At 39.4% G+C, this 114,576-nt stretch carries 126 protein-coding genes, 2 tRNA genes, 6 rRNA genes and 2 other annotated features (2 of these 136 only partly in view); of the genes, 128 read left to right on the top strand and 6 right to left on the bottom strand.

Annotated elements, in window-relative coordinates; all coding sequences use genetic code 11:
* The 12 genes from LIS78_RS00225 to rsmI form a co-directional block, all read left to right on the top strand.
* Window positions 1-437 (top strand): 23S ribosomal RNA (locus LIS78_RS00225); it begins 2,497 nt to the left of the window's first position.
* Between the two features lie 109 nt (window positions 438-546).
* Window positions 547-662, top strand: a 5S ribosomal RNA gene (rrf, locus tag LIS78_RS00230).
* Between the two features lie 138 nt (window positions 663-800).
* Window positions 801-983 (top strand): sigma factor G inhibitor Gin, encoded by a 183-nt coding sequence (locus LIS78_RS00235; protein WP_195781485.1) that lies wholly within the window; start codon window positions 801-803, stop codon window positions 981-983.
* Window positions 984-1,135: 152 nt separating this feature from the next.
* Window positions 1,136-2,560 (top strand): aminotransferase class I/II-fold pyridoxal phosphate-dependent enzyme, encoded by a 1,425-nt coding sequence (locus tag LIS78_RS00240; RefSeq protein ID WP_195781484.1) that lies wholly within the window; start codon window positions 1,136-1,138, stop codon window positions 2,558-2,560.
* Window positions 2,561-2,576: 16 nt separating this feature from the next.
* Window positions 2,577-3,203, top strand: a complete 627-nt coding sequence (gene tmk, locus LIS78_RS00245) for a dTMP kinase (RefSeq protein ID WP_057237537.1) — start codon at window positions 2,577-2,579, stop codon at window positions 3,201-3,203.
* 63 nt (window positions 3,204-3,266) lie between these two features.
* Window positions 3,267-3,596: a cyclic di-AMP receptor DarA gene (gene darA, locus LIS78_RS00250; protein WP_013054845.1), complete on the top strand. Its 330-nt coding sequence runs from the start codon at window positions 3,267-3,269 to the stop codon at window positions 3,594-3,596.
* Between the two features lie 33 nt (window positions 3,597-3,629).
* Window positions 3,630-4,622 carry a DNA polymerase III subunit delta' gene (gene holB, locus LIS78_RS00255; protein WP_252284524.1) on the top strand — a complete coding sequence of 331 codons (993 nt, stop codon included), beginning with the start codon at window positions 3,630-3,632 and terminating at the stop codon, window positions 4,620-4,622.
* 4 nt (window positions 4,623-4,626) lie between these two features.
* The gene (locus tag LIS78_RS00260) at window positions 4,627-5,454 is read left to right on the top strand and encodes a PSP1 domain-containing protein (protein ID WP_013054847.1); all 828 of its coding nucleotides are present in this window, start codon (window positions 4,627-4,629) and stop codon (window positions 5,452-5,454) included.
* Between the two features lie 14 nt (window positions 5,455-5,468).
* Entirely contained in the window at window positions 5,469-5,834 is a 366-nt protein-coding gene (gene yabA / locus LIS78_RS00265) for a DNA replication initiation control protein YabA (protein ID WP_013054848.1), read from the top strand.
* A 78-nt stretch (window positions 5,835-5,912) separates the two neighbouring features.
* Window positions 5,913-6,659 carry a tRNA1(Val) (adenine(37)-N6)-methyltransferase gene (locus LIS78_RS00270; protein ID WP_013054849.1) on the top strand — a complete coding sequence of 249 codons (747 nt, stop codon included), beginning with the start codon at window positions 5,913-5,915 and terminating at the stop codon, window positions 6,657-6,659.
* A complete protein-coding gene (locus tag LIS78_RS00275) occupies window positions 6,646-6,933 on the top strand; it encodes a GIY-YIG nuclease family protein (RefSeq protein WP_195781482.1) in 288 nt (95 codons plus the stop codon). Before LIS78_RS00270 ends, LIS78_RS00275 begins: the two co-directional genes overlap by 14 nt.
* Window positions 6,911-7,783 (top strand): 16S rRNA (cytidine(1402)-2'-O)-methyltransferase, encoded by an 873-nt coding sequence (gene rsmI / locus LIS78_RS00280; protein ID WP_028410355.1) that lies wholly within the window; start codon window positions 6,911-6,913, stop codon window positions 7,781-7,783. Before LIS78_RS00275 ends, rsmI begins: the two co-directional genes overlap by 23 nt.
* A gap of 32 nt (window positions 7,784-7,815) precedes the next feature.
* Here the strand turns inward: rsmI and abrB are convergent, their stop codons facing one another.
* The gene (gene abrB, locus LIS78_RS00285; protein WP_170836841.1) at window positions 7,816-8,106 is read right to left on the bottom strand and encodes a transition state genes transcriptional regulator AbrB; all 291 of its coding nucleotides are present in this window, start codon (window positions 8,104-8,106) and stop codon (window positions 7,816-7,818) included.
* 566 nt (window positions 8,107-8,672) lie between these two features.
* Here abrB and metG point away from each other — a divergent pair.
* The 25 genes from metG (at window position 8,673) to LIS78_RS00410 (ending at window position 32,056) form a co-directional block, all read left to right on the top strand.
* A complete protein-coding gene (gene metG / locus LIS78_RS00290; RefSeq protein WP_252284525.1) occupies window positions 8,673-10,655 on the top strand; it encodes a methionine--tRNA ligase in 1,983 nt (660 codons plus the stop codon).
* A 71-nt stretch (window positions 10,656-10,726) separates the two neighbouring features.
* Window positions 10,727-11,497 carry a TatD family hydrolase gene (locus tag LIS78_RS00295; protein WP_025753152.1) on the top strand — a complete coding sequence of 257 codons (771 nt, stop codon included), beginning with the start codon at window positions 10,727-10,729 and terminating at the stop codon, window positions 11,495-11,497.
* Between the two features lie 223 nt (window positions 11,498-11,720).
* A complete protein-coding gene (gene rnmV, locus LIS78_RS00300) occupies window positions 11,721-12,284 on the top strand; it encodes a ribonuclease M5 (protein WP_013081337.1) in 564 nt (187 codons plus the stop codon).
* A complete protein-coding gene (gene rsmA / locus LIS78_RS00305) occupies window positions 12,278-13,156 on the top strand; it encodes a 16S rRNA (adenine(1518)-N(6)/adenine(1519)-N(6))-dimethyltransferase RsmA (RefSeq protein ID WP_195781480.1) in 879 nt (292 codons plus the stop codon). The genes rnmV and rsmA overlap by 7 nt, the downstream gene beginning before the upstream one ends.
* A gap of 77 nt (window positions 13,157-13,233) precedes the next feature.
* Entirely contained in the window at window positions 13,234-14,106 is an 873-nt protein-coding gene (yabG, locus tag LIS78_RS00310) for a sporulation peptidase YabG (RefSeq protein ID WP_025601509.1), read from the top strand.
* A gap of 273 nt (window positions 14,107-14,379) precedes the next feature.
* Window positions 14,380-14,613: a biofilm formation stimulator Veg gene (gene veg / locus LIS78_RS00315; RefSeq protein ID WP_013054859.1), complete on the top strand. Its 234-nt coding sequence runs from the start codon at window positions 14,380-14,382 to the stop codon at window positions 14,611-14,613.
* Between the two features lie 194 nt (window positions 14,614-14,807).
* Window positions 14,808-14,978: a small, acid-soluble spore protein, alpha/beta type gene (locus LIS78_RS00320; RefSeq protein ID WP_013054860.1), complete on the top strand. Its 171-nt coding sequence runs from the start codon at window positions 14,808-14,810 to the stop codon at window positions 14,976-14,978.
* A gap of 198 nt (window positions 14,979-15,176) precedes the next feature.
* Window positions 15,177-16,046, top strand: a complete 870-nt coding sequence (gene ispE / locus LIS78_RS00325; protein ID WP_195781479.1) for a 4-(cytidine 5'-diphospho)-2-C-methyl-D-erythritol kinase — start codon at window positions 15,177-15,179, stop codon at window positions 16,044-16,046.
* A 56-nt stretch (window positions 16,047-16,102) separates the two neighbouring features.
* Window positions 16,103-16,924 carry a pur operon repressor gene (purR, locus tag LIS78_RS00330; protein WP_195781478.1) on the top strand — a complete coding sequence of 274 codons (822 nt, stop codon included), beginning with the start codon at window positions 16,103-16,105 and terminating at the stop codon, window positions 16,922-16,924.
* A gap of 21 nt (window positions 16,925-16,945) precedes the next feature.
* Entirely contained in the window at window positions 16,946-17,323 is a 378-nt protein-coding gene (locus tag LIS78_RS00335; RefSeq protein WP_013054863.1) for a RidA family protein, read from the top strand.
* Between the two features lie 155 nt (window positions 17,324-17,478).
* The gene (gene spoVG / locus LIS78_RS00340; RefSeq protein WP_013054864.1) at window positions 17,479-17,769 is read left to right on the top strand and encodes a septation regulator SpoVG; all 291 of its coding nucleotides are present in this window, start codon (window positions 17,479-17,481) and stop codon (window positions 17,767-17,769) included.
* Window positions 17,770-17,963: 194 nt separating this feature from the next.
* Window positions 17,964-19,343 (top strand): bifunctional UDP-N-acetylglucosamine diphosphorylase/glucosamine-1-phosphate N-acetyltransferase GlmU, encoded by a 1,380-nt coding sequence (gene glmU / locus LIS78_RS00345; protein WP_195781477.1) that lies wholly within the window; start codon window positions 17,964-17,966, stop codon window positions 19,341-19,343.
* An 18-nt stretch (window positions 19,344-19,361) separates the two neighbouring features.
* Window positions 19,362-20,315, top strand: a complete 954-nt coding sequence (locus LIS78_RS00350) for a ribose-phosphate diphosphokinase (RefSeq protein WP_013054866.1) — start codon at window positions 19,362-19,364, stop codon at window positions 20,313-20,315.
* A 187-nt stretch (window positions 20,316-20,502) separates the two neighbouring features.
* Window positions 20,503-21,132, top strand: coding sequence for a 50S ribosomal protein L25/general stress protein Ctc (locus LIS78_RS00355; RefSeq protein WP_195781476.1), 630 nt, complete (start codon window positions 20,503-20,505; stop codon window positions 21,130-21,132).
* Window positions 21,133-21,271: 139 nt separating this feature from the next.
* On the top strand, window positions 21,272-21,829 hold the full coding sequence (pth, locus tag LIS78_RS00360; protein ID WP_052500310.1) for an aminoacyl-tRNA hydrolase: 558 nt from the start codon (window positions 21,272-21,274) through the stop codon (window positions 21,827-21,829).
* A gap of 59 nt (window positions 21,830-21,888) precedes the next feature.
* A complete protein-coding gene (fin, locus tag LIS78_RS00365; protein WP_013054869.1) occupies window positions 21,889-22,119 on the top strand; it encodes an anti-sigma-F factor Fin in 231 nt (76 codons plus the stop codon).
* A 69-nt stretch (window positions 22,120-22,188) separates the two neighbouring features.
* A complete protein-coding gene (mfd, locus tag LIS78_RS00370) occupies window positions 22,189-25,719 on the top strand; it encodes a transcription-repair coupling factor (protein WP_252284526.1) in 3,531 nt (1,176 codons plus the stop codon).
* Window positions 25,720-25,968: 249 nt separating this feature from the next.
* Entirely contained in the window at window positions 25,969-26,505 is a 537-nt protein-coding gene (gene spoVT / locus LIS78_RS00375) for a stage V sporulation protein T (protein ID WP_013054872.1), read from the top strand.
* A gap of 229 nt (window positions 26,506-26,734) precedes the next feature.
* The gene (locus tag LIS78_RS00380; RefSeq protein WP_252284527.1) at window positions 26,735-28,339 is read left to right on the top strand and encodes a putative polysaccharide biosynthesis protein; all 1,605 of its coding nucleotides are present in this window, start codon (window positions 26,735-26,737) and stop codon (window positions 28,337-28,339) included.
* A 12-nt stretch (window positions 28,340-28,351) separates the two neighbouring features.
* Window positions 28,352-29,812: a bifunctional methyltransferase/pyrophosphohydrolase YabN gene (gene yabN, locus LIS78_RS00385; RefSeq protein ID WP_252284528.1), complete on the top strand. Its 1,461-nt coding sequence runs from the start codon at window positions 28,352-28,354 to the stop codon at window positions 29,810-29,812.
* A gap of 20 nt (window positions 29,813-29,832) precedes the next feature.
* Window positions 29,833-30,099: an RNA-binding S4 domain-containing protein gene (locus LIS78_RS00390; protein ID WP_013054875.1), complete on the top strand. Its 267-nt coding sequence runs from the start codon at window positions 29,833-29,835 to the stop codon at window positions 30,097-30,099.
* A gap of 99 nt (window positions 30,100-30,198) precedes the next feature.
* Window positions 30,199-30,504, top strand: a complete 306-nt coding sequence (gene yabP, locus LIS78_RS00395; protein WP_195781471.1) for a sporulation protein YabP — start codon at window positions 30,199-30,201, stop codon at window positions 30,502-30,504.
* Window positions 30,501-31,124, top strand: coding sequence for a spore cortex biosynthesis protein YabQ (yabQ, locus tag LIS78_RS00400; RefSeq protein ID WP_116075457.1), 624 nt, complete (start codon window positions 30,501-30,503; stop codon window positions 31,122-31,124). Before yabP ends, yabQ begins: the two co-directional genes overlap by 4 nt.
* A gap of 4 nt (window positions 31,125-31,128) precedes the next feature.
* Window positions 31,129-31,500, top strand: a complete 372-nt coding sequence (locus tag LIS78_RS00405) for an FtsB family cell division protein (RefSeq protein WP_013054878.1) — start codon at window positions 31,129-31,131, stop codon at window positions 31,498-31,500.
* An 88-nt stretch (window positions 31,501-31,588) separates the two neighbouring features.
* Window positions 31,589-32,056 (top strand): S1 domain-containing RNA-binding protein, encoded by a 468-nt coding sequence (locus LIS78_RS00410; RefSeq protein ID WP_013054879.1) that lies wholly within the window; start codon window positions 31,589-31,591, stop codon window positions 32,054-32,056.
* Between the two features lie 120 nt (window positions 32,057-32,176).
* On the opposite strand, the gene LIS78_RS00415 is transcribed toward LIS78_RS00410, so the two are convergent.
* Window positions 32,177-32,248: transfer RNA gene (locus tag LIS78_RS00415), tRNA-Glu, on the bottom strand.
* A gap of 10 nt (window positions 32,249-32,258) precedes the next feature.
* Window positions 32,259-32,332, bottom strand: a tRNA-Met gene (locus LIS78_RS00420).
* Between the two features lie 302 nt (window positions 32,333-32,634).
* On the opposite strand from LIS78_RS00420, the gene spoIIE reads away from it, so the two are divergent.
* From spoIIE to LIS78_RS00860, 88 genes are all read left to right on the top strand, one after another.
* Entirely contained in the window at window positions 32,635-35,112 is a 2,478-nt protein-coding gene (spoIIE, locus tag LIS78_RS00425; RefSeq protein WP_013054880.1) for a stage II sporulation protein E, read from the top strand.
* Window positions 35,113-35,183: 71 nt separating this feature from the next.
* Window positions 35,184-35,924: a VWA domain-containing protein gene (locus LIS78_RS00430; RefSeq protein ID WP_013054881.1), complete on the top strand. Its 741-nt coding sequence runs from the start codon at window positions 35,184-35,186 to the stop codon at window positions 35,922-35,924.
* The gene (gene prkT, locus LIS78_RS00435) at window positions 35,893-36,858 is read left to right on the top strand and encodes a serine/threonine protein kinase PrkT (protein ID WP_195781470.1); all 966 of its coding nucleotides are present in this window, start codon (window positions 35,893-35,895) and stop codon (window positions 36,856-36,858) included. Before LIS78_RS00430 ends, prkT begins: the two co-directional genes overlap by 32 nt.
* A 96-nt stretch (window positions 36,859-36,954) precedes the next feature.
* Window positions 36,955-38,331 carry a tRNA lysidine(34) synthetase TilS gene (gene tilS, locus LIS78_RS00440; protein WP_209150820.1) on the top strand — a complete coding sequence of 459 codons (1,377 nt, stop codon included), beginning with the start codon at window positions 36,955-36,957 and terminating at the stop codon, window positions 38,329-38,331.
* Between the two features lie 27 nt (window positions 38,332-38,358).
* On the top strand, window positions 38,359-38,898 hold the full coding sequence (gene hpt, locus LIS78_RS00445; RefSeq protein ID WP_028412649.1) for a hypoxanthine phosphoribosyltransferase: 540 nt from the start codon (window positions 38,359-38,361) through the stop codon (window positions 38,896-38,898).
* Between the two features lie 93 nt (window positions 38,899-38,991).
* Window positions 38,992-40,902, top strand: a complete 1,911-nt coding sequence (gene ftsH, locus LIS78_RS00450; protein WP_013054885.1) for an ATP-dependent zinc metalloprotease FtsH — start codon at window positions 38,992-38,994, stop codon at window positions 40,900-40,902.
* 219 nt (window positions 40,903-41,121) lie between these two features.
* A complete protein-coding gene (locus LIS78_RS00455; RefSeq protein ID WP_013054886.1) occupies window positions 41,122-41,889 on the top strand; it encodes a type III pantothenate kinase in 768 nt (255 codons plus the stop codon).
* Between the two features lie 12 nt (window positions 41,890-41,901).
* Window positions 41,902-42,780 (top strand): Hsp33 family molecular chaperone HslO, encoded by an 879-nt coding sequence (hslO, locus tag LIS78_RS00460; protein ID WP_013054887.1) that lies wholly within the window; start codon window positions 41,902-41,904, stop codon window positions 42,778-42,780.
* Between the two features lie 201 nt (window positions 42,781-42,981).
* Window positions 42,982-43,920 (top strand): cysteine synthase A, encoded by a 939-nt coding sequence (cysK, locus tag LIS78_RS00465; RefSeq protein ID WP_013054888.1) that lies wholly within the window; start codon window positions 42,982-42,984, stop codon window positions 43,918-43,920.
* 97 nt (window positions 43,921-44,017) lie between these two features.
* Entirely contained in the window at window positions 44,018-45,433 is a 1,416-nt protein-coding gene (gene pabB / locus LIS78_RS00470; RefSeq protein ID WP_195781469.1) for an aminodeoxychorismate synthase component I, read from the top strand.
* 2 nt (window positions 45,434-45,435) lie between these two features.
* Window positions 45,436-46,017 (top strand): aminodeoxychorismate/anthranilate synthase component II, encoded by a 582-nt coding sequence (pabA, locus tag LIS78_RS00475; RefSeq protein ID WP_013054890.1) that lies wholly within the window; start codon window positions 45,436-45,438, stop codon window positions 46,015-46,017.
* Between the two features lie 4 nt (window positions 46,018-46,021).
* Window positions 46,022-46,885, top strand: a complete 864-nt coding sequence (gene pabC / locus LIS78_RS00480; RefSeq protein ID WP_195781468.1) for an aminodeoxychorismate lyase — start codon at window positions 46,022-46,024, stop codon at window positions 46,883-46,885.
* A gap of 21 nt (window positions 46,886-46,906) precedes the next feature.
* Window positions 46,907-47,266: a dihydroneopterin aldolase gene (gene folB, locus LIS78_RS00485; RefSeq protein WP_013054892.1), complete on the top strand. Its 360-nt coding sequence runs from the start codon at window positions 46,907-46,909 to the stop codon at window positions 47,264-47,266.
* The gene (folK, locus tag LIS78_RS00490) at window positions 47,267-47,812 is read left to right on the top strand and encodes a 2-amino-4-hydroxy-6-hydroxymethyldihydropteridine diphosphokinase (RefSeq protein ID WP_209150821.1); all 546 of its coding nucleotides are present in this window, start codon (window positions 47,267-47,269) and stop codon (window positions 47,810-47,812) included.
* A gap of 272 nt (window positions 47,813-48,084) precedes the next feature.
* Window positions 48,085-49,569, top strand: a complete 1,485-nt coding sequence (lysS, locus tag LIS78_RS00495) for a lysine--tRNA ligase (RefSeq protein WP_013054894.1) — start codon at window positions 48,085-48,087, stop codon at window positions 49,567-49,569.
* A 281-nt stretch (window positions 49,570-49,850) separates the two neighbouring features.
* Window positions 49,851-51,401 (top strand): 16S ribosomal RNA (locus LIS78_RS00500).
* 225 nt (window positions 51,402-51,626) lie between these two features.
* Window positions 51,627-54,561: ribosomal RNA gene (locus tag LIS78_RS00505) — 23S ribosomal RNA — on the top strand.
* A gap of 65 nt (window positions 54,562-54,626) precedes the next feature.
* Window positions 54,627-54,742: ribosomal RNA gene (gene rrf / locus LIS78_RS00510) — 5S ribosomal RNA — on the top strand.
* The 16S, 23S and 5S rRNA genes sit together here, the layout of an rRNA operon.
* A gap of 235 nt (window positions 54,743-54,977) precedes the next feature.
* Complete coding sequence (locus LIS78_RS00515; RefSeq protein ID WP_013054895.1) at window positions 54,978-55,439, top strand: CtsR family transcriptional regulator; 462 nt, start codon at window positions 54,978-54,980, stop codon at window positions 55,437-55,439.
* Window positions 55,440-55,480: 41 nt separating this feature from the next.
* Window positions 55,481-56,023, top strand: a complete 543-nt coding sequence (mcsA, locus tag LIS78_RS00520) for a protein-arginine kinase activator protein McsA (RefSeq protein WP_252284529.1) — start codon at window positions 55,481-55,483, stop codon at window positions 56,021-56,023.
* Window positions 56,024-56,026: 3 nt separating this feature from the next.
* Window positions 56,027-57,100, top strand: coding sequence for a protein-arginine kinase McsB (gene mcsB / locus LIS78_RS00525; RefSeq protein WP_013054897.1), 1,074 nt, complete (start codon window positions 56,027-56,029; stop codon window positions 57,098-57,100).
* A 20-nt stretch (window positions 57,101-57,120) separates the two neighbouring features.
* Window positions 57,121-59,562, top strand: a complete 2,442-nt coding sequence (clpC, locus tag LIS78_RS00530) for an ATP-dependent protease ATP-binding subunit ClpC (protein ID WP_195781465.1) — start codon at window positions 57,121-57,123, stop codon at window positions 59,560-59,562.
* Between the two features lie 123 nt (window positions 59,563-59,685).
* On the top strand, window positions 59,686-61,062 hold the full coding sequence (radA, locus tag LIS78_RS00535; protein ID WP_013054899.1) for a DNA repair protein RadA: 1,377 nt from the start codon (window positions 59,686-59,688) through the stop codon (window positions 61,060-61,062).
* A gap of 3 nt (window positions 61,063-61,065) precedes the next feature.
* Window positions 61,066-62,145, top strand: a complete 1,080-nt coding sequence (gene disA / locus LIS78_RS00540; RefSeq protein ID WP_013054900.1) for a DNA integrity scanning diadenylate cyclase DisA — start codon at window positions 61,066-61,068, stop codon at window positions 62,143-62,145.
* Window positions 62,146-62,292: 147 nt separating this feature from the next.
* Window positions 62,293-63,390, top strand: a complete 1,098-nt coding sequence (locus tag LIS78_RS00545; protein WP_013054901.1) for a PIN/TRAM domain-containing protein — start codon at window positions 62,293-62,295, stop codon at window positions 63,388-63,390.
* Between the two features lie 25 nt (window positions 63,391-63,415).
* A complete protein-coding gene (gene ispD / locus LIS78_RS00550; RefSeq protein ID WP_252284530.1) occupies window positions 63,416-64,117 on the top strand; it encodes a 2-C-methyl-D-erythritol 4-phosphate cytidylyltransferase in 702 nt (233 codons plus the stop codon).
* Complete coding sequence (gene ispF, locus LIS78_RS00555) at window positions 64,114-64,593, top strand: 2-C-methyl-D-erythritol 2,4-cyclodiphosphate synthase (RefSeq protein WP_013054903.1); 480 nt, start codon at window positions 64,114-64,116, stop codon at window positions 64,591-64,593. Before ispD ends, ispF begins: the two co-directional genes overlap by 4 nt.
* 105 nt (window positions 64,594-64,698) lie before the next feature.
* A complete protein-coding gene (gene gltX, locus LIS78_RS00560) occupies window positions 64,699-66,156 on the top strand; it encodes a glutamate--tRNA ligase (RefSeq protein WP_013054904.1) in 1,458 nt (485 codons plus the stop codon).
* 39 nt (window positions 66,157-66,195) lie between these two features.
* Window positions 66,196-66,419 (top strand) — a binding site (T-box leader).
* Between the two features lie 72 nt (window positions 66,420-66,491).
* Window positions 66,492-67,148, top strand: a complete 657-nt coding sequence (gene cysE / locus LIS78_RS00565; protein WP_013054905.1) for a serine O-acetyltransferase — start codon at window positions 66,492-66,494, stop codon at window positions 67,146-67,148.
* Complete coding sequence (gene cysS, locus LIS78_RS00570; protein ID WP_013054906.1) at window positions 67,138-68,535, top strand: cysteine--tRNA ligase; 1,398 nt, start codon at window positions 67,138-67,140, stop codon at window positions 68,533-68,535. Before cysE ends, cysS begins: the two co-directional genes overlap by 11 nt.
* Before the next feature lie 7 nt (window positions 68,536-68,542).
* Entirely contained in the window at window positions 68,543-68,968 is a 426-nt protein-coding gene (locus LIS78_RS00575) for a Mini-ribonuclease 3 (protein WP_013054907.1), read from the top strand.
* The gene (rlmB, locus tag LIS78_RS00580) at window positions 68,958-69,701 is read left to right on the top strand and encodes a 23S rRNA (guanosine(2251)-2'-O)-methyltransferase RlmB (protein WP_013054908.1); all 744 of its coding nucleotides are present in this window, start codon (window positions 68,958-68,960) and stop codon (window positions 69,699-69,701) included. Before LIS78_RS00575 ends, rlmB begins: the two co-directional genes overlap by 11 nt.
* A 2-nt stretch (window positions 69,702-69,703) precedes the next feature.
* Window positions 69,704-70,213: an NYN domain-containing protein gene (locus tag LIS78_RS00585; protein WP_013081364.1), complete on the top strand. Its 510-nt coding sequence runs from the start codon at window positions 69,704-69,706 to the stop codon at window positions 70,211-70,213.
* A 68-nt stretch (window positions 70,214-70,281) separates the two neighbouring features.
* Entirely contained in the window at window positions 70,282-70,932 is a 651-nt protein-coding gene (gene sigH, locus LIS78_RS00590) for an RNA polymerase sporulation sigma factor SigH (RefSeq protein ID WP_013054910.1), read from the top strand.
* Window positions 70,933-71,013: 81 nt separating this feature from the next.
* The gene (rpmG, locus tag LIS78_RS00595) at window positions 71,014-71,163 is read left to right on the top strand and encodes a 50S ribosomal protein L33 (protein ID WP_013054911.1); all 150 of its coding nucleotides are present in this window, start codon (window positions 71,014-71,016) and stop codon (window positions 71,161-71,163) included.
* 53 nt (window positions 71,164-71,216) lie between these two features.
* Complete coding sequence (gene secE, locus LIS78_RS00600; protein ID WP_013054912.1) at window positions 71,217-71,396, top strand: preprotein translocase subunit SecE; 180 nt, start codon at window positions 71,217-71,219, stop codon at window positions 71,394-71,396.
* Window positions 71,397-71,591: 195 nt separating this feature from the next.
* Window positions 71,592-72,125 (top strand): transcription termination/antitermination protein NusG, encoded by a 534-nt coding sequence (gene nusG / locus LIS78_RS00605; RefSeq protein ID WP_013054913.1) that lies wholly within the window; start codon window positions 71,592-71,594, stop codon window positions 72,123-72,125.
* A gap of 165 nt (window positions 72,126-72,290) precedes the next feature.
* Window positions 72,291-72,716: a 50S ribosomal protein L11 gene (gene rplK, locus LIS78_RS00610; protein WP_013054914.1), complete on the top strand. Its 426-nt coding sequence runs from the start codon at window positions 72,291-72,293 to the stop codon at window positions 72,714-72,716.
* A 110-nt stretch (window positions 72,717-72,826) separates the two neighbouring features.
* Entirely contained in the window at window positions 72,827-73,522 is a 696-nt protein-coding gene (gene rplA / locus LIS78_RS00615) for a 50S ribosomal protein L1 (protein ID WP_013054915.1), read from the top strand.
* A 65-nt stretch (window positions 73,523-73,587) separates the two neighbouring features.
* Window positions 73,588-73,731 (top strand) — a sequence feature (ribosomal protein L10 leader region).
* A 40-nt stretch (window positions 73,732-73,771) separates the two neighbouring features.
* Window positions 73,772-74,272, top strand: coding sequence for a 50S ribosomal protein L10 (gene rplJ / locus LIS78_RS00620; RefSeq protein WP_013054916.1), 501 nt, complete (start codon window positions 73,772-73,774; stop codon window positions 74,270-74,272).
* Window positions 74,273-74,316: 44 nt separating this feature from the next.
* Window positions 74,317-74,679: a 50S ribosomal protein L7/L12 gene (rplL, locus tag LIS78_RS00625; RefSeq protein ID WP_013054917.1), complete on the top strand. Its 363-nt coding sequence runs from the start codon at window positions 74,317-74,319 to the stop codon at window positions 74,677-74,679.
* Window positions 74,680-74,791: 112 nt separating this feature from the next.
* A complete protein-coding gene (locus LIS78_RS00630) occupies window positions 74,792-75,394 on the top strand; it encodes a class I SAM-dependent methyltransferase (RefSeq protein WP_055990979.1) in 603 nt (200 codons plus the stop codon).
* A 245-nt stretch (window positions 75,395-75,639) separates the two neighbouring features.
* Window positions 75,640-79,203, top strand: coding sequence for a DNA-directed RNA polymerase subunit beta (gene rpoB / locus LIS78_RS00635; protein WP_013081368.1), 3,564 nt, complete (start codon window positions 75,640-75,642; stop codon window positions 79,201-79,203).
* A 62-nt stretch (window positions 79,204-79,265) separates the two neighbouring features.
* On the top strand, window positions 79,266-82,859 hold the full coding sequence (rpoC, locus tag LIS78_RS00640; protein ID WP_013054920.1) for a DNA-directed RNA polymerase subunit beta': 3,594 nt from the start codon (window positions 79,266-79,268) through the stop codon (window positions 82,857-82,859).
* A gap of 131 nt (window positions 82,860-82,990) precedes the next feature.
* The gene (locus tag LIS78_RS00645) at window positions 82,991-83,239 is read left to right on the top strand and encodes a 50S ribosomal protein L7ae-like protein (RefSeq protein WP_013054921.1); all 249 of its coding nucleotides are present in this window, start codon (window positions 82,991-82,993) and stop codon (window positions 83,237-83,239) included.
* Window positions 83,240-83,338: 99 nt separating this feature from the next.
* Complete coding sequence (rpsL, locus tag LIS78_RS00650; protein WP_013054922.1) at window positions 83,339-83,761, top strand: 30S ribosomal protein S12; 423 nt, start codon at window positions 83,339-83,341, stop codon at window positions 83,759-83,761.
* 50 nt (window positions 83,762-83,811) lie between these two features.
* Window positions 83,812-84,282 carry a 30S ribosomal protein S7 gene (gene rpsG, locus LIS78_RS00655; RefSeq protein ID WP_013054923.1) on the top strand — a complete coding sequence of 157 codons (471 nt, stop codon included), beginning with the start codon at window positions 83,812-83,814 and terminating at the stop codon, window positions 84,280-84,282.
* A gap of 57 nt (window positions 84,283-84,339) precedes the next feature.
* The gene (gene fusA, locus LIS78_RS00660; protein ID WP_013054924.1) at window positions 84,340-86,418 is read left to right on the top strand and encodes an elongation factor G; all 2,079 of its coding nucleotides are present in this window, start codon (window positions 84,340-84,342) and stop codon (window positions 86,416-86,418) included.
* A 116-nt stretch (window positions 86,419-86,534) separates the two neighbouring features.
* Window positions 86,535-87,725, top strand: a complete 1,191-nt coding sequence (gene tuf, locus LIS78_RS00665) for an elongation factor Tu (RefSeq protein ID WP_013054925.1) — start codon at window positions 86,535-86,537, stop codon at window positions 87,723-87,725.
* Between the two features lie 315 nt (window positions 87,726-88,040).
* Window positions 88,041-88,349: a 30S ribosomal protein S10 gene (gene rpsJ, locus LIS78_RS00670; RefSeq protein WP_013054926.1), complete on the top strand. Its 309-nt coding sequence runs from the start codon at window positions 88,041-88,043 to the stop codon at window positions 88,347-88,349.
* Window positions 88,350-88,390: 41 nt separating this feature from the next.
* The gene (gene rplC / locus LIS78_RS00675; protein WP_013054927.1) at window positions 88,391-89,020 is read left to right on the top strand and encodes a 50S ribosomal protein L3; all 630 of its coding nucleotides are present in this window, start codon (window positions 88,391-88,393) and stop codon (window positions 89,018-89,020) included.
* A 28-nt stretch (window positions 89,021-89,048) separates the two neighbouring features.
* Window positions 89,049-89,672, top strand: a complete 624-nt coding sequence (rplD, locus tag LIS78_RS00680) for a 50S ribosomal protein L4 (protein WP_013054928.1) — start codon at window positions 89,049-89,051, stop codon at window positions 89,670-89,672.
* The gene (gene rplW, locus LIS78_RS00685; protein ID WP_013054929.1) at window positions 89,672-89,959 is read left to right on the top strand and encodes a 50S ribosomal protein L23; all 288 of its coding nucleotides are present in this window, start codon (window positions 89,672-89,674) and stop codon (window positions 89,957-89,959) included. The genes rplD and rplW overlap by 1 nt, the downstream gene beginning before the upstream one ends.
* A gap of 27 nt (window positions 89,960-89,986) precedes the next feature.
* Window positions 89,987-90,817 (top strand): 50S ribosomal protein L2, encoded by an 831-nt coding sequence (gene rplB, locus LIS78_RS00690; protein ID WP_013054930.1) that lies wholly within the window; start codon window positions 89,987-89,989, stop codon window positions 90,815-90,817.
* A gap of 57 nt (window positions 90,818-90,874) precedes the next feature.
* Window positions 90,875-91,153, top strand: coding sequence for a 30S ribosomal protein S19 (gene rpsS, locus LIS78_RS00695; RefSeq protein ID WP_013054931.1), 279 nt, complete (start codon window positions 90,875-90,877; stop codon window positions 91,151-91,153).
* Between the two features lie 19 nt (window positions 91,154-91,172).
* The gene (gene rplV, locus LIS78_RS00700; RefSeq protein WP_013054932.1) at window positions 91,173-91,514 is read left to right on the top strand and encodes a 50S ribosomal protein L22; all 342 of its coding nucleotides are present in this window, start codon (window positions 91,173-91,175) and stop codon (window positions 91,512-91,514) included.
* 3 nt (window positions 91,515-91,517) lie between these two features.
* Window positions 91,518-92,174: a 30S ribosomal protein S3 gene (gene rpsC, locus LIS78_RS00705; protein WP_013054933.1), complete on the top strand. Its 657-nt coding sequence runs from the start codon at window positions 91,518-91,520 to the stop codon at window positions 92,172-92,174.
* 2 nt (window positions 92,175-92,176) lie between these two features.
* Entirely contained in the window at window positions 92,177-92,611 is a 435-nt protein-coding gene (rplP, locus tag LIS78_RS00710) for a 50S ribosomal protein L16 (protein ID WP_013054934.1), read from the top strand.
* Window positions 92,601-92,801, top strand: a complete 201-nt coding sequence (gene rpmC / locus LIS78_RS00715) for a 50S ribosomal protein L29 (protein ID WP_013054935.1) — start codon at window positions 92,601-92,603, stop codon at window positions 92,799-92,801. The genes rplP and rpmC overlap by 11 nt, the downstream gene beginning before the upstream one ends.
* 25 nt (window positions 92,802-92,826) lie before the next feature.
* Complete coding sequence (gene rpsQ / locus LIS78_RS00720) at window positions 92,827-93,090, top strand: 30S ribosomal protein S17 (RefSeq protein WP_013054936.1); 264 nt, start codon at window positions 92,827-92,829, stop codon at window positions 93,088-93,090.
* Between the two features lie 51 nt (window positions 93,091-93,141).
* Entirely contained in the window at window positions 93,142-93,510 is a 369-nt protein-coding gene (rplN, locus tag LIS78_RS00725; RefSeq protein WP_013054937.1) for a 50S ribosomal protein L14, read from the top strand.
* 49 nt (window positions 93,511-93,559) lie between these two features.
* Window positions 93,560-93,871, top strand: coding sequence for a 50S ribosomal protein L24 (gene rplX, locus LIS78_RS00730; RefSeq protein WP_013054938.1), 312 nt, complete (start codon window positions 93,560-93,562; stop codon window positions 93,869-93,871).
* Window positions 93,872-93,902: 31 nt separating this feature from the next.
* A complete protein-coding gene (gene rplE / locus LIS78_RS00735) occupies window positions 93,903-94,442 on the top strand; it encodes a 50S ribosomal protein L5 (RefSeq protein ID WP_013054939.1) in 540 nt (179 codons plus the stop codon).
* 33 nt (window positions 94,443-94,475) lie between these two features.
* Window positions 94,476-94,661: a type Z 30S ribosomal protein S14 gene (locus LIS78_RS00740; RefSeq protein WP_013054940.1), complete on the top strand. Its 186-nt coding sequence runs from the start codon at window positions 94,476-94,478 to the stop codon at window positions 94,659-94,661.
* A gap of 30 nt (window positions 94,662-94,691) precedes the next feature.
* Window positions 94,692-95,090 (top strand): 30S ribosomal protein S8, encoded by a 399-nt coding sequence (rpsH, locus tag LIS78_RS00745; RefSeq protein ID WP_013054941.1) that lies wholly within the window; start codon window positions 94,692-94,694, stop codon window positions 95,088-95,090.
* 30 nt (window positions 95,091-95,120) lie between these two features.
* On the top strand, window positions 95,121-95,660 hold the full coding sequence (gene rplF, locus LIS78_RS00750; RefSeq protein ID WP_013054942.1) for a 50S ribosomal protein L6: 540 nt from the start codon (window positions 95,121-95,123) through the stop codon (window positions 95,658-95,660).
* Window positions 95,661-95,692: 32 nt separating this feature from the next.
* Window positions 95,693-96,055, top strand: coding sequence for a 50S ribosomal protein L18 (gene rplR / locus LIS78_RS00755; RefSeq protein ID WP_013054943.1), 363 nt, complete (start codon window positions 95,693-95,695; stop codon window positions 96,053-96,055).
* A 20-nt stretch (window positions 96,056-96,075) separates the two neighbouring features.
* Window positions 96,076-96,576: a 30S ribosomal protein S5 gene (gene rpsE, locus LIS78_RS00760; RefSeq protein WP_013054944.1), complete on the top strand. Its 501-nt coding sequence runs from the start codon at window positions 96,076-96,078 to the stop codon at window positions 96,574-96,576.
* A 14-nt stretch (window positions 96,577-96,590) separates the two neighbouring features.
* The gene (gene rpmD / locus LIS78_RS00765; protein ID WP_013054945.1) at window positions 96,591-96,773 is read left to right on the top strand and encodes a 50S ribosomal protein L30; all 183 of its coding nucleotides are present in this window, start codon (window positions 96,591-96,593) and stop codon (window positions 96,771-96,773) included.
* Window positions 96,774-96,806: 33 nt separating this feature from the next.
* The gene (gene rplO, locus LIS78_RS00770) at window positions 96,807-97,247 is read left to right on the top strand and encodes a 50S ribosomal protein L15 (RefSeq protein ID WP_013054946.1); all 441 of its coding nucleotides are present in this window, start codon (window positions 96,807-96,809) and stop codon (window positions 97,245-97,247) included.
* Window positions 97,247-98,539 carry a preprotein translocase subunit SecY gene (gene secY, locus LIS78_RS00775; RefSeq protein WP_013054947.1) on the top strand — a complete coding sequence of 431 codons (1,293 nt, stop codon included), beginning with the start codon at window positions 97,247-97,249 and terminating at the stop codon, window positions 98,537-98,539. The genes rplO and secY overlap by 1 nt, the downstream gene beginning before the upstream one ends.
* Window positions 98,540-98,605: 66 nt before the next feature.
* On the top strand, window positions 98,606-99,259 hold the full coding sequence (locus LIS78_RS00780) for an adenylate kinase (protein WP_013054948.1): 654 nt from the start codon (window positions 98,606-98,608) through the stop codon (window positions 99,257-99,259).
* Complete coding sequence (gene map, locus LIS78_RS00785) at window positions 99,256-100,002, top strand: type I methionyl aminopeptidase (protein WP_014462024.1); 747 nt, start codon at window positions 99,256-99,258, stop codon at window positions 100,000-100,002. The genes LIS78_RS00780 and map overlap by 4 nt, the downstream gene beginning before the upstream one ends.
* 235 nt (window positions 100,003-100,237) lie before the next feature.
* Entirely contained in the window at window positions 100,238-100,456 is a 219-nt protein-coding gene (gene infA / locus LIS78_RS00790) for a translation initiation factor IF-1 (protein ID WP_010285101.1), read from the top strand.
* A gap of 37 nt (window positions 100,457-100,493) precedes the next feature.
* Window positions 100,494-100,607 carry a 50S ribosomal protein L36 gene (rpmJ, locus tag LIS78_RS00795; RefSeq protein WP_003156543.1) on the top strand — a complete coding sequence of 38 codons (114 nt, stop codon included), beginning with the start codon at window positions 100,494-100,496 and terminating at the stop codon, window positions 100,605-100,607.
* Between the two features lie 24 nt (window positions 100,608-100,631).
* Window positions 100,632-100,997: a 30S ribosomal protein S13 gene (rpsM, locus tag LIS78_RS00800; RefSeq protein WP_013054950.1), complete on the top strand. Its 366-nt coding sequence runs from the start codon at window positions 100,632-100,634 to the stop codon at window positions 100,995-100,997.
* Between the two features lie 23 nt (window positions 100,998-101,020).
* Complete coding sequence (gene rpsK, locus LIS78_RS00805; RefSeq protein WP_013054951.1) at window positions 101,021-101,410, top strand: 30S ribosomal protein S11; 390 nt, start codon at window positions 101,021-101,023, stop codon at window positions 101,408-101,410.
* Window positions 101,411-101,590: 180 nt separating this feature from the next.
* The gene (locus LIS78_RS00810) at window positions 101,591-102,535 is read left to right on the top strand and encodes a DNA-directed RNA polymerase subunit alpha (RefSeq protein ID WP_013054952.1); all 945 of its coding nucleotides are present in this window, start codon (window positions 101,591-101,593) and stop codon (window positions 102,533-102,535) included.
* A 44-nt stretch (window positions 102,536-102,579) separates the two neighbouring features.
* Window positions 102,580-102,942 (top strand): 50S ribosomal protein L17, encoded by a 363-nt coding sequence (gene rplQ / locus LIS78_RS00815; protein WP_013054953.1) that lies wholly within the window; start codon window positions 102,580-102,582, stop codon window positions 102,940-102,942.
* Window positions 102,943-103,080: 138 nt separating this feature from the next.
* Window positions 103,081-103,920 carry an energy-coupling factor ABC transporter ATP-binding protein gene (locus LIS78_RS00820; RefSeq protein WP_013054954.1) on the top strand — a complete coding sequence of 280 codons (840 nt, stop codon included), beginning with the start codon at window positions 103,081-103,083 and terminating at the stop codon, window positions 103,918-103,920.
* Window positions 103,896-104,765 carry an energy-coupling factor ABC transporter ATP-binding protein gene (locus LIS78_RS00825; RefSeq protein ID WP_013054955.1) on the top strand — a complete coding sequence of 290 codons (870 nt, stop codon included), beginning with the start codon at window positions 103,896-103,898 and terminating at the stop codon, window positions 104,763-104,765. The genes LIS78_RS00820 and LIS78_RS00825 overlap by 25 nt, the downstream gene beginning before the upstream one ends.
* Window positions 104,762-105,559 carry an energy-coupling factor transporter transmembrane component T family protein gene (locus tag LIS78_RS00830; RefSeq protein WP_252284531.1) on the top strand — a complete coding sequence of 266 codons (798 nt, stop codon included), beginning with the start codon at window positions 104,762-104,764 and terminating at the stop codon, window positions 105,557-105,559. The genes LIS78_RS00825 and LIS78_RS00830 overlap by 4 nt, the downstream gene beginning before the upstream one ends.
* Window positions 105,560-105,577: 18 nt before the next feature.
* Window positions 105,578-106,318: a tRNA pseudouridine(38-40) synthase TruA gene (gene truA, locus LIS78_RS00835; protein WP_013054957.1), complete on the top strand. Its 741-nt coding sequence runs from the start codon at window positions 105,578-105,580 to the stop codon at window positions 106,316-106,318.
* Window positions 106,319-106,474: 156 nt separating this feature from the next.
* Complete coding sequence (rplM, locus tag LIS78_RS00840) at window positions 106,475-106,912, top strand: 50S ribosomal protein L13 (RefSeq protein WP_209150827.1); 438 nt, start codon at window positions 106,475-106,477, stop codon at window positions 106,910-106,912.
* A gap of 22 nt (window positions 106,913-106,934) precedes the next feature.
* Window positions 106,935-107,327: a 30S ribosomal protein S9 gene (rpsI, locus tag LIS78_RS00845; RefSeq protein ID WP_013054959.1), complete on the top strand. Its 393-nt coding sequence runs from the start codon at window positions 106,935-106,937 to the stop codon at window positions 107,325-107,327.
* Window positions 107,328-107,438: 111 nt separating this feature from the next.
* Window positions 107,439-107,861: a DUF2521 family protein gene (locus tag LIS78_RS00850; RefSeq protein ID WP_013054960.1), complete on the top strand. Its 423-nt coding sequence runs from the start codon at window positions 107,439-107,441 to the stop codon at window positions 107,859-107,861.
* A gap of 70 nt (window positions 107,862-107,931) precedes the next feature.
* Window positions 107,932-108,639, top strand: coding sequence for an N-acetylmuramoyl-L-alanine amidase CwlD (gene cwlD, locus LIS78_RS00855; protein ID WP_209150828.1), 708 nt, complete (start codon window positions 107,932-107,934; stop codon window positions 108,637-108,639).
* A gap of 90 nt (window positions 108,640-108,729) precedes the next feature.
* Window positions 108,730-109,803 (top strand): P-loop NTPase, encoded by a 1,074-nt coding sequence (locus LIS78_RS00860; protein WP_195781453.1) that lies wholly within the window; start codon window positions 108,730-108,732, stop codon window positions 109,801-109,803.
* 38 nt (window positions 109,804-109,841) lie between these two features.
* Here LIS78_RS00860 and LIS78_RS00865 read toward each other — a convergent pair whose 3' ends face one another.
* Together LIS78_RS00865 and gerD are read right to left on the bottom strand one after the other, a co-directional pair.
* Window positions 109,842-110,750: a LysR family transcriptional regulator gene (locus LIS78_RS00865; RefSeq protein ID WP_071277644.1), complete on the bottom strand. Its 909-nt coding sequence runs from the start codon at window positions 110,748-110,750 to the stop codon at window positions 109,842-109,844.
* A gap of 187 nt (window positions 110,751-110,937) precedes the next feature.
* Window positions 110,938-111,567, bottom strand: a complete 630-nt coding sequence (gene gerD / locus LIS78_RS00870; RefSeq protein WP_033580786.1) for a spore germination lipoprotein GerD — start codon at window positions 111,565-111,567, stop codon at window positions 110,938-110,940.
* A 145-nt stretch (window positions 111,568-111,712) separates the two neighbouring features.
* On the opposite strand from gerD, the gene LIS78_RS00875 reads away from it, so the two are divergent.
* On the top strand, window positions 111,713-112,333 hold the full coding sequence (locus LIS78_RS00875; protein WP_195781451.1) for a KinB-signaling pathway activation protein: 621 nt from the start codon (window positions 111,713-111,715) through the stop codon (window positions 112,331-112,333).
* Window positions 112,334-112,377: 44 nt separating this feature from the next.
* On the opposite strand, the gene pdaB is transcribed toward LIS78_RS00875, so the two are convergent.
* A complete protein-coding gene (pdaB, locus tag LIS78_RS00880) occupies window positions 112,378-113,142 on the bottom strand; it encodes a polysaccharide deacetylase family sporulation protein PdaB (protein ID WP_195781450.1) in 765 nt (254 codons plus the stop codon).
* Window positions 113,143-113,277: 135 nt separating this feature from the next.
* Between pdaB and LIS78_RS00885 the strand changes: the two genes are divergently transcribed.
* Together LIS78_RS00885 and LIS78_RS00890 are read left to right on the top strand one after the other, a co-directional pair.
* Window positions 113,278-113,478: a hypothetical protein gene (locus tag LIS78_RS00885; protein ID WP_116077794.1), complete on the top strand. Its 201-nt coding sequence runs from the start codon at window positions 113,278-113,280 to the stop codon at window positions 113,476-113,478.
* Between the two features lie 254 nt (window positions 113,479-113,732).
* Window positions 113,733-114,576 (top strand): 16S ribosomal RNA (locus tag LIS78_RS00890); it runs 707 nt beyond the window's last position.

Here is a 114,576-nt window from a genome sequence, read left to right on the forward strand (position 1 = left end):
CCCCCAAGAGTCCACATCGACGGGGAGGTTTGGCACCTCGATGTCGGCTCATCGCATCCTGGGGCTGTAGTCGGTCCCAAGGGTTGGGCTGTTCGCCCATTAAAGCGGTACGCGAGCTGGGTTCAGAACGTCGTGAGACAGTTCGGTCCCTATCCGTCGTGGGCGTAGGAAATTTGAGAGGAGCTGTCCTTAGTACGAGAGGACCGGGATGGACACACCGCTGGTGTACCAGTTGTCTTGCCAAAGGCATCGCTGGGTAGCTATGTGTGGACGGGATAAGTGCTGAAAGCATCTAAGCATGAAGCCCCCCTCAAGATGAGATTTCCCATAGCGTAAGCTAGTAAGATCCCTGAAAGATGATCAGGTTGATAGGTCAGAGGTGGAAGCGTGGCGACATGTGTAGCTGACTGATACTAATCGATCGAGGACTTAACCAAACTTTTAAAAGCGTAAGCTTTACTCAGCAAACTGTTATCTAGTTTTGAGAGAACAAAGCTTTTCAAAAAAGTCTTGCTTTCTTTTGAAAATCATGTATAATATAATATGTCTGGTGGCGATAGCGAAGAGGTCACACCCGTTCCCATACCGAACACGGAAGTTAAGCTCTTTAGCGCCAATGGTAGTTGGGACTTTGTCCCTGTGAGAGTAGGACGTTGCCAGGCATCTGAAAAAGGACTAGCTAAAATAGCTAGTCCTTTTTTATTATTCACAGAGTATAAGCTATCTACATAAAATGGGGTAAATGAACTGCATAAAGAACTTACATCTTGTCGATACTTATTTAGTGGAGGTGGAGAGTAATGGAAAAACAAATTAAAACATGTTCCGTTTGTCATGAACAGCATACAAAGGGTATTGAGGTGTTTTCCAGCTATATATGCCAACACTGCGAGGTAGAGATTGTAGAGGTGGATTCATCTCATTTTCGTTATCAATTGTTAGTAGATCAATTAAAGAGAATATCAGGAGCGTTTTCTTACTAAAGCCCTTTTTTATAAGGGCTTCTTTATATGGCTCAAAAAAATCATCTAAGTTTGTTATAATGAAAGAAAAATGAATTTTGATAGGAAAAATACTTACATATTCTTTTATCAAGTTAACAATGTTATATTTACAAAAAGTAAGGAATGGATGTATGGATACATATTTACCTTTATATAACCGTTTAGTAAGGCACAGCGAAAAGAGGTCACTCTCTTACCACGTGCCCGGCCATAAAAATGGTCAAATTCTGCCTTCACATATTCAGTCTTCTTACGCAGACTTTTTGCAATACGATCTAACAGAAATTAGTGGATTAGATGATTTACATGAAGCAGAATCTGTTATTAAAGAAGCACAAGAGTTAACGGCAAAGTTGTATGGAGTAGATGAAAGCTTTTTTTTAGTTAATGGTTCTACTGTAGGCAATCTCGCCGCGATTTTATCTCTTTGTCAAGAAGGAGATAAAATTGCTGTCCAAAGAGATTCTCATAAATCTATTTTTAATGCTATTGCTTTATCAAAGGCATCACCTATTTTTTTAGCTCCTGAAATAGATTCAAAAACACATCTTAGTACAGGTGTATCCATTAAAACAATTAAAGCGGCTTTAGAGCGTTCTGAGGATATAAAAGCATTTGTATTAACAAATCCTACTTACTACGGGGTGGCGCGAGATTTAAAGGAGACCATTGATTTTATTCATGGCTACAATATTCCTATAATTATTGATGAAGCTCATGGAGCCCATTTTATTTTAGGCAATCCTTTTCCTTCTTCAGCTGTTACGTATGGAGCCGACCTTGTCGTTCAGTCAGCACATAAAACGCTGCCAGCTATGACAATGGGTTCTTATTTACATATGCAAGGAACATTGGTAAATAAGCAAGCCGTGCGGCATTACCTACAAGTACTTCAGTCAAGCAGTCCTTCATACCCTATTATGGCTTCTCTCGATTTGGCACGGTATTATCTGCAACAGTTTACACAGCATGATATCGATAGAATGACTGACAATATTCATTCGTTTGCTGAAAAGATTAATGAGATTGATACACTTTCAACTATTGATGTGGAAACAGATCAAACTGCTACCGACCTTTTGAAAATGACATTGACTTGTTCGGCGGCAACAGGATATCATTTGCAAAAGGAACTGGAAAAGCAAAATATTTATACAGAACTAGCTGACGTTAACTATGTATTGTTTGTTCTACCGTTAAGCAGCAGTTGGGATTTTAATGATACAATTAAGCGGGTTAGACAAGCGGTAGAGAATATACAGCGTAAGTCATATGAAAAACCACTAATCAAACCATTTCGTTTTTCAAGAGCAACGGTTCTCCTGTCTATGGAAGAAAGAAAACTAAGGACAAAGCATATGTGTTCGTTTGAAGAAGCGATTGGGTGTGTAAGCGCACAATTTGTTATTCCATATCCTCCTGGGATTCCTATTTTAATGGAGGGAGAAACGATTACGAGCAATCATATTGACTATATTTTGCATATTCAAAGGTTAAATGGTCATATTCAAGGCGGCTCTTGTATGGAAGAAGGAAAGATAGAAGTATTTAAATAGAGAAAGGAATTTATACATGTCAGGAACGTTTATTACATTCGAAGGGCCAGAGGGTGCTGGTAAGACGACCATCATCCATATGGTTCAACAAAAATTAATACAAGAGGGCTATACCATTGTATTAACAAGAGAGCCTGGAGGCATACGAATTGCTGAACAAATTCGTGAAATCATCTTAAATCCATCTAACACGGAAATGGATGCCAGAACCGAAGCACTTCTTTACGCTGCGGCTAGAAGACAACATCTTGTAGAAAAAGTGATTCCTGAGCTAAATAAAGGGAATATAGTATTATGTGACCGTTTTATTGATAGCTCACTTGCTTATCAAGGAAATGCACGGGGTATAGGTGTAGAAGATATTTTTGCTATCAATCAATTTGCTATTGAGCAAACGATGCCACAGGCTACTTTATACTTTGATATTGAGCCTGAGGTAGGATTAGAAAGAATTAATAAAGGTCGAAAAGATGAGATTAATCGATTAGATTTAGAATCCTTAGACTTTCATTACAAAGTACGAGATGGATATTTATCTCTTTTGAGTGAATTTCCAGAACGTATTCGCCGAATTGATGCAAATCAATCCGTTGAAAAAGTCTGTGCTGAAGCTTATAAACAGATACAATCGATTTTAAAATAAATACAGATGATCGTTATTCTTGCTATACTATTCTTAACAAAAAAGTAAAATGAGGTGTTATTCATGAAATTAGTAATGGCCGTTATTCAAGATTCAGATAGCTCAAAGCTTTTAAATGCACTTGTAGAAAGAGGGTTTCGTTCAACCAAATTATCAAGTACGGGCGGATTTTTAAAATCAGGGAATACAACAATTATGATTGGTACAGATGACCATAAAGTAGATGAAGTACTTGATATTATTAAGGGCCAATGTGAAAACCGCAGACAGATGATTTCTCCTGTGGCACCGATGGGCGGTAATGCAGATTCATACATTCCGTATCCTGTTGAAGTTGAAGTGGGCGGAGCTACAGTATTCGTACTACCAGTAGATCAATTTCATCAATTTTAAGAGAGAAGATTTTAAATAGAAAGTGATGATTGAATGGGAAATACATGGGAACAGCTTGAAGCTCTTCAGCCGAACGTATTAAAGATTTTGCAAAACAGCTTACTTAAAGAGCGAGTTGCTCATGCTTATTTATTTGAAGGAAGCAAAGGAACAGGTAAAAAACAAATTAGTTTTTTGTTTGCTAAAGCACTGTTTTGCCAAAATCCAGTTAATCATAGGCCATGCCATGAGTGCAGTAACTGCCGGCGAATTGATTCAGGTAATCATCCAGATATTCACTTGATTGAGCCAGCTGGTCTATCGATTAAAAAAGAGCAAATTCAATTCTTGCAATCAGAATTCACAAAAACCGGTGTTGAATCTAATAAAAAGTTATATATTGTGAATCATGTTGATAAAATGACAGTAAGCGCAGCAAATAGTTTACTGAAATTTTTAGAAGAGCCTGGCAACGGAACTTATGCAATTTTATTAACAGAAAATATACAGCGCTTATTAGATACGATTATCTCACGTTGCCAAGTAATATCATTTCGATCTCTTACACCAGAACAGTTAGCTGAAAAACTATTAGAAAATGGCCTTTCCGCAGTAGATGCGTCTATCTTGTCTAATTTAACGAACAGTATTGATGAAGCAATTGAATTAAGTAAAGATGAATGGTTTGGACTTGCAATAAAGTTAGTGATACAATTATATGAAGTGTTAACAACGAGACCTCAACAAGCTCTTCTTTTTATTCATGAAAAGTGGGTAACACATTTTAAAGAAAAAGAACAAGCTCATATTGGTTTAACTTTATTGATGCTTCTTTATCGTGATTTGTTGACGCTGCAAGTTGGACAAGAGTCTAAAATCGTCTATCGTCATAAAATAGAAGAATTAAAACAGCAAGCTCTTCAGACAACGCAGGAAAAAGCGATTTATCGCTTAGAGGTTATCTTGAAGGCCAAAAATAAATTAAATTCAAATATGAATCTACAGTTATTAATGGAACAGCTGGTGTTGGATTTGCAGGAGGGATAAAAGCTTGTATGATGTAGTAGGCGTTCGCTTTAAAAAAGCGGGAAAAATATATTATTTTGACCCTGGAGAACTTACAATTCCAGATGGTGAGTTTGTTATTGTAGAAACAGTTCGTGGTGTTGAATTTGGCAGAGTGGTTATTAATAAAAAGCAAGTAAGTGAACACGATGTCGTACTTCCTTTGAAAAAAGTAATCCGCATTGCTGAACAAAAAGACAGGCTGATTGTGGATGAAAATAAACAAGCTGCTAGAGAAGCGTATGACGTATGCGTGCAAAAAATTCAATCACACGATTTAGATATGAAATTAGTAGATGTAGAATATACGTTTGATCGTAATAAAGTCATTTTTTATTTTACAGCAGACGGCCGTATTGATTTTAGAGAGTTAGTTAAAGATTTAGCTGCTATTTTCCGTACGCGAATTGAGCTTCGTCAAATCGGTGTACGAGACGAGGCAAAACTGTTGGGCGGGATAGGTCCTTGTGGACGTATGCTATGTTGTTCAACGTTTTTAGGTGATTTTGAGCCGGTTTCTATTAAGATGGCCAAAGACCAAAACCTATCGCTTAATCCAACGAAAATTTCTGGTTTATGCGGACGTTTGATGTGTTGTTTAAAATATGAAAATGATGAGTATGAAACGGCAAAAGAACAGCTTCCTGATATAGGCTCAACAATTAAAACTTCAGATGGTTCAGGACGTGTAGTGGGTTTGAATATTTTGGAAAGAATTATTCAAGTGGAACTGTCAGATCACGAACAAATTTTAGAGTATACTCTGGATGAGATCAATAATGAAGGTGCTGTTTCGTTTCAAGCCACAGATTAACGAGGTGGGCAAAGGTGGATAAAAAAGAGATTTTTGATTCGGTGACAAACATGGAGGAACAAATTGGTCATTTATATAAGCAGTTAGGTGAGTTGAAAGAGCATCTTGCTGAGCTAATTGAAGAAAATCATCACCTGCAAATAGAAAATGATCATTTGCGCCGTCGCCTTGACCAGACAAACTTCGAAACGAAGCTGAAAAATAGACATTCAAAAGCAAGCGCTCAAACAAAAGAGCAAAAACAAATTGATATCGGAGAAGGATATGACAATTTGGCTCGCCTTTACCAAGAGGGTTTTCATATTTGTAACATTCATTATGGAAGTGTGCGTAAAGATGGAGACTGTTTGTTTTGCTTGTCATTTTTAAATAAAAAGTAACAACACCTCTCCCTTTTGGAGAGGTTCTTTTTATGAGTAAAAGATGTAAATAATAGATGTACAAGGAGAAGAACGATTATGGTTGAGTTATATGGAGATGAACGTTTAGATTATTTATTAGCCGATGAGGAGATGCGCATTATTCAAAGTCCGTCTGTCTTTTCCTTTTCATTGGATGCTGTGCTTTTATCTCACTTTGCTTATGTACCAATTCGTAAAGGTAACTTGGTTGATTTATGTTCAGGAAACGGTGTAATCCCACTGTTTTTATCTAAACGAACAAAGGGAAAAATCATTGGTGTAGAAATTCAAGAGCGACTACACAGTATGGCGCAAAGAAGTATTGCGTATAATCAGCTGGATGGGCAGATTAAAATGATACATGGTGATTTAAAAAATGCACCTCAAGAACTGGGTTATGGAAAATATGATGTTGTAACATGTAATCCTCCTTATTTCACCACATCCAATAAAGAAGAAATAAATGAAAATGAACACTTTGCAATCGCTCGCCACGAAATTCATTGTTCGTTGGAAGATGTGATTAGAGCAAGCAGTCAACTAGTTAAGCAAGGCGGAAAAGTGGCATTAGTTCACCGTCCAGGAAGACTATTAGATATCGTTACGTTAATGAGGCAATACCGTTTAGAGCCAAAGAGACTTCAATTTGTCTATCCTAAAGATGGGAAAGAAGCAAATACACTTTTAATTGAAGGTACGAAGGATGGAAGTCCAGATTTAAAGATTCTTCCTCCGCTGGTGGTCTACCAAGATAACGATGAATATACGGACGAATTAAAAAGGATTTTATATGGAACAAAATAATCATTATTTTTATGTAGTTGAATGCAAGGACTGTACGTATTACGCTGGTTACACAAATAATTTGCAAAGACGTATTTCTGTCCATAATGAAGGGAAAGGGGCAAAATATACGAGAGCAAGAAGGCCTGTTTCATTAATTTGGCATGAGGTGTTTACTTCTAAAACAGAAGCTATGCAAAAAGAGTATTGGTTCAAACAGTTAAGCAGAGTGCAAAAACAGGCTTACATTCGAAGGGAGCAAGAAAAGCAGAATGAAATCACAAAAAAGTTATGATGTATCGAATGAACGAGGCGTTTTATATTTAGTTCCCACTCCTATTGGAAACTTAGAGGATATGACATTTCGTGCGATTCGAATTTTAAAAGAAGTTGATTATATTGCCGCAGAAGATACGAGACAAACGAAAAAACTATGTAACCACTTTGAAATCGATACGCCTATTACAAGTTATCATGAACATAATAAACATACAAAAAGTGAACAGCTGTTAAGCGACTTAGACGGTGAAAAAAATATTGCTTTAGTAAGCGACGCGGGCATGCCTTGTATTTCAGATCCTGGTTATGAGTTAGTGGTAGCTGCCGTTAAAGAAGGATATACGGTTGTTCCGCTACCGGGGCCTAACGCAGCATTAACAGCTTTAATTGCTTCTGGACTACCTACGGGACAGTTTTATTTTTATGGATTTTTAAACAGAAATAAAAAACAGCGTAAAGAACAGCTTCAAGAGCTTCAGTATATTAAGGAAAGCATGATATTTTATGAAGCCCCTCATCGATTAAAAGAAACGCTAAAGAGTATAGAAGAAATTTTAGGGAACCGATCTATTGTGTTATGTAGAGAGTTAACAAAACGCTATGAAGAATTTTTAAGAGGAAGTGTATTAGAAGCAATTGAATGGACAAATGCCACAGATATTAGAGGCGAATTCTGCTTAATTCTTGAAGGGACAAATGAAGAAGCACCAGATGAAAGTAATCTATGGTGGGAACAGCTCACCATTATCGAGCATGTTGATCACTATGTAGAAGAAGGACTTTCAAACAAAGAAGCTATTAAGCAAGTGGCAAAAGACCGAGATGTGTCAAAGCGAGACATTTATAGTGAATATCACGTACATTAAAAAAAGCTGTCTATCATAGACAGCTTTTCTTTTTATTTAGAAGCTTGTAAAGAATCTTGAAGTTCTTTCATGATTTGTTCTGCACCTTCACGGCTTAGAATTAATTTGCCGCTAGCAAGTTGAATGTTATCATCAGATACTTCACCTGTTACTTGGCAAGTCATGTTTGGTTTATACTTTTTTAAGATAATGCGCTCTTCATCTACATAGATTTCTAGAGCATCTTTCTCTGCAATTCCTAATGTACGACGTAATTCAATTGGAATTACTACGCGTCCTAATTCATCAACTTTACGAACAATACCTGTAGATTTCATGTTAATCGTTCTCCTCTCAGTAATCATTTTTCTATGTTATTACTTTCGTCATTATTCGACAATTTCAACGTACTTTCATAATACCAGCGTTTCCAAAACTAGTCAATCATTTTATATGTAAAAAAATGTAGCTGGGAAAAAGTTTTTTTCTCGACTTGTTTACAAGCTAATTGTGACCGTCAGTCAAGGAATGACAAGGGGTTTCATTGGAAAAAAGATTAATCGCCTAAATAGCTTGATATTAACTATTTTGAAGATAGGGTAAATATAATTCGACATAAAACGACAAAATTAGACCTATTTGTCGTTTTCATCAAATTGACTTTTTGAATGGGGGTATATTTTATATAAAAATAGGGCGAAGCTGATACAATTAACAGGATTATTTTTTTGAAAAATAACGATTATTTAAAAATGAAGTGAATCCTTCATATTCCCGTGTATATAGGAAGAGAATGTTTTGAAATTATCATGTAAAATAGTATGATAGATAGTAGAATAAGAAGACAGGGTTTATATGATTACATACATATAAATCAAAATGTTGAAATGGAATGTTGGAGGTTATGAACATGGCAGATGGAAATAATACATTTTACATTACTACGCCGATTTATTATCCGAGTGGTAAATTACATATAGGGCACGCATACACGACGGTAGCGGGAGATGCAATGGCTCGTTATAAACGTTTGAGAGGGTTTGACGTACGCTATTTAACAGGTACAGATGAACATGGTCAAAAAATTCAGCGAAAAGCAGAAGAGAAAAACGTGACACCTCAGCAATACGTAGATGATATTGTCTCTGGAATCAAAGAGCTGTGGGATAAGATGGATATTTCGTATGACGATTTTATCCGTACAACAGAACCAAGACATAAAGAAATCGTGGAAAAGATTTTCGCGCGCCTTTTAGAACAAGGTGATATTTATCTTGATGAGTATGAAGGTTGGTATTCAGTTCCCGATGAAACGTACTATACAGAGCATCAACTAGTAGATCCAATCGTTGAAAATGGAAAAGTTGTAGGCGGAAAAAGCCCGGACAGCGGACACCCTGTAGAGCTCGTTCGAGAAGAGTCCTATTTCTTTAAAATGGGGAAATACGTAGATCGTTTACTAGCTTTTTATGAAGAAAACCCTTCATTTATTCAACCGGAGTCCCGTAAAAACGAAATGATCAATAATTTTATTAAGCCTGGCCTTGAAGACTTAGCTGTTTCTCGTACGACGTTTGATTGGGGGGTAAAAGTTCCAGGTAACCCAAAACACGTTATTTACGTATGGATTGATGCGCTTTCTAACTATATCACCTCTCTTGGGTATGATACAGAGAACGATGAAAACTATCGAAAATACTGGCCGGCTAACGTACATTTAGTAGGAAAAGAAATCGTACGTTTCCATACCATTTATTGGCCAATCATGTTGATGGCACTTGATTTACCACTTCCTAAGAAAGTATTTGCTCACGGCTGGTTATTAATGAAAGATGGAAAGATGTCGAAGTCAAAAGGGAATGTAGTAGACCCAGTGACATTAATTGACCGCTATGGATTAGATGCCCTTCGTTACTACTTACTTCGTGAAGTTCCATTCGGTTCAGACGGTGTATTCACACCAGAAGCGTTTGTTGAACGTATTAACTTTGACTTAGCAAATGACCTTGGCAACCTAGTTAATCGTACAGTGGCGATGATTAATAAGTATTTTGATGGTGTTATTCCGATTTATGAAGGAAATGTAACAGAGTTTGATGCGCATATCGTACAAGCTCAAAAAGATACGGTGAATAAATATAAAGAAGCGATGGAGGATATGGAGTTTTCAGTGGCTCTTGCTTCTATCTGGCAATATGTAAGCCGCACGAATAAATACATTGATGAAACGCAGCCTTGGGCGTTAGCAAAAGATGAGAATAAGCGTGCAGAACTTGCTTCCGTTATGACACATCTAGCTGAATCAATTCGTCACATTGCGGTATTATTACAGCCATTCTTAACACGTACACCTGAGAAAATTTTTGCTCAGATTGGTGTAAAAGAAGATGTATTAAAAACGTGGGAAAGCACGACGCGTTTTAATATGCTTAAAGAAGGCACAAAAGTAGAAAAAGGTGAGCCAATGTTCCCTCGTCTAGATCGAGAAGAAGAGGTAGCGTTTATTAAAGAGCAGATGCAAGGAAGTGCTCCGAAGGAAGAAAAACCTGTTGTGAAGGAAGAGCCTTCTGAAGAGATTACGATTGATGATTTTATGAAAGTAGAATTTCGTGTAGCACAAGTTACTCAAGCAGAACCAGTTAAAAAAGCGGATAAACTATTAAAACTGCAGCTTGATCTGGGCTATGAAAAACGCCAGGTTGTATCAGGCATTGCAAAGTTTTATAAGCCTGAAGAATTAGTAGGCCGAAAAGTGATTTGTGTAACTAACTTAAAACCTGTGAAACTGCGCGGCGAACTATCACAAGGAATGATCTTGGCGGGCGAGGATGAAAATGGTCTTTCACTAGCGAGCGTAGATCAAAACTTAGCAAATGGCACGAAGATAAAATAAGTATAGGTAAAAGGGGTGTTTCACGTGTAACATGCGAGGACCCCCTTTTATTCATGGAAAGGATCGATTAGATGTTATTTGATACACATGTTCATTTAAACGCAGAACAGTATGAAGATGATTTGCAAGAAGTAATTAATCGTGCGTTAGAAAAAGGCGTTCAAAACATGGTAGTTGTCGGATTCGATGAACCTACCATCAAAAAGGCTATTCAAATAGCTGAAACGTATGACTTTATCTATGCTAGTGTAGGATGGCATCCAGTAGATGCAATTGATATGACTGATGAGCACTTAGCTTGGATTGAAGAGTTAGCTCAGCATCCGAAAGTTGTTGCTTTAGGGGAAATGGGATTAGACTACCATTGGGATAAATCACCTAAAGAGGTTCAAAAAGACGTATTTCGCCGTCAAATTCGCTTAGCTCGAAAAGTGAATTTGCCTATTATCATTCATAATCGTGATGCAACGGAAGACGTGGTAACGATTTTAAAAGAAGAGCATGTAGAAGAAGTAGGAGGGATTATGCATTGCTTCACGGGCAGTATTGAAGTAGCGAAGCAGTGTATGGATATGAATATGTATATTTCTTTTGGCGGACCTGTTACCTTTAAAAATGCGAAAAAACCAAAAGAAGTTGCTACAGAGCTTCCTTTAGATAAACTATTAATTGAAACAGACTGTCCTTATCTAACTCCTCATCCATTCCGCGGCAAGCGCAATGAACCTGGTTATGTTTCATACGTAGCAGAGCAAATTGCAGAGTTAAAAGGTATAACGTATGAAGAATTAGCTGATATTACAACAGCTAACGCCAAAAAGCTATTTGGCATTAATGATTAAAACTTTTTCTCATATAACAATCATTTTCGTGTTAAAGTAAAGATAGGCGCAGAGGAGAATGTTATCCTCTGCCTTTTTCAGTTAAAATAACAGGTAGATGCTTTTTAATTTAGTTGATAATAAGATAAAACGTTGATTTCATAGAAGAAAAATGATGTGAGTAACGAGCATTTCATTTTTACTGAAAAGCAAATGAACAAAACTGAATGTTTTGGAGGAAGTAATGAAGATTAAAGAAATTATTGTAGTAGAAGGCCGAGATGACACTGTAGCGATTAAACGTGCAGTGGATGCGGATACCATCGAGACAAATGGATCAGCTGTGAATGAAGAAACCATTGAGAAAGTAAAATTAGCTCAAAAAACAAGAGGCGTGATTATTTTTACAGATCCAGATTATCCAGGACAGCGAATTCGAAATATTGTTTCAGAACGTGTTCCAGGATGTAAACATGCATTCTTAGATAAAGAAGAGGCTCGCCCTAAAAATGGCAAAGGTATTGGAGTTGAACATGCTTCTATTGCGTCTATTCAAAAAGCACTAAAAGATGTGAAGCAAGAGTGGATGGGGGCAGCTATGGAGATTTCTCAAGAGGATTTAATCGTAGCTCGTTTGATAGGAGATAGTAAAGCCAAGTCTCGACGTGAAAGAATAGGGAAGTTATTAAAAATTGGTTATGCCAACGGAAAGCAGCTCCATAAACGATTACAGATGTTCCAAATTTCAAAAGAGGACTTTATCAGAGCTGTTGAGCAGATAAATAAGGAGGAAAAGGGATCGTGTTAAAAGATATTGCAACGCCTAATCGAACCAAGGAAATTTTAAAGAAATACGGTTTTACATTTAAAAAGAGTTTGGGACAAAATTTTTTAATTGATACGAATATTTTACATCGTATTGTTGATCATGCTGAAATAACAGAAGAAACGGGAGCTATTGAAATTGGACCTGGTATCGGGGCCTTAACTGAACAGCTAGCAAAGCGCGCAAAAAAAGTACTGGCATTTGAAATCGATCAGCGTCTGCTTCCTATTTTAGCTGATACTCTTTCTCCTTACCCAAATGCAAAAGTTATTCATCAAGATGTGTTAAAAGCGGATTTAAAAGGGACGCTCGAACAAGAATTCGAAAACATAGAAGATTTAATGGTCGTTGCGAATTTACCCTATTACGTGACGACACCCATTTTGATGAAATTATTAGAAGAGCAAATTCCGGTACGTGGAATCGTCGTTATGCTTCAAAAAGAAGTTGCCGACCGTATAGCAGCCAAACCGGGGACAAAGGATTACGGTTCACTTTCTATTGCGATTCAATACTATACAGAGGCTGAGACGGTTATGATTGTGCCTAAAACAGTGTTTAATCCGCAGCCTAATGTAGATTCAGCTGTTATTCGGCTGCTGAGAAGACCGAAGCCAGCGGTAGAAGTACAAGATGAAGCATTCTTTTTCCAAGTTGTACGAGCAAGTTTTGGACAGCGAAGAAAAACAATTTTAAACAATTTAGTGAATAACTTGCCCAATGGGAAGCAGAAAAAAGCAGACATTGAGCAAGCACTTGCAACTGCTGAAATTGATCCGAAAAGAAGAGGCGAAACGCTGTCTATTCAAGAATTCGGAACGTTAAGTGACCAACTTTTAAAATCATTTCGCTAAATCATCACATTTTTATCATGAAGTCATAGGCTATGAAGAGAATTTATTTTTGAAGTAGCAAAGACGGAGTGAAGCATATGAACATCAAAATTGGTGATATAGTTACACGACCTTCTTATCAAAGAGATTTGCTTTTTCGTGTTATAGCTATTAATGACAGCGAAGCGGGGAAATATGCGACTTTAATAGGAGAAGACGTTCGGTTGATTGCCGACGCTCCTTGTACAGATTTAGAGGTTGTGGATGCTAAAGAACAGGATCAAAGAAAAAAACAAGAAGAAGAACTTTTAGAAAGATCCTTGGAGCTTATTCAACAGGATTATCGGCTCGTTCGAGAGAAAACTGAATATAGCATGACAAATGGATACAGCCATTCACATCGCTTATTTCAAATTCCTGGAAAGGTCCTGCACGTAGACGGAGACCCTAATTATTTGCGTAAATGTTTGCTGGTTTACGAAAAAATTGGTGTTCCTGTTTATGGTGTTCATTGCGTAGAGTCAGAAATGCCGGAGAAAGTTGGAAAGCTAATTGAGGATGTAAGACCCGATATTCTGGTGCTGACAGGGCATGATGCCTATTCCAAAGGAAAAGGAAATAAAGATGATCTCCTTGCTTATAGACATTCCAAGCACTATATTCAAACAGTCCAAGAAGCAAGAAAAAGAGTTGGTAATTTAGATCAGCTGGTGATTTTTGCAGGTGCCTGTCAATCGCATTTTGAATTGTTGATTCAAGCTGGAGCAAACTTTGCTAGTTCACCTTCACGTGTAAATATTCATGCGCTTGACCCTGTGTATGTAGTAGCAAAACTAAGTTTTACTCCTTTCACGGATCGTATTAATGTATGGGACGTCTTACGTAATACATTAACGGGTGCTAAAGGTTTAGGAGGAGTAGAAACAAAAGGGCTGCTTCGCACGGGCATGCCTTATGAAAGCGATGAGTAGAAATAAAAACAACTGGTTACAGCATGTACACGCATGATGTGCAACCAGTTGTTTTTTCGTATGAAGCCAAAGTATACGCTTAATTACACAAAATCATTTTCAATATTTGCTAAAGATATACATATTTCGTTGAAAAACGAGCATACTAACAGCGAAATGTAGATTCATGTTGAAAATTATTTATTGACACAATTAGAGATAGATTGTTATAATTTTATGTTTTTGACTATTTTTCTAACATGTGTTACACTATACATAGTGAGGTGGACCAATATGGCGAAAACTTTGTCTGATATTAAGCAAGCGCTGGATTTGCACCTAGGCCAACGATTAACTTTAAAAGCAAACGGTGGTCGTAGAAAAACAGTAGAACGTTCAGGTGTATTAACAGAAACGTACCCATCTGTTTTTATCGTTGAATTAGATCAAGAGGAAAACTCTTTGGAGCGCGTTTCGTATAGTTACGCAGATGTGTTAACGGAAACAGTGCAACTAAAATTTTTCTAAGAATGACATAGGCAATATAGCAAGTGGTGATGAGCAGTGGACATTGGTTTACTGCTTTTTTATTGGTCTTTTTTTCAAATTATATATGCATTATTTTTTATACATACTATACATATCGTCCTCGCGTTTCTTATGTAAAAGAGCGAGGAGATTCAGGTTGAAATTTCATTTTATACGTAAAGGAGCCATGTGCAATGTCAAGGCGTAGAGGGATTATGTCATCGAAGCTGAAAGAAGAACTGGCTAAAGAACTTGGTTTTTACGATACTGTACAAGCAGAAGGTTGGGGCGCTATTCGGGCAAAAGACGCAGGCAATATGGTGAAGCGAGCTGTAGAGCTTGCACAGCAGCAGCTAAAGCAATAGCATAGTGAAAATCAATGCTTATACGATTATTTAAAGTGAAATGAGGAAAACCGAAGTGTATAACCGCTTCGGTTTTTTTGTCCCAAAATGAAAGATAAAACAGAGGATTAAACAAAGATGTTTAAATGAACAGCTATATCTTATTCATTTTATGATAAAATAGCGTTAAACTCGATAAGATGAAGTAGGTGAAGTAAGTTGAAATTAATGGTGAAAGCACCGGCTAAAATAAATTTGTCACTTGATGTGTTACATAAACGTCCAGATGGTTACCATGAAGTTAAGATGATTATGACAACAATTGATTTAGCGGACAGAATTGAACTTTCTGATCGTGAAGATGGACGAATTGTTATTTATTCTCATAATCGCTTTGTTCCAGATGACCAGCGAAATCTCGCTTATCAGGCAGCGCAGATTTTGAAGCGACGTTATAACATTTCAAAAGGTGTAAATATATTAATTGATAAACATATTCCAGTAGCTGCTGGATTAGCTGGAGGCAGCAGTGACGCGGCTGCTACATTACGCGGTTTAAATACGTTATGGGAATTAGGGTTATCATTAGACACACTTGCAGAAATAGGGGCTGAGATTGGCTCTGACGTATCTTTTTGCGTGTACGGAGGGACAGCTCTTGCTACAGGGCGCGGAGAGATTGTAGAGCATATTGAGGCACCTCCAAGCTGCTGGGTGATTTTGGCTAAGCCTGAAATAGGTGTTTCTACAGCAGATGTATACCGAAATTTAAAAATTGAAGAGATGAATCATCCCAAAGTAGATGAGATGATTCATGCGATACAATCAGGAAATTATGATCAAATGTGTAGCCTTGTAGGAAATGTATTAGAAGCAGTAACGCTGAAAATGCATCCGGAAGTAGCTCTCATTAAAGAACAAATAAAGCGTTTTGGCGCCGACGCTGTGCTCATGAGCGGCAGTGGGCCAACTGTATTTGGACTTGTACAGCATGATTCACGTATGCATCGCATTTATAACGGATTACGTGGATTTTGTGATAAAGTTTATGCAGTTAGGCTACTTGGTGAACGAATAACGCTTGAATAAATCCGTATGTTAATGTTATATTTACATTACAATATTCGGATTTTCAGGAGGATGTTATGAAGTTTCGACGTAGTGGACGATTAATTGATATGACCAACTATTTCATTCAAAACCCTCAGCGCCTTATCCCTCTTACGTATTTTGCAGATAAATATGATTCCGCAAAATCATCTATTAGCGAAGATATGGCGATTATTAAACAAACTTTTGAGCAGCAGGGTATCGGAACTTTGGTTACGCTACCAGGAGCTGCCGGCGGAGTTAAATTCATTCCAAAGATGACGAATGAAGAAGCCGGTCAGCTTGTTCAAGAATTATGTGGGTTGATTGAAAAACCTGAGCGCTTACTGCCAGGTGGATATTTATATTTAACTGATATTTTAGGAAACCCTCGCGTTGTGAATAAAATCGGTCGCTTATATGCATCGCTTTTTGCTAACCGCAAAATCGATGTTGTGATGACTGTAGCGACAAAAGGTATTCCGATTGCGTATGCGGTTGCTCAGTATTTAGATGTGCCGGTTGTTATTGTACGCAGAGACAGCAAAGTAACCGAGGGGTCGACTGTTAGTATTAACTACGTGTCGGGTTCATCTAAGCGTATTCAAACGATGCTGTTAGCTAAAAGAAGTTTAGCAGTAGGATCAAATGTGCTCATCATTGATGACTTCATGAAAGCTGGCGGTACCGTAAACGGAATGGTTAGCTTACTTGAAGAGTTCGATGCAACTGTTGCTGGTATTGGAGTCTTAGTTGAATCAGAAGATATTGAAGAACGTTTAGTGGATGAGTATGTGTCTCTTGTACAGTTGAAAGATGTAAATATCAAAGATAAACAAATTCGTGTACAGGAAGGCAATTACTTAAAATATATTTGATCAAGTAAGGGAGAGGAACATATGTTACAGGTTCAAACAAAAAATGCACCGCAAGCTATTGGTCCATATTCACAGGGAATTGTTGTGAATAACTTGTTTTACAGTTCAGGTCAAATTCCACTTCGTCCAGATGGTACATTGGTCGAAGGCGATGTTCAAGTACAAGCTACTCAAGTATTTGAAAATTTAAAAGCAGTTCTTGAAGAAGCTGGAGCTTCTTTAAATACAGTTGTAAAGGCAACCGTATTCATCAAAGATATGAATGACTTTGCAGCGTTAAATGAAGTCTATGGTGACTACTTCGGGGACCATAAGCCGGCACGTTCATGTGTAGAAGTAGCGAGATTGCCAAAAGATGTACTTGTTGAAATTGAAGTTATTGCGCTAGTTAAAGGGTAATAAAATTAACAAATTTCTAACAAAAAGCAAGTAACTTCCAATTGTTCACTTTTTTTGCGAAAATTTTCTAAAAATTTTTTCTGAATAGCAGGAAAACACAAAATTCTGTGGAATTAAGTATGTAAAGCTTCGCATAGAAAAAGGTGGTGAACAAGATGGAAGTAACTGACGTAAGATTACGCCGCGTGAACACTGAAGGACGTATGAGAGCGATTGCTTCAATCACATTAGATGGTGAATTTGTTGTTCATGATATTCGTGTGATTGATGGTAATAATGGCTTATTTGTAGCCATGCCAAGTAAACGTACACCGGATGGTGAGTTCCGTGATATTGCACATCCAATCAATTCAAATACTCGCGGAAAGATTCAAGATGCTGTTTTAGCAGAATATCATCGTTTAGGTGAGGTAGAAGTTGAATTCGAAGAAGCGGGTGCTTCGTAAACATATGATACATTAAGAGTCTACTGAAAAGTAGGCTCTTTTCTTTTTGTTTGTCACTTATATAATTTCACACCTTTGTAAAACTTTAGCATTACCAAAAAATAAAATTCATGACTTATAAATGATTCCTTGAAATGCTGTCATTTTTGATATAATATTCTTAATGGATAAAAAGGTAAAATTGGAGGCCTGTTATGTCAAAAAGATATGCAGTCATATTGGCAGCTGGTCAGGGTACACGTATGAAGTCATCTTTATATAAAGTGTTACACCCTGTGTGTGGCAAACCGATGGTGCAACACGTAATTGATCAGTTATCACGCTTGGATTTAACAAATTTAATTACAGTTGTAGGTCACGGTGCCGAAAAAGTGAAATCACATGTTGGAGATAAAAGCTTATTTGCTTTACAAGAAGAGCAGTTAGGAACAGCTCATGCAGTAATGCAAGCAGAATCTTTACTTGCACATGAAAAAGGTACGACAATTGTTGTATGTGGAGATACTCCGCTTATTACAGCTGAAACAATTGAATCTTTATTAAAGCATCATGAAGCAACAAATGCAATGGCAACTATTTTAACAGCTCATGCAGAAGATCCAACAGGATATGGACGCATTATTCGAAATGAACAAGGGTCTGTTGAAAAGATTGTTGAGCATAAAGATGCCACGGAACAAGAGCGTCTTGTACAGGAAATTAATACTGGTACGTATTGTTTTGATAATGAGAAATTATTTGAGACCCTTTCAAAAGTTTCAAATGATAATGTACAGGGAGAGTACTATTTACCTGATGTTATCGAAATTCTAAAGAATGAAGGTCAAATTATTTCTGCATATCAAACATCCGATTTTGCTGAAACACTGGGCGTTAATGATCGATTTGCTCTGTCTCAAGCAGAAGAAACAATGAAAAAGCGTATCAACAAGCAGCATATGTTAAATGGAGTGACGATTGTAGATCCTTCTAACACGTACATTTCAGCAGAGGCTGTCATCGGCAGAGATACGGTTGTTTATCCGGGTACGGTTATTCAAGGAACAGTTGAAATTGGAGAGAATTGTGAAGTAGGGCCTAACAGTGAAATTAAAGACTGTAAAATAGGTAATAATACTTCTATTCGCCATTCTGTTGCTCACGATAGTGAAATTGGTCACGAAGTTACAATTGGCCCATTTGCACATATTCGTCCTCAGTCACTAATCGGAGATGAAGTGCGCGTAGGAAACTTTGTAGAAATTAAAAAAGCATCTTTTGGAAAAGGTAGCAAAGCTTCTCATTTAAGTTATATTGGAGACGCAGAGGTCGGAAAAGGTGTAAACTTAGGGTGCGGATCTATTACAGTTAACTACGATGGGAAAAATAAATTTTTAACAAAGATTGAAGATGGGGCATTCGTAGGATGTAACTCAAACTTAATTGCACCTGTAACAATTGGTGAAGGAGCCTATGTTGCAGCTGGTTCAACCGTAACGGATGATGTGCCAGGAAAAGCATTATCAATTGCTCGTGCGAAACAAGTAAATAAAGAAAACTATGCTGAAAAGCTTGATATTAATAAAAAATCCTGACGGAGGTTTCACAATAAAATGTCAAATGTATATGCTGATGAAAATTTAAAGTTATTTACGCTAAATTCAAACAAGGCTTTAGCTGAAGAGATCGCAAAAGTAATTGGTGTGGAGTTAGGTAAATGTTCGGTTGATCGTTTTAGTGACGGTGAAATTCAAATTAACATTGAAGAAAGTATCCGTGGTTGTGACGTATTTATCATTCAATCAACAAGTGCTCCAGTTAACGAACACTTAATGGAATTATTAATTATGATTGATGCATTAAAACGTGCATCAGCTAAAACAATTAACATTGTTATGCCCTACTATGGCTATGCTCGTCAGGATCGTAAAGCTCGTGCACGTGAACCAATCACTGCCAAATTAGCAGCGAATATCATTGAAAAAGCGGGAGCTACTCGTATTATCACATTAGATTTACACGCTCCTCAAATTCAAGGTTTCTTCGATATTCCAATTGACCACTTAGTAGGTGTTCCAATTTTAGGTGAATACTTCAAGAGTAAAAACCTTGATGACGTTGTTGTTGTATCTCCGGACCACGGTGGCGTAACGCGTGCTCGCCGTTTAGCGGAACGTCTAAAAGCGCCGATCGCTATCATTGACAAACGTCGCCCACGTCCAAACGTAGCAGAAGTTATGAACATTGTTGGACAAGTGGAAGGAAAAACAGCAATCTTGATTGATGACATGATTGATACAGCTGGTACAATTACAATTGGTGCAAGTGCATTAATTGAAGCAGGTGCAAAAGAAGTATATGCTTGTTGTACACACCCAGTGCTTTCAGGCCCTGCGATTGAGCGTATTCAAAACTCTACAATCAAAGAGCTAGCTGTAACAAACTCTATTGCTTTAACAGAAGATAAGAAAATTGATAAAGTAACAGAACTTTCAGTAGCTCCGTTAATCGGTGAAGCGATTATTCGTGTTCACGAAGAGCAATCAGTTAGTACATTATTTGATTGATAAACAGAACCTCTTTTCATTTGGAAAGAGGTTTTTTTGAAAAAAATTTAAATGTACTAACCCTTGATTTTAAAGCGCTTTGGACGGAAGGAACAAAGATATATTACTGTTCAAACCGGGTTTCATGTTTAGCAACCTTCTAAAAAGGGTACATTTTAAGTAGAAAACATACTGGAAGGTGAATAAAATGAGTATTTCAATTCAAGCAAATAAAAGAACGGATTTCAAAAATTCTACAAATAGAAAGATTCGCGACGAAGGAAACTTCCCAGCGGTTGTTTACGGAAATAAAACAGAATCCACACCTATTTACTTAAACAGTGCTGATTTTATTAAGACTATTCGTGAAGCAGGACGCAATGGAGTGTTAACATTACAAGTGGATAAGCAAAAATATTCCGTAATGTTACATGATATTCAAACCGATCCATTAAAAAACGAAATTATCCACGCCGATTTCCAAGTGGTCGACATGAAGAAAGAAATTGATACTGAAGTTTCTATATCTCTAGTAGGAGAAGCAAAAGGAACAAAAGAAGGCGGCGTATTACAGCAGTCTCTATATGAAATTTCATTAAAAGGCTTGCCGCAAGATATCCCATCATCTATTGATGTAGATGTATCAGATTTAGGAATTAATGATACAATCACAGTAGCGGATATTAAGGTAGATAAAAAGCTAGAAATTACGCATGATGCAGAAGATACAGTTGCTTCTGTACTACCTCCTCAACAGGAAGAAGAGCCGGACAGCGGCGAAGTTCAGGATGCTGAAGGCGATGTTGAAGCAACAAAAGAAAAAGATAACGAAGAATAATATAAAAAGACGTAACCAAAAGGTTACGTCTTTTTGTGTGAATTGATTATAATAAAAGTGATACTATATAGTAATGTAAAATATTAAAGGCATTTACCTATTATGTACAACTTATATAGAGTGGAAAGGAGTATCTATTTTGAAATTAATCGTTGGTTTAGGAAATCCTGGAAAAGAATATGACCGTACTCGTCATAACATAGGATTTATGGCAATTGATAAAATTGCTGAACAGTTTATGATTTCATTAGATAAAACAAAGTTTAACGGAATATATGGAACAGGTATAATAAAAGGAGAAAAAGTTATATTATTAAAGCCTCTAACATATATGAATTTATCAGGAGAAAGTATTCGCCCGTTAATGGACTATTTTGATATAGACGTCGAAGACTTGCTTGTTATTTACGATGACTTAGATTTACCGTGCGGAAAAGTAAGATTGCGTACAAAAGGAAGTCCAGGCGGCCATAACGGAATAAAATCAATTATTCAGCATTTAAAAACCCAAGAGTTTAACCGAATTCGTATTGGAATTGATCGTCCGAAAAACGGTATGAAAGTAGTTGATTACGTACTAGGGCGCTTTACAGAAGATGAAATGGTTCATATGGAAGAAGCGATGAAAACGTCTGTACACGCGAGTGAAGATTTTTTAGGTAAACCGTTCTTAGAAGTAATGAATCGCTATAATTAAGTAGAATAAAATTTCTCTCAATCGTCCATACTAACACTAAAAGATTTGGGAGGATTTGTATGTCTATTCATTATTTCTGTAGACATTGTGGCGCAAAAGTCGGTATGATAGAAAAGACAGCTCACAATACAGAAGCACTCGGTTTTAATCACCTGACCGCAGATGAACGAAAAGACTTTATTCACTACCATAATAGTGGAGATATCGTGGTTAAAATTATTTGTGAAGACTGTCAAGAAGCGCTAGAACGAAATCCAGACTATCATCAGTACGAAACATTTATACAATAAAAAGCTTTGGTCTCAAACCAAAGCGTTTTTCTGTTTAGTTTAGACATATCATGGGAGGAGGGAATTCCTTTGCGAGGGATTAGACAGCAATTTGAAGAAAATACAGAAATTGGAGCTGTTGTCAGCAGTTTAGAAGAAGGTTTGAAAGAACAGTTAGTAACGGGAATTTCCGGTTCAGCTCGATCTGTATTAATGGCACTCTTAAATGAGGATAAAAAATACCCCTTATTAGTAGTGACTCATAATTTATATCAAGCCCAAAAAGTGTATGAAGACCTTTTGCATCTTTTACCGGAAAAAGACGTTTTCTTATACCCTGTTAACGATTTAGTTGCTACAGAAGTGGGGATTGCAAGTCCAGAATTAAAGGCTCAGCGAATTGAAGTACTCAATTATTGGAGTCAACATACAGGTGGAGTAGTTGTAACACCGCTTGCAGGAATTCGAAAGCTGCTGCCTCCTAAAGCAAGATGGGAGCAAACGCAGCTGCCGTTTCAAATGGGAATTGACATCGACGTTGATCATTATTTAAAAAGGTTAGTTGAGTTGGGTTATGAGAGGGCATCGATGGTTTCAGCTCCGGGTGAGTTTAGTGTGCGCGGAGGAATCATTGACATTTATCCGTTAACAGAAGAGCTACCTGTCCGAATTGAACTATTTGATACGGAGATTGATTCCATTCGTACTTTTACAATCGAGGATCAACGCTCTCAAGAGCAGTTAAAAGAAATTTCAATCGGCCCTGCTACGGAAATCATTGTGAACCAAAATGAAGTGGCCCAAGGAATTGAAGAACTAGAAGCACAGCTGGCTTCGACGCTGCAACAAGTGAAAAACGCAGCGCTAAAAGCTACCTTAACAGAAAATATTAAAGGTGAAATTGAACAGCTGCGTCAAGGTCAACTTCTTGAAAATATGTTCAAGTATTTATCATTCTTCTACGAATCGCCTGCTAGTTTACTAGATTATTTACCAGAAGGCGGTCTTGTCATCTTTGATGAGACAACTCGAATTCAAGAAACGTCTGATCAGCTTGAAACAGAGGAAGCTGAATGGATAACGGAATTATTAGGACAAGGGCAAATTGTTCGAGACGTTCAATTATCTCATAAGCTCCCATCTCTTATTCAGCGAGCAAAACATCAGTTTTTATACTTATCGTTATTTTTGAAGCACGTATCGTATACGAGTCCGCAAAATATTATTAATATTTCATGTAAGCAGATGCAGCAGTTTTACGGCCAAATGAATTTATTAAAAAGTGAAATTGAACGTTGGAAAAATGCTAATTATACGGTAGTCCTCTTAGGAGCAGATAAAGAGCGCGTGAAAAAACTCGAAGGTGTGCTAGCAGATTATGATATTGATTCATCTATTTTAGATGGAAATGGTCAGCTTGTGCCAGGTCTTGTTCAAATTATTGAAGGCGATTTACAAATGGGCTTTGAACTGCCGATGCAAAAATTAGCTGTTTTAACCGAGGAAGAATTGTTTAAAAAACGGGTAAAGAAATCAAAGCGCCGTCAAAAGCTTTCCAATGCAGAGCGTATTAAAAGCTATTCAGAGTTAAACGTAGGTGACTATGTCGTTCACGTGAACCACGGTATTGGCCGTTACTTAGGAATGGAAACGTTAGAGATTAACGGTAATCATAAAGATTATATCCATATCAAATATGAAGGCTCTGACAAGCTGTACGTTCCTGTTGAACAGATTGATCAAGTACAAAAATACGTAGGATCTGAAGGGAAAGAGCCAAAAGTATATAAACTTGGCGGAAATGACTGGAAGAAAGTGAAACGAAAAGTTGAGTCTTCTGTTCAAGACATCGCTGATGACTTAATTAAACTGTATGCAGAGCGTGAAGCAAGTAAAGGTTATGCATTTTCCCCGGATGGCGATTTACAGAGAGAATTTGAAACAGCTTTCCCTTATCAAGAAACCGAAGATCAGCTTCGTTCTGTACAAGAAATTAAAAAGGATATGGAACATGAAAGACCAATGGATCGTCTGCTTTGTGGAGACGTTGGATATGGAAAAACGGAAGTAGCCATTCGTGCTGCGTTTAAAGCTGTGACAGATGGAAAACAAGTGGCTATTTTAGTGCCAACCACTATTTTAGCTCAGCAGCATTATGAAACCATCCGTGAGCGTTTTCAAGATTATCCAATCAACATTGGGCTATTGAGCCGATTTCGCAGCCGTAAACAGCAGCAAGAAACAATTAAAGGGCTAAAAAACGGGACCGTAGATGTAGTGATTGGTACACATCGTTTACTATCTAAAGACGTGATTTATAAAGATTTAGGATTGTTAGTTATCGATGAAGAACAGCGTTTTGGTGTAACGCATAAGGAAAAAATCAAGCAAATGAAAGCAAACGTTGATGTCCTTACACTTACAGCAACACCTATTCCACGAACATTACATATGTCTATGTTGGGCGTAAGGGATTTGTCTGTTATTGAAACGCCGCCTGAAAATCGTTTTCCAGTTCAAACATATGTAGTGGAGTATAATCCGGTTTTAGTTCGTGAAGCGATTGAGCGTGAGTTAGCGCGTGATGGCCAAGTTTACTTTTTATATAATCGCGTAGAAGATATTGAACGAAAAGCAGAAGAAATTTCGATGCTCGTGCCTGATGCTAGGGTAACGTATGCCCACGGAAAAATGAATGAAACAGAACTCGAAGCGGTTATCTTAAGCTTTTTAGAAGGCGAATATGACGTGATTGTGAGTACAACCATTATCGAAACAGGAGTAGATATTCCCAATGTAAATACGCTCATTGTCAATAATGCTGATAAGATGGGATTATCACAACTGTATCAATTAAGAGGGCGTGTAGGTCGTTCAAATCGCGTGGCATATGCGTACTTTACGTATCACAAAGACAAAGTACTGACAGAAGTAGCTGAAAAGCGTCTGCAAGCTATTAAAGAATTCACCGAATTAGGTTCTGGTTTTAAAATTGCTATGCGCGATCTTTCAATACGTGGCGCCGGAAACTTACTGGGTGCTCAGCAGCATGGATTTATCGATTCTGTCGGTTTCGATCTCTACTCACAAATGCTTAAAGAAGCGATAGAAGAAAGACGCGGGTCTGACGGAGAAAGTGTGAAATTTAATGTGGAAATGAATCTGGACTTAGACGCGTATATCCCTGATCAGTACATTACAGACGGCCGCTTGAAAATTGAGATGTATAAGCGCTTTAGAGGAATTGAAGCACTAGAGGATATTCAAGAATTGCAGGATGAAATGATTGATCGTTTTGGAGAGTATCCGGCTGAGGTTGAGTATTTGTTTAAAGTAGCTGAAACAAAAGTATATGCAACGCAGAACTTAGTAGAATCTATTCTTCAGTCAAAACAAGAAATTTCTATTCTGTTGTCTGAAGAAGCAAGCTCAACGGTAGACGGCCAAAAATTATTCATGCTAGGTGATCAATTTGGCAGAATGGTCAGCTTAGGTATGGAAGGCAAGAAAGTAAAATTAGTGGTTAATGTAAAAGGACTTGCTCAAAAAGAATGGCTCAATATTGTGTATCAGTTAGTAAAAGGAGTAGCCACTGTTAAAAAAGAACAAGTTACGAATTAAAAAGAAGGCTCATTTTTGAGCCTTCTTTTTGTATAGCTGAAATGAAAATATCCAAATCCCCATGTTTTGGCGGTTTTTTGGACATTTTTTTAATAAAAGCACACTTTTTAACAAAAAAAGAGATGGTTGGTGAATAGAAGTTGTAGAGTGAAGAATACTAACCTCAACAAAGGTGAACCTTTTATCATATAGCCATCAGTGATATTCACCAACTATTTTAATCATCATATGAAAGAGAGGCTTCAATGAATGAAAGCAACAGGTATTGTTCGTCGTATTGATGATTTGGGTCGCGTTGTGATTCCAAAAGAAATTAGAAGAACACTTCGCATCCGAGAGGGAGACCCGCTAGAGATTTTCGTCGATCGCGATGGAGAAGTTATTTTAAAGAAATATTCTCCAATTAGTGAATTGGGAGACTTTGCAAAAGAGTATGGCGAAGCGCTATACGATAGCTTAGGTCATCCTGTACTTATTTGTGACCGCGATGTATTTATTGCGGTAGCAGGAAGTTCTAAAAAAGAATACTTAAATAAAAACATTAGTTCTTTAGTGGAATCTGTTATGGAAAGCCGCAGTTCTTCTTTAGTAACTGATGGGAAAAACCTTGAATTTGTCGATGGATACGAAGAAAATATTTCTTCTTACACAATCGGTCCGATTATTGCAAATGGAGATCCGATTGGAGCTGTTGTCATTTTCTCAAAAGATAAGTCTCTTGGTGAAGTAGAGCATAAAGCAGCCGAAACAGCAGCTAGCTTCTTATCTCGTCAAATGGAGCAGTAAGCGTAATTATCTTTATTTTACATCATTTAATGAAAAGGTAGCAGTTTCTGCTGCCTTTTTTCATGCTGTCTTACCTTAGAAATAAAGAGAACATGATATAATGGTACGGTATTTTATTTATTGGAAAGTGCAGGATGTTTTATAAGAACAAAGCTCTATTCTATTGCGGTTAGCGGCTAATAAAAAGAGTTGTTCATATCATTACAAGCTGCAGGTGAAAGGTGTAGGAATGCAGAAACAGTCAAAGCTCTATTCTATTTTTAACGGCGCCGTTATTTTAACGCTCGCAGGTTTATTTACGAAAATCTTAAGTGCCACTTATCGTATTCCATATCACCATATCGCGGGAGATATAGGGTTTTATATCTATCAGCAAGTTTATCCGCTATATGGAATTGCGCTACAGCTAGGTACATATGGTTTCCCTGTAATTATTTCAAAGTTAGTAGCTGAGTATGCGGTAACAAATCGGAGAAAGGAAATCCGAGGAATACTTCAAGTTTCATTTGCTTTTTTGTTTGTAGTAGGCTGCACGATATTTGCGTTCGAATATAGCTTCGCAGAAACGATTGCCGAGTGGATGGGAGATCGTAAGTTAACGATTCTCATTCAAATTATTTCATTTTCCTTTTTACTTATTCCGTTTATTGCTGTTATTCGTGGTTATTATCAAGGATTACATAATATGTTTCCTACAGCGTTGTCTCAAATCGCAGAACAAGTTGTACGGGTAGGGACTATTTTGTATCTGTCTATTTTCTTGATCCAACATGGGTATGATTTATATACTGCAGGGGCGGGAGCTATTTTTGGTTCCATAACAGGCGGTATAACATCTCTTATTATTTTATTTTTATTTGTTTTTAGAACAAAGACAAATTCTAAGGGAGTATTTCAACGCATAAAAAAAGCAGACATCAAAAAAATAGTAAAAATCCTTGTTATTCAAGGCTTATTAATTTGTATTAGCGGTATGGGTCTGCTGTTTATCCAGCTTATTGACTCCTTTACTTTATATTCTAGTCTGACGGCGCACGGCATGGCTGAAGAGGCAGCACAAATTTTAAAAGGTATTTATGACCGCGGGCTTCCGTTGATTCAATTAGGTACAGTAGTAGGTACAGCTTTTTCACTTTCGCTTGTACCTGTTATTTCTTCAGCCATTGCGAAAAAGAACCTGTCATTTGTGGTTGAAAAAGTTCAGCTGTCTCTCCGTCTATCGCTTGTAGTCGGAGTTGGAGCAGCTTTTGGCTTGATTGCGCTAATGAAACCCATTAATATGCTTTTATATAGTAACTCCGACGGAACGGACGTTTTACAAATTTTGAGCTTGTTAGTTATATTTACAACAGTAGCAGCAACTGCTGGAGCCGTGCTGCAGGGGATGGGAGCTGTTTTCGCGCCTGTAATAGCCGTCATCGCTGGCATGGCAGTCAAACTGATATTGAATCTTTGGCTAATACCAGATTTTCAAACCTTAGGAGCAGCCATTGCTTCATCAGCTGGATTCGCTATCGTTGCAGCAATCAATCTATTTTGTCTGTATAAAAAGCTAGCTGTGCCTCTTGTTCCGAAAAAGGCGAGTGGAGGTATTTTTATAACGGGCATAGCAATGGTCGTTCTTTTGCAAAGCTGTTTATTTTGTTTACATCACTTTGTATGGTCTAATGGTTTAGATACAAGCAAACAAGTGGTTGAAACAGGAGCTGGTGTTTTAATAGGCGGTTTATTTTATTTGTTTATCATTATGAAACAACATATTTTTACCGAAGAGGAATTACGTTTACTTCCAATGGGAAGTGTTTTAGCTAAATACGTATTAAAAAATAAATAAGAAGGTGAAGCAATGACAGGTAAAGTAACAGTTATTGGTTTAGGAGCAGGCGATTTAGAACAGCTACCTGTAGGCATTTATCGCTTGCTACAGCAGGAAAAGCATATTTATATGCGCACAAAAGAACATCCTGTAATCAAAGAATTAGAAAGTGAAGGCTTGACGTATGTATCCTATGATGACGTATACGAATCTTATGATGCATTTGAAGAGGTATATGAACATATATCAAATGATTTAATCGAAAAAGCTTCAATTGAAGAAGTGGTATATGCCGTTCCCGGGCACCCTTTAGTGGCAGAACGTACGGTTCAATTACTTTTACAAAAAGGAAAAGAGCGGGGCATTCCCGTTGAAATTAAAGGGGGACAAAGCTTCTTAGACCCAATTTTTGGCGCGCTAAAGATCGATCCTATTGAAGGGTTTCAGCTGCTAGACGGAACAGATTTAAAGCGAAGCGAAATAGAATTAACGGGTCATGTTCTAATTGCTCAAGTGTACGATCAGTTCGTTGCCTCAGAGGTAAAGCTAACGCTGATGGAACACGTTCCTGATGATTACCTTGTTTATATTGTAACGGCAGCGGGAAGCAGTGAAGAAAAAATCCAGCCGGTCAAGCTTTATGAATTGGATAGAGAAATGTCGCTCAATAACTTAACGACTATTTATGTTCCTCCAGTAGCAGACGAAACAATTTTATACCATCAATTTGACGCATTCAGAAGGATTATTGCCACGCTCAGAGGGCCAAAAGGATGTCCTTGGGATCAAAAACAAACGCATGAATCGCTCAAGCGCTATTTGCTAGAAGAGTCTTATGAGTTATTAGATGCAATTGACCGTCAAGATGACGATAATATGATTGAAGAGCTCGGTGATGTATTGCTGCAGGTATTGCTTCATGCACAAATCGGTGAAGATGAAGGAATGTTTTCAATTGATGATGTTATTCGCAGTGTTTCAGAGAAAATGGTAAGACGCCATCCGCATGTATTTGGTGAAGTAAGCGTAAATGATGCAGACGAGGTCTTGAAAAATTGGGATGAAATCAAAAAAGAAGAAAAAGGAGAGGAACCTTCTTCTCTGTTAGCTTCTGTACCGGCAGCTATGCCTTCTTTAATGAAAGCGCACGGATACCAAAAACAAGCTGCAAAAGTTGGGTTCGATTGGTCAGAAGTTGAACCTATGTGGGAAAAAGTACAGGAAGAACTTGCTGAATTCCAAGAGGAAGTACAGCATGCTGATAAAGAAAAAATGAGCGATGAATTTGGAGATATTTTATTTGCTTTAGTGAATATTGCAAGATTCTATAAAATCGACTCTGAAGCTGCATTAGCTAAAACGAATACAAAATTTTTAAATCGATTTCAATATATTGAAGAAAAAGTGAGAGCTTCTGAAAAACCATTTGAATCTTTTTCGTTAGAAGAGTTAGATGAATTTTGGGAAGAAGCCAAAAAAACAGGTTTGTAAAACAGAAAGGTGAGGGAATTATGAGGTTAGATAAATTTTTAAAAGTATCACGTTTAATTAAGCGCCGTACATTAGCAAAAGAAGTATCAGACAAGGGCCGTATTACCATTAATGGTATCGTTGCAAAAGCAAGCACAAATGTGAAAGTAGGAGATGAATTAGCAATCACATTTGGCACGAAGAAAATTACCGTTAAAATAGAGGCTCTTCAAGAAGCAGCTAAAAAAGAAGAAGCAGCTAATTTGTACTCAATTGTCAAAGAAGAGCGTATTTCATCTGAAGTATAACTGATGAAGGCTTGTTCTAAATCACCTTTCTCATTCATATGTTTTAAACAACAGATAACAAGAGCGAATGCTCTTAATGAATGAGGTGGGGATGAAGATATGAGCCAATTTTACGAAGCAAGCAATTCAAACAAAGACCATACTCCAAATCATGATTTAGTGATGAAGGGTCGGCGTCTCTTAGATATTACGGGTGTGAAGCAGGTAGAGAGCTTTGACAATGAGGAATTTTTACTTGAAACAGTGATGGGTTTCTTGTCAGTTAGAGGGCAAAATCTGCAAATGAAAAATTTAGACGTTGATCAAGGAATTGTATCGATAAAAGGAAAAATCTTTGATATAGTTTACTTAGATGAGAACCAATCGGAGAAGGCTAAAGGATTCTTTAGTAAGTTGTTTCGATGAGTTTAAACATTCAGCTCTATACAATGCTTGCGATGGTATCGATGGGAAGCGGTTTAGGTGCTTCTCTCGATACTTATCGTTACTTTGTTAATCGCTCTAAATCACGCCCATGGTTTGTATTTGTGAATGACGTATTGTTTTGGATGGTGCAAGCTCTTCTCATTTTTTATGTGTTGTTTTTAGTGAATGAAGGAGAACTGCGTTTGTATGCGTTTCTTGCTTTGTTTTGCGGCTTTGCCGCGTATCAAAGCTTATTTCAATCACTGTATTTAAAAGTATTAACATTTACTGTCTCGAGCGTATTAAGTTTATATCGAGGTGTTTTAACGCTTAGTAATATTTTTTTGGTCAAGCCTATCCGCTTCTTTATTCATATTCTACTTGTAGTCGCTTTAGGGATCTACCGAGCTGTTCATAAGCTGCTCGTATTCTGTCTAAAGCTTATTTACGTACCGACCAGGTGGGTTCTTTTCGTATTTTGGAGAATGATGCCTAAACCTGTAAAACGATTTTTACATATGGGTTTTCGGTATATAGAAGGAATTTACAATCGTGCAAAGAATATGATAATGAGAGTCGTTGCATGGGTGAACACTTTAAAAAACAAGGGGGACGACTAATTCAATGAGTGCGGTACGAAAAAAAAAGGTCGCGAAGTTAAACACTGATTATAGCCATAAACAAGAGCAAATTAAACAAAATACAGATCGAAAGCGTATCGGTTTAATTAGGCGTTTGACTGTTTTCGGAGTGTTGGCCTTAATCATTGGTGGATTGATGGTATCAGCTTTAATTACGCAAACCTCAGCTATCGAGAACAAAAAAGCTGAGAAGGTGAAATTAGAACAGCAGCTGACAAAATTACAAAGCAAGCAAAAACAGTTAAAAGGTGAAATCGTCAAGTTAAATGACGATGATTATATTAAAAAGATTGCCCGCAGAGATTATTTTTTATCAGAAGACGGGGAAATTATCTTTAATGTAAAAAAAGACTAAACGTATGGTTCGTTGACAGTGTATTTTTGCTTTTTGTATAATATAATAAATTGATTTCTTTTATCATTTAAGGAGGAGCATTTTTTTTATGTCAATCGAAGTAGGCAGCAAGTTACAGGGAAAGGTAACAGGTATTACGAACTTTGGAGCTTTTGTTGAGTTACCAGGAGGTTCAACAGGCTTGGTTCATATCAGTGAAGTAGCTGATAATTACGTAAAGGACATTAACGACCATTTAAAAGTGGGCGACGAAGTTGAAGTCAAAGTAATTAACGTTGAGAAAGATGGTAAAATTGGTCTTTCAATTAAGAAAGCGGTAGACAAACCAGAACGTCCAGAAAGACCAGAGCGTCCTGCAAGAGCGCCACGCTCAGACCGTCCACGTGATTCACGCCCACAACGTAATAACAATCGTGGTGGTGGTAATGATTTCCGTACAAAAGAAACATTCGAACAAAAAATGAATCGTTTCTTAAAAGACAGTGAAGAACGTTTATCTTCCCTAAAACGCCATACCGAATCAAAACGTGGTGGACGCGGTGCAAAACGCGGTTAACTTGCTGCTTATATCAAATAGATAGCGAGTTTTTGGAAAGTACCTTTTATCTAAAAGGTGCTTTTTTTATATGTAAAAAAGAGTAGAAAAAAAGCATGTACTGTTGTACATGCTTTTTGATGACCCGTACGGGATTCGAACCCGTGTTACCGCCGTGAAAGGGCGGTGTCTTAACCGCTTGACCAACGGGCCTTTATTCGAGTAGCGGCGGAGGGGATCGAACCCCCGACCTCACGGGTATGAACCGTACGCTCTAGCCAGCTGAGCTACACCGCCATTATACGTTCTCTAAAAGACATTTATAATAATATAAAAAAGCAGGGTTATTGTCAATAGCTTTTTTGTTATTTTTATAGACTTTTATTTGCTTTTAAAAAAGAATGATGAGCATAGGCTTTAACAGTATCTCTGATATTTTTTAAATTGCCATGTAAGATTGTACATCTTTTTGTATAGTTTTCAATATAATACTAGAAAATAGTCGAACGATTATAGGTATTTTGCTAGTCCGTTTGACAAAATTTCACCTTTCGCCGCGATATAATAACGAATAAGTATAATTAGCGGGTGGTGGGAGAATGCAAAAGACGGAAAGAGATTTTGCAAGTCCAACAACAGAGGCGGTATTTAACCGAACTAGATTAGAAATGTCCCGTGTATTTACAAAGGCGGGTATGAAAACGGAAAAGGTGTTATTTCAATGGGGATTGTTGCTGCTAGTCGTAGGTTTTTTATTAGGACGAGCGTTAATTTTAATGAAAATCATGCCATTTGCTTTGCCATTCTTTGCAGCTGTAATGGCTATAAAGAAAGAAAAAGCACCGTTAGCAAGTTTAGCCGTATTGGCAGGGGCATTTAGTGTTTCCATTCAAAATGGAGGTACCGTATTTGCTACACTATTTGTTTTCTTACTAATTCATCGATTTAGCGGCATACTGACAATGGATCCGTTAAAGAAGCTGCCGTTCACTGTATTTAGCGCGATGTTACTTACAAAACTAACTATTTTTTATGTGTTTACCAAGGAATTCACCATGTATGATTTTACATTTGTGGCAGTAGAAGCAGGGTTGAGCTTTATCTTAACAATGATTTTCTTACAAAGCGTGCCTTTAATTTCATACCGAAAGCGAAAACAATCATTAAAAACAGAAGAAGTGATTTCTCTAATTATTTTGTTGGCATCTGTTATGACGGGGACAATAGGGTGGATGATTTACGGGCTTTCGGCTGAACATATATTATCTCGTTACTTAGTATTAGTTTTTGCGTTTGTATCTGGCCCTACGATAGGAGCTACGGTAGGGGTCGTAACCGGTTTAATTTTAAGTTTCGCGAATGTTTCTAGTTTGTACGAAATGAGTTTACTCGCTTTTTCTGGCTTGCTTGGAGGACTTTTAAAAGACGGTAAAAAGCTAGGGGCAGCTCTTGGGCTGGTTGTTGGTTCATTGCTAATTGGCCTATATGCTCAGGCAGATCAAGGATTGACGACTAATTTGTATGAATCACTGACGGCCGTTGTCCTATTTTTATTAACCCCATCTTTTGTTTTGAAAAACTTAAGTAAACTAGTACCAGGGACATCTGAAAATATGCTTGAACAACAGCAGTACGTGCGCAAGATCCGAGATGTAACAGCGAATCGCGTAGAACAGTTCTCAAATGTTTTTCAAGCACTTTCCAAAAGCTTTACGCAAAATGGATTTTATGATGAAAAGCCAAGCGCGGATAAAGAAGTCGATTATTTCTTAAGTAGCGTTACCGAAAGGACGTGCCAATTTTGTTTTAAAAAAGAACAATGTTGGGCACAGCAGTTTGATACAACCTATGAATATATGAAGGAAATTATGCTTGAAGTTGATAATGGCACTCTTGAACAAAATCCAAGACTAATTCGAGAAATGGACAAACATTGTGTGAAATCGAAAAAAGTCATCGATGTGATTGAGCATGAACTTACGTATTTTAAAGCCAATCAGCACTTAAAAGCCCAAATTCAAGAAAGTAGAAGGATTGTAGCAGAACAGCTTCACGGTGTCTCTGAAGTCATGGGGAATTTTGCAAAAGAAATTAAGCGAGAGCGGGAAAATTTAAATGTACAAGAAGAACAGATTTTAGAAGCTCTTCGTAACTTTGGGATGGAAATCAATCAAATTGAAATTTATAGCCTGGAACCTGGAAATGTAGATATTGAAATGTGGGTACCATATTGTCACGGAAGAGGAGAATGCGAGAAGATTATTGCGCCAATGCTTACAGATATTTTAGGTGAAAGTATTGTAGTAAAGAACGAAGAATGTGCTAAATATCCTCAAGGCTATTGCCACGTTTCGTTTGGCTGTACAAAAGCGTACGTTGTTGATACAGGCGTAGCACATGCTGCTAAAGGCGGAGGGTTTGTATCCGGTGACAGCTACTCCATGATTGAGCTAAACGCCGGTAAGTATGCACTAGCTATTAGCGATGGTATGGGGAATGGAGAGCGTGCCCACTATGAAAGCAGCGAAACGCTTCAGCTGTTAAAACAAATTTTACAAACAGGAATAGAAGAGACAATTGCAATTAAATCGATTAACTCTATTTTATCGCTGCGTACAAACGATGAGATCTTTTCTACGTTAGATTTAGCGATGATCGACTTACAAGATGCCAATGTAAACTTCTTAAAAATCGGTTCTACGCCAAGCTTCATCAAACGCGGAGATAAGGTTATTAAAATACAGGCAAGCAATTTGCCAATGGGCATTATTGAAGAATTTGAAGTGGATGTTGTGAATGAACAAATGAAGGCGGAAGACTTATTAATTATGATGAGTGACGGCGTATTTGAAGGACCGAAACACGTTGAGAACTACGAAATGTGGATGAAGCGAAAAATTGGCGAGCTTCAAACAAACGATCCACAAGAAATTGCAGACTTAATTATGGAAGAAGTTATTCGAACAAAATCAGGTTTAATTGAAGATGATATGACGGTAGTTGTGGCAAAACTTCAGCACAATACCCCGAAATGGTCATCGATTCCTTCTTACGCTTATCGTAAAAAAGCACAATAGTTAGATAGAAGTATATTTTATCTCCTCCTCGTCTATCATGTTAATACTGATAATGAGGAGGGGATTTTTTTATGAAAAAAGGTACATTGAAACAGATGTTGGTAATTACGGACGGTGGTTCGAATACAGGTGAAGATCCGGTAGCAATGGCAGCATTAGCTAAAGAACAAGGGATTAGTGTAAACGTTATTGGTGTGATGGAAGAGGACACAATTGATGAGCAAAGCACGAATGAAATAGAAGGCATTGCCATGTCAGGCGGTGGCGTGAGTCAAATTGTTTACGTAAAACAGCTGTCTCAAACTGTTCAAATGGTTACAAGGCAGGCAATGACGCAAACACTTCAAGGCGTTGTAAATAAAGAACTTCAGCAAATTCTAGGTTCCTCTAATTCAAGATTAGAAGAGTTATCTCCTGAGAAGCGAGGAGAAATCATGGAAGTTGTTGATGAACTTGGGGAAACGGTTGACTTAGAGATTCTTATTTTAGTTGACATGAGCGGAAGTATGAAAAATAAGCTTCCTACTGTAAAGGAATCGCTGTTAGATTTATCGTTAAGCTTGAATGCTCGCATGGGGCATAATCAATTTTCAATCTTTTTATTTCCTGGGAAAAAGAAAGATGTAGAGAAGCTAATGGACTGGAATCCAAGATTAGAGTCGCTTTCAACGATTTTTCCGAAACTAACAGCAGGAGGTATTACGCCTACTGGACCGGCTATCAAAGAGGCTACTCATTATTTCACCAAAAAGCGCTCATTGAGAGGGTTGTTAAAAAATAATGAACAATACATTGAAGAATCAGGTATGTAACCTATCTCCGGGAACAGAAATTCAAGGAAAATGGCATCACGTCCATTATAAAATTCTTGAGAAATTAGGCGTGGGGGCAACTGGAGTTGTCTATTTAGTTCAATTAGTAAACGGAACGCTAGCGGCGTTAAAAATAAGCTTTTCCAACATGTCCGTTACAGCAGAAGTGAATGTATTAAAAAAGCTGTCTCAAGTCAAAGACAAAGTGCTAGGACCGCGCTTACTTGATGTAGATGATTGGAGCTATGGTTCTCACGCTCTTTCTTTCTATGTAATGGAGTATGTGAAAGGGCAGCCTCTCCTTTCCTTTATCTCAACAAGAGGGCCAGAATGGCTGCAAGTATTTGCAAGTCAGCTCTTAACAGACTTAGAAAACCTTCATGAAGAAGGGTGGGTATTTGGCGATTTAAAACCAGAAAACCTGGTCGTAACATCTAACCCCGTAAAAGTTCGATGGATTGACGTCGGAGGAACAACTCTGCAAGGGCGGTCAATAAAAGAATTTACCGACTTTTATGATCGAGCGCACTGGGGGCTTGGCTCCCGAAAAGCAGAACCAGCCTATGATTTGTTTGCTGTATCTATGGTTTTGATTCACGCAGCTTATGGCAAGCGAATTAATAAAACAGACAAACCGGCTGAACAATTAAAACAATTTATATTAACAACAAAGCAGTTAGAACCTTTCGGGGACGTTTTGTATCAAGCGGTTACGGGAAAGTATAAGTCAGCTAAAGAAATGAAAACAGAGGTGTTATCGGTCGAAAAAAGAAGAGGGGCAAAAAGTAAAGGAACAAAGCCTCAAAACGTTCGTCAACCGTCTGCTCCTCGTGTTAAAGTAAAGAAGAAGCGTTCTCACGTGTTAGAGACGCTACTACTTTGTACGTCTGTAATGTTGATTTATATTTTGTATCTATTTATTCAAGTGCTATAAAGTTTGGAGAAATTGTGAAACTTTCCTTATAGTCATTCGTATAAAGTAAATTAATGATACATTATTGCGTGTACATTATAAGGATGAGTCATTCCTATGGAAAAGCAAGTGAACAATTTTATGACAAAACATCAGTTATTATCCGCAGGCTCTACGGTGGTTGTAGGTATTTCTGGTGGTCCTGATTCTTTAGCACTGCTGCATTTCTTATGGAGTCTGAAAGAGCAAAAATCTCTCACGATTATTGCTGCTCATGTTGATCATATGTTCCGGGGCAAAGAGTCACAGCAAGATATGGAATATGTGCAGAACTACTGCAAACAATTGAATATTAAATGTGAGGCGAAGCAGATTGATGTTACTGCCTATCAGAAGGAAAGAAAGTTATCTTCTCAAGTAGCTGCCAGAGAATGCCGCTATACATTTTTTACTCATGTTATGAAGAAGCACAAAGCAAATCTTCTTGCATTAGGACATCACGGAGATGATCAGATTGAAACGATGTTAATGCGAATGGTCCGAGGTAGTACGATGAATGGATACGCAGGGATGCAGCCCAAGCGGCCATATGCGGATGGATTTATTATTAGGCCGTTCCTAGCCGTAACGAAAGAAGAAATCAATCGCTACTGTAAGCTACATGGGCTTACCCCTCGGATTGATCCGAGTAATGAGAAAGACTCGTACACGAGAAATCGGTTTCGTCATTACGTTTTGCCATTTTTAAAGCAAGAAAACGCCGCTGTACATGAAAAATTTCAACAATTTAGCGAGAACTTGCATGAAGATCAAGCATACTTAGAGGAATTAACGACCGATGTGATGAATAAAGTAATGAGAAAGAAATTGCAAAATGAAATTCTCATTGATAGAGATTGTTTTCTAAGGATACGCAAGCCTTTACAAAGGCGTGGTATTCAACTAATATTAAACTATCTCTATAAAGAAATTCCTCCAACCCTTTCCTCAGCGCATGTTGACACGTTAGTAGGATTTTGTAAAAGTGAAAAACCGTCTGGGACGCTTGACTTTCCAAATGGTTTACGCATTATCCGATCTTACAACGACTGTCTTTTCACCTTTAATGAGGGAAACATCGAGCCATATGAATTTATTGTTCCGATTCCAGGGGTCGTCGAGCTTCCAAATGGTCACCAGCTTATTTGTGAAATACATAATAAAGTCGAAGATATAAAAGGAAACGATGTTTTTCTTTTAGATGAAGCTCACGATTTACAATCATTAAAGGTAAGGACACGAAAAAATGGCGATAAAATGCGAGTAAAGGGCATGAAGGGACATAAAAAAGTAAAGGATATTTTTATCGATGAAAAAATCCCTTTACACTTCAGAGATCATTGGCCGGTAGTGGAAGATAGCCAAGGAACTATTTTGTGGCTACCTGGTTTGAAAAAATCTGCTTATGAACTGCATACACATAAGTCCAGATATGTTATTTTATACTATAAGTAGCGAAAACTTCTAGGAGGCAAGTAAGGAATGAAGCAGGATATTCAAGAAATTTTGATTTCAGAAGAAGAAATACAACAGAAAGTAAAAGAATTGGGTAAGCTATTATCTGAGGAGTACGCTGACCGTTTTCCTTTGGTAATCGGTGTATTAAAAGGTGCTATGCCTTTTATGTCTGATCTAATTAAGCGTGTTGATACATATTTAGAAATGGATTTTATGGATGTATCAAGTTATGGCAATGCGATGGTTTCTTCTGGTGAAGTAAAAATCCTAAAAGATTTAGATACATCAGTTGAAGGTCGAGACATTCTTATCTTAGAGGATATTATCGACAGCGGCTTAACACTTAGCTATCTTGTAGAGTTATTCAAGTACCGTAAAGCTAAGTCAATTAAGATTGTCACACTCTTAGACAAACCAACAGGTCGTAAAGCAGCTATTAAAGCAGATTACGTTGGATTTGAAGTACCTGATGCATTCGTAGTAGGGTATGGATTAGATTATCAAGAAAAATATCGTAACCTGCCGTATATTGGGGTTCTTAAACCGCAAGTATACAGCAATTAATAAGCACATATTCAAGTGCAATTTATTGGATAGGATAAATGTTCTATGTTAGTATTGAATACAGTATTTGTTTATCGTGGGAGGAGGTAAGAAATGAATCGGATCTTCCGTAATACCATCTTTTATTTACTTATATTTTTAGTCATTATTGGCGTGGTAAGCTTCTTTAGTGGCTCTAATCAAAAAGCAGAACCAATGAGATACGATACATTTGTTCAACACTTAGACAAAGGTGATGTGAAATCACTCTCTATGAAGCCTGAAAGAGGCGTGTATGTTGTGCAAGGGAAGTTAGATTCTTATAAAAAGGATCAAACGTTCCAAACTTACATCGTAGATGGTGACAAAGCACTTGATCGTATTGACGCTGCTTCAGAAAATAATCAAGTAGAAGTTGATTTTAAACCTGCTGATGAAACAAGCGGCTGGGTAACGTTCTTTACGTCAATAATTCCATTTGTTATTATTTTCATCCTATTCTTCTTCTTACTGAACCAAGCTCAAGGTGGCGGAAGCCGCGTTATGAACTTCGGTAAAAGTAAGGCTAAGCTTTACAGTGAAGAAAAGAAAAAGGTTAAATTTAAAGACGTAGCTGGTGCAGACGAAGAAAAGCAAGAACTTGTGGAAGTTGTTGAGTTCTTAAAAGATCCTCGTAAATTCGCAGAGCTAGGTGCAAGAATTCCGAAGGGTGTCTTACTTGTGGGACCTCCTGGTACTGGTAAAACATTATTAGCAAGAGCTGTTGCTGGTGAAGCAGGCGTTCCTTTCTTCTCTATCAGTGGTTCAGACTTTGTTGAAATGTTTGTTGGGGTCGGTGCTTCTCGTGTTCGTGATTTATTCGAAAATGCGAAGAAGAATGCTCCATGTATTATCTTTATTGATGAAATCGATGCTGTAGGTCGTCAACGTGGCGCAGGTCTTGGTGGCGGACACGATGAGCGTGAACAAACATTGAACCAATTGCTTGTTGAGATGGATGGTTTTGGTGCTAACGAAGGTATCATTATCATTGCAGCAACAAACCGCCCGGATATCTTAGATCCAGCGTTATTACGTCCAGGCCGCTTCGACCGTCAAATTACGGTAGATCGTCCAGATGTAAATGGCCGTGAAGCAGTGCTTAAAGTACATGCTCGCAATAAGCCTTTAGATGAATCAGTAAACTTAAAAGCAATTGCTATGCGTACGCCAGGTTTCTCAGGTGCAGATCTCGAAAACTTGTTAAACGAAGCTGCCTTAGTAGCTGCTAGACAGGACAAAAAGAAAATTGAAATGGTTGACATTGACGAAGCAACAGACCGCGTAATTGCAGGTCCAGCTAAGAAAAGTCGAGTTATTTCTAAAAAAGAACGCAATATTGTTGCTTATCATGAAGCAGGACATACAATTATCGGTGTCGTATTAGACGAAGCTGATATGGTACATAAAGTAACCATTGTTCCACGTGGGCAAGCTGGTGGATATGCTGTTATGTTACCAAAAGAAGATCGCTACTTTATGACGAAGCCAGAGCTGCTGGATAAAATTGTTGGATTGCTTGGTGGTCGCGTAGCTGAGGAAATTATTTTCGGCGAAGTGAGTACAGGTGCTCACAATGACTTCCAGCGTGCAACAAGCATCGCTCGTAAAATGGTAACAGAATACGGTATGAGTGAAAAGTTAGGACCAATGCAATTCGGTCAATCACAACAAGGCCAAGTATTCTTAGGTCGTGATTTACACAGTGAACAAAACTACAGTGATGCGATTGCTCATGAAATTGATAATGAAATCCAACGTTTCATTAAAGAAAGCTATGAGCGTGCGAAGCAGATCTTAACGGAAAACCGTGACAAGTTAGAGCTTGTAGCTCAAACGTTGTTAGAAGTAGAAACGTTAGACGCTGAGCAAATCAACCACTTAGTAGATCATGGAACTCTTCCAGACCGTTCTAGTCACGTAACAGATGAAGATGTTAAAGTAAACATCCAAACAAAGACAGACGATGAAGAGCCAAAAGCATAAGACAATAAAAATCAGTGGAGATATTCTCCACTGATTTTTTTATTGGTTAAAAGTTAGGTTTGGTAAAAGGTTTTTCTTATATATAGTGGATAAGTAGGATATACACTAGAGAATCGTGTCATTATATTCCTATTTTATCTAGAATATACACGTCTATTTACCAGTTATGGTATGATGGTTTCAGTGTAAATACTGAATTTATATAAAGTGGTGATTGAAATGATTTTTGTATTAGATGTTGGAAATACGAATACGGTATTAGGTGTATACGATGGAGATGAATTAAAGTACCATTGGCGTGTAGAAACAAGCCGTAATAAAACAGAAGACGAGTATGGCATGACAATCAAAGCCTTGCTTGAGCACGTTAGTTTATCTTTTAAAGATATTCATGGTATTATTATTTCCTCTGTTGTTCCTCCTATTATGTTTGCATTGGAGAGAATGTGTCAAAAGTATTTTCATTTAAAGCCGCTTGTTGTTGGTCCTGGAATTAAGACGGGTTTAAATATTAAATATGAAAATCCACGTGAAGTGGGAGCAGACCGTATTGTAAATGCTGTTGCTGGAATTCAGCTGTACGGAAGCCCTTTAATTATCGTTGATTTTGGTACCGCAACCACATATTGCTATATTGATGAAAATAAGCAATATATGGGTGGTGCGATTGCCCCTGGTATTAATATTTCGACAGAAGCTCTTTATTCAAGAGCATCTAAGCTTCCGCGAATTGAAATTGCGCGACCAAATAGCATTGTTGGAAAAAATACAGTATCTGCGATGCAAGCAGGTATTTTATATGGATACGTTGGACAAGTAGAAGGAATTGTAGCAAGAATGAAAGAGCAAGCAACAGTAAATCCTAAAGTTATTGCTACTGGAGGACTCGCAACATTGATTGCTAAAGAGTCGGATATTATTGATATTGTGGATCCATTTTTGACTTTAAAAGGATTGCAAATAATTTATACAAAAAATATGGAGTAAGAGGTGTATATTATGGGCGACTATTTAGTAAAAGCACTAGCTTACAATAGTCAAGTTCGCGCTTATGCGGTAAAAACAACGGATACAGTTGGAGAAGCGCAGCGCCGTCACTATACATGGCCTACAGCCTCTGCAGCATTGGGACGTTCAATGACTGCAGGAGTTATGATGGGGGCTATGCTAAAGGGTGAGCAAAAGCTAACAATTAAAATTGAAGGCCGAGGCCCAATTGGCGTTATTTTAGTAGACAGCAATGCCAAAGGGGAAGTGCGTGGATATGTAACAAACCCGCAAACTCACTTTGATTTAAATCAGCATGGAAAATTAGATGTAGCACGTGCTGTAGGTACAGATGGTACGCTAAGTGTCGTAAAAGATATTGGGATGCGTGATCAATTTAACGGACAAGTACCTATCGTATCGGGAGAATTAGGAGAGGATTTCACGTATTATTTTGTGACATCTGAACAAGTCCCATCTTCAGTAGGTGTAGGTGTACTTGTTAACCCTGATAACACGATCTTAGCTGCGGGAGGATTTATCATTCAGCTTCTTCCAGGAACAGATGATAAAACTATTACAGCTATTGAACAACGTTTGCAAACGATTGAACCAATTTCAAAACTGATTCAAAAAGGCCTTTCTCCTGAGGAAATCTTAGAAGAAGTTCTTGGAAAAGAAAACGTAAAGTTTCTGGAGACAATGCCTGTAGAGTTCAAATGTCAGTGCTCAGAAGAAAGAATTGCTAATGCTATTATCAGCTTAGGACAAGAAGAGATTCAATCGATGATTGAGGAAGACGGCCAAGCTGAAGCACAGTGCCATTTCTGTAATGAGACCTATCGTTTTGATAAAAAGCAGCTAGAAGAAATGAAAGAACAAGCAATTTAAATGAAATAAAAGATTCTTAAAAGGCGTCATTTTACAAATGAGCGCCTTTTTTTATAATTATTAAGTTCTATTTCTGTATATATTGATCTAAGAATATAACAAAATTAGGTAAATGGAAAGACAAAATGATTGACAATTTAGAAAACATCTGATAAATTGTATACAAAATCAATAAAATTAGTTGGTATTAGGAGTGGTCATATGGCACGTATTGCAAATTCAATTACAGAGTTAATTGGTCAAACACCAATCGTAAAACTAAACCGTCTAGTTGAAGAAGATATGGCGGATGTATATTTAAAATTAGAATTTATGAACCCAGGAAGCAGCGTAAAAGATCGTATCGCATTAGCAATGATTGAAGATGCGGAAGCAAAAGGTGTGTTAAAACCTGGCGACACAATCATTGAACCAACAAGTGGTAACACAGGAATTGGCTTAGCAATGGTAGCTGCAGCAAAAGGATACCGTGCTATTTTAACAATGCCTGAAACCATGAGTATTGAGCGTCGTAATCTGCTTCGTGCGTACGGGGCAGAGTTAGTGTTAACGCCAGGTCCAGAAGGAATGAAAGGGGCGGTTAATAAAGCAACTGAGCTTGCAAAAGAGCATGGCTACTTTATTCCTCAACAGTTCCAAAACGAAGCGAACCCAGAAGTGCACCGTCAAACAACGGCTAAAGAAATTATCGAGCAGTTTGGCGATCAGCTAGATGGATTTGTGGCAGGTATCGGTACTGGCGGTACTATTACAGGTGCTGGTGAAGTGTTAAAAGAAAAGTACCCAAACATCAAAATTTATGCGGTAGAGCCAGCTGATTCTCCGATTTTAAGCGGTGGTCAACCAGGACCTCATAAAATTCAAGGAATTGGTGCAAACTTTGTTCCGGATACGCTTAACACGGAAGTATATGACGAAGTTGTCGCTGTTCAAAACGACCAAGCTTTTGAATATGCCCGTAAAGTAGCAAAAACAGAAGGTGTACTAGTAGGTATCTCTTCTGGGGCTGCGATTTATGCTGCGTTAAAAGCTGCAAAACAGCTTGGAAAAGGTAAAAAAGTGTTAGCGATTATTCCAAGTAACGGTGAGCGTTACTTAAGTACTCCATTGTTCCAATTCGAGGAACAAACACAAGCATAAAAACGATAAAAAAACAGCTTCTATATGAAGCTGTTTTTTTTCATCTGAGAATCATGTAAAATGAAAGCAGGTGATTTATTTTTAGGAGAGTGAACAAATGCAGCAAAGAATGACTTGGGGCGAATCTATTTCTATCTCTAAAAACCAATGGTTCAAAAAATATCAAGAGTTGTCAAAAGAGGAACCGAATCATATCCTGCTTGAAAGCGGTCGAGGCGGAAAGTTTCAAATGATGGGATTAAAACCTGTAGCCATATTGCGAGGCGAACAAAACGAGCTTCATATCAAAACGGATGGCCGAGCTACTGTTCAAAAAGGTAATCCGCTTCATCTTATGCGAGACTGGGTGAAGAAGTTTGAAGCAGAGGTGAATCCAGATCTTCCTCCTTTTCAAGGTGGAGCAATTGGCTTTATTAGCTATGATTATATCCGCTATGTAGAAACCATACCTGGTCTTGCTGAAGATTCATTGAAAACGCCGGACGTTTATTTCCTTATTTTCGATGACGTATTTGTATACGATCAAGAAAAGGAAAAGCTCTGGATTATAGTTAACGATGAAGCAGATTGTAAAGAGAAGGCACATAAGCGTATTGATCAATACAAAAAGGACTGGATGGAGGCAAGTGCTGAAGGACTATCATATGAGCGTATTCATCGTGTTGCCGAAAAGAGTGAGGTTTCGATGTCTGAAGCTGCTTTTTCAGATGCCACAACTCGCGTACATGAGTACATCGGGCAAGGCGATGTGTTTCAAGTGAACTTATCTGTTCGACAGTCTCAACAGCTTCAAACTCATCCTATGCATATCTACGAACAGGTACGAAAAATCAACCCGTCTCCTTACATGTCTTATATGCAGACAGAAGAATTTCACATTGTGAGCTGTTCACCAGAACTATTAGTGAAAAAAGCCGGTGATGAAATCAGTACGAGACCGATTGCGGGAACGCGCTCTCGCGGTAAGGATGATCAAGAAGACCAACAGTTAGCGGATGAGCTTATTCATAACGAAAAAGAGCGTGCAGAGCATGTGATGCTTGTTGACTTGGAGCGTAATGATCTTGGTAGAGTAAGCGAATATGGTACCGTTCATGTTGACGAGTTTATGGTTATTGAAAAGTATTCACATGTCATGCATATTGTGTCTAATGTAAAAGGCAAGCTTGCGCGCAACAAAGATTTTGTAGATATCGTAGATGCGGTTTTTCCTGGAGGAACGATTACTGGAGCACCTAAAGTTCGTACAATGGAAATCATTGAAGAACTTGAACCAGTTCGACGAGGAATTTATACAGGATCGATTGGTTGGATTGGGTTTAATGGAGATATGGAATTAAATATTGCGATTCGCACTATGATTATTCAAGACGGCCAAGCTTATGTGCAGGCTGGTGCGGGTGTTGTGATTGATTCAAATCCGAAACACGAATACAAAGAATCACTGAAAAAAGCAATTGCACTATGGAAAGCAAAAGAGCAGAGCGAAAATGAGCTGAGTGAGGGTGAGTAAAGATGATATTAATGATTGATAATTATGATTCTTTTACGTTTAATTTAGTACAGTATTTAGGTGAGCTAGGGCATGAGCTTCTTGTAAAAAGAAATGATGAAATTACACTTTCTGAAATTGAAGTGCTAAATCCAGATTTCTTGATGATCTCCCCGGGACCTTGTAGTCCTAACGAAGCGGGAATCAGTCTAGAAGCCATCGAGTATTTTGCAGGTAAGATTCCAATATTCGGCGTATGCTTAGGGCATCAGTCGATTGGGCAAGCTTTTGGAGGGAATGTGATTCGTGCGGATAAATTAATGCACGGTAAAACATCTGAAATGCATCATGATGGCCGTACTATCTTTAAAGGCCTTGATAATCCGTTCACGGCAACTCGATATCATTCTTTGATTGTAGAAAAAAGTTCACTGCCGGATTGCTTTGAGATTTCAGCGTGGACAGCAGAAGATGAAATTATGGCGATTCGCCATAAATCATTACCTATTGAAGGAGTACAGTTCCACCCTGAATCTATCATGACTTCTTACGGTAAAGAAATGCTGAAGAATTTTATTGAAACTTACGAAAAAAAGCGAGTGTAATGATATGTATATATACGTAAATGGCGAAGTAAAGCCTGCGTCTGAAGCCACTATTTCTCCGTTTGATCACGGATATATGTATGGGCTAGGGCTGTTTGAAACGTTACGAGTTTATGAAGGTCATCCATTTTTAGTGGAAGACCATCTGAATCGACTGCGTAGCAGCTTACGTGAATTAAATATTGTATGGGACTACTCTACACAGGATGTGTTGGGAATCATTAATAGTCTGTTAATGAAAAACAATGAGAGAAATGCGTATGTTCGATTAAATGTCTCAGCAGGAAATGGCGGAATTGGCTTGCAGGTGGAAGAATACGACAAGCCATCTACAATCGTATATATGAAATCAATGCCTCATCCATCGAGCCCCCTTGTAAAAGAGGGGCTTATTCTTGAGACAAAGCGAAATACGCCCGAAGGAACCATGAGGTTAAAGTCTCATCATTATTTAAACAATGTACTAGCTAAGCGAGAAGTTGGTTCAGACTTAAATAAAGAGGGTATCTTTTTAACAAAAGAAGGGTTCTTAGCCGAAGGTATTGTGTCCAATTTATTTTTTGTAAAGGATGATTGTGTATATACGCCGTCTCTTGAAACAGGTATCTTAAATGGAATTACGAGACAGTTTATCTTTACGCTTTTACAAAGGAAAAACATAGAGGTTGTAGAAGGCTTATTCACGGTGGAACAGCTCTTGGAGGGTGATGAAGCTTTCGTTACAAATTCCATTCAAGAAATCGTACCTCTTCGAAGTATAAAGGATAAGCAGTTTTCAGTAGGAGACCATACGTTGACAGCTCAGTTGCAAAAAGAGTATCGCTCTTACACGATGTCGCTAATGAGTCGACATGAGCTACATGTATAAAAGCGAAAGGAGAGGCTAAAGATGGATAAAATTTATGTGAATGATATGCGTTTCTATGGATATCATGGCGTATTTCCAGAAGAAAATAAATTAGGGCAGCGTTTTCACGTGGATTTAGCTGTAGAACTGGATTTAAAACAAGCTGGTACTACGGACAATTTAGAATACTCGGTGAGCTATGCAGATTTATACCAAACATGCCAGGAAGTTGTAGAGAAGCGCACGTTCAAGTTAGTTGAAACGGTGGCCGAAACGATTGCATCTGAATTGCTTGCTAATTACGAACTCGTGCAGGCTTGTACAGTAAAGGTATATAAGCCCGATCCGCCAATTCCCGGTTATTATCAATCGGTAGCTATTGAAATTAAAAGGAGCCGTTGAATGACAACAGAAGCATATATTGCATTAGGATCAAACATTGAAAATCGAATGGAACATTTGAAGTCAGGAGTTACTGGCTTGATGAAACCCTCTGAGATTAAGGTAGTGGCTGTTTCATCTGTTTATGAAACGGCCCCGGTCGGGTATACGGATCAAGCAAGCTTTTTAAACATGGTAGTAAAAATACAAACAACGTATTCGTCAGAGCACCTTTTAGATTGTTTGCAAGCCATTGAACAAACGGCAGGTCGAAAAAGAGAGATTGTATGGGGGCCTAGAACCCTTGATTTAGATATCTTACTTTATAGTAACGAAATCATTCATACGGATAGGCTGAGCGTCCCTCATCCTCGAATGTTTGAACGAGCATTTGTGATGGTTCCTCTAAACGAACTAGCTCCATCTCTTATTCTCCCTGTAGCGGAAGAAAAAGTTGAAACCATCACAACACGTTTATCGGATTTAAAAGATGTAAAATTATTTCGAAAGCAAACAACTGGTATACTAGATATGTTCGAAAATAATAGTAATGATTTACATAAGTAAAAATGAATCTTATTAGTTGATTCATTTTTATATTGGAGTAAAGTAGAGTTCAGAGTGAAAACTTTGGGGTTTGGGTTCGCAGCTTGTTGGTCTATTGGGCAACTTGTTATAGAAATCGAAGAAAAAGAGAAGCGAAGCAAGAATAAAGCGATTTGACATAGAGAAACGACTGAACCTATAATAATTTTAAAGAAACGTAGTAGTTGCCAGTAAACATGCTGGCCTTTTTTCTGTTTCGGAAAACTTAATTATACGATGGAGATGAGTAAACGATGAGTCATGAAGAATTAAATGATCAATTTCTCGTTCGTCGCGAAAAAATGAGCAACCTACGAGATCAAGGTATTGATCCGTTTGGTCAACGTTTTGAACGTACACATACATCACAGCAATTAATTAGTGAGTATGACGAGTTAACAAAAGAACAGTTAGAAGAAAATGAAGTGCCTGTGTCACTAGCTGGTCGTATTATGACAAAGCGTGGAAAAGGAAAAGCAGGTTTCGCTCACGTTCAAGATTTAACGGGACAAATTCAGCTTTATGTACGTAAAGATGCAATTGGCGAAGAACAGTACGAAATCTTCAGCAGCGTAGATATCGGTGACTTGGTAGGGGTTGAAGGTGTTTTATTCAAAACAAAAGTTGGCGAACTTTCTATTAAAGTAAAAGATTTTACGTTACTAACAAAAGCGCTTCGTCCACTTCCAGATAAATATCATGGTTTAAAAGATATTGAACAGCGCTACCGTCAACGTTACTTAGATTTAATTACAAACCCAGAAAGTAAACAAACATTTATCTCAAGAAGCCGTATTATTCAATCGATGCGCCGTTACTTAGATAATCATGGATATTTAGAAGTTGAAACACCAATGATGCATTCAATCGCAGGTGGAGCAGCAGCTCGTCCGTTTGTGACACATCACAATGCGCTTGATATGGAACTTTATATGCGTATTGCGATTGAACTTCATTTAAAACGTTTAATCGTAGGTGGATTAGAAAAAGTATATGAAATTGGCCGTGTATTCCGTAATGAAGGTGTATCTACACGTCACAACCCTGAATTTACAATGATCGAGTTGTACGAAGCGTATGCGGACTACAAAGATATCATGGCTTTAACAGAGAACTTAATTGCACACATCGCGCAAGAAGTACTTGGCACAACAAAGATTCAGTATGGCGATCAAGAGGTAGATTTAACTCCAGAGTGGACAAGACTTCATATGGTCGATGCTATTAAACAATATACGGGCGTAGACTTCTGGGGAGAAACATCTGTTGAAGAAGCTCGTGCTTTAGCGAAAGAACACGGGGTAGAAATCACTGAACATATGCAATATGGACATATTGTAAATGAATTCTTTGAACAAAAAGTAGAAGAGCAGTTAATTCAACCAACGTTCATTTACGGACATCCTGTAGAGATCTCTCCATTGGCTAAGAAAAATGCGGAAGATCCGCGTTTTACTGACCGTTTTGAGCTGTTTATCGTTGCGCGTGAACACGCGAACGCATTTACAGAGCTAAATGATCCAATTGACCAACGTGAGCGCTTTGAAGCTCAGTTGAAAGAGAAAGAACAAGGAAACGATGAAGCACATGAGATGGATGATGACTTCATTGAGGCATTAGAATATGGTATGCCACCTACAGGTGGTCTAGGAATCGGTATTGACCGCCTTGTTATGTTACTAACAAATGCACCGTCAATCCGTGATGTACTATTATTCCCACATATGCGTCAACGCTAAAAAAGAGATGGCTACGGCCATCTTTTTTTTAGTTAATAATATTAGAAAATTTAAACTTTTAATTTACCTCTTGTTTTTATGAAATTGATTTGGTATATTTATATCTGTTGCTAACGCAGACAAGCGAAAACAACAAAAAATAAAAAAAGTTGTTGACATTACGTTAATAACTTGATAAGATAGTAAAGTCGCTTAAGAGCGGCGGTTGAACTTTGAAAACTGAACAAAGCGACAAACGTCAACGTTAATTTTTATTTTTTAAATTGAGCAAGTCAAACATTTCTTCGGAGAGTTTGATCCTGGCTCAGGATGAACGCTGGCGGCGTGCCTAATACATGCAAGTCGAGCGAACTGATTAGAAGCTTGCTTCTATGACGTTAGCGGCGGACGGGTGAGTAACACGTGGGCAACCTGCCTGTAAGACTGGGATAACTTCGGGAAACCGAAGCTAATACCGGATAGGATCTTCTCCTTCATGGGAGATGATTGAAAGATGGTTTCGGCTATCACTTACAGATGGGCCCGCGGTGCATTAGCTAGTTGGTGAGGTAACGGCTCACCAAGGCAACGATGCATAGCCGACCTGAGAGGGTGATCGGCCACACTGGGACTGAGACACGGCCCAGACTCCTACGGGAGGCAGCAGTAGGGAATCTTCCGCAATGGACGAAAGTCTGACGGAGCAACGCCGCGTGAGTGATGAAGGCTTTCGGGTCGTAAAACTCTGTTGTTAGGGAAGAACAAGTACAAGAGTAACTGCTTGTACCTTGACGGTACCTAACCAGAAAGCCACGGCTAACTACGTGCCAGCAGCCGCGGTAATACGTAGGTGGCAAGCGTTATCCGGAATTATTGGGCGTAAAGCGCGCGCAGGCGGTTTCTTAAGTCTGATGTGAAAGCCCACGGCTCAACCGTGGAGGGTCATTGGAAACTGGGGAACTTGAGTGCAGAAGAGAAAAGCGGAATTCCACGTGTAGCGGTGAAATGCGTAGAGATGTGGAGGAACACCAGTGGCGAAGGCGGCTTTTTGGTCTGTAACTGACGCTGAGGCGCGAAAGCGTGGGGAGCAAACAGGATTAGATACCCTGGTAGTCCACGCCGTAAACGATGAGTGCTAAGTGTTAGAGGGTTTCCGCCCTTTAGTGCTGCAGCTAACGCATTAAGCACTCCGCCTGGGGAGTACGGTCGCAAGACTGAAACTCAAAGGAATTGACGGGGCCCGCACAAGCGGTGGAGCATGTGGTTTAATTCGAAGCAACGCGAAGAACCTTACCAGGTCTTGACATCCTCTGACAACTCTAGAGATAGAGCGTTCCCCTTCGGGGGACAGAGTGACAGGTGGTGCATGGTTGTCGTCAGCTCGTGTCGTGAGATGTTGGGTTAAGTCCCGCAACGAGCGCAACCCTTGATCTTAGTTGCCAGCATTTAGTTGGGCACTCTAAGGTGACTGCCGGTGACAAACCGGAGGAAGGTGGGGATGACGTCAAATCATCATGCCCCTTATGACCTGGGCTACACACGTGCTACAATGGATGGTACAAAGGGCTGCAAGACCGCGAGGTCAAGCCAATCCCATAAAACCATTCTCAGTTCGGATTGTAGGCTGCAACTCGCCTACATGAAGCTGGAATCGCTAGTAATCGCGGATCAGCATGCCGCGGTGAATACGTTCCCGGGCCTTGTACACACCGCCCGTCACACCACGAGAGTTTGTAACACCCGAAGTCGGTGGAGTAACCGTAAGGAGCTAGCCGCCTAAGGTGGGACAGATGATTGGGGTGAAGTCGTAACAAGGTAGCCGTATCGGAAGGTGCGGCTGGATCACCTCCTTTCTAAGGATTTTTACATGACGTACGTTTTGACACTTTGTTCAGTTTTGAGAGTTCAATCTCTCAATTATAGAAAGCACACTACTTTCTTCTTATCTAATAAGAAGAATTTTGGTTGCGATTGTTCTTTGAAAACTAGATAACAGTAATTGCTGAGGAAAAGTGAAACTTTTCTTTAATCAAACCAATAAATAACACAACATTACGTTGTACCATTTATTCGCTAATGGTTAAGTTAGAAAGGGCGCACGGTGAATGCCTTGGCACTAGGAGCCGATGAAGGACGGGACTAACACCGATATGCTTCGGGGAGCTGTAAGTGAGCTTTGATCCGGAGATTTCCGAATGGGGAAACCCACTGTTCGTAATGGAACAGTATCTTTATCTGAATACATAGGATATTGAAGGCAGACCCGGGGAACTGAAACATCTAAGTACCCGGAGGAAGAGAAAGCAAATGCGATTTCCTGAGTAGCGGCGAGCGAAACGGAATTAGCCCAAACCAAGAGGCTTGCCTCTTGGGGTTGTAGGACACTCTATACGGAGTTACAAAGGAACGAAGTAAATGAAGCGACCTGGAAAGGTCCGTCGAAGAAGGTAACAACCCTGTAGTTGAAACTTCGTTCCCTCTTGAGTGGATCCTGAGTACGGCGGAACACGTGAAATTCCGTCGGAAGCTGGGAGGACCATCTCCCAAGGCTAAATACTACCTAGTGACCGATAGTGAACCAGTACCGTGAGGGAAAGGTGAAAAGCACCCCGGAAGGGGAGTGAAAGAGATCCTGAAACCGTGTGCCTACAAGTAGTCAGAGCCCGTTAACGGGTGATGGCGTGCCTTTTGTAGAATGAACCGGCGAGTTACGATCCCATGCAAGGTTAAGCTGATAAGGCGGAGCCGTAGCGAAAGCGAGTCTGAATAGGGCGTTTAGTATGTGGTTGTAGACCCGAAACCAGGTGATCTACCCATGTCCAGGGTGAAGTTCAGGTAACACTGAATGGAGGCCCGAACCCACGCACGTTGAAAAGTGCGGGGATGAGGTGTGGGTAGCGGAGAAATTCCAATCGAACCTGGAGATAGCTGGTTCTCTCCGAAATAGCTTTAGGGCTAGCCTCATGTTGTAAGAGTCTTGGAGGTAGAGCACTGATTGGACTAGGGGCCCCCAACGGGTTACCGAATTCAGTCAAACTCCGAATGCCAAAGACTTATCCATGGGAGTCAGACTGCGAGTGATAAGATCCGTAGTCAAAAGGGAAACAGCCCAGACCACCAGCTAAGGTCCCCAAGTATACGTTAAGTGGAAAAGGATGTGGAGTTGCTTAGACAACCAGGATGTTGGCTTAGAAGCAGCCACCATTTAAAGAGTGCGTAATAGCTCACTGGTCGAGTGACTCTGCGCCGAAAATGTACCGGGGCTAAACGTATCACCGAAGCTGTGGATTGACATCTTTGATGTCAGTGGTAGGAGAGCGTTCTAAGTGCAGCGAAGTCAGACCGTAAGGACTGGTGGAGCGCTTAGAAGTGAGAATGCCGGTATGAGTAGCGAAAGACAAGTGAGAATCTTGTCCACCGAATGCCTAAGGTTTCCTGAGGAAGGCTCGTCCGCTCAGGGTTAGTCGGGACCTAAGCCGAGGCTGAAAAGCGTAGGCGATGGCCAACAGGTTGATATTCCTGTACCACCTCCCCGCCGTTTGAGTAATGGGGGGACGCAGTAGGATAGGGTAAGCGCGCTGCTGGATATGCGCGTTCAAGCAGTTAGGCTGATGAGTAGGCAAATCCGCTCATCATGAAAGCTGAGCTGTGATGACGAGGGAACTATAGTACCGAAGTTCCTGATTCCACACTGCCAAGAAAAGCCTCTAGCGAGGCGGGAGGTGCCCGTACCGCAAACCGACACAGGTAGGCGAGGAGAGAATCCTAAGGTGATCGAGAGAACTCTCGTTAAGGAACTCGGCAAAATGACCCCGTAACTTCGGGAGAAGGGGTGCTCTGGTAGGGTGTATAGCCCGAGAGAGCCGCAGTGAATAGGCCCAGGCGACTGTTTAGCAAAAACACAGGTCTCTGCGAAGCCGCAAGGCGAAGTATAGGGCTGACGCCTGCCCGGTGCTGGAAGGTTAAGAGGAGGGGTTATCCTTTGGGAGAAGCTCTGAATCGAAGCCCCAGTAAACGGCGGCCGTAACTATAACGGTCCTAAGGTAGCGAAATTCCTTGTCGGGTAAGTTCCGACCCGCACGAAAGGCGTAACGATCTGGGCACTGTCTCAACGAGAGACTCGGTGAAATTATAGTACCTGTGAAGATGCAGGTTACCCGCGACAGGACGGAAAGACCCCGTGGAGCTTTACTGTAGCCTGATATTGAATTTTGGTACAGCTTGTACAGGATAGGTAGGAGCCTGAGAAGCCGGAGCGCTAGCTTCGGTGGAGGCGTCGGTGGGATACTACCCTGGCTGTATTGAAATTCTAACCCGCGGCCCTGATCGGGCCGGGAGACAGTGTCAGGTGGGCAGTTTGACTGGGGCGGTCGCCTCCTAAAATGTAACGGAGGCGCCCAAAGGTTCCCTCAGAATGGTTGGAAATCATTCGTAGAGTGTAAAGGCACAAGGGAGCTTGACTGCGAGACCTACAAGTCGAGCAGGGACGAAAGTCGGGCTTAGTGATCCGGTGGTTCCGCATGGAAGGGCCATCGCTCAACGGATAAAAGCTACCCCGGGGATAACAGGCTTATCTCCCCCAAGAGTCCACATCGACGGGGAGGTTTGGCACCTCGATGTCGGCTCATCGCATCCTGGGGCTGTAGTCGGTCCCAAGGGTTGGGCTGTTCGCCCATTAAAGCGGTACGCGAGCTGGGTTCAGAACGTCGTGAGACAGTTCGGTCCCTATCCGTCGTGGGCGTAGGAAATTTGAGAGGAGCTGTCCTTAGTACGAGAGGACCGGGATGGACACACCGCTGGTGTACCAGTTGTCTTGCCAAAGGCATCGCTGGGTAGCTATGTGTGGACGGGATAAGTGCTGAAAGCATCTAAGCATGAAGCCCCCCTCAAGATGAGATTTCCCATAGCGCAAGCTAGTAAGATCCCTGAAAGATGATCAGGTTGATAGGTCAGAGGTGGAAGCGTGGCGACATGTGTAGCTGACTGATACTAATCGATCGAGGACTTAACCAAACTTTTAAAAGCGTAAGCTTTATACTCAGCAAACTGTTATCTAGTTTTGAGAGAGCAATCTCTTGTCTGGTGGCGATAGCGAAGAGGTCACACCCGTTCCCATACCGAACACGGAAGTTAAGCTCTTTAGCGCCAATGGTAGTTGGGACTTTGTCCCTGTGAGAGTAGGACGTTGCCAGGCACCTGAAAAAGGACTAGCTATTTTAGCTAGTCCTTTTTTGTTTACAATTTATTTGTTTTATGAAAAAGTATAGTAAGAAAAATAAAATTCACGATTTGCAGGTTTTGAAATAAATTTTAGTGGCAACGATAAAAGTAAAGAATAAACTTTAATAGTACATAGTTGAAAATTTTTTCGTTTCCTTTTATATTTAAATTAAGGTCAAATATAGTCAAAGTCAGAAGGAGGGGGCAGCGTGCCAAATATCTCTGACATTATCGAACAGTATTTAAAACAAGTACTTGAATTAAGTGAAAGAGAAATTGTTGAAATAAGGCGCAGTGAGATTGCTGATAAATTTCAATGCGTTCCGTCGCAAATTAATTACGTTATCAATACCCGTTTTACAGTTGAGAGAGGTTATCTTGTAGAAAGTAAGCGAGGCGGCGGCGGCTTTATTCGTATTGCAAAAGTAAAAATGCATGATGCAGCGGATTTGTTTCAGCAAGTAATTGAGATGATTCAAAATGAAATTTCACAAGTAAGTGCTGAAAACGTCATTATTAGGTTAGTTGAAGAAAAAGTCATCACAGAACGAGAAGCAAAAATCATGTTGAGTGTTATCAATCGTTCAGTTATTAATATTGAACTTCCTTATCGTGATGAGCTAAGGGCTAATCTTTTAAAAGCAATGCTTAATTCATTACGCTACCGATAAGCTCATGATCTATTTTATTTAGAACAGGGAGTGATGACAGGATGATTTGTCAGCAATGTGAAACGAGACCTGCAACTCTTCACTTCACAAAAATTATTAATGGTGAAAAGACGGAGATGCATGTATGTGAACAATGCGCTTCAGAAAATGGAGATACATTTTCTTTTTCAAATCAGCAAGGTTTTTCAATCAATAACTTACTAGCTGGCCTACTTAACCTAGATCCAGTAGTAACTGAAAATTATAAGCAACAAAGTCATGAGGTTCTTTCTTGTCCTACTTGTGGTATGACCTATCAAAAATTTGCTAAAATCGGCAGGTTTGGATGTGCAGATTGCTACAAAACATTTGAGCGACCTCTTATTCCTTTCTTGAAGAGGCTGCATGGAGGTAATTATCTACATCATGGAAAAATACCAGCAAGAATTGCAAGTAATCTTCATTTAAAAAAGGAATTACAGGCATTAAGATTGAACTTAAAAGAGTATATCGAAAAAGAGGAGTTTGAGAAAGCAGCCGAACTCCGAGATCACATTCGATTACTAGAAAAGAAGATGAACGAATCGAGAGAGGAGGAAGCGTAATTCATGTCCCAGGATTTGTTCTTTTCCCAGCCTGTTAGCTCTTGGATGCGTCAAGAAGCTTCAAATTCAGATATTGTTCTAAGCAGTCGAATCAGGCTGGCTCGAAATTTAACTCATTATCTTTTTCCAACTCTCTTTTCTAAAGAACAAGCAGTTGAAGTGGTTCGAGTATTCGAGCAAGTTTTTCAAAAAAGTGAGAACACCAATCAGTGGAATTTGCATTTACTAAAGATGAACGAATTACAGCCTCTTCAAAAGCAAGTGTTGGTTGAAAAGCATCTTATCAGTCCTAACTTGGCTGAAGGAGATAACAACGGAGCTTGTTTTTTATCAGAAAAAGAAGATTTGAGTATTATGGTTAATGAAGAAGATCATTTACGCATACAATGTTTATTTCCAGGCCTTCAATTATCTGAAGCTTTAAGCACAGCGAATAAAGTAGATAATTGGATTGAGAAATACGTAGATTATGCGTTTGATGAAAATAGAGGGTATTTAACCAGCTGTCCCACAAATGTGGGTACTGGGCTACGTGCATCTGTGATGATGCATCTGCCGGCTTTAGTGATGACCCGTCAAATTCATCGTATTATTCCCGCTATTAACCAGCTCGGCTTAGTGGTGAGAGGAATTTATGGAGAAGGTAGCGAAGCTTTAGGGAATATCTTTCAAATTTCTAATCAGATAACCTTAGGGAAATCTGAAGAAGATATTGTGGCAGATTTAAATAGTGTCGTACAGCAGTTAATTACACAAGAGCACTCTGCAAGAGACGCGCTGTTTAAGACATCTCATGTAGAGTTAGAAGATCGAGTGTATCGTTCATATGGAGTATTGGCCAATAGCCGTATTATTGAGTCAAAAGAAGCTTCACAATGCTTATCAGATGTTCGATTAGGAATCGATTTAGGGTATATAAAAGGACTGAGTCAAAATATATTGAATGAACTTATCATTATGACGCAGCCAGGCTTTTTACAAAAGTATTCGGGAGGTCCCCTAAAGCCTCAAGAACGTGACATTAAAAGAGCCACCTTAATTCGAGAACGTCTCACTATAAATAAAAACACAAATTAAACGTGGAGGGTGACGATTATATGATGTTTGGTAGATTTACAGAGCGCGCACAAAAAGTATTAGCTTTAGCACAGGAAGAAGCACTACGCCTAGGTCACAACAACATTGGGACGGAGCATATTTTATTAGGTATCGTTCGTGAAGGTGAAGGAATTGCAGCAAAAGCTCTTTCTGCTCTAGGCCTAAGCACTGAAAAAATTCAAAAAGAAGTAGAAGCATTAATTGGCAGAGGCCAAGAATTAACGCAGACCATTCATTATACACCTCGAGCGAAAAAAGTCATTGAACTTTCAATGGATGAAGCCCGAAAGCTTGGTCATTCTTATGTAGGAACAGAACATATCTTACTAGGCTTAATTCGTGAAGGTGAAGGCGTTGCAGCACGCGTTTTAAACAATCTAGGTGTCAGCCTAAATAAAGCTCGTCAGCAAGTACTTCATTTATTAGGTAGCAATGAAGCTGCTTCAAGCCATCAAGGCGGAGGCTCTTCAAATGCCAATACACCTACGCTAGACAGCTTAGCACGCGATTTAACAGTTATAGCGCGCGAAGGAAGCTTAGACCCTGTTATCGGACGTGGGAAAGAAATTCAGCGTGTTATTGAAGTGTTAAGCCGACGTACAAAAAACAATCCTGTATTAATTGGGGAGCCAGGTGTCGGTAAAACGGCAATCGCTGAAGGTTTGGCTCAGCAAATCGTCAACAATGAAGTTCCAGAAATTTTACGTGACAAACGCGTTATGACTTTGGATATGGGAACGGTCGTTGCTGGTACAAAATACCGCGGGGAATTTGAAGATCGCCTAAAGAAAGTAATGGATGAAATTCGTCAAGCAGGTAATATCATTCTCTTTATCGATGAGTTACACACATTAATTGGCGCTGGTGGCGCAGAAGGTGCTATCGATGCTTCTAATATTTTAAAACCGTCTCTTGCTCGTGGAGAACTTCAGTGTATCGGTGCTACGACTTTAGATGAATACAGAAAATACATTGAAAAAGATGCAGCGTTAGAGCGTCGCTTCCAGCCAATTCAAGTGGATGAACCAACGTTGGAAGAGTCTATTCAAATCTTAAAAGGGCTTCGTGACCGTTATGAAGCGCATCACCGAGTATCTATTTCTGATGAGGCAATCGAGCAAGCGGTGAAACTATCAGATCGCTACATTTCAGATCGTTTCTTACCGGATAAAGCAATCGATTTAATTGATGAAGCTGGTTCAAAAGTGCGTTTACGTTCATTTACAACGCCGCCAAATTTAAAGGAATTAGAGCAAAAATTAGAATCAGTACGCAATGAAAAAGACGCGTCTGTTCAAAGTCAAGAATTTGAAAAAGCAGCATCTTTACGCGATACAGAACAACGCCTACGCGAAGAATTAGAAGACACAAAGAAAATTTGGAAAGAGCAGCAAGGTAAAGAAAATTCAGCTGTAACCGTAGAAGATATTGCGATGGTGGTATCTAGCTGGACGGGTGTACCGGTCTCTAAACTGGCACAGGAAGAGACAGAAAGACTGCTGAACATGGAAGAGATTCTTCACTCTCGTGTAATTGGGCAAGAAGAAGCGGTAAAAGCAGTTGCAAAAGCTGTGCGCCGTGCTAGAGCAGGCTTGAAAGATCCAAAACGTCCAATTGGTTCATTCATTTTCTTAGGACCAACAGGGGTTGGTAAAACAGAGCTTGCACGTGCATTAGCGGAGTCAATCTTCGGCGATGAAGATGCAATGATTCGTATCGATATGTCTGAGTACATGGAGAAACATTCTACTTCACGCTTAGTAGGTTCACCTCCAGGATATGTTGGATACGAAGAAGGCGGCCAGTTAACGGAAAAAGTAAGAAGAAAACCTTACTCAGTTGTTCTTTTAGACGAAATTGAAAAAGCGCATCCGGATGTATTTAACATTTTATTACAAGTGTTAGAAGATGGACGCTTAACAGATTCAAAAGGCCGTACAGTTGATTTCCGTAATACGATTTTAATTATGACATCAAACGTAGGTGCGGATACATTAAAACGAAGCAAGCACTTAGGATTCACAGTAGAAGCAGAAGGGCAAGACTACAAAGATATGAAAGGAAAAGTAATGGCGGAAATGAAGCGCGCGTTCCGTCCGGAGTTCCTAAACCGTATCGATGAAATTATCGTCTTCCATTCATTAGAGAAACCTCACTTAGCTGAAATCGTTAAATTAATGGCGGATCAGTTAACAAAACGCTTAAAAGAGCAAGAAATTGATCTTGAATTAACAAAAGAAGCAATTGATAAGATTGCAGAGGAAGGTTTTGATCCAGAATACGGTGCTCGTCCACTTCGTAGAGCAATTCAAAAACATATTGAAGACCGTTTATCTGAAGAGCTGCTAAAAGGGGTTGTTCAAAAAGGTCAGAAAGTGACGCTAGATGTAGACAAAGGAGAATTTGTTGTTAAATCCTCCGCTCCAAGCAGCATCAGCTAAATTTACTCAAACCAAGACGAGGCATACGAAAAAACACGTATGCCTCCCTTTTTATTTTAGCTTAGGAAATAGTGTACAATAGAGATAGAAATCGATTGAATGAACGGAGAGATTGATAACATAATGGCCAAACGAAAAACAAAATTTGCATGTCAGCATTGCGGATATGAATCAGCAAAATGGATGGGGAAATGTCCCGGATGCGGAAGCTGGAATTCTATGGTAGAAGAAATGGAAGAAACGAAATCATCACGCCGAGGAGCTTTTTCCGGAGCTACTGCTTCTAAAGTTCAAAAACCTCAGTCAATTACAGCGATTGAATCTACAACAGAACCACGAATTTTTACACCTTCTGCAGAGTTAAATCGTGTATTAGGAGGAGGTATTGTCAGAGGGTCACTCGTTTTAATAGGGGGAGATCCGGGTATCGGAAAGTCTACTTTACTTTTGCAAACCTCCGCGCAGTTAGCAATGAAACAAAATAAAGTACTATATATTTCGGGAGAGGAATCAACCAAACAAACGAAGTTAAGAGCGGACAGGCTAGGTGTAAAAGCTGAAGAGCTTTATGTTCACGCAGAAACAAACTTAGAATTAATACTAGAGGCCATCTCAAGCATGCAGCCTGATTTTGTGGTAATTGATTCAATTCAAACCATTTACCATGCTGATGTGACATCAGCGCCAGGAAGCGTCTCACAGGTGCGAGAGTGTACGGCTGAACTAATGCGTGTTGCTAAAACGAATGGAATTGCCATCTTTATTGTGGGTCATGTAACGAAAGAAGGGGCCATTGCAGGTCCAAGACTTCTTGAACATATGGTGGATACGGTTCTTTATTTTGAAGGAGAGCGCCATCATACGTATCGTATATTAAGAGCGGTTAAGAACCGGTTTGGATCTACAAATGAAATGGGCATTTTTGAAATGAAAGAAAGTGGGCTAGAAGAAGTATTGAATCCATCTGAAATCTTTCTAGAAGAACGATCTCAGGGAGCGGCAGGGTCGGTTGTTGTCGCTTCAATGGAGGGGACAAGACCTGTATTAGTAGAACTGCAGGCGCTAATCAGTCCAACGAGCTTTGGAAACCCTAGAAGAATGGCGACGGGAGTAGATCATAATCGCGTTTCGCTTATCATGGCTGTCTTAGAAAAGCGTGTAGGAATGCTGCTGCAGAATCAAGATGCTTATTTAAAAGTAGCAGGTGGAGTGAAATTAGATGAACCAGCAATCGATTTAGCTGTAGCCGTTAGTATTGCTTCAAGCTTCAGAGATGCTGCTTCTAGCGCTACAGATGTTATTGTAGGAGAGGTAGGATTAACAGGTGAAGTACGCCGAGTATCTAGAATTGAACAGCGCGTTCAAGAAGCGGTAAAATTAGGGTTCCAACGAATTATTATCCCGGAGAAAAATTTAGGAGGATGGAAAGTCCCAGATGGTATTGATGTGATTGGGGTATCAACAGTAGCGGAGGCTCTGCAATATACATTAGGAGGATAAGCAGTGGAAGGAGAAAAAACAACAGTTAGTCAAAAACAAATATCAGAAATTCTGCAGTTTGTAGCACCAGGAACCCCTATTCGTGACGGTATCGATAACGTCTTGCGGGCAAAGACGGGCGGCTTAATTGTTATGGGCTACAATGAACAAGTCAAAAAGATGGTAGATGGAGGGTTTTCGATTAATTGTGCATTTACACCTGCGCATTTATACGAGTTAGCCAAAATGGATGGAGCGCTTATTTTAAACGACAGCGGAAGCAAGATATTATTTGCTAATGCTCAGCTCATGCCAGACCCCTCTACTCCTTCTTCACAGACAGGAATGCGTCACCGTACAGCAGAGCGCGTAGCTAAGCAGTCAGGTGTATTGGTGATAGCCATTTCACAAAGGCGAAATGTGATTACGCTTTACAAAGGGTCTCTGCAGTATGTATTGAAAGACATTAGCGTTATTTTAGCAAAAGCAAATCAAGCGCTTGGAACTCTTGAAAAGTACAAGGCGGTATTAGACGAATCGATTACAAGTCTCAGTGCATTAGAGTTTGAAGAGCAAGTAACTCATACAGATGTGTTGCAGTCGCTTCATCGTACAGAAATGGTTCTGCGTATTAAAAATGAAATTTTGAGCTATATTAGCGAGTTAGGAACAGAAGGAAGACTAATCCGTCTCCAAATGAATGAACTACTTTCTCACTTAGAGGAAGAAGCAACTTTATTAATCAAAGATTATATGTATGACCTCAGCTTTGACCCTTACCGAGTAATTGAACGCATGCAGCAGCCGTCAAATAATGTTCTTCTCGATGACCAAACGCTCCTTCGCTTAATGGGATATCCCATGTATACAAGCTTTGAAGACAGCGTTATTCCTAGAGGGTATCGAATGCTTCATAAAATTCCAAGACTTCCATCGATTATTATTGAAAATCTCATTGATGAATTAGGGGATTTAAAAACGATAGCAGATGCGTCGGTAGAAGAATTGGATGAGGTAGAAGGCATCGGTGAAATTCGAGCAAGGAAAATCAGAGAAGGCCTAAAAAGACTAAAAGAGCAGCATCTTACAAACCGTCAGCTATAGGATATTAATTGACATTAAATGTTTGATTCATTAAGATATTGTGAAAATACAAAAAAAGTGACAGTTTGTTTACAAATTCTGTTTTTTGGTTAAATAACAGGTTTCAATCATTGTAAACTGTTTATAATGATAAAGGGAGGTGAAGGCGTGTTAAAACGTTTTGTACAGTTATTTTTTATTATTACAGGTGGTACATTGGGCGTCTTTTTTATACCTGAACTTATTCAATTATTAAATCTGCAAGATGTAGCATTTCTAGAAAAGCCTTACGTCGATGCAATACTGGGAGCCATTTTGTTTTTCCTTGTCACGTTTTGGATTGTTGATTATATAGTTGAATTAATTCGCCGAGTGGAAGAGGCGTTACTGAAGGCGCCTGTAACGGATGTGCTTTTCGGGAGCTTAGGATTGATTTTAGGGCTTATTGTGGCCTACTTGGTCGGAGCTTTTTTAGGTAGAATTCAACTTCAAGTAGTAAGTACCATTTTACCAATCTTTCTAAGTATTCTTTTAGGTTACTTAGGGTTTCAAGTCGGGTTTAAAAAACGTGATGAACTTGTAAGCGTGTTTTCGATGCCGGCTCGAATTGGGAAGAAAAAAGGACAAGAAGAAGAAACAGATAACGAAGAATCATTAAAGTCTCTTAAGATTTTAGATACAAGCGTTATTATTGACGGCCGTATCGCAGATATTTGTCAAACAGGATTTTTAGACGGAACGATTGTTATTCCGCGCTTTGTGCTTGAGGAACTTCAGCATATTGCTGATTCGTCGGATGTTCTAAAACGAAACAGAGGTAGACGAGGTCTAGATATTCTAAACCGTATTCAAAAAGAACTGGCAATGAAGGTAGAAATTTATGAAGGCGATTTCGAAGACATTCAAGAAGTAGACAGCAAGCTGGTTAAATTGGCAAAGCTGACTTCCGGTTTGGTCGTGACAAACGATTTTAATTTAAATAAAGTATGTGAACTTCAAAATGTTGGCGTTTTAAATATCAATGACTTAGCAAATGCCGTCAAGCCAATTGTACTTCCAGGAGAAGAAATGAACGTATTGGTTATAAAAGACGGTAAAGAGCACAATCAAGGTATTGCCTATCTTGATGACGGTACAATGATCGTGGTAGAAGAAGGAAGAAATTATATTGGAAAGCAAATTGATGTACTGGTGACGAGCGTACTCCAAACCTCAGCAGGCCGTATGATTTTTGCGAAACCCAAGTTATTAGAAAAAGCACTGTGACGTAACAGGTAAAGGGAGTATACCTATGAAGTATGAAATTATCGTGTTAGCTGCAGGTCAGGGGAAGCGAATGAAAGCGGGGCGGAACAAACAATTTTTAACTATTCAAAACGTTCCGCTTATCATTCATACGCTGCAAAAATTCGAACAAGATCCTTGGTGCAGTGGAATTGTACTAGTCGTAAACGAAAAAGAAGTGGAGATTTTTGAAGAGTTATTAATCGAATATCCAATTCAAAAGGTTCAATCATTGACAGTTGGGGGCGATGAACGTCAACATAGCGTTTATAACGGTCTTAAAAGTTTAAAGCAGGCTCAGATGGTATTAATTCATGATGGCGCTCGTCCATTTGTTCAACAAAACACAATCCATGAGTTAGTAGAAAAAGCTGCTAGTGATAAGGCTGCTGTGCTGGCTGTTCCAGTAAAAGACACAATTAAGCGTGTGGAACAGGGTACTGTCATTGAAACAGTTGAGCGCTCTAGCTTGTGGGCTATTCAAACGCCGCAGGCTTTTCTTTTTGATGTAGTAATGAATGCACACGAAAAAGCAAAAATAAATGAATACTTAGGTACCGATGATGCAAGCTTAGTAGAAAGAGCGGGGCAAAAAGTATCGATTGTAGAGGGAAATTACGATAATATAAAACTAACAACACCAGAAGATTTGTTATATGCAGAAGCTATATTAACAAAGCTAAACAGGACTGAAGGAGTGGAAAAATGAACATTCGAGTAGGACAAGGTTTCGACGTACATGAATTTGCAGAAGGAAGACCTTTAATCATCGGCGGTTTAGAAATTCCGTATGAAAAAGGACTATTAGGCCATTCAGATGCAGATGTGCTGTTGCATACAATCGCAGATGCCTTATTAGGAGCGGCGGCTAAAGGAGATATCGGAAAGCATTTTCCGGATACAGACCCTGAATTTAAAGATGCTGATTCAGCAAAGCTTCTTCAACACGTATGGAAACTACTAAAAGATGAAGGCTATGAATTAAGCAATGTAGATTGCACAATTATCGCGCAAAAACCTAAAATGGCTCCTTACATTGAACCAATGAGAGAGCGTATTGCGCAGCTGTTAGAAGCAAGCATTTCTCAAATTAACGTCAAGGCAACAACAACAGAAAAGTTAGGTTTTACGGGACGTGAAGAAGGAATTGCCGCCCAAGCAGCCGTTTTAGTTTATCAAAAATAAAAACAGTTGACTTTGACAGATACCTATTTGGTGATAAAATTAGAACATGTCTAAAATATCTAAATACATACTATAAGTAATATTAAATTGGAGGTCATCTTAGTTATGTCAAGCGAAGTAAGAGTTCGTTATGCCCCGAGTCCAACTGGACATCTTCATATAGGGAATGCAAGAACAGCACTATTTAATTATTTATTTGCACGAAATCAAAACGGTAAATTTATTATCCGTATTGAAGATACAGATCAAAAGCGTAATATCGAAGGCGGAGAAGAAAGTCAGCTGCGCTATTTAAAATGGTTAGGTATTGAATGGGATGAGAGTATCGACGTAGGCGGCGAGTACGGTCCTTACCGCCAGTCTGAACGTACGGAAATCTATCAAAAATATACGGAAGAACTTCTTGAAAAAGGATTAGCTTATCACTGTTACTGTACGTCAGAAGAGCTTGAAAAAGAGCGTGAAGAACAGCAGGCAAACAGTCAAATGCCGCGCTATTCAGGGAAGTGCCGTAACTTAACAGCTGAACAGCGTGCTGAACTAGAAGCAGAAGGCCGTGAGCCAAGCATTCGCTTCCGTGTTCCTAGTAACAAAGAAATTAAATGGAATGATATTGTCAAAGATGAAGTATCATTTGAGTCTGAAGGCATTGGTGACTTCGTTATTGTGAAAAAAGACGGTACACCAACATATAATTACGCTGTAGCCATTGATGATTATCTAATGAAGATGACACATGTTCTACGCGGAGATGACCATATTTCTAATACACCGAAGCAAATTCTTGTGTATGAAGCTTTAGGCTGGACGCCTCCTGTATTTGGTCATATGACATTGATCGTAAATGAAAATCGCCGTAAGCTAAGTAAACGTGATGAGTCAATCATTCAGTTTATTGAGCAATATAAAGAATTAGGCTACTTGCCGGAAGCACTGTTTAATTTTATTACAATGCTTGGCTGGTCACCTGTGGGAGAAGAAGAAATCTTCTCTAAAGAACAGTTCATTGAAATTTTTGACCCAGCTCGTTTATCAAAATCTCCAGCACTATTTGATACAAGCAAATTACGTTGGATGAACAACCAATACATGAAACAATTGGATTTAGACGAGGTAGTAGCTTTATCAGTTCCTCACTTAGTGAAAGCTGGAAAAGTTGAAGAAACGCGCGATGCAGAAACAGAACAATGGGTACGTGACCTAGTCGCTCTATACCAAGAACAAATGAGCTTTGGCGCCGAGATTGTTGAACTTACTGAAATGTTCTTTAAGAAAGAAATTGATTACAGTGAAGAAGCAAAAGCAGTGCTTGCTGAAGAGCAAGTACCGGAAGTGTTAAAAGCATTTGCTGAAGAGATTTCTTCCTTAGAAGAATTCAGCGCTGATGAAATTAAGGCAGCAACAAAGGCTGTACAAAAAGCAACAGGTCAAAAAGGTAAAAAACTATTTATGCCAATTCGTGTAGCAACAACAGGCGAAACACACGGTCCTGAGCTTCCAAAAGCTATTTCTCTTTTAGGGAAAGAAACAGTTTTAGCTCGTTTAGAAAGCATTTATAGTTAACAAATTTCTATTTTGCCCATATGATAAAATAATCAAATATGGATATCGTTGAGAAGGAAGAGTAGGCAAGTTCATTGCATATCAGAGAGGGTTATCACCGGCTGAAAGTAACCTATGACAAAACTTGTTGAAGTGCGCCTTTGAGTCTTTTGTTGAATGCTACTAAGTAAGTAGGCAAAAGCGGGTACTTTCACGTTATGAGAGAAGAGTTGGGATCGTTTGTTGATCCAAACAGAGTGGAACCGCGTATATACGTCTCTGTGTCATTTGACATAGGGGCGTTTTTTTATACAATCAATGAGTAGATAGAGGAATAGCGGAATTGGGGTGAGATGATGCTAAAGTTGTTAAAGGAAGACATTGAGGCCATATTTGAACAAGATCCTGCAGCAAGAAGTTATATTGAAGTGATATTAACCTATTCGGGGTTGCATGCTATTTGGGCACATAGATTAGCTCACGGGCTTTTTAAAAGAAAGTGGTTTTTTCTGGCACGTGTAATCTCACAAATTAGCCGATTCTTCACAGGGATTGAAATTCATCCGGGTGCGAAAATTGGCCGCCGATTTTTTATTGACCACGGAATGGGAATTGTTATTGGGGAAACGTGCGAAATTGGAGATAATGTAACAGTATATCAAGGAGTAACACTCGGAGGAACAGGGAAAGAAAAAGGAAAGCGTCACCCGACGATCGAAGACAATGTCTTAATTGCAACAGGTGCTAAAGTACTAGGATCGATTACGATTCATGCGCACTCCAAAATTGGAGCGGGCTCAGTTGTGTTAAATGACGTCCCAGAAAACTCAACGGTTGTTGGTATCCCTGGCCGAGTCGTCATTCAAAATGGCGTCCGGATTCCAAAAGATTTGAATCATCAAGATTTACCAGATCCAGATGCAGAGCGTTTCAAACAGCTAGAGAAAGAAATTTTACACCTGCAAAATCAATTAAAGGAATTAAAAGAAGGGAAGATTCACCATGGCAATTAAGCTATATAACACGTTAACACGTCAAAAAGAGACGTTTGTACCGCTAGAAGAAAACAAAGTCAAAATGTACGTGTGCGGACCGACCGTGTATAACTATATTCATATTGGAAATGCGCGTCCTGCGATCGTATTTGATACGGTGCGCCGCTATTTAGAATTTAGAGGCTACGATGTAGAGTATGTCTCAAACTTCACAGATGTAGATGATAAATTAATTAAGGCAGCAAAAGAGTTAGGAGAAGATGTTCCAACGATCGCAAACCGCTTTATCGATGCCTACTTTGAAGATACGTCAGCTCTTGGATGCAAGCATGCCGATGTGCATCCACGCGTAACTGAAAATATGGATATCATTATTGAGTTCATCGATGAACTGGTGAAAAAAGGATATGCATATGAGTCAGAGGGTGATGTATACTATCGTACACGTAAGTTTGAAGGATACGGAAAATTATCACATCAGTCTATTGATGAATTGCAATCCGGTGCTCGTATCGAAGTTGGAGAAAAGAAAGAAGATCCATTAGACTTTACTCTTTGGAAAGCAACCAAAGATGGAGAGATCGCATGGGATAGCCCTTGGGGTCAAGGAAGACCAGGCTGGCATATCGAGTGCTCTGCGATGGCACGCAAGTATTTAGGTGATACAATTGATATCCACGCAGGCGGCCAGGATTTAGCTTTCCCTCATCACGAAAATGAAATTGCCCAATCAGAAGCGCTCACTGGGAAATCGTTTGCGAAATACTGGCTTCATAACGGATATATCAATATTGATAATGAAAAGATGTCTAAATCACTAGGGAACTTCGTGTTAGTTCATGACATTATTAAAAAGCATGATCCTTCCCTACTTCGATTCTTTATTTTATCTGTTCACTATCGTCACCCAATTAACTATAACGAAGAAATTTTAGAGAATACGCGCAAAGGGTTTGAGCGTCTGCAAACAGCTTACGGCAACTTAACTCACCGTCTAGAGGCAGCAACAAATCTTCAAGAAGATGCTTCAGAATGGTTCGAAAAGCTAAAAGAGCTTCGCGAAACGTTTGTTGAAGAGATGGATGATGATTTTAATACGGCAAATGCCATTTCTGTTCTGTTCGAGCTAGCAAAGCAAGCTAACTTGTATTTGTTAGAACAAACAACGTCTACAGATGTAATTGAAGCCTTTATTAAAGAGTTTAAAGAATTAGGTGCTGCAATAGGCATTACGTTTGGAGAAGCTGAACTTCTAGACGAAGAAATTGATCAATTGATCCAAGGTCGTATTCAGGCTCGTAAAGATCGTAATTTCCAATTAGCAGATCAAATTCGAGATGAATTAAAGGCTAAAAATATTATTTTAGAAGATACGGCGCAAGGAACAAGATGGAAAAGAGGATAATAGTGTTATGAGCAGCAGTAAATTAGATGTAAAACAGCTAAATAGCTTAGCTCTTGCTTATATGGGTGATGCGGTGTTTGATTTACATGTTCGCCGCCACCTGCTGGTGTTAGGGACAGTGCGCCCTAACCAGCTTCATAATAAAGCTAAAAAATATGTATCAGCAAAAGCACAAGCGCAAATCGTATATTATTTTAAAAATGAAAACTTTTTTACTGAAGAAGAAGAAGGTGTACTGCGCCGAGGACGCAATGCAAAGTCCGGTACAGTCCCTAAAAACACAGATGTGCAAACGTATCGCTACAGTACGGCATTTGAAGCGGTCGTAGGCTATTTGTATCTTTTAGGTGAAGAAGAAAGAATGATGGAACTTATTACTAAAGCTATCTCTTTCGTCGATGAAGGAGAGGGAGGAATGAATCATGGAACATGAATTTATCATTGGACGTAATCCGGTCCTAGAAGCCCTAAAGTCTGGGCGCGACATTAACAAACTATGGATTGCCGAAGGATCGCAAGGCGGTTCTATGGGGCAAATCACGCAGTTAGCAAAACGTAATGGTGTATTGGTGCAGTTTGTACCGAAAAAGAAAATTGAGCAAATGGTAGACGGTATTCATCAAGGAGTAGCTGCACAAGTTGCTGCTTATCAGTATGCAGAGTTAGATGATTTATTTAACTTAGCGGAAAAACGTAATGAAAGTCCGTTTTTTCTTCTGTTAGATGAGCTTGAAGATCCCCATAATTTAGGTTCTATTATGCGAACAGCTGATGCCGTTGGCGCACACGGTATTATTATTCCAAAGCGCCGTTCAGTTGGATTAACCGCCACTGTAGCTAAGGCCTCTACAGGAGCAATTGAACATGTTCCCGTAGCAAGGGTAACAAACCTATCAAGGACGATTGATGAATTAAAAGATCGAGGCGTATGGATTGTTGGAACAGATGCGAAAGAAAGCGATGATTACCGCAACTTAGATGGAGGTATGCCGCTTACGTTAGTGATTGGAAGCGAAGGAAAAGGCATGAGTCGTTTGATTCGTGAAAAATGCGACTTCCTTGTACAGCTTCCGATGGTTGGGCATGTTACATCGTTAAATGCATCTGTAGCAGCTAGTCTTCTCATGTATGAGGTTTACCGAAAACGCCATCCTCTAGGTGAATAAGAATGGATATTCTACTGGTGGATGGTTATAACATGATAGGTGCGTGGCCCGACCTAAGAAAGCTTAGAGATAATGATTTAGCCGGTGCTCGAGACCTGTTAATCGAAAAGATGGCAGAGTATCAAGCATATATGGGTTATCGTGTCATTATTGTCTTCGATGCTCATATGGTCGAAGGAATTGAAAAGAAGGCAAAAAATCATAAGGTTGACGTTGTATTTACAAGAGAAAATGAAACAGCGGATGAGTACATTGAAAAGCTGGCTCAAGAGCTAAACAATGTAAAGACACAGATTCATGTTGCTACATCTGATTTTACGGAGCAGTGGGCAATCTTTGGACAAGGTGCGCTTAGAATTTCTGCTCGAGAATTGTACAACGAAATTGAGCAAATTGAGAAACATATTAATCTTGATGTGAAGTCTATTCAAAATCAAAAGCCAGCGGCACGCATTCAACTTTCCAATCAAGTAGCCGAAATTTTCGAAAAATGGCGCCGGGGACAGCGGTGAGGTTATTGACGGTACGGAATTAGCTACTGTATAATATTTCTATCTACTGTGCGGTCGGGGGGATCGATATGGGCGATAATTATGGGAGAAAACTGCATGCTCATTTCGAACAACAAGAGGATGAAACAGTTGTCGATCTTGTGCATAAAGGCGATATTGACGCATTAGAGTATTTGATTCATAAATACAAAAACTTTGTGCGAGCAAAGGCGCGGTCATATTTTTTAATTGGGGCAGACCGTGAAGATATTGTACAAGAAGGTATGATAGGGTTATATAAGGCAATTAGAGATTTTAGAGAAGATAAGCTAACTTCGTTTAAAGCTTTTGCTGAACTTTGCATTACGAGGCAAATTATTACCGCTATTAAAACCGCAACAAGGCAAAAACATATTCCATTAAACTCTTATGTATCATTGGACAAGCCAATATATGATGAAGAGTCCGACCGAACCTTAATGGATGTTATTTCGGGGACAAAAGTAGCAAATCCAGAAGAGTTGCTCATTAATCGAGAGAAGTTTGATGATATTGAATTAAAGATGGCTGAACTGTTAAGTGATCTTGAGCGAAAAGTTCTCGTTCTTTATTTAGATGGTCAATCTTATCAAGAGATTTCAGAAGAGTTAAACCGCCACGTCAAATCCATCGATAATGCACTTCAGCGTGTGAAGAGGAAATTAGAGCGCTACCTCGAGATTCGTGAAATCACAATGTAGCCTTCTATCCTCATATTGACATGCTAAGAAAGTCTGTGATACTTTTTTATAGACATTATCACTCTATAGGTGGTTGACATTATGCGTAAAAAAGTTGTACTTGCGTGTGTGCAATGCGCTAGTCGTAACTATACGACTATGAAAAACACACAGCAAAACGAAGATCGTTTAGAAATGAAGAAGTTTTGCAAAACGTGTAACGCACATACGATTCATCGTGAAACAAAGTAGATCAATAATCTGCACAGACTAATACCCCTTTTAATTTATTGGAGGTTACAAACATGAACCGTGTAGGAAATTTCTTGCGTGATGTTGGGCGTGAGATGAAGAAGGTAAGTTGGCCTAAAAAAAATGAGCTAACTCGTTATACAATTACTGTTATTTCTACAGTTGTATTTATGACACTCTTTTTTGTAGTAGTTGATTACGGAATTTCGTCACTTATTCGTTTAATCCCTTGAATAAATTGACTTAAATCATGGTATAATAAAGCTAAATTATGTTTTTTTCAGAAAAGCCCGGAGACGGGTTTTTTAATTTGCTTTAAGAATGATTGTGCTAGGAGTCAACTATTTTCCTAGTGCGTTGTCTGTGCAATAGATTAGGACATCTTATTTTATAGTGAGCTGGGAGGGAAGGACGTATAGTCCTCAGAAATGGAGAAAAATTGGTATGTAGTCCATACTTATTCTGGATATGAAAATAAAGTAAAAACAAATTTAGAAAAGCGCGTAGAAACAATGGGTATGCAAGATAAAATTTTCCGCGTTGTTGTTCCTGAAGAAGAAGAAAGAGAAATTAAGAACAACAAAGAAAAGATTACAAAGAAAAAAGTATTTCCAGGGTACGTGTTAGTTGAAATCATCATGACGGATGATTCATGGTATGTAGTTCGTAATACACCTGGCGTTACGGGCTTTGTAGGTTCAGCAGGTTCTGGATCAAAGCCAACTGCTCTTCTACCAGAAGAAGTAGAAATGATCTTAAAACAAATGGGCATGGACGAGAAGCATGCTGACTTTGACTTTGAACTAAAAGAAACAGTATTAGTTCAAGAAGGTCCGTTTGCAAACTTCGAAGGTACCATTGAAGAAATCGATACAGATAAACGTAAAGTTAAGGTTCATGTGGATATGTTCGGAAGACAAACGCCAGTAGAGCTAGACTTTACACAAATTGAAAAAATATAATCTGTAAGACCTTGCAATTCATGAAGTTTAATGTTAATATTTCATAAGTCAGTATGTCTCAAAACTAGAGACTAAAACAACTATTTCTTTATTTTATATATAAAGAACATTGAGTGGGAGGGCATCGCCCTATTACCACATCACGGACTTAAGGAGGTGTGTCTCGTGGCTAAAAAAGTAATTAAACTTGTTAAGTTACAAATTCCTGCAGGTAAAGCAAATCCAGCGCCACCAGTTGGTCCTGCATTAGGTCAAGCCGGTGTTAATATCATGGGTTTCTGTAAGGAGTTTAACGCTCGCACAGCTGATCAAGCTGGTCTTATCATTCCTGTTGAAATCACGGTATTTGAAGACCGTTCATTTACATTTATTACGAAAACTCCACCTGCTGCTGTACTACTTAAGAAAGCGGCTGGTATTGAGTCTGGTTCTGGTGAACCAAACCGTAATAAAGTTGCAACAGTCAAGCGTGACAAAGTGCGTGAGATTGCTGAAACTAAAATGCCTGACTTAAACGCTGCTAGCGTTGAATCTGCAATGCGCATGGTAGAAGGTACAGCGCGCAGTATGGGAATCGTAGTTGAAGACTAATTCCATTTGATTGGGTGTTAGAAGGTTGCGAGAAATGGAAGTTTTCCTATGCTCGCAACCTTTATTAGTGGGAGGTTATTCCGTTAAAACCACATAAGGAGGAAACAAAAATGGCTAAAAAAGGTAAAAAGTACGTTGAAGCTGCTAAGCTTGTAGATCGTACACAAACTTATTCAGTACAAGAAGCGATTGAATTAGTAAAGAAAACAAACACAACTAAATTTGATGCAACTGTAGAAGTAGCATTCCGTTTAGGAGTTGACCCTAAGAAAGCTGACCAACAAATTCGTGGTGCAGTAGTACTACCAAACGGTACAGGTAAAACTCAACGTGTATTAGTATTCGCTAAAGGCGAAAAAGCTAAAGAAGCTGAAGCTGCAGGCGCTGACTACGTTGGCGATGCTGACTACATCAACAAAATCCAACAAGGTTGGTTCGAGTTCGATGTAATCGTAGCTACTCCAGACATGATGGGTGAAGTTGGTAAACTTGGTCGTGTATTAGGACCTAAAGGTTTAATGCCAAACCCTAAAACTGGTACAGTAACATTTGATGTTCAAAAAGCAGTTAACGAAATCAAAGCTGGTAAAGTAGAATACCGCGTTGATAAAGCTGGTAACATCCACGTACCAATTGGTAAAGTATCTTTCGAAGAGAGCAAGTTAGTTGAAAACTTCACTACAATCTTCGAAACTATGGTAAAAGCTAAGCCGGCAGCAGCAAAAGGCACATACATGAAGAACGTAGCTGTTACTTCAACAATGGGCCCTGGTATCAAAGTTGATACTGCTTCATTCTCTGCTTAATAAATTTGGAAATAAATCGGTGTTGACTTTTTGAAAGTCCCTGATTATAATAGATAATGTTGTTAAAAAGAATAACATTTGTACCGTAGACAGTAGGTGCTGCAAAGCTTAATTTCCTACCGAGGTGTGTGAGATAAATTAGTGAAACGTTATGGTTCGCTTACTACACCTCCATGTCTTTATTGTCATGGAGGTTTTTTATTGCACCTTGTCTGAGTGTACGGAAGGAAATCTACAGGAGGTGTAAAGATGAGCAACGTAATTGAACAAAAGAAACAAGTCGTAGACGAAATTGCTGAAAAACTTCAAGCGAGTAACTCAATAGTTGTCGTTGACTACCGTGGTTTGAATGTTGCTGAAGTTACTGAACTTCGTAAGCAATTACGTGAAGCAGGCATTGAGTTCAAAGTTTACAAAAACACTTTAACTCGCCGTGCTGTAGAAAAACTTGAACTAACAGATCTTAATGATGCGTTAGTAGGTCCAAATGCAATCGCATTTGGTGGAGAAGATGTTGTTGCTCCAGCTAAAATTCTAAACAACTTCGCGAAAGAACACGAAGCGTTAGAAATCAAAGCTGGTGTAATTGAAGGTAATGTTGCATCTGTTGAAGAAATTAAAGCACTTGCAGAACTACCATCTCGCGAAGGCTTACTTTCTATGTTGCTTAGCGTGCTTCAAGCTCCAATTCGCAACCTTGCTCTTGCTACAAAAGCTGTGGCAGATCAAAAAGAAGAACAAGGTGCATAATCTAGTCTGTTATATATAACACAATCACAAGGAGGAAATTAACAATGACTCAAGAACAAATCATTGAAGCAGTTAAAAATATGACTGTTTTAGAACTTAACGATTTAGTAAAAGCAATCGAAGAAGAATTTGGCGTAACTGCTGCTGCTCCTGTAGCTGTAGCTGGCGGTGCTGCTGGTGAAGCTGCTGCTGAGAAAACTGAATTTGACCTAGTACTTGAAAGTGCTGGCGGACAAAAAATCAAAGTTATCAAAGTAGTACGTGAAATCACTGGTCTTGGCTTAAAAGAAGCTAAAGAAATCGTTGATAACGCTCCAAAAGCTCTTAAAGAAGGTATTTCTAAAGAAGAAGCTGAAGAAGCAAAAGCTAAACTTGAAGAAGTTGGCGCTTCTGTAGAAGTTAAGTAATTATTGCTTAACAACTGATATAAAAAAGCTCGCTTGTACAAGCGAGCTTTTTTGCTTCTGTCATCCTTTTCATTTATAGTAAAGAAGAACATATTGATTAGGAGGTTCTATTTTGACAGAACATTATTTTTCTAATACACCATCGTCTGCAAGTAATGAAGAGCGCTTTTCATTTGAATTGAGAGGAACCTCTTTTTCATTTACGAGTGACCGCGGTGTTTTTTCAAAAAAAGAGGTCGATTTTGGATCGCGCCTGTTAATTGAAACGTTTCAAATGCCCGAGAGTCCCGGCCCGCTTCTGGATGTTGGATGCGGATATGGTCCAATTGGGTTGGCACTTGCAAAAGAGGACAGCCAAAGAAACGTTCATATGGTTGATGTTAATGAACGTGCATTAGCACTAGCTCAAAAAAATGCTGAAGTTAATTCAGTATCAAATGTTTCAATCTATCAAAGCTCTTGCTATGAAAATGTGAAGGAAACGAATTTTGCAGCTATTCTTAGTAATCCGCCGATCCGTGCGGGTAAAAAAGTTGTTCATGAAATTCTAGAAAAATCATTAGATCACCTTGCTAACCAAGGAGAGCTTTGGATTGTGATTCAGAAAAAGCAAGGAGCGCCATCTGCTCTTGCGAAATTAGAATCTCTATTTAATGAAGTAGAAGTAGTAGAAAAGAAAAAAGGGTATTATATCATATGTGCTAAAAAATGTTGACTAATATTTTTTAGTATGTTAGCATTATAAAATGCCAATATATAAATATTCCATATAAGCTCGGGTTATACATAAAATAAAAGGTATAATTTTGAATTATATGGGAAAAACTAATAAAATCAATAGTACGTTTTTATGAAATTGTGGTTTTCTATTTAAAGAGACCATTTTTCTTTTGTTCAATAATAAACATATGGTTTATTATATATTTTGAATAATAACGCTTGATTTGAGGGGTGAATCAGTTGACAGGTCAACTAGTTCAGTATGGACGCCACCGCCAACGCAGAAGTTATGCTCGTATTAGTGAAGTTTTAGAGTTACCGAACTTAATCGAGATTCAAACGGCTTCATACCAATGGTTTTTAGATGAAGGTTTACGAGAAATGTTCCAAGATATTTCTCCAATTGATGATTTTACAGGTAACTTATCACTAGAATTTATTGATTACAGCTTAGGTGAGCCAAAGTATTCAGTAGGAGAGTCTAAAGAACGTGATGTAACTTATGCAGCACCTCTTCGTGTTAAGGTGCGGTTAATTAATAAAGAAACAGGTGAAGTAAAAGACCAAGATGTGTTCATGGGAGATTTCCCATTGATGACCGAAACAGGTACCTTTGTAATTAACGGTGCTGAGCGTGTTATCGTATCACAGTTGGTTCGTTCACCAAGTGTTTACTATAGTGGAAAGCTTGATAAAAACGGTAAAAAAGGATATACAGCAACTGTTATCCCTAACCGTGGTGCATGGCTAGAATATGAAACTGATGCAAAAGATGTAGTATACGTGCGTATTGATCGTACTCGTAAACTGCCAGTAACAGTGCTGTTACGCGCGCTAGGTTTCGGTTCTGACCAAGAGATTATCGATTTAATCGGTGATAATGAATACATCCGTAATACGCTTGAAAAAGATAATACGGAAACAACGGAAAAAGCGCTATTAGAAATCTATGAGCGTTTACGTCCGGGTGAACCACCGACAGTTGAGAATGCGAAGTCTCTATTAGTATCTCGCTTCTTTGATCCAAAACGATATGACTTAGCGAACGTAGGTCGCTATAAAATTAATAAAAAGCTTCATATCAAACATCGCTTATTTAATCAAAAGCTAGCTGAAACATTAGTTGATCCTGAAACAGGTGAAATTATTGCAGAAAAAGGCGCAATGATTGACCGCCGTCTGCTAGATCGCTTGATTCCGATGCTTGAAGGTGGAGTAAACTTCAAAACTTATAGTCCGGTTGGTGGAGTAGTAGAAGACGATGTTACATTACAATCTATTAAGATTTATGCGCCAAATGATCCAGAAGGTGAAAAAATCATCACTGTATCAGGTAACGCATATGTAACAGAAGAAGTTAAAAATATCACACCTGCTGATATTTTAGCATCAATCAGTTACTTCTTTAACTTGCTTCATCAAGTAGGAGACACAGATGATATCGACCACTTAGGTAACCGTCGTCTGCGTTCTGTAGGTGAATTGTTACAAAACCAATTCCGTATCGGTTTATCTCGTATGGAACGTGTTGTTCGTGAAAGAATGTCAATTCAAGACACGAATACAATCACACCTCAACAATTAATTAATATTCGCCCAGTTATTGCGGCGATTAAAGAGTTCTTTGGAAGTTCTCAATTATCACAGTTCATGGATCAAACGAATCCATTAGGCGAATTGACGCACAAACGTCGTCTTTCAGCTCTAGGACCTGGTGGTTTAACGCGTGAGCGCGCTGGTTTCGAAGTGCGTGACGTTCACTACTCCCACTATGGCCGTATGTGCCCGATTGAAACACCAGAGGGTCCGAATATCGGGTTAATCAACTCACTATCTTCTTATGCAAAAGTAAACAAATTCGGTTTCATCGAAACACCTTACCGTCGTATCGATCCTGAAACAGGTAAAGTGACAGAGCGAATTGACTACTTAACAGCTGATGAAGAAGATAACTATGTTGTAGCCCAAGCGAACGCTCGTCTAGGTGATGATGGTTCATTCTTAGATGAAAATGTCGTTGCACGTTTCCGTGGAGAAAACACGGTTATCCGTCGCGATCGTTTAGACTATATGGATGTATCACCAAAACAAGTTGTATCTGCCGCTACAGCATGTATCCCATTCTTAGAGAACGATGACTCTAACCGTGCATTAATGGGTGCGAACATGCAACGTCAAGCAGTACCTTTATTAAATCCTGAAGCACCAATCGTAGGTACAGGTATGGAATACGTATCTGGTAAAGACTCTGGTGCAGCCGTGATTTGTAAATATCCTGGCGTTGTAGAGCGCGTAGAAGCAAAACAAATTTTTGTTCGCCGCTATGAAGAAGTAGACGGACAAAAAGTTAAAGGTAACTTAGATCAATACAAATTATTAAAATTTGTTCGTTCTAACCAAGGTACTTGTTACAACCAGCGTCCAATTGTTTCAGTTGGCGACGAAGTAGTAAAAGGTGAGATCTTAGCCGACGGTCCTTCAATGGAAAAAGGTGAGCTTGCTTTAGGACGAAACGTAATGGTTGGTTTCATGACATGGGATGGTTACAACTATGAGGATGCCATCATCATGAGTGAACGCCTTGTGAAAGACGATGTATATACGTCTGTTCATATTGAAGAATATGAATCTGAGTCTCGTGATACGAAGCTTGGACCTGAAGAAATTACGCGTGACATTCCAAACGTAGGTGAAGATGCGCTTCGCAACTTAGATGAGCGTGGAATCATCCGCATTGGTGCAGAAGTAAAAGACGGAGATCTTTTAGTTGGTAAAGTAACGCCAAAAGGTGTAACAGAACTAACAGCTGAAGAACGTCTTCTACACGCTATTTTCGGTGAAAAAGCGCGTGAAGTTCGTGATACTTCTCTTCGTGTACCGCACGGCGGCGGTGGAATCATTCTTGATGTTAAAGTCTTCAACCGTGAAGATGGCGACGAATTACCACCAGGTGTAAACCAATTAGTCCGTGTATATATTGTTCAGAAGCGTAAAATTTCTGAAGGTGACAAAATGGCCGGTCGTCACGGTAACAAAGGTGTAATTTCACGTATTTTACCTGAAGAAGATATGCCTTACCTACCAGACGGTACGCCAATTGACATCATGTTAAACCCATTAGGGGTACCATCTCGTATGAACATCGGTCAGGTGCTAGAGCTTCATTTAGGTATGGCTGCTCGTAAGCTTGGCATTCACGTTGCGTCTCCAGTATTTGATGGTGCGCGTGAGGAAGATGTTTGGGCAACAATCGAAGAAGCTGGCATGTCTCGTGATGCTAAAACAGTTCTATATGATGGTCGAACAGGTGAACCATTCGATAACCGTGTATCAGTAGGAATCATGTACATGATCAAACTTGCTCACATGGTAGACGATAAACTTCACGCTCGTTCTACTGGACCATACTCACTTGTTACACAACAACCACTTGGTGGTAAAGCGCAGTTCGGTGGACAGCGTTTTGGTGAGATGGAGGTATGGGCACTTGAAGCATACGGTGCTGCTTACACATTACAAGAGATCTTAACAGTGAAATCAGATGACGTAGTAGGTCGTGTGAAAACATACGAAGCAATTGTTAAAGGTGAAAACATTCCAGAACCTGGCATACCTGAATCGTTCAAAGTATTAATTAAAGAACTACAAAGTTTAGGTATGGATGTGAAGATGCTTTCTGCTGACGAGCAAGAAATTGATATCATGGACTCAGAAGAGGACCATGAGCAACCAACAGAATCAATTATTGCAGATAACGAAGAAAGCCTTTCTGAAGGACAAAAAGATCCTGTCACAAAAGAGTAAGGAATTACTTTCATATAAACGTTAAGGGAAAAAACCTGTAGATTAAAAGGGAGGTAGGCTCCTTGCTAGATGTAAATAACTTTGAGTATATGAAAATCGGTCTAGCTTCGCCAGATAAAATTCGTTCTTGGTCGTACGGTGAGGTAAAAAAACCTGAAACGATCAACTATCGTACGTTAAAACCTGAAAAAGACGGCTTATTCTGTGAGCGTATTTTTGGTCCACAAAAGGACTGGGAATGTCACTGCGGAAAATATAAGCGCGTTCGTTATAAAGGTGTTGTATGTGATCGTTGTGGCGTAGAAGTTACGCGCGCAAAAGTTCGTCGTGAACGCATGGGTCACATCGAGCTAGCTGCACCTGTTTCTCATATTTGGTACTTTAAAGGTATTCCTAGCCGCATGGGACTTGTCTTAGACATGTCCCCTCGTGCGCTAGAGGAAATCATTTATTTTGCTTCTTATGTAGTAACAGATGCTGGTGATACACCACTTGAAAAGAAACAGCTTTTATCAGAGAAAGAATACCGTGCGTATCGTGAGAAGTACGGACAAACTTTCCATGCAGCAATGGGTGCTGAAGCTGTTAAAAAATTATTGCATGACATCGATCTTGATAAAGAAGTAGATGCTTTGAAAGAAGAATTGAAAACTGCTCAAGGTCAACGTCGTACACGTGCTATTAAACGTTTAGAAGTACTAGAGGCTTTCCGTCATTCTGGTAACGAACCTTCTTGGATGATTTTAGACGTTCTACCGGTTATTCCGCCAGAACTTCGTCCAATGGTTCAATTAGATGGTGGACGCTTTGCTACGTCTGATCTAAATGATTTATATCGCCGTGTAATTAACCGTAACAACCGCTTAAAGCGTTTATTAGACCTTGGAGCTCCTAGCATTATCGTTCAAAACGAAAAGCGTATGCTTCAAGAAGCTGTAGATGCATTAATCGATAATGGTCGTCGCGGCCGTCCGGTAACAGGACCAGGTAACCGTCCATTAAAATCTCTTTCTCACATGTTAAAAGGTAAGCAAGGTCGCTTCCGTCAAAACTTATTAGGTAAACGTGTTGACTACTCTGGCCGTTCGGTAATCGTTGTAGGTCCGAACTTAAAGATGTATCAATGTGGTCTTCCAAAAGAAATGGCGTTAGAGCTTTTCAAACCTTTCGTAATGAAAGAGCTTGTTGAACGCGGTTTAGCTCATAACATCAAGAGTGCAAAACGTAAAATTGAACGTGTGCAACCTGAAGTATGGGACGTATTAGAATCGGTTATTAAAGAGCATCCAGTTCTTTTAAACCGTGCACCAACGCTACACAGACTAGGTATTCAAGCATTTGAACCTACGCTTGTAGAAGGTCGCGCTATCCGTCTTCACCCGCTTGTATGTACAGCATATAACGCTGACTTTGACGGTGACCAAATGGCGGTTCACGTTCCATTATCTGCAGAAGCACAAGCAGAAGCACGTATCTTAATGCTTGCTGCTCAAAATATCTTGAACCCTAAAGATGGTAAACCAGTTGTTACACCTTCACAGGATATGGTATTAGGTAACTACTACTTAACACTTGAGCGTGAAGAGGCAGTTGGAGAAGGTATGGTGTTCAAAGATACCAACGAAGCACTATTAGCGTACCAAAACGGTTATGTGCATCTTCATACACGTGTAGCTGTGTATGCAGGTTCTTTAAACAACGAAACGTTTACAGAAGCACAAAATCAACAATTGCTTGTTACAACGGTTGGTAAATTAGTTTTCAACGAAATTTTACCAAAATCGTTCCCATACATTAACGAACCAACAAGAGAAAACTTAGAAGTGAAAACTCCTGAGAAGTACTTTGTTGAAAAAGGTGCAGATGTGAAGGAATTCATCAAGAATCAACCGGCTATCGCACCGTTCAAGAAAAAAATCTTAGGTAATATCATCGCTGAAGTATTTAAACGTTTCAAAATTACTGAGACTTCTAAAATGCTTGACCGTATGAAAGACCTAGGTTTCAAATATTCTACTAAAGCTGGTATTACAGTTGGTGTAGCTGATATCGTGGTTTTAGGAGAAAAAGAAGTTATCTTAACAGAAGCGCAAGCTAAAGTAGATAACGTACTAAAACAATTCCGTCGCGGTTTAATTACTGAAGATGAGCGTTATGATCGTGTTATCTCTGTATGGAGCAGTGCGAAAGACGTTATCCAAGGTAAATTAATGGCATCATTAGACAAACGCAACCCAATCTTCATGATGAGTGACTCTGGTGCCCGTGGTAACGCATCTAACTTCACTCAGCTTGCAGGTATGCGTGGACTAATGGCCAACCCGTCTGGTCGTATCATTGAGTTACCAATCAAATCTAGTTTCCGTGAAGGTTTAACAGTATTAGAGTACTTTATCTCTACCCATGGTGCACGTAAAGGTCTTGCCGATACGGCTCTTAAAACAGCTGACTCAGGTTACCTTACTCGTCGTCTGGTTGACGTGGCACAAGACGTTATCGTACGTGATGACGACTGTGGTACAGACCGCGGTATTTTGGCTGTTGCAATCAAAGAAGGAACAGAAGAAATTGAGAAACTTGATGAGCGCCTAATTGGACGTTATGCAAGAAAAACAGTACTTCACCCAGGAACAAACGAAGTGTTAGTGAAAGAAAACGAACTAATTACAGAAGACCTAGCTGAAACAATTGTGGATGCTGGTGTTGAAGAAGTATGGATTCGTTCTGCATTCACTTGTAACACTCGCCACGGTGTATGTAAAAAATGTTACGGTCGTAACCTTGCAACTGGTTCAGAAGTTGAAGTGGGTGAAGCAGTTGGTATCATCGCTGCTCAATCTATCGGTGAGCCAGGTACACAGTTAACGATGCGTACATTCCATACAGGTGGGGTTGCTGGAGACGATATCACTCAAGGTTTACCGCGTATCCAAGAGATCTTCGAAGCGCGTAACCCTAAAGGTCAAGCCGTTATTTCTGAAATTGAAGGTACAATTGCCGGCATTTCTGAAGGACGCGATCGTCAACATGAAATTACTGTTCAAGGAGAGATTGAAACTCGTTCTTACACAGCTCCGTACAGTGCACGTCTGAAAGTTATTGAAGGACAGCGCATTGCACGTGGTCAAGAATTAACAGAAGGTTCAATTGATCCTAAAGAATTACTAAAAGTAAAAGACATCACGGCTGTACAAGAGTACTTGCTTCGTGAGGTGCAAAAAGTATACCGTATGCAAGGGGTAGAAATTGGAGATAAACACGTAGAGGTAATGGTTCGCCAAATGCTTCGTAAAGTGCGCGTAATGGATTCAGGAGATACAGATGTATTACCAGGTTCATTACTTGATATTCACCAATTCACTGATGCAAATGAAAAAGTATTACTTGAAGGCAATCGTCCAGCGACAGGCCGTCCTGTATTACTTGGTATTACAAAAGCATCTCTTGAAACTGATTCCTTCTTATCTGCTGCATCATTCCAAGAAACAACGCGTGTTCTTACGGATGCTGCAATCAAAGGAAAACGTGATGAGTTGCTTGGACTTAAAGAGAATGTTATCATTGGTAAGCTAGTTCCGGCTGGTACAGGTATGACGAGATATCGTAATGCTGAACCGATCAAAAACCAAGCTGAAGAAACGGTAACAATCGACTAATTATAAAATCATTACTCTAGAATGGATGTTTTTTAAAAAAACTACAAAACGTTAGTTGACATCCATTCTAGGGAATGATACTATATCAAAGGTGCTCCTATAAACTACCTGTTACTTTGGAGGATATGATAATGTCTTATGAAAAAGTATTACAGGCTGATCATATTATTGTAGGAACAAAGCAGACGGTGAAAGCATTAAAAAAAGGTACAGTAAAGGAAGTCATCATTGCTGAAGACGCTGATTTTTATGTCACATCTATTGTGGCAAAAACGGCACAGCAAGAAAACGTTCCGTATACGTATGTCCCTTCTATGCGAAAGCTTGGTCAAGCTTGTAGGATAGAAGTTAACGCTGCAACTGTTGCAATTATTAGTTAACACGTTTTTGAACTTTTAGTTTCAAAGACTTTGTTTTTTGCTAAAAAATGAACCACCTGGATGTGTGGTCTTACAAAAGGCGAAAGGAGGAAAATTTAAATGCCTACTATTAACCAATTAATCCGTAATGGTCGCGTGAGTAAAGGTAAAAAATCTGACTCACCTGCTTTAAACAGAGGTTACAACAGCTTCAAAAAAGCTCAAACTAACCAATCTTCTCCACAAAAACGTGGTGTATGTACACGTGTGGGTACTATGACACCGAAGAAACCGAACTCGGCTCTTCGTAAATATGCTCGTGTACGTTTAACAAACGGTATCGAGGTAACAGCTTATATCCCAGGTATTGGTCACAACTTACAAGAACACAGCGTGGTACTTATCCGCGGTGGACGTGTAAAAGATTTACCAGGGGTACGTTACCATATCGTACGTGGTGCACTTGATACTGCTGGTGTGGATGGCCGTATGCAAGGTCGTTCTAAATATGGTACTAAGCGACCAAAAGCAGCTAAAAAATAATAGCTTAACAATTAATAGATAAACTTTTAAAAGTGAAAGGAGGAAGTAGAATGCCACGTAAGGGACCTGTTGCAAAAAGAGACGTATTACCAGATCCGATTTACAATTCTAAGCTTGTATCTCGCTTAATCAACAAAATGATGCTTGATGGAAAGCGCGGTAAGTCACAAGCTATTCTTTATAGAGCATTCGATTTAGTACAAGAGCGCAGTGGTAAAGAAGCTATGGAAGTATTCGACCAAGCTCTTAAAAACATCATGCCTGTACTAGAAGTTAGAGCACGCCGTGTAGGGGGTTCTAACTACCAAGTTCCTGTAGAAGTACGTCCAGAGCGTCGTACTACTCTAGGTCTTCGTTGGTTAGTAAACTATGCTCGTCTTCGTGGAGAAAAAACGATGGAAGAGCGTTTAGCTAACGAAATCCTTGATGCAGCTAACAACACTGGTGCTGCAGTTAAGAAACGTGAAGATACTCACAAAATGGCAGAAGCTAATAAAGCATTTGCTCATTACCGTTGGTAATCTTTTAACGAAACTTTTTGAAAAACAAACTAAAATATGGAAGGAGAAATACCTAAGATGGCAAGAGAGTTCTCCTTAGAAAACACTCGTAATATTGGGATCATGGCTCACATTGATGCTGGTAAAACAACAACAACTGAGCGTGTTCTTTATTATACTGGCCGTATCCATAAAATTGGTGAAACTCATGAAGGAGCTTCACAAATGGACTGGATGGAGCAAGAGCAAGAACGTGGTATCACTATCACGTCTGCTGCGACAACTGCTTCTTGGAAAGGTCACCGCGTTAACATCATCGATACTCCTGGACACGTAGACTTCACTGTTGAAGTTGAGCGTTCATTACGTGTACTTGATGGCGCTGTGGCAGTTCTTGATGCTCAATCTGGTGTTGAGCCTCAAACAGAAACAGTATGGCGTCAAGCGACTACGTACGGTGTTCCCCGTGTCGTATTCGTTAACAAAATGGACAAAATTGGTGCTGACTTCTTGTACTCTGTAAAAACGATCCACGATCGTTTAGGTGCAAATGCTCACCCAATCCAATTACCAATTGGTGCTGAAGATGAGTTCGAAGCAATCATTGACTTAGTGGAAATGAAAGCATACTTCTACGAAGATGACTTAGGTACTCGTTCAGAAGCTCGTGAAATTCCTGAGGAATACAAAGAGCAAGCTGAAGAATACCGTGCAAGCTTAGTAGAAGCTGTTGCAGAACTTGACGAAGAATTAATGATGAAGTACTTAGACGAAGGCGAGCTTACAGTTGAAGAACTAAAAGCTGGTATCCGTAAAGGTACTTGTGACGTTGAATTCTACCCAGTTATCTGTGGTTCAGCATTCAAAAACAAAGGTGTACAATTAATGCTAGATGCGGTAATTGATTACCTACCATCTCCAGTTGATGTACCAGCAATCCAAGGTATCGTACCTGAAACAGAAGAAGAAGTTACGCGTGAGTCTAGCGACAACGCTCCTTTCTCAGCATTAGCGTTCAAAGTTATGACGGACCCTTATGTTGGTAAATTAACGTTCTTCCGTGTTTACTCTGGTGTACTAAGCTCTGGTTCATACATCAAAAACTCTACAAAAGGTAAGCGTGAGCGTGTAGGTCGTATCCTACAAATGCATGCTAACTCTCGTGAAGAGATTTCTGAAGTATACGCTGGAGATATCGCGGCAGCTGTAGGATTAAAAGATACTTCTACTGGTGATACTCTATGTGACGAAAAGAGTCTTGTAATTCTTGAGTCTATGGAATTCCCAGAGCCAGTTATCTCTTTATCTGTTGAGCCAAAATCAAAAGCTGACCAAGATAAAATGACTACAGCTCTTCAAAAGTTACAAGAAGAAGATCCAACTTTCCGTGCGGAAACTAATACAGAGACTGGTCAAATCATCATCTCTGGTATGGGTGAGCTTCACCTTGATATCATCGTTGACCGTATGCGTCGCGAATTCAAAGTAGAAGCAAACGTTGGTGCTCCTCAAGTAGCTTACCGTGAAACTTTCCGCGCTGGTGCGAAAGTTGAAGGTAAATTCGCTCGTCAATCTGGTGGTCGTGGACAATTCGGTCACGTTTGGATTGAGTTCGAACCTAACGAAGAAGGAAAAGGCTTTGAATTTGAGAACAAAATCGTTGGTGGTGTAGTTCCACGTGAATACATCCCTGCAGTTCAAGCTGGTCTTGAAGATGCATTACAAAACGGTGTTCTTGCTGGTTATCCATTAATCGATATCAAAGCTGCTTTAGTTGATGGATCTTACCATGACGTTGACTCAAGTGAGATGGCGTTTAAAATTGCCGCTTCTATGGCTCTTAAAAACGCAGTATCAAAATGTAACCCAGCTATCCTTGAACCAATGATGAAGGTTGAAGTTGTTATCCCTGACGAATACTTAGGAGATATCATGGGTGACATTACGTCTCGTCGTGGACGTGTAGAAGGTATGGAAGCACGCGGTAACGCTCAAGTTGTACGTGCATTCGTTCCACTTTCTGAAATGTTTGGTTATGCAACTGCATTACGTTCAAACACTCAAGGTCGCGGAACATATTCTATGCACTTCGATCACTACGAAGAAGTTCCTAAATCAATTTCAGAAGAAATTATTAAAAAAAATAAAGGTGAATAATTGATTTTCACTCTTTATTGAAGTATAACTACTTATGTACGCTGTGAAAGTGGAGCTCATTCCCTTTCACGGCCTCATAAAACATAAACTACATGAATTTTAAGGAGGATTTTCGAATGGCTAAGGAAAAATTCGACCGTTCAAAAACACATGCCAATATCGGTACAATTGGTCACGTTGACCATGGTAAAACAACTTTAACAGCTGCTATCACTACTGTTCTTGCTAAGAAAAGTGGTAAAGGTGCAGCAATGGCTTACGATATGATCGACGCTGCTCCAGAAGAGCGCGAGCGTGGAATCACAATCTCAACTGCACACGTTGAGTATGAAACTGACACTCGTCACTATGCACACGTTGACTGCCCAGGACATGCTGACTATGTTAAAAACATGATCACTGGTGCTGCTCAAATGGATGGCGGTATCTTAGTAGTATCTGCTGCTGATGGTCCAATGCCACAAACTCGTGAGCACATCCTTCTTTCTCGTCAAGTAGGTGTACCTTACCTAGTTGTATTCTTAAACAAATGTGACATGGTAGACGACGAAGAGCTACTTGAATTAGTAGAAATGGAAGTACGTGACCTTCTTTCTGAATACGACTTCCCTGGTGACGATGTACCAGTAATCAAAGGTTCTGCTCTTAAAGCTCTTGAAGGCGACGCTGATTGGGAAGCTAAAATCATCGAGCTTATGGACGCTGTTGATGAGTACATCCCAACTCCAGAACGTGACACTGAAAAACCATTCATGATGCCAGTTGAGGACGTATTCTCAATCACTGGTCGTGGTACAGTTGCTACAGGTCGTGTAGAGCGTGGACAAGTTAAAGTTGGTGACGTTATCGACATCATCGGTTTAACTGAAGAGCCAAAATCTACTACTGTAACAGGTGTAGAAATGTTCCGTAAGCTTCTTGACTATGCTGAAGCTGGCGACAACATCGGTGCTTTACTTCGTGGTGTAGCACGTGAAGAAATCCAACGTGGACAAGTATTAGCTAAACCAGGCTCAATCACTCCACACACTAAATTTACTGCTGAAGTATACGTTCTTTCTAAAGACGAAGGTGGACGTCACACTCCATTCTTCACAAACTACCGTCCACAGTTCTACTTCCGTACAACTGATGTAACTGGTATTTGTAACTTACCTGAAGGCGTAGAAATGGTAATGCCTGGCGACAACATCGAAATGACTGTTGAACTTATCGCTCCAATCGCGATTGAAGAAGGTACTAAATTCTCAATCCGTGAAGGTGGACGTACAGTAGGCGCTGGCGTTGTAGCTAAAATCAGCGAGTAATTTCTCGTTTCAGTAAAGGGAGTAGGGTAACCTACTCCTTTTTTATTTGGTGATAAAAGGTAAAGATAGTTTTTACTATTACACTTGCAAAATGATCTCCTTTTATATATAATGAAAAAAGTGTGCGACACATGAAAAAGTTTTTTAACTTTATTGTTGCAATATGAACCCATTTTTAGTATAATAAAAATGTTGGTCTTTGACTGCGATGATGCGGAAGGTTGCCGACACACCCGGCCGCTTTGCCATGGCGAGTGTGGGGAAATTTCCGCGGAGAATGTCTATTGTAAAATAGGCGAAAAAGGAGGGAAAATAATGGCAAAAGAAAAAATTCGCATTCGTTTAAAAGCATATGATCACAGAATTCTTGATCAATCTGCTGAGAAAATCGTAGAAACTGCAAAACGTTCTGGTGCGGCTGTATCTGGTCCGATTCCATTACCGACTGAAAAATCAATTTATACAATTCTACGTGCAGTACACAAATATAAAGATTCTCGTGAGCAGTTCGAAATGCGCACGCATAAACGCTTAATTGATATCGTGAATCCAACACCACAAACTGTTGATTCATTAATGCGTTTAGACTTACCATCTGGTGTAGATATCGAAATTAAACTTTAATTTAAAATAAAGAATGAAAAGATACTTAGGAGGTGTGACTAATGGCCAAAGGAATCTTAGGAAGAAAGATCGGTATGACTCAAGTATTTGCTGAAAATGGTGACTTGATCCCAGTAACAGTAATTGAAGCTTCTGCTAACGTAGTTCTTCAAGTTAAAAACGCTGAGACAGACGGTTACGAAGCAATCCAATTAGGTTTCGAAGATATCCGTGAAAAACTATCTAACAAACCTGCAAAAGGACATGCTACTAAAGCTAATACTGCTCCTAAGCGCTTCATCCGTGAGTTACGCGGTGTGGACGCTTCAGCATATGAAGTTGGTCAAGAAGTCAAGGTTGATATTTTCGCAGAAGGCGATGTAATTGATGTAACAGGAATCTCAAAAGGTAAAGGTTTCCAAGGTGCTATTAAACGCCACGGACAATCTCGCGGACCTATGTCTCATGGTTCTCGCTACCACCGTCGCCCAGGTTCAATGGGTCCTGTAGCTCCAAACCGCGTATTCAAAGGTAAATTATTACCAGGACGCATGGGTGGAGAGCGCATCACTGTGCAAAACTTATCAATCGTTAAAGTTGACGCAGAACGCAATCTTTTATTAGTAAAAGGTAACGTGCCAGGAGCTAGAAAATCTCTAGTTACTGTTAAATCTGCAGTTAAATCTAAATAATAATTCTTCGAGAAAGGAGGAATAACCAATGCCAAAAGTAGCATTGTTTAACCAAAACGGTGAAAACGTTGGAGAAATCGAACTTCAAGATGCCGTTTTCGGTATCGAACCAAACAACAAAGTACTTTTCGACGCGATCGTAATGCAACGCGCATCTCAACGTCAAGGTACTTCTAAAGTTAAAAATCGTTCTGAAGTAAGAGGCGGTGGCCGTAAGCCATGGCGTCAAAAAGGTACTGGTCGTGCTCGTCAAGGATCTATCCGTTCTCCACAATGGCGTGGTGGTGGCGTAGTATTTGGTCCAGTTCCAAGAAGCTATAGCTACAAATTACCTAAAAAAGTTCGTCGTTTAGCAATTAAGTCTGCATTATCAACTAAAGTTCAAGATAACAGCATCGTTGTTCTTGAAGCTCTTTCTTTTGATGCTCCAAAAACAAAAGAAATGGTAGCAGTTCTTAAAAACCTAACAGTAGAACGCAAAGCATTAGTAGTAACTGCTGATCTTAACGAAAACGTTGCACTTTCAGCACGTAATATTCCTGGTGTAACAGTTGTTGCAGCTAATGGTTTAAGCGTATTAGACGTTATGAACCATGATAAGCTTGTAATCACTAAAGACGCAGTTGAAAAAGTAGAGGAGGTGCTTGCATAATGAAAGATCCTCGTGATATTATTAAGCGCCCCGTAATTACAGAACGTTCAACAGACTTAATGGCTGAGAAAAAATATACGTTTGATGTTGATGTAAGAGCTAATAAAACTGAGGTTAAAGATGCTATCGAAAAAATCTTTGACGTAAAAGTTGAAAAAGTAAACATCATGAACTACAAAGGTAAATTCAAGCGTGTAGGTCGCTACAGTGGTCTTACTAACCGTCGTCGTAAAGCGGTAGTAACACTAACTCAAGAGAGCAACGAAATCGAATTCTTCGAAGCTTAAGATTACTAGAGAAGGAGGGAAATTGAGATGGCGATTAAAAAGTATAAACCAACCTCAAATGGTCGTCGTGGCATGTCAGTTTCTGATTTCGCTGAAATTACTACTGACAAACCAGAAAAATCGTTACTTGCACCTGTCAAGAGAAAAGGTGGTCGTAACAACCAAGGTAAATTGACTGTTCGTCACCAAGGTGGTGGGCACAAGCGTCAATACCGTATCATCGATTTTAAACGCGATAAAGATGGAATACCTGGACGCGTTGCTACAATCGAATATGATCCAAACCGTTCAGCTAACATCGCATTAATTCATTATGCTGATGGTGAAAAACGTTACATCCTTGCTCCTAAAAACCTAAAAGTAGGTTTAGAAGTTATGTCAGGTCCTGAAGCTGACATTAAAGTAGGTAACGCGCTTCCTTTAGCTAACATTCCTGTTGGTACAGTAGTACACAACATCGAATTGAAACCTGGTAAAGGTGGACAATTAGTTCGTTCTGCAGGTACATCTGCTCAAGTACTTGGTAAAGAAGGTAAATACGTATTAGTACGTTTAACTTCTGGTGAAGTACGCATGATTCTTGCAACTTGTCGTGCAACTGTAGGTCAAGTTGGTAACGAACAACACGAGTTAATCAACATCGGTAAAGCCGGTCGTTCTCGTTGGTTAGGTATCCGTCCAACTGTACGTGGTTCTGTAATGAACCCTAACGATCACCCACACGGTGGTGGTGAAGGACGTGCTCCAATCGGACGTAAGTCTCCAATGAGTCCATGGGGTAAACCAACACTTGGTTACAAAACTCGTAAGAAGAAAAACAAATCCGATAAATTTATCGTTCGTCGTCGTAAAAAATAACGGGATTGAGCTACGGTTCAAACGAACCGTAGGACAATCACGAAGGGAGGTTCATTTATGGGTCGCAGCTTAAAGAAAGGACCTTTTGTAGATGACCATTTAATCAACAAAATTGAGAAGTTAAACGAAACTGACAGCAAGCAAGTAGTAAAAACTTGGTCTCGTCGTTCAACTATCTTCCCTCAGTTCATTGGTCATACAATTGCTGTATATGACGGTCGTAAACATGTACCAGTTTATGTTACTGAAGACATGGTAGGTCACAAACTTGGTGAATTCGCACCATCTCGTACTTACAAAGGTCACGCAAGTGATGATAAGAAAACAAGACGCTAATATGAGAGGAGGCTTTTAAATGCAAGCTAAAGCTGTCGCGAGAACAGTACGTATTGCTCCTCGTAAAGTTCGTTTAGTTGTAGATTTAATTCGAGGTAAGCAAGTGGGTGAAGCGCTAGCAGTGCTACTTCACACGCCAAAGGCTGCTTCTCCAGTCGTTGAGAAAGTATTAAAATCTGCTATTGCCAATGCAGAACACAATTATGAAATGGACGCTAACAATTTAGTTATTACTGACGCTTTTGTTAACGAAGGTCCAACTTTAAAACGTTTCCGTCCACGCGCTATGGGACGTGCAAGCCAAATCAACAAGCGCACAAGCCACATCACAATCGTGGTATCAGAAAAGAAGGAGGGATAATTCATGGGTCAAAAGGTAAATCCGGTCGGTCTTCGCGTCGGTGTCATCCGTGATTGGGAATCAAGATGGTTCGCTGGCAAAGACTACGCTGACTTATTACATGAAGACTTAAAAGTACGTGAATATATCGCTAAACGTTTAAACGATGCAGCTGTTTCTAAAGTTGAAATCGAACGCGCTGCTAACCGCTTAAACGTAACGATCCACACTGCAAAACCTGGTATGGTAATTGGTAAAGGTGGTACTGAAGTAGAATCACTTCGTAAAGCTCTTAACCAATTAACAGGCAAGCGTGTACACATTAACATCCTTGAAATTAAACGAGCAGATTTAGATGCTAAACTAGTAGCTGAAAACATCGCTCGCCAACTTGAGAACCGTGTATCATTCCGTCGTGCTCAAAAGCAAGCTATTCAACGTAGTATGCGTGCTGGCGCACAAGGTATCAAAACAATGGTATCTGGTCGTTTAGGCGGAGCTGATATTGCTCGTTCTGAATATTACAGTGAAGGTACAGTTCCACTTCATACACTTCGCGCTGATATTGACTATGCTCACGCTGAAGCAGATACTACTTATGGTAAACTTGGTGTGAAAGTATGGATCTATCGTGGAGAGGTTCTTCCTACTAAAAAGAAAACTGAGGAAGGAGGAAAATAATTATGTTATTACCAAAACGCGTTAAATATCGTCGCGAACACCGCGGAAAAATGCGTGGACGCGCTAAAGGTGGTACGGAAGTACATTTCGGTGAATTCGGTTTACAAGCTACTGAAGCTTCTTGGATTACAAACCGTCAAATCGAAGCTGCTCGTATCGCAATGACTCGTTACATGAAACGTGGCGGTAAAGTATGGATTAAAATTTTCCCTTCTAAACCTTATACTGCTAAGCCTCTAGAAGTCCGAATGGGTTCTGGTAAAGGTGCTCCTGAAGGTTGGGTAGCAGTTGTTAAACCTGGAAAAGTAATGTTTGAAATTTCAGGTGTATCTGAAGAGGTTGCACGTGAAGCTTTACGTTTAGCTGCACACAAGCTACCTGTAAAATGTAAGTTTGTAAAACGTGAAGAAATTGGTGGTGATTCTAATGAAAGCTAATGAAATTCGTGACCTTACCACTGCTGAAATTGAACAAAAAGTTAAGGCATTAAAAGAAGAGTTGTTTAACCTTCGTTTCCAATTAGCGACTGGACAATTAGAGAATACTACTCGTATTCGCGAAGTGCGCAAATCGATCGCTCGTATGAAAACTGTAGTTCGTGAAAGAGAGATTGCTGCTAATAAATAATTAAGTCTGAGAGGAGGCTTTCAGAATGAGTGAACGCAACCAACGTAAAGTTTACACTGGCCGCGTAGTTTCTGACAAAATGGATAAGACTGTTACTGTTCTTGTTGAAACTTACAAAAAGCATTCGCTTTATGGCAAGCGTGTAAAATACTCAAAGAAATTCAAAGCTCACGATGAAAACAATACAGCTCAACTAGGCGATATCGTGAAGATCATGGAAACTCGTCCGTTATCAGCTACTAAACGTTTCCGTCTAGTAGAAGTTGTAGAAAAAGCTGTTATCATCTAATAGTTAAGATAGATCGGATAAGAATGATTCATCCGAAGGGAGGTTTCGTACATGATTCAACAAGAATCTCGTTTAAAAGTTGCAGACAACTCTGGTGCACGTGAGGTACTTACTATTAAAGTACTTGGTGGTTCAGGTCGCAAGACAGCAAACATTGGTGATGTTATCGTTTGTACGGTGAAACAAGCAACACCAGGAGGCGTTGTTAAAAAAGGTGACGTTGTTAAAGCTGTTGTTGTACGTACAAAAAGTGGTGTTCGCCGTACTGACGGTTCTTACATCCGTTTCGACGAAAATGCTTGCGTAATCATCCGTGACGACAAAGGACCACGTGGTACTCGTATCTTCGGACCAGTTGCTCGTGAATTACGTGATAACAACTTCATGAAGATCGTATCATTAGCTCCAGAAGTTATCTAATTGATATATAGAACAAATACAAAATGCCTTTTAAGGAGGTGCGAATAGGATGCATGTTAAAAAGGGCGACAAAGTAGTGGTTATCTCTGGTAAAGACAAAGGTAAGCAAGGTGAAGTACTTGCAGCTTTCCCAAAGAAAGACCGTGTACTTGTTGAAGGCGTGAACGTTGTTAAAAAACACTCTAAACCTTCTCAAGTAAATCCACAAGGTGGAATCGTTAGCCAAGAGGCACCTATCCACGTATCAAACGTAATGCCGTTGGATCCTAAATCTGGTGAGCCAACTCGTGTTGGGTACCAAGTTATCGATGGCAAAAAGGTACGTGTAGCAAAAAAATCTGGTGAAACTTTAGATAAATAATTAATGAAATGTGAAGGGAGGTTTAGTTCACATGAACCGTCTTAAAGAGAAATTTACAAAAGAGATTACTCCTGCTCTAGTTAGCAAGTTTAATTATGAATCTGTAATGCAAGTGCCAAAAATCGACAAGATCGTAATCAACATGGGTATCGGTGATGCTGTTTCTAACTCAAAAGCTTTAGATAACGCTGTTGAAGAACTAGCTGAAATCACTGGTCAAAAACCTGTTGTAACTCGTGCGAAAAAATCTATCGCTGGTTTCCGTCTTCGTGAAGGTATGCCAATCGGTGCGAAAGTTACTTTACGCGGCGAGCGTATGTACGAATTCTTCGATAAACTAGTATCAGTATCACTTCCACGTGTGCGTGATTTCCGTGGTGTATCTAAAAAAGCATTTGATGGTCGTGGAAACTACACGTTAGGTGTTAAAGAACAATTGATCTTCCCAGAGATCGATTATGATAAAGTAACTAAAGTTCGTGGTATGGATATCGTTATTGTTACAACAGCAAACACTGATGAAGAAGCTCGTGAGCTTTTAACTCAGTTCGGTATGCCATTCCAGAAGTAATAACTGCCAACGTTAAGCAGAGGAGGCGAAAATGTGGCTAAAAAATCAATGATTGCGAAGCAAAAACGCCAGCAAAAATTCCAAGTACAAGAGTATACACGTTGCGAACGTTGTGGACGTCCACACTCAGTACTACGTAAATTCAAGCTTTGCCGTATTTGTTTCCGTGAGCTTGCTTATAAAGGTCAAATTCCTGGTGTTAAAAAAGCTAGTTGGTAAAACCCAAGTTTGGGAAGGAGGTAAATTAATATGGTAATGACTGATCCTATTGCAGATTTACTAACTCGTATCCGCAATGCGAACATGGTTCGTCATGAGAAAATTGAAGTTCCTGCTTCTAACATTAAGAAGCAAATTGCAGAAATCCTTAAGCGTGAGGGTTTCGTACGTGATGTAGAATACATCGAAGACAACAAACAAGGTATTATCCGTATCTTCTTAAAATACGGTTCAAATAACGAACGTGTAATTACAGGCTTAAAACGTATCAGTAAACCTGGTCTACGTGTTTATGCAAAAACTAACGAAGTACCACGTGTACTTAACGGTTTAGGTATCGCAATCGTTTCTACTTCTCAAGGTGTTTTAACTGACAAAGAAGCTCGTCAAAAGCAAACTGGTGGAGAAGTATTAGCGTACGTTTGGTAATAAGTTTTAAATGTGAATGGAGGTGTAACTATGTCACGTGTTGGTAAAAAGCCTTTAGAACTTCCAGCAGGTGTTACAGTTACGAACGAGAGCAACACTGTAACTGTAAAAGGACCAAAGGGTGAATTAACTCGTACATTCCACCCTGAAATCGAAATTAAAGTTGAAGACAACGTACTAGTTGTTAATCGTCCTAGCGACAATAAAGAGCACCGCGCTCTTCACGGAACTACTCGTAGCCTTTTAGGTAACATGGTTGAAGGTGTTACTAAAGGATTCGAACGTGGTTTAGAATTAGTCGGTGTAGGTTACCGTGCACAAAAATCTGGTAGCAAATTAGTATTGAGCGTTGGATACTCTCACCCAGTTGAGATTACTCCTGAAACAGGAATCGAAATCGAAGTTCCTTCTCAAACTAAGATCGTTATTAAAGGTATTGATAAAGAACGCGTAGGTGCATTAGCTGCAAATATTCGTGACGTTCGTCCACCAGAGCCTTACAAAGGTAAAGGTATTCGTTACGAAGGCGAATATGTACGTCGTAAAGAAGGTAAAACTGCTAAGAAGTAATGCCGGTTAGGTAAAAGAAAGGAGTGCCCGAAATGATCACGAAGCTTGATAAAAACAAAGTTCGTAAAAAAAGACATGCTCGTGTTCGTGCGAAGTTATCTGGAACTGCAACTCGTCCGCGTTTAAACGTGTTCCGTTCTAATCAACATATTTACGCACAAGTTATCGACGATTTAAATTCAGTAACAATCGCAAGTGCTTCAACGTTAGATAAAGACCTGACTTTAGAAAGCACTGGTAACACTGAAGCTGCTATCAAAGTTGGCGAATTAGTCGCTAAACGCGCAGTAGAAAAAGGTGTAAACGAAGTAGTATTCGACCGTGGCGGTTATTTATATCATGGCCGTGTTAAAGCATTAGCTGACGCTGCTCGTGAAGCTGGATTACAATTCTAATTGTAAAAGGAGGGAAAATCATGCGTCGTATTGATCCAAATAAATTAGAGCTTGAAGAACGTGTTGTTACCGTTAACCGCGTAGCTAAAGTTGTGAAAGGTGGACGTCGTTTCCGCTTCGCTGCATTAGTTGTAGTTGGTGACAAAAACGGTCACGTTGGATTCGGTACTGGTAAAGCACAAGAGGTACCAGATGCAATCCGTAAAGCTATTGAAGATGCGAAGAAAAACTTAATTACTGTACCTATGGTTGGTACAACTATTCCACACGAAATCCTTGGACAATTTGGTGCAGGTCAAATTTTCTTAAAACCTGCTTCTGAAGGTACAGGAGTTATCGCTGGTGGCCCAGTTCGTGCGGTACTAGAATTGGGTGGAGTAAGTGATATTCTATCTAAATCTTTAGGTTCAAACACTCCAATCAACATGGTACGTGCAACTCTTAACGGTTTAGCTAACCTAAAACGTGCTGAAGATGTTGCAAAACTACGTGGCAAGACTGTAGAAGAACTGTTAGGATAAGGGAGGGATATAGAATGGCAAACAAACTAGCAATTACCCTTACTCGTAGCGTAATTGGTCGTCCAGAAGATCAACGTGTAACTGTTCGTACACTTGGCCTACGTAAGTTAAATCAAACTGTCGTTCAAGACGATAATCCTGCAATTCGCGGAATGATTAACAAAGTAGCTCACCTTGTTACAGTAAAAGAGCAATAAGTATAAATTGTCACTCTAAGGAGGTGCTCCGGAATGAAACTTCATGAATTGAAACCAGCTGAAGGTTCACGTAAAGTACGTAACCGTGTAGGTCGTGGTACTGGTTCAGGTAACGGAAAGACTTCAGGTAAAGGTCACAAAGGGCAAAACGCTCGCTCTGGCGGTGGCGTAAGACCTGGCTTCGAAGGTGGTCAAACTCCTTTATTCCGTCGTCTTCCAAAACGTGGGTTCACTAATATCAATCGCAAAGAATACGCGATCGTTAATTTAGAAGCTCTTAACCGTTTTGAAGATGGAACTGAAGTAACACCAGAATTATTAATCGAAACTGGTTTAGTAAGCAAAGCAAAAGCTGGCGTTAAAGTACTAGGAAACGGTACATTAAACTCTAAGCTAACTGTTAAAGCTGCTAAATTCTCTTCAACTGCTAAAGAAGCTATCGAAGCTGCTGGCGGTACAGTTGAGGTGATCTAATGTTTCAAACAATCTCCAATTTAATGCGCGTGCGTGAAATAAGACAAAAAATCTTTTTCACTTTGTTAATGTTAATTGTCTTCCGAATTGGTACATTTATTCCTGTACCAAGTGTTAATACGGATGTACTAAAATTGCAAGATGGGTTAAATGTATTCGGAGTTCTGAATACATTTGGCGGCGGCGCGTTAAAAAACTTCTCCATTCTTGCTATGGGCATTATGCCTTATATTACAGCATCCATCATCGTCCAATTATTGCAGATGGATGTTGTACCTAAGTTTACAGAATGGTCAAAGCAGGGAGATGTTGGGCGCCGTAAATTAGCTCAAGTAACTCGTTATGGAACAATTGTGCTTGGATTTATCCAGGCTTTAGGTATGTCTATAGGATTCAACAATATTTCGGGCGGACAATTGATCGCTAATCCAGGAATTTCTACGTATCTTCTAATTGCTACAGTGTTAACGGCAGGTACTGCCTTCTTAATGTGGTTAGGAGAGCAGATTACTGCAAAAGGCGTAGGTAATGGTATTTCTATCATTATCTTTGCTGGGATTGCAGCTGGTATTCCGACAACATTAAATCAAATTTATGCACAGCAATTTGAAGACGTTGGGGATCAATTATTCATTCGTATCGTAACGGTAGTTTTAATTGCAATTGCAGTTTTAGCTATTATTGTTGGGGTTATTTATTTCCAACAAGCGCTACGAAAAATTCCTATTCAATATGCAAAGGGTTCAGCTGGTCGTAATCCTGTTGGAGGTCAATCCACTCATTTACCGTTAAAAGTAAATGCTGCTGGGGTTATTCCTGTTATCTTTGCAGTTTCATTTATTATTACACCACCAACAATTGCATCATTTTTCGGTCCAAATGATGTAACGACGTGGATTCAGAATACATTTGACTATACTAAGCCAATTGGTATGATAGTGTATGTAGCGTTAATCATTGCTTTTTGTTACTTCTATACATTTGTTCAAGTTAACCCTGAACAAGTAGCAGAGAACTTGAAAAAGCAAGGTGGCTACATCCCAGGCATCCGTCCTGGTAAAAGCACACAAGCTTATTTAACGAAAGTGTTATATCGTCTGACATTAATCGGCTCGATATTCCTTGCGTTAATTGCTGTGTTGCCGGTTCTGTTCATCAAAATTGCAAACTTACCATCATCTGCTCAGATCGGCGGTACTAGTTTGTTAATTGTTGTCGGTGTAGCTCTTGAGACAATGAAACAGCTTGAGAGTCAATTAGTGAAACGCCATTATAAGGGATTTATTAAGTAAAGCTGTTTAGTGGGAAGCAAGCTGCTTTCCCATTAAACGGATAAGATACTGAGGGGGAAGCAAGAAATGAATTTAGTGTTAATGGGCCTTCCTGGTGCTGGGAAAGGTACTCAAGCAGAAAAAATCGTTGAGCATTACGATATCCCTCATATCTCAACAGGAGATATGTTCCGAGCTGCAATTAAAGAAGGAACGCAACTAGGTTTAAAAGCTAAATCATTTATGGATCAAGGTAACCTTGTTCCTGATGAAGTAACAATTGGAATTGTGCGCGAGCGTTTAAACAAACAAGATTGTGAAAACGGCTTTTTACTTGATGGCTTCCCAAGAACAGTAGCCCAAGCAGAAGCTCTTGAAACAATTACAAAAGAACTAAACAAGCAAATTGATTATGTGATTAATATTGATGTAGATCAAAGCATTTTAATGGAGCGTCTTACTGGACGCCGCATTTGTAAAGATTGCGGAGCTACTTACCACTTAGTATTCAATCCTCCTGCGAAAGAAGGAGTTTGTGACAAATGTGGCGGAGAGCTCTACCAACGTGCAGATGACAATGCTGAGACGGTTTCAACTAGACTTTCAGTTAATGTTAAACAATCTCAACCTCTACTTGATTTCTATCAAGAAAAAGGTTATCTACGCAATATTAATGGTAATCAAGATATTAACATTGTGTTTGAGGATGTTCGTCAATTACTTGCTGGGGTTAAGCAATGATCATTTGCAAGACACCAGAGGAAATTGAGGTCATGCGTGAAGCTGGACGAATCGTGGCTTTAACTCATCAAGAGTTAAAAAAGCATATCGCTCCAGGTATTACGACTATAGAATTGGATGCAATTGCTGAAAATTTTATTCGTCAACATGATGCAATTCCGTCTTTTAAAGGGTATAATGGTTTTCGCGGCAGTGTATGTGCTTCTGTGAATGAAGAATTAGTTCATGGTATTCCGGGTGAACGCAAGCTTAATGAAGGGGATATCATCAGTTTAGACATCGGAGCTAAATTCGGTGGCTATCACGGTGATTCAGCTTGGACATATGGAGTAGGAAAGATTTCATTAGAAAATCAAGAGCTGCTTGATGTGACTGAGCAATCTCTCTACAAAGGATTAGCAGAAGCTAAGCCGGGTGAGCGTTTGTCGAATATTTCACATGCTATTCAACAGTACGCAGAATCACGTAACTTTTCGATTGTAAGAGAATATGTTGGCCATGGGGTCGGCAAAGACTTACATGAAGATCCGCAAGTACCTCATTATGGTCCACCGAATAAAGGACCGCGTCTACGTCCAGGCATGGTATTGGCAGTTGAGCCAATGGTGAATGCTGGTATGCGATATGTAAAAACATTACCTGATAACTGGACAGTTGTCACAGTAGATGGTAAAATGTGTGCGCACTTCGAACATACTATTGCAATTACTGAGACGGGATATGAAATTCTGACAGCATTGTAATGTTAAAGGATGTTATCTCTATCCATTCCTCGCTAGATGCACTGGACAGTAAACAGTAATTATCTAAATTCACGATGATCGTTTTTCGTCTGAATTGCTGTTAAAATGGTAAAGATGTATATTAGCGTCAATCATCTTGAATTTAATGATTACGATCTCCGGATGTTCAGAACAGGTTCTTTTTAAGTCGTTTAATGATAGCTTGTTACTGTTTCAAAGAAAGGAGAGCACTTTAATGGCAAAAGACGATGTAATTGAAGTTGAAGGTACAGTTGCTGAGACTTTACCTAACGCTATGTTCAAGGTAGAATTAGAAAATGGTCATACAGTACTTGCTCACGTATCAGGAAAAATTCGCATGCATTTCATTCGAATCTTACCTGGTGATAAAGTAACTGTAGAATTGTCACCATACGATTTAACTCGCGGTAGAATTACGTACCGTTTCAAATAAAACCTATGCACTCCGTACTATCAAGGAGGTATGAAACATGAAAGTCAGACCATCAGTTAAACCAATCTGCGAAAAATGTAAAGTTATCCGTAGAAAAGGTAAAGTAATGGTAATTTGTGAAAACCCTAAGCATAAACAAAAACAAGGTTAATCAATAAGGAGGTGCACTATTCATATGGCACGTATTGCTGGTGTTGATATTCCTCGTGACAAGCGTGTAGTAATTTCATTAACATACATTTTCGGTATTGGTCGTCCAACTGCTGAAAAAGTTCTAGCTGAAGCTGGAGTTTCTGAAGATACTCGCGTTCGTGACTTAACAGAAGAAGAATTAGGTAAAATTCGTGATATTTTAGATAGCTATAAAGTAGAAGGCGATCTTCGTCGTGAAGTTTCTTTAAACATCAAACGTTTAATTGAGATTGGTTCATACCGTGGTATCCGCCACCGTCGTAGTTTACCAGTTCGTGGTCAAAACAGTAAAAACAATGCTCGTACACGTAAAGGCCCACGCCGTACTGTAGCGAACAAGAAGAAATAATTAGTAAGGGAGGTCATTAACAGATGGCACGTAAAACTAATACACGTAAACGTCGCGTGAAAAAGAATATTGAAGCTGGTGTAGCTCATATTCGCTCAACGTTTAACAACACTATTGTAACAATTACAGATGTTCACGGTAATGCGATTGCTTGGTCTAGTGCAGGCGCACTTGGCTTCAGAGGTTCTCGTAAATCTACTCCATTTGCTGCGCAAATGGCTGCTGAAACTGCTGCTAAAGTTTCTATGGATAACGGAATGAAAACTCTTGAAGTTACAGTTAAAGGCCCTGGTGCTGGTCGTGAAGCAGCTATCCGTGCTCTTCAAGCTGCAGGTTTAGAAGTAACAGCTATTAAAGATGTTACTCCTGTACCTCACAACGGATGCCGCCCACCAAAACGTCGTCGTGTATAATTAATATGTATAGATTCTATTTCGTTGTCTATAATGATGATGGTGTAGAATTTATTCATGCAACGAAATGTTTTCCATTTGTTGTGCACATTCGGGAACTGTCTAATAGGGAATTTCGGTTAGGCATTTGAGAAATCAGCCGTCTAGCCGAGGTTTCGACGTTTTGAAGGAGGGTTTATATTGATAGAGATTGAAAAGCCAAAAATCGAAACGGTAGAAATCAGCGATGATAGAAAGTACGGTAAATTCGTCGTCGAACCACTTGAGCGTGGATATGGTACTACTTTGGGTAACTCCTTACGTCGTATCCTATTATCCTCACTCCCTGGTGCAGCTGTAACATCTATTCAAATTGAAGGTGTATTACATGAATTTTCAACAGTTCCTGGAGTTGTTGAAGATGTAACAAACATCATTTTAAACGTTAAAAAGTTAGCGTTAAAGATTTACTCTGATGAAGAGAAAACACTTGAGATCGATGTTAAAGGTCCTGGTACAGTAACGGCTGCTGACATTCAAGCAGACAGCGATATCGAAGTTCTAAATCCGGATCTTCATATTGCAACACTTGAGTCAGATGCTCATTTCCGTATGAGACTTACTGCTCGCACAGGTCGAGGTTATAATCCTGCCGATGCTAACAAGCGTGAAGACCAACCAATTGGTGTACTTCCAATTGATTCAATCTATACGCCTGTTACTCGCGTATCGTATTATGTAGAGAATACTCGTGTTGGTCAAATGACAAATTACGATAAGTTAACGTTGGATGTTTGGACTGACGGTAGCATCGAGCCAGAAAAAGCTGTTGCTTTAGGTGCAAAGATTCTAACGGAACACTTAAATATCTTCGTTAACTTAACAGATGAAGCTCAAAAAGCAGAGATTATGGTAGAAAAAGAAGAAGACCAGAAAGAAAAAGTTCTAGAGATGACGATCGAGGAACTAGATTTATCTGTTCGTTCTTACAACTGCTTAAAACGAGCAGGCATCAATACTGTACAAGAGCTTGCTAATAAAACAGAAGAAGATATGATGAAAGTTCGTAACTTAGGCCGTAAATCTTTAGAAGAAGTTAAAGCTAAACTTGAAGAATTAGGTTTGGGTCTACGTAAGGACGACTGATTATATCTACCTGTTTAACTACTTAACAAAGGAGGGGACCTCACATGTCTTACCGTAAATTAGGTCGTACAAGCGCACAACGCAAGGCGCTTCTTCGTGATTTAACAACTGATTTAATCATCAGTGAACGCATTGAGACAACTGAAGCTCGTGCAAAAGAATTACGTTCAACTGTTGAAAAAATGATTACTTTAGGTAAACGTGGAGATCTACACGCTCGTCGTCAAGCTGCATCTTACATCCGTAATGAAGTAGCTAACGAAGAAGCTGGTCAAAGCGCTTTACAAAAACTATTCAGCGATATCGCTACTCGCTACGAAGATCGCCAAGGCGGTTACACTCGTATCTTAAAAGTTGGACCTCGCCGTGGTGACGGTGCTCCAATGGTTATCATTGAATTAGTTTAATATTTTTAATACAGATAGAAAAGGGCGAGACAGTGTGTAACTAGTCGTTGCCCTTTTTTTATACCTAAAACCGGGTAAATAGTGTAAAAAATCAATGTAGGCAATGCTGCAATAGAAAAAGCTGAGAGGAAGATAGCGTTGAAAGAAATGTCTTTAGAGGTAAAAGATTTATGCTTTCGATACGATCCTGAAGCAGACCTAACATTAGATCACCTTTCTCTCTCTGCTTATAAAGGTGAATGGTTAGCGATAGCTGGACATAATGGATCTGGTAAGTCGACGCTGGCACGAATTCTAAACGGCCTTTTGCTACCTGAAAAAGGAACGGTTCGAGTGGGCGATACTCTTTTATCTGAAGAAACAATATGGGATGTGCGCAAGCAGATTGGAATGGTGTTTCAAAATCCAGATAATCAATTTGTTGGCTCAACCGTTCAAGACGATATTGCGTTTGGGCTTGAAAACAACGGGATTCCATTTGAGATTATGGAAAAACGTATACCTGAAGCAATCGAAATGGTCAATATGAGTGCTTTTCTGGATCAAGAGCCTCATCAGCTATCAGGTGGACAAAAACAGCGTGTGGCCATTGCGGGTATAATTGCCGTACAGCCATCTGTCATCATTCTAGATGAAGCAACATCTATGTTAGATCCTATTGGGCGAACTGAAGTGCTTGAAACTGTTAGAAAATTAAAAGAAGAAAAACAACTGACGGTTATTTCAATTACTCACGATTTAGATGAAGTAGCAATGGCTGACAGAGTCGTTGTGATGAACAAAGGGAAGATATATGCAACAGGTACTCCACGCGAAGTATTTGCATTAGGTTCCAAGTTAACGGATATTGGACTAGACTTGCCGTTTTCCGTTAAACTAAGCCATCGTTTTGCTTCCGTAGGAATTCCTTTATCAAAAATTCATTTAACAGATGAGGACTTGGTGGACGAACTATGGACATTATATTCAAAGAAGTAGAGCATCGTTATCAAGTTAATACACCATTTGAACGAATTGCTCTACATGACTTAAATTTAAACATTCAATCAGGTACATTTTTGGCTGTTATTGGCCATACTGGTTCTGGGAAATCAACAATCATACAGCATCTGAATGCCTTATTGAAGCCAACTGCTGGTGAAATTCAAATCGGTGAGCGCACCATTAAAGCCAATCGAAAAGAAAAGAATTTAAAAGCTATTCGTCAGCAAGTAGGCGTGGTGTTTCAATTTCCAGAACATCAGCTTTTTGAAGAAACGGTGGAAAAAGATATAGCTTTTGGACCAATGAATTATGGCGTTTCGGAAGAAGAAGCAAAGCAAAAAGCAAGAGAGCTTATCAAGTTAGTAGGGTTGCCAGAAGACATTCTCACCAGATCTCCTTTTGATTTGAGCGGTGGACAAATGCGTCGTGTAGCGATAGCAGGTATTTTAGCGATGAATCCTAATGTGCTAATTTTAGATGAACCAACTGCTGGATTGGACCCTAGAGGGCGTCAAGAAATTATGAATATGATTTATCGTCTTCATAAAGAAAAAGGCTTGACGACGATTCTCGTGACTCACAGCATGGAAGATGCAGCTATGTACGCTGATGAGCTAATTGTGATGAATAAGGGAACGGTTGCGATGAAAGGGTCACCTAGAGAAGTGTTTGGTCAGCATACGCAGCTAAAAGAATATGGATTGGATGTTCCAGAATCGCTTCGCTTTATGCTGAAGCTGCAAGAGAAATTTCAGCTTGAAGCATCGGATACGGTAATTACCTTTTCTGAAGTGGTAGAGAAAGTGCAGCACCTTATGCAGCAAGGTGAACGATTATGATGAACTCAATCATTATTGGTAAGTATGTGCCGGGTCAATCGGTTGTCCATCGAATGGATCCTCGGGCCAAGCTGCTTCTTGTGTTTGCGTATGTATTAATTGTGTTTTTAGCAAATAACCCTATCGGCTATGCTTTTTTAGGTGTGTATACCCTTATGATAGTGGCCATGAGTAAAGTGCCCCTTTCGTTTATTTTAAGAGGGTTAAAGCCCGTTATGTTTATTATTATCATCACGTTTCTTTTGCACATTTTTATGACAAAGGAAGGTCCTCTTTTATTTGAATGGGGATGGTTTTCTGTCTATAAAGGCGGCCTTATTCAAGGTGTTTTAATTTCCTTGCGCTTCTTGTTCTTAATTTTAATTACGACGATGCTAACTTTAACGACTACGCCTATTGAAGTAACAGATGGAATGGAAAGCTTGCTGAATCCATTTAAAAAGCTCAAGCTTCCCGTACACGAATTAGCTTTAATGATGTCCATTTCTCTTCGCTTTATTCCTACATTGATGGAAGAGACAGATAAAATTATTAAAGCGCAGACAGCACGAGGAGTGGACTTTAGCAGCGGCCCCATTACGGATCGTTTGAAAGCTGTCGTTCCTTTGCTTGTTCCTTTGTTTATAGGTTCGTTTAAGCGCGCTGAAGAGCTAGCTATTGCCATGGAGGCAAGGGGTTATAAAGGCGGAGAAGGGCGTACAAAGTATCGTCAATTGAAATGGGGAAGCATAGATACAATTATGCTTTTACTTCTGCTAGCAGTAGCAGTTGTTTTAGTGCTGATTAGAACGTAAAGATTGTTTGGTGAAAAGATGAAACGTTTAAAATGTATAGTTGCATACGACGGCACCCACTTTTCCGGTTATCAAGTTCAGCCCAATAAGCGAACTGTTCAACTGGAGATTGAAGCCGTTCTAGAAAAAATGCATAACAAAAAAGTGCCGATTTACGCCTCTGGACGAACGGACACAAATGTTCATGCACAGGGGCAAGTCATTCATTTTGATACAAACCTAAATATTCCATGTGATAAGTGGAAAAAAGCATTGAATTCAATGCTACCAGATGATATTGTAATGAAGAATGTATGTGAAGTTGATGCACATTTTCACGCCCGGTATGACGTTACTTCAAAAGAGTATCGCTATCATATTTTGCGCGGCGAAGATCGAAATCCTTTCACTCGTTCTTATGCATACCATTACCCTTATCCATTAGACTACTCAAAAATGAAAAAAGCCATCACATATTTACTCGGTACACACGACTTTACAAGCTTTTGTTCAGCGAGGACAGAAGTGGAAGATAAGATTCGTACGATTTACAAGATTGATATGTATGAAGAGAATAGTCAGCTTGTGTTTAGATTCGTTGGAAGTGGCTTTCTGTATAATATGGTTCGTATTCTTGTTGGAACGCTTTTAGAAGTGGGACAAGGCCGTATTGAACCAGATGCTATAAAAGATATTCTAGAAAGCAAATCACGTCCTCGTGCAGGGAAAACTGCGCCTTCGCAAGGACTATATTTATGGCGCGTTTTCTATGACAACTAAACCTGGTGTAACATTTTCTTGACATTAGTAGCTTAAAGATATAATATATCATATGGTATGTATTTTAACCCCACGGTTAGCCCCGGAAATTAATCGTGTTGAAATAGAAGGTTGAAATAATTTTATAATTGATGATGAAAATTAGGAGGGAAACTCATGCGTACAACTTTCATGGCGAAAGCAAACGAAGTAGAGCGTAAATGGTATGTTGTCGATGCTGAAGGTAAAACTTTAGGTCGTTTAGCAAGTGAAGTAGCATCAATCTTACGCGGTAAACATAAACCAACTTTTACACCACATGTTGATACTGGTGATCACGTGATCCTTATCAATGCGTCAAAAATCGAATTAACAGGTAAAAAATTAACTGATAAAATTTATTACCGTCACAGCATGCACCCAGGTGGTTTGAAACAACGTACAGCATTAGAAATGCGTACTAACTACTCTGAGAAAATGCTTGAATTAGGAATCAAAGGCATGCTTCCAAAAGGTAGCCTAGGCCGTCAAATGTTCAAAAAATTACATGTGTATGCTGGTGACACACATCCACATGAAGCACAAAAACCAGAAGTTTACGAACTTCGCGGATAATTAATAAGAGGAGGTTATTATCTTGGCACAGGTACAATATTACGGAACTGGTCGTCGTAAAAGCTCTGTTGCTCGTGTACGTTTAGTACCAGGTAACGGTCGCGTAACAATCAACGGTCGTGAAATCGAAGAATACATTCCATTTGCTGCACTACGTGAAGTAGTAAAACAACCACTTGCTTTAACTGAAACTGTAGGTAACTATGACGTATTTGTAAACGTTAATGGTGGAGGTTATGCAGGTCAAGCTGGCGCTATCCGTCACGGAATCTCTCGTGCTTTATTAGAAGCAGACCCTGAATACCGTGGAACATTAAAACGTGCTGGTCTATTAACTCGTGACGCTCGTGCGAAAGAACGTAAAAAATACGGTCTTAAAGGCGCTCGTCGTGCACCACAATTCTCAAAACGTTAATTTTATATTACGTTTCAAGCCTTGGTCTCTGGACCAAGGCTTTTTTTATTTGTTGTTTGCGTATGAGACGAACGCTTGTGCAGACAATATGTAAAAAAGGGAGGCGTTATCGTGAACGAGGTTACATATTTAAAAGAAAAACGTTATGAAAAAGAAATGAAATATGAACGCAAAGTCCTAAGAGAGCTGTCGTTTGATTTGCTTCAAGAGAGGCTGCGCCGTTATTTTCATCCAATGTTTCAGTGGAATATGCTAGGAGACGAACATGTGGAGGAGTACTGTCTTGATATTGCCATAGAATCATTTTTATTAGGTGCCCGGGTGAGTAAACGTGGTAAAGGCTACGAGGATTTTCAGAAGCACAGTAAGCAAGAAGAGTCTCTTTTAATTGATACATTGTACGGAGCCGTTAGCATGTCTGTAACAGACCTTTATCAAGATGGTCTGTATTATTTGTGTCAAGGATATGTGCAGGACTGGTGGAAAGAAGGTTATCGAACCGCAGAAAAAAGACGTCGGTTACGTTTGCATTAAAAAGTACTCATAATTCCCGTTCTTGTCCCATATAGAAATAAATAGGTGAGGCAAGAAGGGAAGGGATAAAATGTCTAAAGTAAAAATAATGAGCACAATTATAGCGCTTCTCGTTCTTTTTGTCATTGTACAATATCAGATAGATCATAAAACATCATCCGGTTCGCTTTCACTTCCTCTTAGCGGGAAAGTTATTGTGCTAGATCCTGGACATGGCGGTGTTGATGGAGGAGCCGTAGGAGAGGAGGAAGTGCTTGAAAAAGAAATAACTCTTAAAATTTCGTTAATGCTTCGGGACTATCTGCAAGAGCAAGGGGCACTTGTTATTATGACGAGAGAAAAAGACGAAGACCTAGCGGCCAAAGACACAAGAGGATACAGTCGCAGAAAAGTAGAAGACTTAAAAAATCGCTTAACGATGATTAATAAATCCAATGCTGATTTGTACTTAAGTATTCACTTGAATGCTATTCCATCCTCTGCGTGGAGAGGGGCTCAAACTTTCTATTACGGGTCCCTAAAAGAAAACGAGCAAGTGGCCAAACTCATTCAACAAGAGCTAAGAAATAATCTGGATAATACGAGTCGTGAAGCAAAAGCTATTCAAACTCTCTACCTTCTTAAGTATTCTAAGCCACCGGGTGCTTTGGTTGAAGTAGGATTCTTATCAAATCCTACAGAACGTAAAATGCTTCAATCGAAACGCTATCAAAAAAAGTTAGCTGAATCCATTTATGAAGGAGTCAGCCGGTATTTTACTGGAGAAAAGCCCAAATAAAAAGCATAGCATCCTTCTATTCAGAAAAATCTAATATGTATGATATACTTGATAGTATAAATAAATAGATTTTAACATGGTGGTGGGAGTATGCTAACGGAAAAGCAAGTAAAAGAAGTAGTAGGGGAAATTACAGATCCATTTTTAAATAAAAAACTATCAGAAACAGATGCGATTAAAGAAATAACAATCAAAGCTGAAAAACAGCATATAAGCCTGAAGATTGCTGTTGCAAAAACAGGTACTAGTGAACAGCTGAGCCTTCAAGGCACGATTGTAGAAGGATTAAAAAAAGCAGGTGTACAGTCGGTTGGACTGCGATTTGTTGAGTTTACGCCTGAAGAACTTCAGCAGTACCGCGCTGAACAACCGAATACTGGCAACTTACTAACTAGTCCGAATGCACCTGAATTTATTGCTATTGCCAGCGGTAAAGGAGGCGTTGGTAAATCAACAGTCTCTGTTAACTTGGCCGTTTCTCTAGCTCGTTTAGGAAAGAAAGTTGGTTTAATTGATGCTGACATTTATGGATTCAGCGTCCCAGATATGATGGGAATTACACAACGTCCTGTAGTAGAAGGTGAAAAGATTATTCCAGTTGACCGTTTCGGAGTAAAAGTTATTTCGATGGGCTTCTTTGTAGAAGATAATTCACCCGTTATCTGGCGAGGACCTATGCTTGGGAAAATGTTGACGAGCTTTTTTACAGAAGTTGAATGGGGAGAATTAGATTATCTTTTACTAGACTTACCTCCCGGAACAGGTGATGTCGCATTAGACGTTCACTCCATGCTTCCTGCTTGTAAAGAAGTCATTATTACGACACCACATCCTACAGCAGCATTTGTTGCAGCTAGAGCGGGTGCTATGGCTTTGAAAACTGATCATGAGGTAATTGGAGTTGTAGAAAATATGGCCTACTTTGAAAGCCAGCTAACAGGGGAAAAAGAGTATGTATTTGGTAAAGGCGGAGGTCCAAAACTTGCTGAGGAACTTCAGACAGAGCTTTTAGGACAGCTTCCGTTAAGTCAGCCCGACTGGAATGAAGAAGATTTTGCACCTTCCATTTACGACGAATCGCATCGTTTAGGTCAAATATATGGAGAGATTGCAAGCAAGATTGCATTTATTTGCGAAAATGAAAAAGCAGCAACAGGAAAATAACAAAAAGCACGCGCTGTTCGAGCGCGTGCTTTTTGCTATTATACAGAGAGTTCAATCTGCGCCTTTTTTAAATCAAATGCAAGGTTTTGTTTTAAGAGAGCTAAAAATGTTTTTCCGGCTGTACTTACGGTGTGAGACTGGTGCTTTAAAATGCCGATTGCAGGCCCCTCATGCAAGTCATGAATCGTTTTAACCACCACTTGATCTGGCGGAAGAGTTGCGCTTATTTGTGGAACAACGGCTATTCCTAAGTTTTCTTTTACAAAATGCTGAAGTGTGCTAATAGTGCCTAACTGGACTTTAGCAGGCAGCTGGCCTGTTCGTTCAAAGATTAGCTGCTCAATTTTCTTTTGAACGGAAGATTGCCCAGCTGTAATCAGCGTTTCGTGTATTAAATCTTTTGCAAAGATTGTTTTTCTTTTTGTTAGAGCATGATTGAATGGTAGTAGCAGCACAAGTTTTTCCGTTAGTAATGCCTCAAATTCTATATCTCTGAACGATTCTGAGACAGTGCCAATCGCGAAATCAATTTCTTGATTGCGTATATGTTGATGAAGATGCTTTTCGTCTGCAACGAGTAAGCTAATTTCTGTGTTGGGATATCTTTTTTTAAATAATGAGAGAATGGAAGGCAGTCGACTGCTTGCTGTAGGCTCTGCAGCACCTATACGAATAGTGCCAGCTTCGCCTGTTGAATAATCCTTTAAGGTGTTATTTAGATATTCATATTCCTTTAGTAAAATATTTGCCCGTTCGTAAAAGATTTTACCTGCTTCAGTAAGTTTAATGCTTTTTCCTCGTTCTAAAAGCTTAAATCCTAGTTCGGATTCTAACTTTTGAATGTGCAGTGTAATGGTAGGCTGAGAGTACTTTAAATATTCAGCGGCTAATTGAAAGCTTCCTAAACGAACAATGGTTTGAAACGTTTTAATAACGCGAAATTCCATCGAATTCCCTCCTTTTGCTATAAAACGATTGTGTTAATTTCTAATATTTTACCATAAAGCTAAGAATTAAAGTTTACAATTCCAATAAAAATACTAAGTATTAAAAAATATAAAGAAGTCATTTAGGTTTTTTAATAAAAATAACTGACATAATTAAATACGCATCTCATATGAGATGCGTATTTAATCACTGCTGTTGCTGTTCTCCGCCTGAATCAGATCCAGCGGAAGAAGAACCACCGTCGTCGCTGCTTTGTTTTTGTCCACCTTGTGTTTCTTCAGCGGCTTTCAAAAGAATGTCTTGAATTTTAGATTGATAAAGAGGGCTATCAAACGTTTCGGTCATAATCTTTTGTAAATAAGTGCGGTATTCCTTACTCTTTAAAACAGTCAGTACTTCTTTTTCCATAGCCGGATCCTTTAAAACATCTTGAAGCATTCCTTGATATTCAGGATCTTTCATCAGTTGTTTGATGACCGTCTTATTTTCTTTTTCCAAACTTTTAGCAAAGCTTTCAGCAAACTTCGGATCATCCATGGCTTTTTTCCAAAATTCCACGCCTTTATCTGATACTAGGGTTTGAGAAATTGTATCTTTTATCGCGTTTTGATCCATTAAAATATCTTGTCTAACAGAAGGGTCTTTCATAATTGCCTCGACTGCTTTTTTTCCTTCATCTGTTTTTAAAATATCAACAACCATTTTCTTTGTTTGATCATAATCCATACCATTGTTCTCTTCATCTTGGGGTGCACAGGCTGTAGCTAAAAGCATACACATTCCTATATAAATGAGGAGCATGAGTCGCTTTTTCATAGTAATGAGCTCCTTTCCTAATATGCTTACGCTTAATATGAGATAATCAAGGTTTTTTATTCATAAAAGAGCTCTAGATTTTTCAAAACGTGATTGGTACAATTTATGAAAAGGTACAATTTTGTAACTTATGGGGGAGATGGAAGTGAATAGTCGAAATTGGGTTCGTCTATTTCTAACCACGTTAGCTGTCGGGGGTATAAGTACAGCTGTTGTTGGGTTTGCGGTGCGCTGGGGGGAATACGGTCACTTATTTCAACAAGGAAAGATAGGAGAAATTGTTGCTGTTTTAACATGGCTCGTAGGCGTAGGGTTTATTTTTAGTTTAATTAGCCAAATGGGTTTTTTTGCATATTTAACTATTCACCGATTTGGGTTGGGAATTTTTAAATCTGCATCTCTTTGGAAATCGGTTCAAATTGTATTTGTTTTATTTGTATTATTTGACGTTGCTTATTTTCGATATAAGTTCTTTCAACAATCGGGAGAAGGCATAGGCAAGTATATTTTGTTAAGCGTTTTCTTGTTAGCGGTGGGGTTGTTAGTGGCGTATGCAAAGAAAAAGCAGACGAATAAAGAGGCTTTTGTACCAGCGCTGTTTTTTATGATTGTTGTAACGACAATTGAATGGTTCCCAGCGCTGCGAACGAACGAAGAAAGCTGGCTTTACCTTATGTTGTTTCCACTTCTAATTTGTAATATGTATCAACTTCTTATTTTGCCGAAACTTCTTACGCACGCAAGAATAGCAAAAGCAGACAAATAGCATATTTGTCTGCTTTTGCTTTCCATATACAGTGGGAATAGATCTTAGCGGATGTCTTTTACTTGGGTTTTTGAATTTGAAATTAATGTTGAAACACTTACGTTTGAGACTTTTTTATTTTGTAATGAATTCTTGATATATGGAATAGCCTTTGCTGTTTGTTGAGCGGAGTCAGACGCGTGCAGCAATATAATATCTCCCCCGTCTAAAGGCTTTGTAACATTCGAGACAATTTTTTCAACCCCTGGATTTGTCCAGTCTTTAGAATCAATGCTCCAGTGAACAGTAGTATATCCTATATCTGCTGTTAATTTTAAGATGTCTTTATTAAATTGCCCATTAGGAGGACGAAGAAGGTGAACATCTTTAAGGCCTAGCGAATCAAAGACTTTCTTTGATTTTGCAAGATCCTGTCTAATCTCATTAGGTTTTAGGCTTGTATAGGAAGTATAGTCATAGCCCATTGTGCCAATTTCGTGACCTTCTTTCTTAATGCGCTCTACAATATCTGGGTGACGTTCAGCCCATGAAGCAGATAAAAAGAAAGTAGCATGTTCAATATGCTGTCTTTTTAGTTCATTCAGAATGGGAATAGCTCTTTCATCTCCCCAGCTGATGTTAAATGTAAGAGCAACTTCCGGATTTTTATCATCCGCCTTATAAACAGCTCTTGGACCGTCATCTGTTGAAAACACGGGGAAGTGAAACGTCTGCTGAGCATAGAGAAAAAAGCTTGTAAAAAACGCAGCAACTACGATAAGCATTGTTTGTTTGATTCTTTTGGCTCGAATAGTATAAAACATATTCATTTTGTCACCTCATTTAATAAGTAGTACTTGTCTAATTTGTATGCGTTTTGTCTACAATTAATAACAGGTAAGGAAAAGAACAACTGATTTTATTTTGATGTTTGAGAATCAATGTCGCAAAAAGTAGGTGAATCAATGAAAATTTGTTTATTTAATCAGGTGGAGTGTTTAGAGTTAGAAGCACTACTTAGAGAAGAAATGAAGAGATCAAACGTTGCTTTTCAACAAAGTTTGAATCATGTAGTTCTTGAACGAAACATTCAAGAGAAGTATCAAATCCTTTCAAAGATCTTGCAAAGGTTCGGTGAAAGCAGGGAAGTAAATAAGATTTTTTGATGAAACGAAAAAAACTTTTCAAAAAGTGTTGACTTTATATAGTACAGATGTTAAATTATTAAATGTCGCTGATGAGTGATTGGAAAACAATCGCAATTCATCAGAAATGAAATATTAAAAAGTTGTTGACAAATGAAAGACAACTTGTTAATATAAAAAAGTCGCCCAAGAGCGGCGGTTGAACTTTGAAAACTGAACAAAGCGACAAACGTCAACGTTAATTTTTATTTTTTTAATTGAGCAAGTCAAACATTTCTTCGGAGAGTTTGATCCTGGCTCAGGATGAACGCTGGCGGCGTGCCTAATACATGCAAGTCGAGCGAACTGATTAGAAGCTTGCTTCTATGACGTTAGCGGCGGACGGGTGAGTAACACGTGGGCAACCTGCCTGTAAGACTGGGATAACTTCGGGAAACCGAAGCTAATACCGGATAGGATCTTCTCCTTCATGGGAGATGATTGAAAGATGGTTTCGGCTATCACTTACAGATGGGCCCGCGGTGCATTAGCTAGTTGGTGAGGTAACGGCTCACCAAGGCAACGATGCATAGCCGACCTGAGAGGGTGATCGGCCACACTGGGACTGAGACACGGCCCAGACTCCTACGGGAGGCAGCAGTAGGGAATCTTCCGCAATGGACGAAAGTCTGACGGAGCAACGCCGCGTGAGTGATGAAGGCTTTCGGGTCGTAAAACTCTGTTGTTAGGGAAGAACAAGTACGAGAGTAACTGCTCGTACCTTGACGGTACCTAACCAGAAAGCCACGGCTAACTACGTGCCAGCAGCCGCGGTAATACGTAGGTGGCAAGCGTTATCCGGAATTATTGGGCGTAAAGCGCGCGCAGGCGGTTTCTTAAGTCTGATGTGAAAGCCCACGGCTCAACCGTGGAGGGTCATTGGAAACTGGGGAACTTGAGTGCAGAAGAGAAAAGCGGAATTCCACGTGTAGCGGTGAAATGCGTAGAGATGTGGAGGAACACCAGTGGCGAAGGCGGCTTTTTGGTCTGTAACTGACGCTGAGGCGCGAAAGCGTGGGGAGCAAACAGGATTAGATACCCTGGTAGTCCACGCCGTAAACGATGAGTGCTAAGTGTTAG

Source organism: Priestia megaterium, assembly GCF_023824195.1.
Classification (GTDB): domain Bacteria; phylum Bacillota; class Bacilli; order Bacillales; family Bacillaceae_H; genus Priestia; species Priestia megaterium_D.

Excerpts from the sequence above, each read along its gene's own strand:
- LIS78_RS00235 (WP_195781485.1), top strand. The coding sequence starts at position 801 with ATGGAAAAACAAATTAAAACATGTTCCGTTTGTCATGAACAGCATACA.
- LIS78_RS00240 (WP_195781484.1), top strand. The coding sequence starts at position 1,136 with ATGGATACATATTTACCTTTATATAACCGTTTAGTAAGGCACAGCGAA.
- tmk (WP_057237537.1), top strand. The coding sequence starts at position 2,577 with ATGTCAGGAACGTTTATTACATTCGAAGGGCCAGAGGGTGCTGGTAAG.
- darA (WP_013054845.1), top strand. The coding sequence starts at position 3,267 with ATGAAATTAGTAATGGCCGTTATTCAAGATTCAGATAGCTCAAAGCTT.
- holB (WP_252284524.1), top strand. The coding sequence starts at position 3,630 with ATGGGAAATACATGGGAACAGCTTGAAGCTCTTCAGCCGAACGTATTA.
- LIS78_RS00270 (WP_013054849.1), top strand. The coding sequence starts at position 5,913 with ATGGTTGAGTTATATGGAGATGAACGTTTAGATTATTTATTAGCCGAT.
- LIS78_RS00275 (WP_195781482.1), top strand. The coding sequence starts at position 6,646 with ATGGAACAAAATAATCATTATTTTTATGTAGTTGAATGCAAGGACTGT.
- rsmI (WP_028410355.1), top strand. The coding sequence starts at position 6,911 with ATGAAATCACAAAAAAGTTATGATGTATCGAATGAACGAGGCGTTTTA.
- metG (WP_252284525.1), top strand. The coding sequence starts at position 8,673 with ATGGCAGATGGAAATAATACATTTTACATTACTACGCCGATTTATTAT.
- LIS78_RS00295 (WP_025753152.1), top strand. The coding sequence starts at position 10,727 with ATGTTATTTGATACACATGTTCATTTAAACGCAGAACAGTATGAAGAT.
- rnmV (WP_013081337.1), top strand. The coding sequence starts at position 11,721 with ATGAAGATTAAAGAAATTATTGTAGTAGAAGGCCGAGATGACACTGTA.
- yabG (WP_025601509.1), top strand. The coding sequence starts at position 13,234 with ATGAACATCAAAATTGGTGATATAGTTACACGACCTTCTTATCAAAGA.
- veg (WP_013054859.1), top strand. The coding sequence starts at position 14,380 with ATGGCGAAAACTTTGTCTGATATTAAGCAAGCGCTGGATTTGCACCTA.
- LIS78_RS00320 (WP_013054860.1), top strand. The coding sequence starts at position 14,808 with ATGTCAAGGCGTAGAGGGATTATGTCATCGAAGCTGAAAGAAGAACTG.
- purR (WP_195781478.1), top strand. The coding sequence starts at position 16,103 with ATGAAGTTTCGACGTAGTGGACGATTAATTGATATGACCAACTATTTC.
- LIS78_RS00335 (WP_013054863.1), top strand. The coding sequence starts at position 16,946 with ATGTTACAGGTTCAAACAAAAAATGCACCGCAAGCTATTGGTCCATAT.
- spoVG (WP_013054864.1), top strand. The coding sequence starts at position 17,479 with ATGGAAGTAACTGACGTAAGATTACGCCGCGTGAACACTGAAGGACGT.
- glmU (WP_195781477.1), top strand. The coding sequence starts at position 17,964 with ATGTCAAAAAGATATGCAGTCATATTGGCAGCTGGTCAGGGTACACGT.
- LIS78_RS00350 (WP_013054866.1), top strand. The coding sequence starts at position 19,362 with ATGTCAAATGTATATGCTGATGAAAATTTAAAGTTATTTACGCTAAAT.
- LIS78_RS00355 (WP_195781476.1), top strand. The coding sequence starts at position 20,503 with ATGAGTATTTCAATTCAAGCAAATAAAAGAACGGATTTCAAAAATTCT.
- fin (WP_013054869.1), top strand. The coding sequence starts at position 21,889 with ATGTCTATTCATTATTTCTGTAGACATTGTGGCGCAAAAGTCGGTATG.
- spoVT (WP_013054872.1), top strand. The coding sequence starts at position 25,969 with ATGAAAGCAACAGGTATTGTTCGTCGTATTGATGATTTGGGTCGCGTT.
- LIS78_RS00380 (WP_252284527.1), top strand. The coding sequence starts at position 26,735 with ATGCAGAAACAGTCAAAGCTCTATTCTATTTTTAACGGCGCCGTTATT.
- yabN (WP_252284528.1), top strand. The coding sequence starts at position 28,352 with ATGACAGGTAAAGTAACAGTTATTGGTTTAGGAGCAGGCGATTTAGAA.
- LIS78_RS00390 (WP_013054875.1), top strand. The coding sequence starts at position 29,833 with ATGAGGTTAGATAAATTTTTAAAAGTATCACGTTTAATTAAGCGCCGT.
- yabP (WP_195781471.1), top strand. The coding sequence starts at position 30,199 with ATGAGCCAATTTTACGAAGCAAGCAATTCAAACAAAGACCATACTCCA.
- yabQ (WP_116075457.1), top strand. The coding sequence starts at position 30,501 with ATGAGTTTAAACATTCAGCTCTATACAATGCTTGCGATGGTATCGATG.
- LIS78_RS00405 (WP_013054878.1), top strand. The coding sequence starts at position 31,129 with ATGAGTGCGGTACGAAAAAAAAAGGTCGCGAAGTTAAACACTGATTAT.
- LIS78_RS00410 (WP_013054879.1), top strand. The coding sequence starts at position 31,589 with ATGTCAATCGAAGTAGGCAGCAAGTTACAGGGAAAGGTAACAGGTATT.
- spoIIE (WP_013054880.1), top strand. The coding sequence starts at position 32,635 with ATGCAAAAGACGGAAAGAGATTTTGCAAGTCCAACAACAGAGGCGGTA.
- LIS78_RS00430 (WP_013054881.1), top strand. The coding sequence starts at position 35,184 with ATGAAAAAAGGTACATTGAAACAGATGTTGGTAATTACGGACGGTGGT.
- prkT (WP_195781470.1), top strand. The coding sequence starts at position 35,893 with ATGAACAATACATTGAAGAATCAGGTATGTAACCTATCTCCGGGAACA.
- tilS (WP_209150820.1), top strand. The coding sequence starts at position 36,955 with ATGGAAAAGCAAGTGAACAATTTTATGACAAAACATCAGTTATTATCC.
- hpt (WP_028412649.1), top strand. The coding sequence starts at position 38,359 with ATGAAGCAGGATATTCAAGAAATTTTGATTTCAGAAGAAGAAATACAA.
- ftsH (WP_013054885.1), top strand. The coding sequence starts at position 38,992 with ATGAATCGGATCTTCCGTAATACCATCTTTTATTTACTTATATTTTTA.
- LIS78_RS00455 (WP_013054886.1), top strand. The coding sequence starts at position 41,122 with ATGATTTTTGTATTAGATGTTGGAAATACGAATACGGTATTAGGTGTA.
- hslO (WP_013054887.1), top strand. The coding sequence starts at position 41,902 with ATGGGCGACTATTTAGTAAAAGCACTAGCTTACAATAGTCAAGTTCGC.
- cysK (WP_013054888.1), top strand. The coding sequence starts at position 42,982 with ATGGCACGTATTGCAAATTCAATTACAGAGTTAATTGGTCAAACACCA.
- pabB (WP_195781469.1), top strand. The coding sequence starts at position 44,018 with ATGCAGCAAAGAATGACTTGGGGCGAATCTATTTCTATCTCTAAAAAC.
- pabA (WP_013054890.1), top strand. The coding sequence starts at position 45,436 with ATGATATTAATGATTGATAATTATGATTCTTTTACGTTTAATTTAGTA.
- pabC (WP_195781468.1), top strand. The coding sequence starts at position 46,022 with ATGTATATATACGTAAATGGCGAAGTAAAGCCTGCGTCTGAAGCCACT.
- folB (WP_013054892.1), top strand. The coding sequence starts at position 46,907 with ATGGATAAAATTTATGTGAATGATATGCGTTTCTATGGATATCATGGC.
- folK (WP_209150821.1), top strand. The coding sequence starts at position 47,267 with ATGACAACAGAAGCATATATTGCATTAGGATCAAACATTGAAAATCGA.
- lysS (WP_013054894.1), top strand. The coding sequence starts at position 48,085 with ATGAGTCATGAAGAATTAAATGATCAATTTCTCGTTCGTCGCGAAAAA.
- mcsA (WP_252284529.1), top strand. The coding sequence starts at position 55,481 with ATGATTTGTCAGCAATGTGAAACGAGACCTGCAACTCTTCACTTCACA.
- mcsB (WP_013054897.1), top strand. The coding sequence starts at position 56,027 with ATGTCCCAGGATTTGTTCTTTTCCCAGCCTGTTAGCTCTTGGATGCGT.
- clpC (WP_195781465.1), top strand. The coding sequence starts at position 57,121 with ATGATGTTTGGTAGATTTACAGAGCGCGCACAAAAAGTATTAGCTTTA.
- radA (WP_013054899.1), top strand. The coding sequence starts at position 59,686 with ATGGCCAAACGAAAAACAAAATTTGCATGTCAGCATTGCGGATATGAA.
- ispD (WP_252284530.1), top strand. The coding sequence starts at position 63,416 with ATGAAGTATGAAATTATCGTGTTAGCTGCAGGTCAGGGGAAGCGAATG.
- ispF (WP_013054903.1), top strand. The coding sequence starts at position 64,114 with ATGAACATTCGAGTAGGACAAGGTTTCGACGTACATGAATTTGCAGAA.
- gltX (WP_013054904.1), top strand. The coding sequence starts at position 64,699 with ATGTCAAGCGAAGTAAGAGTTCGTTATGCCCCGAGTCCAACTGGACAT.
- cysE (WP_013054905.1), top strand. The coding sequence starts at position 66,492 with ATGCTAAAGTTGTTAAAGGAAGACATTGAGGCCATATTTGAACAAGAT.
- cysS (WP_013054906.1), top strand. The coding sequence starts at position 67,138 with ATGGCAATTAAGCTATATAACACGTTAACACGTCAAAAAGAGACGTTT.
- LIS78_RS00575 (WP_013054907.1), top strand. The coding sequence starts at position 68,543 with ATGAGCAGCAGTAAATTAGATGTAAAACAGCTAAATAGCTTAGCTCTT.
- rlmB (WP_013054908.1), top strand. The coding sequence starts at position 68,958 with ATGGAACATGAATTTATCATTGGACGTAATCCGGTCCTAGAAGCCCTA.
- LIS78_RS00585 (WP_013081364.1), top strand. The coding sequence starts at position 69,704 with ATGGATATTCTACTGGTGGATGGTTATAACATGATAGGTGCGTGGCCC.
- sigH (WP_013054910.1), top strand. The coding sequence starts at position 70,282 with ATGGGCGATAATTATGGGAGAAAACTGCATGCTCATTTCGAACAACAA.
- rpmG (WP_013054911.1), top strand. The coding sequence starts at position 71,014 with ATGCGTAAAAAAGTTGTACTTGCGTGTGTGCAATGCGCTAGTCGTAAC.
- secE (WP_013054912.1), top strand. The coding sequence starts at position 71,217 with ATGAACCGTGTAGGAAATTTCTTGCGTGATGTTGGGCGTGAGATGAAG.
- nusG (WP_013054913.1), top strand. The coding sequence starts at position 71,592 with ATGGAGAAAAATTGGTATGTAGTCCATACTTATTCTGGATATGAAAAT.
- rplA (WP_013054915.1), top strand. The coding sequence starts at position 72,827 with ATGGCTAAAAAAGGTAAAAAGTACGTTGAAGCTGCTAAGCTTGTAGAT.
- rplJ (WP_013054916.1), top strand. The coding sequence starts at position 73,772 with ATGAGCAACGTAATTGAACAAAAGAAACAAGTCGTAGACGAAATTGCT.
- rplL (WP_013054917.1), top strand. The coding sequence starts at position 74,317 with ATGACTCAAGAACAAATCATTGAAGCAGTTAAAAATATGACTGTTTTA.
- LIS78_RS00645 (WP_013054921.1), top strand. The coding sequence starts at position 82,991 with ATGTCTTATGAAAAAGTATTACAGGCTGATCATATTATTGTAGGAACA.
- rpsL (WP_013054922.1), top strand. The coding sequence starts at position 83,339 with ATGCCTACTATTAACCAATTAATCCGTAATGGTCGCGTGAGTAAAGGT.
- rpsG (WP_013054923.1), top strand. The coding sequence starts at position 83,812 with ATGCCACGTAAGGGACCTGTTGCAAAAAGAGACGTATTACCAGATCCG.
- fusA (WP_013054924.1), top strand. The coding sequence starts at position 84,340 with ATGGCAAGAGAGTTCTCCTTAGAAAACACTCGTAATATTGGGATCATG.
- tuf (WP_013054925.1), top strand. The coding sequence starts at position 86,535 with ATGGCTAAGGAAAAATTCGACCGTTCAAAAACACATGCCAATATCGGT.
- rpsJ (WP_013054926.1), top strand. The coding sequence starts at position 88,041 with ATGGCAAAAGAAAAAATTCGCATTCGTTTAAAAGCATATGATCACAGA.
- rplC (WP_013054927.1), top strand. The coding sequence starts at position 88,391 with ATGGCCAAAGGAATCTTAGGAAGAAAGATCGGTATGACTCAAGTATTT.
- rplD (WP_013054928.1), top strand. The coding sequence starts at position 89,049 with ATGCCAAAAGTAGCATTGTTTAACCAAAACGGTGAAAACGTTGGAGAA.
- rplW (WP_013054929.1), top strand. The coding sequence starts at position 89,672 with ATGAAAGATCCTCGTGATATTATTAAGCGCCCCGTAATTACAGAACGT.
- rplB (WP_013054930.1), top strand. The coding sequence starts at position 89,987 with ATGGCGATTAAAAAGTATAAACCAACCTCAAATGGTCGTCGTGGCATG.
- rpsS (WP_013054931.1), top strand. The coding sequence starts at position 90,875 with ATGGGTCGCAGCTTAAAGAAAGGACCTTTTGTAGATGACCATTTAATC.
- rplV (WP_013054932.1), top strand. The coding sequence starts at position 91,173 with ATGCAAGCTAAAGCTGTCGCGAGAACAGTACGTATTGCTCCTCGTAAA.
- rpsC (WP_013054933.1), top strand. The coding sequence starts at position 91,518 with ATGGGTCAAAAGGTAAATCCGGTCGGTCTTCGCGTCGGTGTCATCCGT.
- rplP (WP_013054934.1), top strand. The coding sequence starts at position 92,177 with ATGTTATTACCAAAACGCGTTAAATATCGTCGCGAACACCGCGGAAAA.
- rpmC (WP_013054935.1), top strand. The coding sequence starts at position 92,601 with ATGAAAGCTAATGAAATTCGTGACCTTACCACTGCTGAAATTGAACAA.
- rpsQ (WP_013054936.1), top strand. The coding sequence starts at position 92,827 with ATGAGTGAACGCAACCAACGTAAAGTTTACACTGGCCGCGTAGTTTCT.
- rplN (WP_013054937.1), top strand. The coding sequence starts at position 93,142 with ATGATTCAACAAGAATCTCGTTTAAAAGTTGCAGACAACTCTGGTGCA.
- rplX (WP_013054938.1), top strand. The coding sequence starts at position 93,560 with ATGCATGTTAAAAAGGGCGACAAAGTAGTGGTTATCTCTGGTAAAGAC.
- rplE (WP_013054939.1), top strand. The coding sequence starts at position 93,903 with ATGAACCGTCTTAAAGAGAAATTTACAAAAGAGATTACTCCTGCTCTA.
- rpsH (WP_013054941.1), top strand. The coding sequence starts at position 94,692 with ATGGTAATGACTGATCCTATTGCAGATTTACTAACTCGTATCCGCAAT.
- rplF (WP_013054942.1), top strand. The coding sequence starts at position 95,121 with ATGTCACGTGTTGGTAAAAAGCCTTTAGAACTTCCAGCAGGTGTTACA.
- rplR (WP_013054943.1), top strand. The coding sequence starts at position 95,693 with ATGATCACGAAGCTTGATAAAAACAAAGTTCGTAAAAAAAGACATGCT.
- rpsE (WP_013054944.1), top strand. The coding sequence starts at position 96,076 with ATGCGTCGTATTGATCCAAATAAATTAGAGCTTGAAGAACGTGTTGTT.
- rpmD (WP_013054945.1), top strand. The coding sequence starts at position 96,591 with ATGGCAAACAAACTAGCAATTACCCTTACTCGTAGCGTAATTGGTCGT.
- rplO (WP_013054946.1), top strand. The coding sequence starts at position 96,807 with ATGAAACTTCATGAATTGAAACCAGCTGAAGGTTCACGTAAAGTACGT.
- secY (WP_013054947.1), top strand. The coding sequence starts at position 97,247 with ATGTTTCAAACAATCTCCAATTTAATGCGCGTGCGTGAAATAAGACAA.
- LIS78_RS00780 (WP_013054948.1), top strand. The coding sequence starts at position 98,606 with ATGAATTTAGTGTTAATGGGCCTTCCTGGTGCTGGGAAAGGTACTCAA.
- map (WP_014462024.1), top strand. The coding sequence starts at position 99,256 with ATGATCATTTGCAAGACACCAGAGGAAATTGAGGTCATGCGTGAAGCT.
- infA (WP_010285101.1), top strand. The coding sequence starts at position 100,238 with ATGGCAAAAGACGATGTAATTGAAGTTGAAGGTACAGTTGCTGAGACT.
- rpmJ (WP_003156543.1), top strand. The coding sequence starts at position 100,494 with ATGAAAGTCAGACCATCAGTTAAACCAATCTGCGAAAAATGTAAAGTT.
- rpsM (WP_013054950.1), top strand. The coding sequence starts at position 100,632 with ATGGCACGTATTGCTGGTGTTGATATTCCTCGTGACAAGCGTGTAGTA.
- rpsK (WP_013054951.1), top strand. The coding sequence starts at position 101,021 with ATGGCACGTAAAACTAATACACGTAAACGTCGCGTGAAAAAGAATATT.
- rplQ (WP_013054953.1), top strand. The coding sequence starts at position 102,580 with ATGTCTTACCGTAAATTAGGTCGTACAAGCGCACAACGCAAGGCGCTT.
- LIS78_RS00825 (WP_013054955.1), top strand. The coding sequence starts at position 103,896 with ATGGACATTATATTCAAAGAAGTAGAGCATCGTTATCAAGTTAATACA.
- LIS78_RS00830 (WP_252284531.1), top strand. The coding sequence starts at position 104,762 with ATGATGAACTCAATCATTATTGGTAAGTATGTGCCGGGTCAATCGGTT.
- truA (WP_013054957.1), top strand. The coding sequence starts at position 105,578 with ATGAAACGTTTAAAATGTATAGTTGCATACGACGGCACCCACTTTTCC.
- rplM (WP_209150827.1), top strand. The coding sequence starts at position 106,475 with ATGCGTACAACTTTCATGGCGAAAGCAAACGAAGTAGAGCGTAAATGG.
- cwlD (WP_209150828.1), top strand. The coding sequence starts at position 107,932 with ATGTCTAAAGTAAAAATAATGAGCACAATTATAGCGCTTCTCGTTCTT.
- LIS78_RS00860 (WP_195781453.1), top strand. The coding sequence starts at position 108,730 with ATGCTAACGGAAAAGCAAGTAAAAGAAGTAGTAGGGGAAATTACAGAT.
- LIS78_RS00865 (WP_071277644.1), bottom strand. The coding sequence starts at position 110,750 with ATGGAATTTCGCGTTATTAAAACGTTTCAAACCATTGTTCGTTTAGGA.
- gerD (WP_033580786.1), bottom strand. The coding sequence starts at position 111,567 with ATGAAAAAGCGACTCATGCTCCTCATTTATATAGGAATGTGTATGCTT.
- pdaB (WP_195781450.1), bottom strand. The coding sequence starts at position 113,142 with ATGAATATGTTTTATACTATTCGAGCCAAAAGAATCAAACAAACAATG.
- LIS78_RS00885 (WP_116077794.1), top strand. The coding sequence starts at position 113,278 with ATGAAAATTTGTTTATTTAATCAGGTGGAGTGTTTAGAGTTAGAAGCA.